The sequence below is a fragment of the Bordetella genomosp. 7 genome (assembly GCF_002261415.1).
Classification (GTDB): Bacteria; Pseudomonadota; Gammaproteobacteria; order Burkholderiales; family Burkholderiaceae_B; genus Bordetella_A.
Window position 1 is genome coordinate 114587 of record NZ_NEVI01000015.1, and the last position, 114849, is coordinate 229435.

Consider the following 114849-nt stretch of genomic DNA (forward strand, 5'->3'; position numbering starts at 1 on the left):
GATGCCGCGCAAGCGGTGCCGGTTGGCCGCCACAGTATCGCGCATCAGCGTGTTGTCGGTGCCGTGCACGCTTACCTGCACCAGTACGCCATACGTCATCCCGGTGCGGTCCAGCATCCGTAGGTACGCTTCGGGCGGCGCGGGGTGCGGCGTATAGCTGCGCTCTGTTATCCAGTGTGTTCCGATCACGTGCGCATGCGCATCCACGGCGCCCGCCGGCAAACTGAAACTGGCCGGCGGGCGTGGAGAGTCGTCCGGCGCGGGATCCGGCGCCTGGTGACCGTGCTGGTTGTCACCATGCATATCACGACTCCATCTTCAGGCGACCGGCCGCCGCCATTGCGCGCATGAACTCGTCTTCTTTGTGCATGATGCGGGCATAATCCTCGGCCGACCCCCACTGCACGAACGAACCCATCTTGGTCACGCCTTGCACGAACCGACTTTCCTGCAGCGCGGCATTCGCCGCCTTCTGCAACGCCTGCATGATCGAGGCAGGCGTGCCGGCGGGAGCGGAGATGCCCAGGTAAGTGGTGACATCAAAGGGCTCCGGACCCAGCGACGACACCGACGGGATGCCGGGCAAGGCATCCTGCAACGGCCCGAATACCGCCAGCGGCACCAGTGTGCCCGACTCGATATAGGCCTTGGACGTGGATACCTGGTCGGCTGCAATTTCAATCTGGCCACCCAGCAAATCCTTCAGCATGGGATTGGAGCCCTTGTACGCGATGCCGTTGAACCGAATCTTTCCCACCGCTTCGAGATCCAGCATGGCCAGGTGATTGGGCGTGCCCAGGCCGCTATAGCCCATGGCCACCGTCTGCGGCCGTGCCTTGGCCGCCGCCACGACATCGGCGAGCGACTTGTAGCGGCTGCCTGCTTTTACCACCAGCACCAGCGGCGTCTTGCTGACCAGGCATACCGGCTGGATGCTGTCGATACCGTAGCTGACCTTGACCAGATGGGGCGTCACTGAAAACACGCTGGGAGCGCAGAACAACAGGTTGTAGCCATCGGGAGGCGAACCCGTCACGTGCAATGCCCCTATGGCGCCGCCTCCGCCAGGCTTATTGCCCACCACAACGGACTGCCCCAGCGTCTTGGCGAGCGAATCGGCGAACAGGCGCGCCGTCAGGTCGGCATTGCCGCCCACCGCGTACGGGACCCAAAGCGTGATCGGGCGGGTTGGATATGACTGCGCGAAAGACAGGCGCGCGGCGCAAGCGCCCAGCACGGCAGCGGAGCCCCGCAGGAATTGTCGACGAAACATGCCAGACTCCTGGTTAATCGTTGTCGGCGGCGAAGTACGCGCCCGCCTTGAAGATGGTGGGACGGGCCGCCACGCCGTTGCGCTTCGCGTCGCCTGCAGCATGGCGCCCTTGGGTATCCGATCGGCTTTGCATCGCCTCATTGGGAATGCCGAACTTGGGATGAAGATCGGACGAATCCTTCACCAGCGCCGCCCCCACCCGGAACATCACCAGATTGCCATGCGCTTCGTCGGCCTTGAACCGGTAGCGTGTGCCCCGCGGCACGGTCACGCCTTCATAGGCCCGAACCCTGGCGCTGCTTCCGTCCTCGAAATGAAACTCCGCCTCGCCCTGCAGCACCAGGAACACATGATCCTCGATGTCATGGCTGTGCAGCGCGTTTTCCCCGCCCGACGAATACACCTTGGAATGCGCCCACAGCATGGGAGACAGCCCCAACAGGTCCATGGTCGCGCCGTCCTCCAGCAAGGGCAGATTTCGCATCGAGAACCGCAATCGCTGCGCGGTTGATGTCACTTCAGCATCAGGTTTCACCGTTGTCTCCTTGATCGCGAACCCCGCAATCTTTAGATTTGTAGTTGTCCGTACAACTGTAATGCTATCACCCTGCCCTTGACAGAGCATTGGTGTTATTACCAATAAGTTGTACGAACATATTATCCGGCCACAGCGCGGATGTATATATCGCAAGGCGCCTGGCTACAGCATCCATCCCGCGACGAAAGGTTTTACGCCCCCCGGCACGAGGTAGAATCCCCGCCATGCCTGTAGCAAAGAAAACCACGCAAGTTGCACGTACACCTGCGAAAACCGGGCGGCGGCGCTCGCTGCTGCAGCGCCCGGCGGCGGCGGGCGAGCCTTTGTACCGCCAGCTGGTCCAGCATTTGCGTGCCGACATCGTCCGAGGCGTGTTCCCGGTGGGCTCGCAGTTGCCTACTGAAGAAGAGCTCGCCGAACGCTTCACTGTCAGCCGTCATACGGTGCGTGAAGCCCTGCGCCAATTGCGCGCAGACGGCCTGGTATCGTCACGGCAGGGTTCGGGCACCACCGTCATGCCCCCGCCCGCCAGCACGCCGTTCAATGTTCACCGCGTCGCGTCCATCGACGAACTCATTGCCTACGCCGCCGAGAGCCGGTATGCGATAGACCGCAGCGATTTTGTCGAAAGCGACGGCCTGCGGCTGGACGAAGCCACATTGCCGCCCGGGCAGCGTTGGCTGCGCCTGCAGGGCTATCGCCTGGGCGAGGACAACGCCGCCCCGCCTATCTGCTGGACGGAAGTCCTGGTGGCGGCCGAGTATGCCGGCGTGGAGCGCATGCTGGAGCGCCAGCGAGGGCCGATCTGGCGCATCATCGAAGACATATACGGCGAACGCATGGTCGAGATCGAGCAGATGCTCAGGGTTTTGCCGGTACCCGACGAACTGGCCGAAGGCCTGCAAATCGAGCCTGGTTCCAGCGTGGTCGAAGTACGGCGCACCTACAAGAATACGTCCGACAAGATCGCCGAAATATCGATCAACCTATACCCGGCAGAGAAGTTCCGGTTCAACATGAAGCTGCGGCGGGCGTAGGCCGCAGCCCCCCCTTGCTGCGGCGGCGCGCCAGAGCTTTCAGTCTTGCTTGCGCGCTTCGGCCAGCGCAACGGTCAGATGCATGACCTTCTTTTTTAGCGCATCGCGCTCTTCGGTCAGAGCGGCCACCAGGCGACGCAATCGCCCCACCTCGGCGGGATAATCATCGATCGCGGGCTCGGCCGCCCCGTCCGCCGGCGCGTCGGTTTGCGACTCGCCGGGTGTCTTGCGGGCCTGCCGCGCCTGGCGGGCCAGTTCGCGCAATGCCTTGCGGCCCTCGGCAGCCGCGGCCGCCTGTTTATCGACGGGCAACGCGGCCACCGCCGCGGCGGCGTTGATCGAAATATCGCCTACCTTTACGGCCCGCACGAGCTCGGGGGCAGCCGCCTTCTGGATTTTTTCGATCTGCCCCAGGGTGGTGCTGCTGACCCGGGCGGCGCGCGCCAGCGCCTGGCGGCTGAGCACTGGCGCCGGGCCCGTGGACGACTCCGCCGCAGCGGTCGTTTCTTGCCCGGCCTTCGCCGCGCGCGCCTGCAGAATCTCTTTCTTGCGCAGCGCCAGCACGCCGCGCTGGAAGTCCGATACGCTGCGGCGCCCCAGGTGATTTTCAATCATCCACAACTTGACATCATCAAGTGACGTAAACCGGGTATTCTGCGTGGTCTTGAACTCGATGCCGTGCTTGCGGCACAGTTCGTAGCGATTGTGGCCATCTACCAGAATGTCGCCCCACAGCACCAAAGCATCGCGGCAACCTTCTGCCAGCAAGCTGCGCTCGAGGGCAGCATATTCGTCGGGGCTGAGCGGATCTATATAGGTGCGCAGTTCTTCGTTTATCTGGATGGTCATGGTGACGCTGTATTCATCAATCATGGGCGCGGTCGCCATTACACCATTGGTGGCGCACTCGTGGCCACACAGGCCATCGCCCCGCATAACAACCGGAGACGCATCATGCCCCAACTTTGTGCTTATCTGTCGTTCGACGGCCAGTGCGCCGAAGCGCTGCGCTTTTACGAGCATACGCTGGGCGGCCGCGTAGAAGCCATGCTGACTTACGCGCAGGCGCCGGAAAGCGCGGGCATCCCCGCCAACATGCACGAGCGCATCATGCACGCCAGGCTGAACCTGGACGGCCAGACACTGATGGCGGCCGATGTCATCGACGGCCAGCCTTACCAGGGCCAGCACGGCGTGTCGCTCGCGCTGATGTTTCCCACCGTATCCGACGCCACGCGCATCTTCAATAATCTGGCCGAAGGCGGCACGGTCACCATGCCGCTGCAAAAAACCTTCTGGGCCGAGACATTCGGCGCGCTGACCGACCGCTACGGAACGTCGTGGCTTATCAATGGCGGCCAGATCGCCAGCTGAAATCATTCCAGGGAATACGCATGCCGCATGCTTCACAAGATAAACAGCGCTGGCTGGCGCTGATCGTGCTGTGCCTGGGTGTACTGATGATCGTGCTGGACACCACCATCGTCAATGTGGCCCTGCCATCGATACGCACCGATCTGCGCTTTACGGAAACCGCGCTGGTATGGGTGGTGAACGCCTATATGCTGACGTTCGGCGGTTTCTTGCTGCTGGGCGGAAAACTGGGTGACCTCTTCGGTTCGCGGCGGGTGTTTCTGGCCGGCCTGACCTTGTTTACCGTGGCATCGCTGGCCTGCGGGCTGGCAACCAGCCAGGAAATGCTGGTGGCGGCGCGCGCGATACAGGGCGTGGGCGGCGCAGTGGTGTCGGCCGTGTCGCTGTCGCTCATCATGTCGCTCTTTCCCGAACCTGCCGAACGGGCCAGGGCCATGGGGGTGTACGGGTTTGTGTGCGCCGGAGGCGGCAGCGTGGGCGTGCTGCTGGGCGGGCTTCTTACCAGCCAGCTCAGTTGGCACTGGATCTTCCTGGTGAACCTGCCCATCGGCGCCGCCGTGTTCGGCCTGTGCCTGGTGCTGTTGCCGGGCACGCGCGCCGCCAGCGGCGTGCGCCTGGACGTGGCCGGCGCCTTCACCGTCACGCTATCGCTGATGCTGGCGGTGTATGCGGTGGTCAATGGCAACCAGGCAGGCTGGACTTCGACCCAATCGATGGGGCTGCTGACGCTGTCGGCGGCACTGCTGGCGGCATTCCTGTTTATCGAATCGCGGGCGCGCTCGCCGTTGATGCCGCTGGGCCTGTTCCGGTTGCGCAACCTTGCCACGGCAAACGCGGTAGGCGTGCTGTGGGCCGCGGCAATGTTTGCCTGGTTCTTTATTTCGGCGCTGTACATGCAGCTGGTGCTGGGCTATAGCGCCATGCAGGTGGGCCTGGCTTTCCTGCCCGGCAACCTGGTCATGGCCGTTTGTTCGCTGGGCGTATCGGCGCGCCTGGTCATGCGTTTTGGCGTGCGCGGCCCGCTGGCGGCGGGCTTGACCGCCGCCGCGGCCGGGCTGGCCCTGTTCTCCCAGGCTCCCATCGATGGCAGCTTCGGCGTGCACATTCTGCCCGGCATGCTGCTGCTGGGCCTGGGCGCCGGCATCGCCTTCAATCCTTTGTTGCTGGCGGCAATGAACGATGTGGCGCCGCACGAATCCGGCCTGGCCTCGGGGATCGTCAATACTGCCTTCATGATGGGCGGCGCGTTGGGGCTGGCGATCCTGGCCAGCGTGGCCGCCGCGCACACGGCGGCCCTGACTCAAGCCGGCACGATACTGCCCGAGGCACTGAACGGCGGCTATCGTCTGGCCTTCATGCTGGGCGCCATCTGCGCGGCCATCGCGGCCTTGCTGGGCGGCCTGCTGCTGCGCAACGCACCCGCCGCATCGTCTTCACCCGCCTCCGGTGGTACGCTTCAGAAACCCGTCATCCAGGAAGAAACACCATGAATTCGCCCGCCACTCTCTCTGACGAACTGTACGCACAACTGCAGGGCGCACCCATGCAGCAACTGGCCCAACAACTGGGGTCCGACACGGCCCAGACGCAAAGCGCGGTGGGCGCCGCGCTGCCATTGCTGCTGGGCGCTCTGGGCCAGAACGCTGCGCAGCCCCAGGGCGCGCAGGACCTGTTCGGCGCGCTGCAGCGCGACCACAATGGCGGCGCCGATCTCGGCAGCCTGCTGGGGTCGTTGTTGGGCGGGGGCGCCCCTGCCGAAGGCGGCCAGCTCGATGGCGGCGCCATACTGGGCCACGTCTTCGGACAGAACTGCGACCGGGCCGAACAGAATCTGGGGCAGGCCACCGGACTGGGCGGCAGCAATGCCGCCCAATTACTGAAATTGCTTGCGCCTATCGTGATGGCCTTTCTGGCCAAGCGCATGCAAGGCAGCGGCATGGACGCCGACAGCCTGGGCGCCACACTGACGCACGAGCGCGACGCGGCACGCCAGCAGGGCGGAGTTGGCGGCGATCTTCTGGGTTCTTTGCTGGACCAGGACGGCGACGGACAGGTGGGCCTGGGCGATCTGCTGAAAATCGGCGGCAGCCTGTTGAACGGCCGCCGTTGAAGCCCGCCGGCGCGGCCCCCCTTGATCACGGATGGCGGCAGGGGCCGCGTCGGCACGTCCGCTAGAGGCGCCCTTCTCCGACCCCCTGCCCGCCCGCGCCGCCATCGGGATGACCGGGGCGCGCCGCCACGGCCCCGCAGGCGGCCAGCGCCTGTTTCAAGGTGTCGAACATCGCGTCGGGGCCAACCAGGTCCACCACCCCGGCCTTGGCAAGCTTGCCCCGCACCCGCGGATTGGCTTCGGCCAGCAGCACCCTTACCTTGCGCTGCTGCAGGCGCGCAATGACTTCTTCGAGCATCTGCAGGCCCGTCGCATCGATGAACGGTACGCGCCGCAGGCTTATTACCAGCAGGCGCGGGTCGGTGTGCGTGCTGGCCAGCGCGTGCTCGAAATTCTCGACAGCGGCAAAGAACAATGGGCCTTCTATCGTGTAGACGAGCACGCCTTCCGGCAGGTCGGCAATGCCATTGGCCGCCAGTTCGAAACGCAGTTCTTCGCCCTGTATGGGCAACACACCCACGCTGGAGGCCATGCGGCGCAGGAAATGCAGGGTGGCGAGTATCACCCCGATGTTCACCGCCACGACCAGGTCGGCGAACACGGTCAACAGAAAGGTCACCAGCAGAATGACCACATCGGCGCGTGGCGCGCGACGCAGCATCTTCACCACATGCCGCACGTCGCTCATGTTCCATGCCACCATGAAGAGGATGGCAGCCAGTACGGCGAGCGGCACGTCTTCGGCCAACGGCGCAACCAGCACGACGATGGCAATCAGCGTAAGCGAATGCACGATGCCGGCCAGGGGGCTGGTGCCGCCATTGCGGATATTGGTTGCGGTGCGGGCGATGGCGCCTGTGGCGGCGATGCCGCCGAACAGCGGCGCGGCGATATTGGCGATGCCCTGGCCTATCAGTTCCTGGTTCGACTGGTGCCGCGTGCCCGCCATGCCGTCGGCCACAACGGCAGACAGCAGGGATTCGATAGCGCCCAGCATAGCAATGGCGAACGCCGGCCCGATCAATTCGATCAGGCGCGGCAGGGTGACCTCGGGCCACTGCCAGGACGGCAGCCCTTGAGGCACTCCGCCAAACGCCGATCCGATAGTGGCTACCCCATCGAAGGCGAAGACCGCCTGCAGCACCGTGGCGGCGACCAGCGCCACCAGCGGGCCAGGCACGCGCTTGAGGTATGGCACGCGCGCAGACAGGATCAGCAACGCCAGGCTGAAAAGCGCCAGGCCCGTCGTGGCCGGGTGCAGTTGCGGCAACGCCTGCAGCAGTTGCCACAGCTTCTGGTGGAAATGAACGCCTTCAGTCGGGGGCAGACCGAAGAAGTCTTTCCATTGCCCCACCCAGATGATCACCCCGATGCCGGCCGTGAAACCCACGATGACAGGAGCGGGGATGAACTTGATCACTGCGCCCATGCGCGCCACGCCGAGCAGCAGCAGGATCACGCCCGCCATCAGCGTGGCCAGCTGCAGCCCCGCCACGCCGTATTCGGCGACCACTCCGGCCAGGATGACAATGAACGCGCCGGTAGGCCCGGCAATCTGCAGCCGGCTGCCTCCGAATATGGAAACCAGCAGGCCGGCGACGATCGACGTGTACAGGCCCTGTTCGGGCTTGACGCCCGATGCGATGGCAAACGCCATGGCCAGCGGCAGGGCCACCACCCCGACAATGACGCCCGAAACGATATTCGGCAACCAATGCCGGCGTTGCAACAACCCGGCCCGATGAGCCTCAAGCAGCGCGATCACGATTCACCCCGAAGCACAAAAGCACCTAACCCAGCGCCGTATCCAGGAACATCATCGCGGCAAAGCCTGCCAACAAGCCTACCGTGGCGGGCGTCTGGTGGCCATTGCGGTGCGTTTCGGGAATGACTTCATGGGACACGACAAAAATCATGGCGCCAGCTGCCAGGCCCATGCTGACGGGATACGCCAGCGCCAGGCCGCTGGACATTCCCAGCCCCACCATCGCGCCCAGGGGCTCCATCAGGCCGGAGGCGGCCGCCACCAGCGCGGCGCGCCATGGCGACAGGCCCGTGGCGCGCAAAGCCATGGCCACCGCCAGCCCTTCCGGAATATTCTGGATGGAAATCGCGGATGTCAGCGGAAGGCCAACCTGCATATCGCCGTTGGCAAAACCCACGCCTATCGCCATGCCCTCGGGCAGGTTATGCAGCGTAATGGCCAGTACGAACAACCAGACGCGGTTCAGGCGTTCGGCATCGGGCCCGCAAGGCCCGGTGCTATCGTGCGCGTGCGGCGTGAACACATCCAGGCCCAGCATCAGCAGCACTCCCAGCGCCAGGCCCAGCACTACCACGGCGGCTGCGGCCGGGCCATCGCCCACCAGGCCTTCGGCGGCCGCCAGTCCCGGTAGAACCAGTGAAAACGCGCTGGCCGCCAGCATCATGCCCGCCGCGAACCCCAGCATGATGTCCTGCGTGCGGTCTTGGATGCTGCGCAACCCCACCGCAAGCAGCGCCCCCACTGCGGTGGCGCCAAACCCGGCCAGGCCGCCCAGCGCGGCGTAGCGTATGTAGCCAGGTTCGACTCCGGTAAGCCCCCGGTACAGGCCGGCGGCCAACAGCAACAGCGCGGCCGCCGATGCGGCAGCAAGCCCCAGCGCCACAAAGGGACGGGACTGCGCTTGTGCGCGCCAGGCGGCGCGCCATTCGCGCGCCACAGTTTGGGTTGTGTCCATAGCAATGCTTAACGGGTAGCCAGATATACCGCCGCCCGGGGCTCGGGCCTGGGCGGTCAAGGCTCTTAGTCTAGCGCACGCCGGAGCGTTCGTTGCAAATGGTCACAATATGAGGGCACTCAGTTCTGCTCCGTTTTTCGTGGCCGGCGAGCGCGCGGCGTCGCCTTGCGAGCCGGAGGCGTGGCCTGGGCGGGTGCGTCGGCGCCGGATTGGGCGGCCGCCTGCGTGGCGATGTCTGCATCCGCCGGCGACACCACGGCATCGGTCAGCATGTCGGCGGTACGCTCTATTGCCGCGTCGGCTTTTGAAGCCGCTTTCTTGCGGGCGGCAGTCTTGCGGGCCCCGCGGCTGCCCCCGGCGCGCGCCGGCTCGGGCTCGGCTGGCACGGCCCTGTACACATACGCGCCAGACTTTTCGTCACGGCCAAATGACAGCAACCCGCGGGCCTGCGCCTCTTCAAGCAGATTGCCGAACGTCTTGAAGCCGTGATACGACTCGCTGAAATCCGGCTTGCGACGCTTGATGGCTTCTTTCAGTACCGAAGCCCAGATCTTGCCGCTGTCGCCGCGTTCGGACACCAAGTCTTCGAACGTCTCGACGGCGATCTCGATCCCTTGGGTGCGGCGCGCCTCGATCTCTGCCTTGCGGCCGGGGTCTTCTTCCTGGTTGCGCCGGCCCGCAGAGGCGGCTTCACGCGCCGCGCCGCCCTTCTGTTCGGGACGCTGTCGCTCGCGCACCAGGTCATCATAGAAAATGAACTCATCGCAATTGGCGATCAACAGATCCGAGGTCGAGCGCTTTACCCCTACCCCTATCACCTGCCTGGCGTTTTCGCGCAGTTTGGATACCAGGGGCGAGAAGTCCGAATCGCCGCTGATGATCACGAAGGTGTCGACGTGCAGCTTTGTATAGCAAAGGTCCAGCGCGTCCACCACCAGCCGGATGTCCGCCGAATTCTTGCCTGACTGCCGCACGTGCGGAATCTCGATCAGTTCGAAATTCGCCTCGTGCATGATGGCCTTGAACTCGCGATAACGTTCCCAATCGCAATAGGCCTTCTTTACCACGATGCTGCCCTTGAGCAGCAGGCGCTCCAGCACCGGCTTGATATCGAACCTTTGGTAATTGGCGTCTCGCACGCCCAACGCGACGTTCTCGAAATCGCAGAACACCGCCATGCTGATGCTTTCCTGGGTCGCGGTCATGTGCTTCTCCGTGTCACAACACGGCGACGATACACCGGATGGGCGATTCTGCACTTCCATCCCGGGCATGCGGGCAATAAACTCGGCTTCCTGCCCCCATGCACACGGAGTCGCCATGCCCTATATGCTGCTCATCGTCGAACCCGTCGGCCAACGCGCGCAGCGTTCCGAGCAGGCAGGCCACGCCGCCTATGACAGCATGCTGCGCTACGCGGCCGACCTGAAAGCGCGCGGCCTGCTGCGCGATGCCCAATCGCTCAAGTCCGAGGCCGAGGGCGTGAAACTGCAGGTGCGCGACGGCCGGCCTCGCCTTATCGACGGCCCGTACGCCGAAGCCAAGGAAATGATAGGCGGCTTCTTCCTGCTCGACTGCGCCACCCGCGACGAAGCCGTGGAAATCGCGGCGCAATGTCCGGCGGCGCAATGGTGCACGGTGGAAATTCGCGAAGTGGGCCCCTGCTTCAGCTGACGCAATCGTTTATAGGGGTTTTCCCTTAACCCAACCGCGCTTTGTCGATCTGATGGCGCGCTGCCCGTCGTGTCTGCAATGGCCGCCGAATCCGGCGCGCCGCCACACCGGAGACTGCGCCATGCGTTTCATCATTATCGCCAGAGCCAATGCCGACCCCATCGCCGGCAGCCGGCCCGGAGATAGCTGGCCCTCGGAAATGGCCGCCTACCACGACACCCTGGCACGGGCCGGCGTATTGCTCGATGCCGCCGGGCTGCAGCCCAGCGCCACGGGCTGGCGCCTGCGCTATGCCGACGGGCATTGCGAAACGCTGGAAGGCCCACACCAGCAGGGCTGCGACCATGCCGCGGCCTATACCGTGATCCAGGTGCGAACCCGCGTCGAAGCGCTGGAATGGGCCCGGCGCTTTCCGGCGCCGGCGGGCCCCGGCGTGGCCGCCGAGATTGAAGTACGACAGTTGTACGACATGCCGCTGCGCGCGCTGCCCAAGCCATAGCGCCGCATCCGGCACCTTCCTTGCATCGACTTGCCAAGAGAACCATCATGCACAAACAGATCTTCGTCAACCTGGCTGTTTCCGACCTGCCCCGCTCCATGGCGTTTTTCAAGCAACTGGGGCTGGACTTCGACCCCCGCTTCACCGACCAGAATGCCGCCTGCCTGGTGCTGGGCGAGAACCTGTACGCCATGCTGCTGACCCGCGACTACTTCAAGACTTTCGTCAACAAGCCGTTGTGCGACCCCAAGCAAAGCACCGAAGTGCTGGTTTGCCTGTCGTGCGAAAGCCGCGCCGAAGTCGACGACCTGGTTTCGCGCGCAGTGGCGGCGGGCGGCTCGGTGCCCCGCGACCCTCAGGACTACGGCTTCATGTATGGCCATGCGTTCGAAGACCCCGATGGGCACATCTGGGAATTGATGTACATGGATCCGAATGCGGAGATCCTGAAGCAATGAGTTCGCGAGATGCCGTCCACCAGGCCATCGAAGCCGTCTGGCGCATCGAATCCGCCAAGGTCGTGGCGCATGCTGCGCGCCTGGTGCGCGATGTGGGCCTGGCCGAAGAACTGGCGCAGGATGCGCTGGTCACTGCGCTGGAACGCTGGCCGGTCGACGGCATCCCCGACAACCCCGGAGCCTGGCTCATGACTGCCGCCAAGCGCCGGGCGCTGGACCGGCTGCGGCAGGACACCCTGCATGCGCGCAAGCACGAACAATTGGGCCACGAAATGGACGCCTTGCAGGCCCACGTCGAGCCCGATTTTGTCGATGCGCTCGACGCCGCGCGGCAGGATGACATCGGAGACGACCTGCTGCGCCTGGTATTTACCGCGTGCCACCCGGTGCTGTCGACCGAAGCCCGCGTGGCGCTCACGCTGCGCCTGGTGGGGGGGCTTACCACCGACGAAATCGCGCGCGCGTTTCTCGTGTCGGAATCCACTGTCGCGCAGCGTATCGTGCGCGCCAAACGCACCTTGCGCGACGCGGGCGTGCCATTCGAGGTGCCCCGAGGCGCCGACTTGGCCACGCGCCTGGCTTCAGTGCTGGAAGTGGTCTACCTGATCTTCAACGAGGGTTACGCGGCCACGGCAGGCGCTGACTGGACGCGTCCGGCGATGTGCGAGGAAGCGATGCGGCTGGGCCGCGTGCTGGCCGAACTGGCCCCGCAGGAAAGCGAAGTGCACGGCCTGGCCGCGTTGATGGAGCTGCAGGCTGCGCGCCTGGCCGCCCGCGTGGATGCGGAGGGCGGGCCTATCCTGCTGATGGACCAGGACAGGTCATTATGGGACGCGTTGCTCATCCGGCGCGGCCTGGCGGCGTTGCAGCGCGCACAGGAACTTGCCGATTCGCCCGGCCCATACACGCTGCAAGCGGCGCTGGCCGCCTGCCATGCGCGCGCCGCGCGTCCCGAAGACACCGACTGGCGGCAGATCGTGTCGCTGTATGACGCGCTGGTTCAGGTGGCGCCGTCGCCCGTGGTCGAACTGAACCGCGCCGTGGCGGTAGGCATGGCGCAGGGTCCGCAGGCGGCGCTGGCCCTGGTTGATGCCCTGTCGGCCGAGCCAGTGCTGGCCGCATACCACTTGTTGCCCAGCGTGCGGGCCGATTTGCTGGCGCGCCTGGGACGCATCCAGGAGGCACGGGCCGAATTCCTGCGCGCCGCCGAGATGGCGCGCAATGAACCAGAGCGCAATCTGCTGCTGTCGCGAGCGCGCGCGCTGAACTCCTGATCCTCCTTGAAACGCACCGTAACCTGGCGTTCCCAGGCCCTGGTCACATGCGCAAACATCGCAGAACTTGAGGCGGGGCCGTGGGCTTGTCATCATGGGCCTTACGCATTGACTCGACCAAGGAGGCCTCATGCCGCGTATCACTTCCGCCTTTTTTGCAGCTGCCGTACTGGCCGTGAGCGTGTCGCCAATGGCAGCGCAGGCCCAGGCCGCGCCGGCCGCGCAACCGCCCGCCCAGTCCCAACCCGCTATCCAGCCGTCCGAAGCGCAATTGCAGAAATTCGCCAGCGCTTCGCAGAAAGTAGCCATGGTGGCCGATGAATACCGTCCGAAACTGCAGGCCGCCAAGGATGACGCCGCACGTGAAGAAGTCTATCGCGAGGCCGACGAGAAAATGGTCCGGATGGTCAACGCCGACGGCCTCACCGTCGACGAGTTCAACGGAATCGGCCAGGCCGTAGAGCAGGACCCCCAATTGCGCCAGCGCGTGATTTCGATGGTGCGCGAACAAGCCCCGGCCGGCGGCGCGCCGCGCCAGTAAGCCCGCTGCGAACGCCACGGCGGGCTTCGACCGGGGTTTTCGGCCCGTATCGCTCTTGATCGGGCGCCAGTGTGGAAGAGCCCAGGGCGTCTCGGTGTCTGACACCCATGCCGAAGAGCCCAGGGCGTCTCGGTGTCTGACACCCATGCCGGTCGTGTCGGTGTCTGACACCTGGCGGAGTCAGACACCTATATCGCCGGAGTCAGACACCTATAGCGCGAACTCGCCGTCACCGGTGTCTGACTCCGTCAGGTGTCAGACACCGACATCCCAAGAATGCTCCCCCCACCCACGCCGGAATCTGACACTTTTCTGCGCCCCGTCGCCCCTCGGTTTACTTGTAATTCCCTTAAATCCCCCGATTTCCTGCCGTTATCCACCGATTGAGCTGCGCCTGCCGTTTCTAGAATGAGCCCTTTCCGCGCTCTTTTGCGCGAGGCTCATTGTCATGAACGTTTCGACCCTTATCGGCATCGCGGTGGCCGTCGTTACGCTGGCCGTGGCGCTGGCGCTTTCGGCAAGCGACCCCGGCCTTTACATAAATCTGCCGGGCCTGCTCGTGGTCGTGGGCGGCACCTGCGCCGCGCTTTTCATCAGCTACCCGCTGCGTGAAGTGGCGCGCGTGTTCGCCTTGGTGCGCACAGTATTCCGTGGCGAGAAGATTGATGCCCGACGCGACATCGACGAACTCGCGACGCTGGCGCAACTGTGGATGAACGCCGATGTGCACAAGGTGGAACAGGCGCTGCAAAAAGTCGCCAACCCGTTCCTGCGAACCGGCGTTCAACTGATCATCGATCACACGCCCGAAGACCAGATCATCGAGTTGCTGCAATGGCGCATCGCCCGTCTGCGCGCCCGCGAACGCGCCGAGGCGCAGATGTTCCGAATCATGGCCGGCTTCGCGCCGGCGTTCGGCATGCTGGGGACGCTGGTCGGGCTAATCAACCTGATGTCGGTGCTGGGCGGCGGCGACATGGCGGTCATCGGGCAACATCTGGCGGTGGCCCTGATGACGACCTTCTATGGAATATTGCTGGCCAACCTGGTGTGCAAGCCCATCGCCGTCAAGCTGGAACGTCGCACCGAACAGCGGCTGATCCTGATGAACATGGTGCTTCAAGGCATTTCCCTGATGTGCGCCCGGCGCGGCCCCGCTGTGCTGCGGGAAACGCTGAACTCGTTCATGATGCATTTCGACGACGAGATCGACGACGGCGCCGGCCAGCCGGCTCGTTCCGGCGCCAAGGCCATGGCGAGCGCCAAGCCTGCCGCGGCGGCAAAGGCTGCCAAGGCGGCGCCTGCAGCCCCTGGCCTTGCGACCAACGCCCTGCCCCGTGCGGCCAGCGCGCGTCCATGAGCCTGGCCGACCGCATCGATGCCCTGCGCCGGCAGCGTCAACAGCGCCAGGCCGCTGCGCGGGCCCCGGCTCCGCCGATCCGGGCGCCCTTGCACGAAGGCGGCCGCTACGCACGCTGGCACGTCGATACCCAGGTCGAGCCGGAGTCCGAAAGCTGGCTTCTGACCTATCTGGATCTGCTCACCTTGCTTCTGGCAATGCTGGTGGTGCTGCTGGGGGTATCGCAGTTGCCGACCCGTGCGCCCGCAGCTTCACTGCCCGTGCAACTGCTGGGCTTGCTCGCCAGCCCCGCCGGCGCGGCAAACGCTGCGCAAACGCCGCCTGGCGACATGACGGCGTTGCTGCCCATGCCCGATCTGCCCGGCCTGTCCGCTGCTCGGGAAACGTTTGCGCCGCTTTCCGGCCTGGCCGGCATTGCGCAGCCCGCCCCGGCCGCCGAACCGGCCGCGACGCCAGACGCGCCTGCTAGCCCCGCAGAGCCTGCGCCCCCCGAACCCCAGCCACCCTCGATAGCGGAACTGGGCCTGGATGGCCTGGGCGACGACGTGGATGTCATCGTCAACGAAAAATCGATCAGCTTTCGCATCAGCAACGAGCTGCTGTTTCCATCCGGCCAGGCCATGCTCAGCCCAAACGGGCTGAGCGTCATCGCGCGCATGGCCGGTGTAATCAATCGCAGCCAGGGGCACCCCGTTTCGGTCGAAGGCCACAGCGATCCCGTGCCGATCCAGACCCGGCAGTTTCCATCGAACTGGGAGCTCTCTGCCGGCAGGGCCACAAGCGTGCTGCGCGAACTCGTTCGGGGTGGGGTCGACCCGGCAAGGCTGCGCGCCGTCGGATACGCCGACACCCGCCCGATTGCCCCGAACGACACCGCAGCAGGGCGTGCAGCGAACCGGCGCGTTGAGCTGATTATGGAAATCACCCCGCGCACGGACGCCACAAAGGCCCGCGAGGCGAATTAGCCGCCGCAGGGCTAGAACACAAACAAAGGCAGGCCCGCGTACGCGCGCGCCAGCGCCAGCCCCACCAGGCCCAGGTAGACAGCAGCGGCCAGGGCGACTGCTGCCGATGCGTGGCGCCCGCCCGCCACGCCCAGCAGATACCCGACCAAAGGCAATACCTGCTGGGCATGCACGCCAAGGAAATGCGCCACGCGCAGATCTCCCCCCGTAACCGACCAGCCTGTCAGCGGCAGGCCTGGCCCGGCCGCGGCGCCCACCAGCGGCCCGCCATGGGCGCTGATGGCCACACCCACCCCCGCCCCGGCCGCGAACGTCAGAAGCAGCCCCAGCACCGCCCCAAGGCGGTATGCCGGGGCCATGCCATCGGCGTGCCGCCACAGCTGGTGCGCCACCGGCAGCGAGGTCGCCGTGAATAGCAACGCCGCTATTCCCATCAGGATGAACATGGCCGTGTGAAAGGGAGTGCTGGTATTGAAATGCGACGGCTGCCCCACCGCGCCCTGCCAGGTGATGTGCACGGCCTCGAACGCCCCGGTAGCCACTGCCGTCCATACGGTGGCCCTCAACAGCGGCGTGCGGCGTCGCTTTTGGGGCAGCTCGCCGATCAGCCACGCCAGCGTCAGCGCATACAAACCTATGGCGGCCATGAACTTCATAGGCTTGGCCCATACATCTACGCCGCCTAGCGTGCGCGGATCCAGCCAGGCCGCCAGCGCCGCGGGTATCAAGGCCGCAAGCATGACCATGCCGAACACCGCCAGCACACGCTGCCGGCCCAGCAGCTGTTGCGCCGGCCGGATGGCCCACGGCGATGACGCGTGGGCCGCCGAATCGAAACTGATTGCAAACATGGCGCCACCCTCAATCTAAACACTGTTTAGATAAGGTAGCATCTGATTTGAACAATGTAAAGATGAAATATGCCCGCTCCAAAATCCGTGGCGCACGAAACCTACCACCATGGGGCCCTGCGCCAGGCCCTGATCGACGCCACCGAAGACATCCTGGCCGAGCGCGGGCTGGATGGCTTTACCCTGCGCGAGGCGGCGCGCCGGGTGAACGTATCGCCCGCGGCGCCGGTGCATCACTTCGGCAGCGTGGCGGGATTGCTGACAGAGGTCGCCATCCTGGGCTTCGAGGCGCTGACACAGCATCTGCGTGAAGGCGCGCAGGCCGGCGGCAAAGACCCTGGCGCGCGGCTGCGCTCGCAGGGCCTGGGATACGTGCGCTTCGCACTGGCGTATCCGGCCCGTTTTCATCTGATGTTCCGCAAAGACCGCCTCAGCGACGATCCGCGCCTGCAGGCGGCCGGCCAGGCAGCGTTTGCCGAACTCGAGCATGCGATTCGCGACTACGCGGGGGTTGCGCCCGGACAGGCGCTGGACGAATGCACTCGCGCCCGTCTGCTGGGCGCATGGTCTACCGTACACGGCTTTGCGCACCTGGCCCTGGACGGCAAATTCGACATGCCGGGAGGCCCCCGTGCCGACGTCCGGCAGCTCGAGTCCACCCTGCGGCGCGTCCTGGAACAAGGGTGGCCGTGAGGCCGGGCGCATCGTACGACGAATTGCGCGCGCATCGCGCCCGCCGTGCCCTTTGCGTTACGCTGCCCATGGATGAACGGGCGCAAGGCGCTCGCGACGATCGCCCGATGACGCGACGCCCGATCGAAGCGCCGGCCTCCCGGCGCCTGTCAGCGCGACGACGGTTCGATGGCGGCCGCTATGGCGTGGATCATGGACCGGCCTATCTCGGCGACGGCGGCGTTCCGCTCTTGCGGGCGGGACGAACTGCCCGTCAGATATATGCTCGCCAGCCATGGCTTGCCGTGCGGCGGTCTGATCACCGCGATGATCGAGCGCGAACCCCGTTCCCCCGAACCCGTCTTGTCACCGATCCCCCACCCCTGCGGCAGACTTGCCCGTATCAGTTCGTCGGCGACCTGGTCCGCAATCATCCAGGCCTCGAGCTGATGGCTGGAACCCGGCGACAACACCCCTTGGAACAACAGGCGGCCCAATGTGCCGGCTGCCGCACGTGGCGTCGTTGTGTCTCTGGGGTCTGCGGGCAAGGCCTCGTTCAGCTCGGGTTCCCACCGATCCAGTCGCGACATCTCGTCGCCCGTACTGCGCAGGAACGCCGTCAGCCCCGCCGGGCCCCCGATGCGTCGCAGCACCAGGTTGCCGGCGGTGTTGTCGCTCAAGGTAATGGTGGCGTGGCACAGCTGCGCCAGTGTCATGCCTTTGCCGACATGTTGGGCCGTGACCGGAGAATACGTCACCAGCGTTTCGGGGCCGTACAGCACCACGGTATCCAGGCTTTGCTCCGCGGCATCCACCTTGGCCAACAGCGCGCCGCACGCCAGGGCCTTGAAGGTGCTGGCCATAGGAAACCGTTCATCGGCGCGGTAGAGCGCCACAGCAGGCTCGCCGAGCCGCTGTAGCGCCACGCCCACCCGTCCGCCCAGCCTTGCCTCGACCCGCGCCGCGGTTTCGGCCACGGTGTTGGCCGCCGCGACGCCGAAAAGGCCCGGGATCGCTATCACCAATAGTGTGACAAGCCGTTGTAAACGCATCAATCCAGCCCTCTGATTCAACGGTGCGCATTCTACGAAGAAGAAATCCGCGACGGCGCGCCTGGCCGTTCGCCGATCTGCTGGCGCCACATGGCGTAGTAAAGGCCAGTGCGCGCCAGCAGTTCGGTGTGCGTGCCGCTTTCCACGACGCGCCCCTTTTCCAGCACGAAGATGGTGTCGGCGTGCATGATGGTGGACAGCCGGTGCGCGATCAATATGGTGATCTGGCTGCGGCTGGCCGAAATACGCCGCACCGTGGCGGATATCTGCTCTTCGGTGAGGGAGTCCAGCGCGGAAGTGGCCTCGTCGAAAATCAGCAGGCGTGGCCTTCGTATCAAGGCCCGTGCGATAGACAGGCGTTGCTTCTCGCCACCCGACAGCTTCAGCCCCATTTCGCCTATATGCGTGCCCAGGCCGGCGGGTGATTTCTGCAACAGGTAGGCGCAGGCCGCCTGCTGCATTGCGTCCACGATTTCTTCGTCGGTAGCGTCCGCCTTTACCAGCCGCAGGTTGTCGCGCAGCGTGCCCGCGAACAAGTATGGTTCCTGCGTCACCAGGCCGACCTGGCGACGCGCTCGGTTGTAGCGCAAGACCTTGGTCGAAATATCGTTATAGAACACCTCGCCCCGCGCGGGCCTGTACAGCCCCAGCAACAGTTTCACCAGCGTGGACTTGCCGGACCCCGACGGCCCCACGAAAGCAATCGTGTCGCCCAGCGCGGCCGAGAAAGACACGCCGTCCAGCGCGTTGTCGGATGCGCCCTTGTGGCGGAACACCACGTCGGCAAAGCGCACATGCGTGATCGGGCCGCAGTCCTGCGGGGATTCGGGGCGCCGGTCGATGGGCTTGTGCATCAGCGCGTCGAAGTTCGACAACGACGCTTCGGCTTCGCGATACGCCAGGATGATATTGCCGAGCTCCTGCAGCGGCGCAAAAATCGCCACCGAAATGAACTGCATGGCTATCAACTCGCCCGGGCTGAGCACATCACGGAAGATCAGCCAAAGCAACGCAAACAGGATCGCCAGCTTCAACATGCTGAGCGTCACGCCTTGCAAGAAGGACAACAGGCGGATGCGCTTGACCTTCTGCATTTCCAGCTCGAAGATGCGCAATGTCTGTGCCTGAAGGCGGCGGATTTCGGGAAAGGTCAGCCCCAGGCTCTTGATCAGCTCGATATTGCGCAACGATTCGGCAATAAAGCCCGAACTGCGATTCGTCTCGCGCACGATGGACCGCTGCTGGGTCTTGATTTCCCTGCTGAGCAGCCCCGTCAGGCCGCCCAGCACCAGTACGCCCACCAGGAACACCGGCACCAGCAGCCAATGCCGGGTCACGGCGTACCAGACCAGGAAACCCATGCCGACCAATGCCGCGAACACTGTGTTGATAAAGGCGTTGATGAAGCGCTCGCTGTCGGTGCGCACTTTCTGCAGCAACGAAAGGGTCTCGCCGCTGCGCAAGTCTTCGAATTCCTGGAATGTCAGGCGCAGCGCCTGGCGCAGGCCGTCGTTGAACATCTGCGTGCCGAATTTCTGTACGACCAGCCGCGTTACGTATTCCTGTACCGCCTTGGCCAGCCGCGACAACACCGCAATGGCCACCGCCAGCGCAAGCAGCCGCAACACCCCGGCCACCCGCTCGTCGTCGGAAAGGCCGGCACGATTGATGGCATATTCGTCGATGATCTTGCCAAAAATAATCGGGTCGATCAGCGCCAGCACCTGGCTTGCGCCTGCCAGCAGCAACGCCAGTGCCGCCAACTTGGCGTGCGGACGCAGGTAAGCCCACAGGATACGCATTGCTCAGTAATGCGGGGGCAGCTCGTCGCTCGGGTTGCGCGGACCGGCACCAGCGCCTTCGGGCATCTGCTGGCGCAGTTCGGCCACTTCGCGCTGCAGCCTGTCGATTTGTTGCTGCTGGCGAAACAGGGCCTGGTTCAGCTGGTCCAGCATGTCATCGGCCAGGCCCAGCTTGATCTCCAGATCAATGAGCCGTTGTTCGGGATCTACCGGTACTGTCATGCAATTACTCCGAAAAAGTCGCGCGTGGGGACGCGGTCAGGTCACCGGGCCGGGGTTGAACAGCGCAAGCGCATTGTGCAGTTTCAGCTTTTCAGCGCAGGACTGCTTCTTGCCGCTGGCCACGTCGAGCATCAGGCGGAACAATTCCCAGCCGACCTCCTCGATGGAAGCCGCGCCGGTGGCAATGCGGCCCGCATCGATGTCCATCAGGTCGTGCCAGCGGCGCGCCAGGTCGCTGCGCGTGGCCACCTTTATCACCGGCACCTGCGCCAGGCCGTAGGGCGTTCCGCGACCGGTGGTGAACACATGCAGATTCATGCCGGCCGCAAGCTGCAACGTTCCGCAGATGAAATCGCTGGCCGGCGTCGCACAGAACACCAGCCCCTTGCCGGAGAGCTTCTCACCGGGCGAAAGCACGGCCGAAATCGGCGCCGACCCCGACTTCACGATCGAACCCATGGCCTTTTCCACGATGTTCGACAGGCCGCCCTTCTTGTTGCCGGGGGACGTGTTGGCGCTGCGATCTGCCATGCCCAGGCTCAAGTACCGGTCATACCAGGCCATTTCGCGCACAAGGGCCTGCGCCACTTCGGGTGTCGCCGCGCGCGCGGTCAATTGGTCGATGCCGTCGCGCACCTCGGTGTTTTCCGAGAACATCACCGTGCCGCCGGCGCGCACGATCAGGTCGGCCGCATAGCCTACCGCCGGATTGGCGGTCAGCCCGGAAAACGCGTCACTGCCTCCGCATTGCACGCCCACCACCAGGTCCGATACCGGACACGGCTCGCGGCGCCTGCGATCCAGGATCGCCAGGTGCTTCTCGGCCGTCTGCATGATGGACCGGATCATTGCGTCGAAACCGATGTGCTCTTCATCTTGCAGGCAGATCGTATCGATAGCCGCGCCGGCATCCGCGTCCGGCGCGATAGGCAGGGTTCCTGGCGGCATCAGGCGCTGCGGCTGCAGTTTTTCGCAGCCCAGGCTCACCATCATTGCTGTGCCGCCGAAATTGGGGTTGCGGCTGATATTGCGCAGCGTACGGATGGGAACCGCGGCGCCGGGCGCATCGATGGCAACGCCGCAACCATACGTGTGCTCTAGGCCGACCACATCGTCCACATTGGGAAAGCGCGGCAGCAGCTCGTCCTTGATGCGCCGCACGGCATGTTCGACAACGCCCTGCACGCACTGCACCGTGGTGGTAATGGCCAGAATGTTGCGCGTGCCCACCGATCCATCGGCATTGCGATACCCCATGAAGGTATAGCCTTGCAACGGCGGCATGGGCGGCGCCGCGCGCGTCGCCATGGGCAGGTCGTCCAGCGAACGCGCCGTGGGCAAGGTGGTGACCCGCTCGTGCACCCAACTGCCACGCGGCAGCGCACGCGCAGCGTAGCCGATGGTGACGTTGTAGCGGATTACCGGGTCGCCATGCGCCAGGTCGGCAAGCGCCACTTTGTGGCCTTGCGGTATCGATTCGCGCAGCACCACGCCGCCTGGCAGCGTGGCGCCCGCGGCCAGGCCGCCATCATTCACGATGATGGCGACGTTATCGGCCTCATGGACTTTGATAAACAGCGGCTGGACAGCGTCAGTCATGCGCATTCCGTAAACACACCGGCGGCACCGCGCCACCGACGCACCATTATCGCAGTTCGGGTTTCCGGCCGGTCTGCGGCCGAACCTCGTCGCAAGCGGCGGCGCGCAGCCGACGCCAGCCGCAACGGCAGCGGTCCGTCTCCGGCGCCGCTAATCGCGGCTTTCGAAGCTCATGGCGATGCCCAGCGCCAAGCCTATGCCTATGCCCAGTGCGATATTGTCCAGCGCTGCGCCTATGCCTGCCCCGATCGCTAGTCCGACGGATATCCAGGTTGTTTTCTTCATGCGGTTCAGGTTAGCACCCTGATGCGGCGGCCCGTCTCGATGCCAGTCCGGTCATGCACCCGGCCGAGCGCGATGTTTGCCATGCGTCAGGTGCGGGTGCGGCCGGCCAGCAGGACGGCGGCGGCCAGTAATTGCATGGCGCCGGCCACCACGAAAACCAGGCCGGCCAGCCCGCCCGCCCCTGCCCATTCGCGCAACAACCCGAACACGGCGGGCGCGAATGCGTATCCGGCCTGCCCGATCGCCGTTACCCACGCCACCACGCGCGCCACGTCGACAGGCCGGAAATCCGCCTGGGCGATCAGCGGCGGAAGCGAGGTGACGTTTCCCAATGCAATGCCGAACAGGCAGCAACCCAGCACCATGCCCATTGCCGACGGGCCGCTGGCCAGCAGCACCCCGGAGCCCAGCGCCTGTACCGCCAGGTTCCATGCGGCGGCCTTGCGCCGGTCCACGCCCGGCGCCAGCAATCGGCCCAGCACCATGCGGCCGGCGATGGCGCACCCCGTGGCCAATCCCATGACGGTGCCGGCAGGCCCGTTGCCCATGACGGGCGCCAGCATCGAAAACAGATGCGCCACCAGGCCCACCTGGGCAAACAGCGCCAGCGTTGCGCCGATGGCCAGTGTCAACAGGCGCCGGTCGCGGCGCGGCGCGTACAGGGCTGGCTGGTGCGCGGCGACCCGCGCGCCGGATCCGTCGGGCGCCGCGCGGATGTCGCCATCCGGCGCCAGGCCCAGCTGGGCGGGCGTATGGCGCAGATAGCGCGCAGCCAGCCCCAGGACGGTCAGCGCCATCACCAGGGCCACGGCCACGACGGCAGCGCCAAAGCCGAGCGCCGCGATCAGCGCCACCCACAACGGCGAAAAGATCACGCCGCCCAGGCTGGCGCCATTGAATGCCATGCCCAGCGCCGCGGGCCGGCGCCTGTCGAACCAGGGCGCGACCATCGCATTGAGCGCCGCGCCGCTGGTCATGGCCCACCCGGACCCGCTGAACAGGACGGCGACGAAAAGCTGCCACGGCTCGCGCGCGTATCCCCACCCCAACAAGCCGATGGCAGCCACCAACGCACCCGCGCCGGTGGTGGCGGCAACGCCGTATCGGCGATGCAGCGCATCCAGGGCGGCAACCACCGCGGCCCCGCAAAGAAAGTGCACCGAGATGGCTGCCGATATCAACGCAAGCGGCCAGCCCCGCGAAACCTGCAGCACCCCGAGGAAAATGGGCGGACCATAGAACCCTATGCCCCAGGCAAACACCGCGATGACAAAAGCCGCCGCCACGACGCGCCAGCCGAAAAAGATCGGATCCGCGGGCGATCGAGTGCGGCGCTCGGGTGTTTCATGCATGGCGGCATCCTGGCAAGGCGTAACCTCGGCAGTGTGCCCGCAAGCCGGCCCGCTACGCTGCGGCCCGTATCGAAATATCGCCTCTAATGTGAAGCGCCATCGTATTTCTGCAGTGTCAGGGCATCCAGGTCCGCATCGGGCACGCAGCGCAGGTTCACCGCCCGCACCGGGGATCCATCGGGATTGGCGCCATATGCGAAAGGCTGCGTACCGCAATGCCGGCAGAAGCGGTGATCGATCTTGTGCGTGGCGAACCGGTACGACACCAAGTCATCGGCCCCGGCCTCCAGCGTGAAAAGATCCGCGGGAAAAAAACTGAGCAGGAATCCCTTGCGCCGGCAATGCGAGCAATTGCAGCTGATAGCCGAAGCCGGCAGGTCCGCGTTCACCGTGAAGCGGACGGCCCCGCAATGACAACTTCCTTGGAATGACATGTCGTCCTCCTGGCAATGATGAAATCCGTGTCGGCTCGTACGGGCACGCCTGAGCGACTGCCTGCCATGATGACATACCGGCGCACCGTACGGTACGGCTATTGCCGCCACGTCAGAGGTTCCTGTAGGGCGTCGCACGATGGTATAAGCAGGTAACCTCGTCCATCGCCATATGCCCATGTCCGACGTCCGCCTCCAGCCGCTCGCCAACGCCGAATACGGCGATCCCGTCATGGCCTGTGCCGAAACGCTGGCGCAATGGTCGGATCATCCCGACAATCTCACCTGCACGTACCTGACCCCTGCCCATCGCGCGACGGCCCGCCAGCTGGAAACGTGGATGCAGGAAGCGGGATTCGACACGGTGCGATGCGATGCCGTGGGCAACGTCATAGGCCGCTATCGGGCCGACAGCGCAATAGCGGCGCCGCCACTGGTTGCAACAGGCAGCCATTACGACACCGTGCGCAACGGGGGCAAGTACGACGGCCGGCTGGGCATATTGCTGCCCATTGCGGTCGTCGCGCACCTGCACAGGCACGGACGACGCCTGGCCTTTGACTTCGAAGTGGTGGCATTTGCCGAAGAAGAAGGCGTGCGCTATGGCGGCTCTTTCCTCGGGTCGTCCGCCTACATCGGGCAGTTCGATGCGTCCCAGCTCGAACGTTGCGATGCCGATGGCATCACCTTGCGCCAGGCCATGCTCGACGCCGGCCTGGATCCCGATGCAGCCCCTCGCCAGAAGGCAGACCCGCGCCTTTGCCATTATTTCGAAGTGCACATCGAACAGGGGCCTGTGCTGCACCAGCGCGGTTTGCCGCTGGGGGTGGTCACATCCATCGCAGGCTGCGTGCGGCGCCGCATCACGCTGGCTGGCGCGCCGGGCCACGCTGGCACCACACCCATGGACATGCGGCGTGACGCCGCCTGCGCGGCGGCCGAGATCATCCTGGCCATAGAAGAACGCTGTCGTGCCGAGCCTGGACTGGTCGGCACGGTTGGCACACTGCAGGTTCCCGAAGGCTCGATCAACGTAATTCCGGGCGCCTGTGACCTGACGCTGGACATCCGCGCGCCCCAGGATGCCGCCCGTGACACGGCGCTGGCCGACATCGATGCCCGTATTCAGCAGATTTGCGCACGCCGCGGCATCGAGTATGCCGTCGAAGAATTAATGCGCGTGCCGGCATCGCCCTGTTCGGACACGCACCAGGCGCTATGGCGGCAGGCGATCGCCGCGCAAGGCGTGCCGGTGCTGGACCTGCCATCGGGCGCCGGCCACGACGCGATGCTGCTGGGGCGCCTGGTGCCCATCAGCATGCTGTTTGTGCGGTGTGGCAATGGCGGGGTCAGCCACAACCCGCAAGAAACCATGACCGCCGCCGACGCACAGCTCGCCGGCCAGGCCGTCCTGGATTTTCTGCAGCGCTTCGAAGACACACTGCCGCGCGCCTGACGCGGCACGCCGACATCTGGCCGCGGGCTAATGCGGGGGCAACAGGCCCGGCCGGCCTTCGTGCGCGGCATGGGCTTTGTCCAGGATGAACTCGATCATCATCGAAATCGCGCGCGGATGGTGTCGGCTGGGCATATAAAGCAAGTACATCGATCGCCCGAAAATGCTCAGCCGCCATTCGTCCAGCGCGGTAACCAGCCGGCCCCGGGCCACGTCTTCGTGAACCACATAGTCTGGCAATACCGCCACGCCCAGCCCTTCCAGCGTGGCATCGCGCAGGAAGGGATAGTTGCGTGACACGATGGTGGGGTCGAGCGTTACCTGTTGCCGCTGGCCGCCCTGGTACGCCGACAGCCGCAACGGCCTGCCGATAACGGCGGCGCTGATAATGGGCACGCCGCACAACGCTTCCGGACGCTGCGGCAGGCCGCGCCGCGCCGCGTAGGCGGGCGAACCGCACACCACATAGCGCACCTGGCCGAGTTCGCGCGCCACCAGGTGCCCCGGCGGCCCCGACGTAATGCGCACGGCGATATCCACTTCGTCGCGCAGCAGGTCTTCAACGCTGTTCTCGAAGAGCACATCCAGCACGATGCCGGGATAGTTGCGCTTGAACTCGAGCAGCCACGGCGTCATCACAAACTGCCCATAGCCGCTGGGCACGCTCAGGCGCACCCTGCCCTGGGGAGTCTTGCCCAGCGTCTCGACAGATTCGCGCGCGGCCGCCAGTTCGTCGCGGATGCTGCAGCCATGTTGATACAGCTTCAGGCCGATTTCAGTGGGCTCGACCCTGCGCGTCGTGCGCCGCACCAGCTGCATGCCCACGGCTCGTTCCAGCTGACCGAGGTGATAGCTGACATTCGCGCGCGTCATCTTCAACCGACGCGCCGCTTCGCTCAGGTTGCCTGCATCCAGGATTTCGACCAACAACGTCAGCGATTTCGTGTCCATAGCGCGGGTATTGTCAAATTTTCTTGTACGCACTGTCAACTCTTGATGCCATTGTCAAGATTAACTTGCTGATCAAGAATAAATGGCGTTCATCAACACCACACTCGACAGGCCGACAGCCTGCACTCCGGAGACGCTTCTTCATGGCTGAGCATGCGCCGCATGGCACCGTTGCATCGCAGCGGCACGACGACATCCTGGTTCTTACCATCGACCATCCGCCGGTCAATGCGCTCAGCGCTGACGTGCGGCGCGGTCTGGCCGACGCCATATGCGCCGCGCAGTCCGACTCCGGCGTGCGGGCCATCGTGCTGACCGGCGCCGGACGCAACTTCATTGCCGGCGCCGATATCCGCGAGTTCGGCAAGCCGCCGCAGCCGCCGGCCTTGCCCGATGTCTGCAACGCCATCGAGGCCAGCGCCAAGCCGGTCATCGCGGCCTTGCACGGCGCCGTTCTGGGCGGCGGCCTTGAAATCGCGCTGTCGGCGCACTACCGCATTGCGCTTGCCGGCGCGCGCCTGGGGCTTCCGGAAGTCAATCTGGGCCTGCTGCCGGGCGCGGGCGGCACACAACGCACGCCCCGCCTGATCGGCGCGGCAGCCGCGCTGGACATCATGCTCAGCGGCAGACACGCCTCTGCCAAAGAAGCCCTGGAATGGGGCCTGGTAGACCGCATTGCCGCCGAGCCCGAAGCGCGGGCGGCAGGCATTGCCTATGCCCAGGAACTGCTTCGGCAGGGCGCCGGGCCGCGGCCTACCCGCGACGCCACCGCCCTGCAGGACCGCGCCGCGGCCCAGGCCGCCATCGATGCGGCGCGCGCGCAGCTACAGTCCCGCCAGCGCGGCCTGTTCTCGCCGTCCAGAATCGTCGATGCGGTACAAGCCGCTCTCGACCAGCCTTTTGACTCGGGCCTGCAAACCGAACGCGCACTATTCCTGCAGTGCCTCGACAGCCCGCAACGCGCGGCGCTCGTGCACGCGTTCTTTGCCGAACGCGAAACCGCCAAGGCGCCCGAAACCCGGCACGCGCAGCCGCGCCCCTTGCAGCGCCTGGGCGTCGTCGGAGGGGGCACCATGGGCGCCGGTATCGCGGTGGCCATGCTCGACGCCGGCCTGTCCGTGGTCATGGTCGAACAACACGAAGAGGCGCTCGCCCGCGGCCGCGCCCGTGTCGAACAGGTCTACGATCTTTTGGTCGCAAAAGGCCGTCTCGATGCAGCCGGCAAGGCCGAGCGCATGGCCCGCTACACCGGCGCCACGCAGTACGATGCCCTGTCCGATGCCGACCTGATCGTCGAAGCCGTGTTCGAAGACCTTGACGTCAAGGCTGCAGTTTTTGCCGAACTCGATCGCATCGCCAAGCCTGGGGCGGTGCTCGCCACCAATACTTCGTACCTGGATGTGGACCGTATCGCGGCGGCCACGAGCCGCCCCGCCGACGTCCTGGGCCTGCATTTTTTCTCGCCGGCCAACATCATGAAGCTGCTCGAAATTGTTGTGGCCGGGCGGACCTCCCCCGACGCGGTGGCCACCGGCTTCGAGCTGGCCAGGCGCCTGCGCAAGACGCCGGTGCGGGCCGGCGTGTGCGACGGCTTCATCGGCAACCGCATCCTGGCCGTCTATCGCCAGGCGGCCGACCTGATGATGGAAGACGGCGCATCGCCGTACGACATCGACGCGGCGGTGCGCGGCTTTGGCTATCCCATGGGGCCGTATCAGGTGGCCGACCTTGCCGGGGGAGACATCGGCTGGGCCACACGCAAGCGCCGAGCCGCCACGCGAGACCCGCGGCTGCGCTATGTGCAGATCGCCGACCGCCTTTGCGAACGCGGCTGGTTCGGCCAGAAAACCGGGCGCGGGTATTACCTGTACCCCGATGGCGCGCGCACCGGCACCCCCGACCCGGAAGTGCTCGCGATCATAGACGCCGAACGCCAGCGCGCGGGCATCGCGCCACGCCCGTTTTCGCATGAAGAGATCATGCGCCGCTATCTCGCGGCCATGGTCAACGAAGCCGCCAATGTACTGCTCGAAGGCATAGCCCTGCGCCCGCTGGACATCGATGTGGTGTTTTTGTCCGGGTATGGCTTTCCGCGCTACCGCGGCGGGCCCATGCACTACGCCGACCAGGTCGGCCTGGCTCGCATCCTGGCCGATATCCGCGAGTTTGCCCCGCAGGACCCGCACTTCTGGCAACCCTCTGCGCTGCTCATCGAACTGGTCGACAGCGGTCGCGACTTTGCCAGCCTGAACCGCGCCTGAGCGGGCCGGCCGACCTCGTGGGTCGGGCCAGCCGCCATGCCGCCTAACCGGAATACCATCATGCGCGAAGCCGTCATTGTTTCTACCGCACGTACCCCTATCACCAAAGCCCATCGCGGCGAGTTCAACCTGACACCCGGCCCCACCCTGGCCGCGTACGCCGTGCGCGCGGCAGTGGACCGCGCCGGTATCGATCCCGCCATGATCGAGGACGCCATCCTCGGCTGCGGCTACCCTGAAGGCACCACCGGCCGCAACATAGGCCGGCAGGCCGTGATACGCGCCGGGCTGCCGGTCAGCGTCGGAGGCGCCACCGTCAACCGTTTCTGCGCGTCGGGCCTGCAGGCCATCGCCAGCGCGGCCGCGCGCATCGTCATGGACGGCGCGTCCGCAATGATCGCCGGCGGGGTTGAATCCATTTCACACATCCGCACGCGCGATGATCCCAACGCGGGCACGGACCCCTGGATTCTGCAGCACAAGCCCGAGCTTTACCTGCCCATGATCGAAACGGCCGACATCGTCGCCGCGCGCTATGGCATCAGCCGCGAAGCGCAAGACCGCTTCAGCGTCGAAAGCCAGCGCCGCACCGCCGAGGCCCAGCAAGCCGGCCGGTATCGCGACGAAATCATCGCCGTGAGCACTACGATGGCCGTCACAGACAAGGCGACCGGCGCCGTCACGCAACGCGAAGTCACCGTGGACGCCGACACCTGCAACCGTCCCGGCACCACTTACGAAAGCCTGGCGGGGCTCGCCCCCGTACGCGGAGACGGCCAGTTCGTCACTGCGGGCAACGCATCACAGCTTTCCGACGGCGCGGCAGCCTGCGTCCTGATGGAAGCGCGCGATGCAGAACGCGCCGGGCTGCAGCCGCTGGGCGCCTTCCGGGGCCTGGCGATTGCCGGATGCGAGCCCGACGAAATGGGAATCGGCCCCGTCTATGCGGTGCCGCGCCTGCTCGAACGCCACGGGCTCAAGGCCGACGATATCGGGCTGTGGGAACTGAACGAAGCGTTCGCCTCGCAAGCCATTTACTGCCAGCAGGCGCTGGGCATTCCTGCCGAGCGGCTCAACGTCGACGGCGGCGCCATATCGCTGGGGCATCCGTTTGGCGTGACCGGTGCCCGGCTGGCCGGCCACGTGCTCATCGAAGGACGCCGCCGCGGCGTCCGCCACGCAGTGGTCACCATGTGCGTGGGCGGCGGCATGGGCGCGGCGGGCCTGTTTGAAATTTATTGAAAAGACGACTCCATGGACCTGAATTTCACCCCCGAAGAAGAAGCCTTCCGCGACGAGGTGCGCGCCTTCCTGGCGGCCGAGCTTCCCGAGCGCCTGGCGCGAAAAGTGCGCGAGAACCGCCACCTGTCCAAGGCCGACATGGAATCGTGGCACGCCATCCTGAACGCCCGCGGCTGGCTGGCCAGCCACTGGCCCGTGGAATACGGCGGCACCGGCTGGACGGCCGTACAGAAATTCATCTTCGAAAATGAATGCGCGCTGGCGCACGCACCGCGCATCGTGCCCTTCGGGCTGAGCATGCTGGGCCCCGTGCTTATCAAGTATGGCAACGAAGCACAAAAGCGCTATTGGCTGCCGCGCATCCTGGATGGATCCGACTGGTGGTGCCAGGGCTATTCCGAACCCGGCGCCGGGTCGGACCTGGCGTCGTTGAAAACCAGCGCGGTGCGCGACGGCGACCACTATATCGTCAACGGGCAGAAAACCTGGACGACCCTGGGCCAGCACGCCAACATGATCTTCTGCCTGGTGCGCACGCGCACCGATGGCAAGCCCCAGGAAGGCATCAGCTTCCTGCTCATCGACATGAATTCCCCCGGCATCGAAGTGCGCCCCATCATCACCCTGGACGGCAGCCACGAAGTCAACGAAGTGTTCTTCTCGGACGTGCGCGTGCCGGTAGAGAACCTGGTGGGCGAGGAAAATCGCGGGTGGTCCTGCGCCAAGTACCTGCTTACCTACGAGCGCACCAACATCGCGGGCGTGGGTTTGTCTACCGCGGCCCTGCAGCAGCTCAAGGCGGTTGCGGCGCGCCAGCACAGCAACGGCAAGCCGCTTTCCCAAGATCCCGCCTTCGCCGCACGCCTGGCGCGCGTCGAGATCGAGCTCGACAACATGCGCATCACCAATTTGCGCGTGCTGGCTGCTGCGGCCCACGGCGCGGCGCCCGGCGCGGAAAGCTCGATGCTGAAGATACGCGGCACCCAGATCCGCCAGGAACTTGCCGCCTTGAACCGCAGGGCCATGGGCGTCTACGCGCGCCCCTATATCGCGCAGGCCCTCGAAGGCGATTACGACGGCCCGCAGATCGGGCCCGATGGTGCCGACAGCGCCGCGGCCCAATATTTCAATTTCCGCAAGCTGTCCATTTTCGGTGGCTCGAACGAAATCCAGAAGAACATCATCTCCAAGATGATTCTCGGCCTTTGAGCAAGGAATTAACCCCATGAATTTCGAGCACACCGATGACCGGCGCATGCTGTCGGACATGTTGAAACGCTTCGTGGCCGAGCAATACACGTTCCCGGTCCGCGATCGCATCGCCCGGTCGTCCGAAGGCTATAGCGCCGACTTCTGGCAACGCTACGCAGAACTGGGCGCCATCTCTGCGCTGTTTTCCGAATCCGATGGCGGCCTGGGCGGCGCCGGGTTCGATATCGCTGTGGTATTCGAGGCCTTGGGCCGCGGCCTGGTCGTCGAGCCTTTTCTCGATGCCTTGATCGCGGGCGACGCCATTGCCGCCGTCGGTTCCCCGGGCCAGAAAGGCATATTGGCCGATCTGCAGGCCGGCTCGGCCGTCGTGGCCCTGGCGCACGCCGAGCCCGACGCGGGCTACACACTGTCTCGTGTCGACACGCGCGCGCAATCCGAGCCGGATGGCGGATGGCGCCTGGACGGCGCCAAGGCCGTCGTCACCCACGCCGAGCATGCCCGCCACTTCGTCGTGTCGGCCCGCACCGGCGGCAATGTGGACGACACCGACGGCATCACGCTTTTCCTGGTGCCCGCGGACGCGGCCGGGCTGCAGGTGCAGGGCTATCCGCTGATCGACGGCGGCCGGGCGGGCGACCTTACGCTTGCCAACGTGCGCGTCGCAGCGGATGCGGTGCTGGGGCAGCCCGGCAAAGCCTATGCCGTGCTGGAACGCAGTACCGGCAAGGGCATCCTGGCTCTGTGCGCCGAAGCCGTGGGCGCCATGGATGCCGCGCGCGACGCCACCCTGGCCTACTTGCAGACGCGCCAGCAGTTCGGCGTTCCCATCGGCCGCTTCCAGGCCTTGCAACACCGCATGGCCGACCTCCTGCTCGACATCGAGCAGGCCCGCTCGTCGGTCATCAACGCGGCCGCCCAGCTCGACCACCCCGACCGCGCCACCCGCGAACGCGCATTGTCCGCCGCCAAGCACACCATCGGGCGCGTCGGCGCCATGGTGGCCGAAGAGTGCATCCAGCTGCACGGAGGCATCGGCATGACATGGGAACTGCCCCTGGCCCACTACGCCAAGCGCCTCGTCATGATCGACCATCAACTCGGCGACGAAGACCACCACCTTGCGCGCTTCATCGCCCTGTCCCCCCAGGATTGACGCCATGGACCCACACCACGCACCCGTCGATGAACTGGACTTTCCCCTGGAGGGCGTACGCGTCCTGGACCTGTCGCGCGTCTTTGCCGGGCCGCTTTGCGGCCAGGTGCTGGCCGACTTCGGCGCCGACGTCGTCAAGGTCGAACACCCGGTGCGCGGCGACGATACGCGCGACTGGGGCATGCGCATCGGCAAGACCGAAACCACCTACTACAACAGCATGAACCGCAACAAGCGGTCGCTGACGCTGGATCTGCAATCGCCCGAAGGCCTGGACATCATCCATCGCATGCTGCCGCAGTTCGACGTCGTGCTGCACAACTTCAAGAGCGGCGGGGCCGAGAAGCTGGGCCTGGGCTACGCGCAGCTCAAGGCCATCAAGCCCGACCTGATCTATTGCGCCATCAGCGGCTACAACAGCTCGGGCCCCGAGGCGGCCCGGCCGGGATACGACCTGGTCATCCAGGGCGAGACCGGCCTGATGGCGATCAACGGCGAGGCGGACCAGCCTCCGCTGAAATTCGGTGTTGCCGCGGTGGACATGATGACCGGCATGTATGCCGCGCAGGCCGTGCTGGCCGCGCTGTTCCGGCGCGAACGCACCGGCCGGGGCAGGTTGATCGAGATGGCGCTGTACGACTGCGGCATCATGATCACCAGCTACTACGGGCTGGACGCCATGCTGCTGGGCCACGATCCGCAACGCTACGGCAACGCCCATCCGTCCATCGTGCCTTACGGCATGTTCGAGGCGGCCGACGGCCCTTTGATCATTGCGGTGGGCACCAACGCCCAGTTCGACAAATTCTGCCGTCAGGTGGTCATGCGGCCGGACATTGTCGAAGACCCCCGCTATGCCACCAATGTCGAACGCGCCAAGAACCGCCTGACGCTGCTGCCGATGGTGACGGCGCTGATACGCGAATTTCCGCGCGACCTGCTGCTGCAGCGCCTGGCCGCTTGCGGCATCCCGTGCGGAAAAGTGCTGGGTCTGCACGAGGCACTGACCAGCCAGCGCACCCGCCAAGGGGGGCTGCTGCAAGACATGCCCCACCCCGCAGCGGGCGCCACGTCGGTGTTTGCCCCGCCCTACCGGCTCGACGGCCAGCGCCTACCGATCCGTCATGCCCCGCCCACGCTGGGCGAAGGCACGCGCGACCTGCTGCGAGGCCTGTTGGGGCTTACCGACGAGCATCTCGAAGCACTGCGGGCGCAGGGCGTGTTGACCCTGCCCGACGAATGAGCCCGGGATTGAAACCCCGGCCAGAACCGGAACAGCGCCTTTGCGCCCCCCATACCCAACCGTTGAGATTCCGTATGCGTACTTGTGTTTTCGCGTTTGCCCGCCGCGCCGCCCTGGCGATTGCGACCGGCCTGCTTACCGCCGGTCTTGCCGTGGCGCAACCTTACCCCGGCAAGCCAGTCAGGCTCATCGTGCCTTTCCCCCCGGGCGGGCCCACCGACGTGGCCTCGCGGTTGGTGGGACAGCAGCTCGAGGCACGGCTGCAACAGCCGGTCATTGTCGAGAATCGTCCGGGGGCATCAGGCTCCATCGCGGCCAACCAGCTCAAGCGCGCGGCGCCCGATGGCTACACCTTGATGATGCTGGCCACGCCCACGCTGTTCGCGCCATTTTTCTATAAGAACGTGGGCTACGAGACGCCCAAGGACTTCCAGCCCGTCGCCACCGTCTATGACCTGCCGATCGTGGTAGTGGTCAATCCGCAAAGCCTGCCGCAAGTACACACCCTTGCCGAGCTCGTCGATTATGCAAAGGCGCGCCCGGGCGAACTGAATTACGCCAGCTCCGGTGCGGGCAGCTTCGGCCACATGACCATGGAACTGCTGCAGGACGTGGGCGGCTTCAAGATGCAGCACGTGGCCTACAAGGGGGGCGTACCGGCCATTACCGACACAATCGGCGGCCAGGTTCCCATGATGTACGCCGATCTGGTGGCCGCACTGCCCCACATCCAGGCAGGCAAGCTGCGCGCCCTTGCCGTCGGCTCGCCGCGCCGGGTATCGGTGTTGCCCGATGTGCCCACCATCAGCGAACAAGGTTTCGACGGGTTCGACGCCGTGTCCTGGGGCGGCCTGCTGGCGCCTGCCGGCACGCCGCCCGCCGTCATCGACCGCCTGGACCGCGAGCTGCAGGCCATTCTTGCCGACCCGGACGTGCAGCAGAAGCTGCTCAATGCCGGCACGATCGCGCACTTCGAGCCCGCGCCGGCCATGGCCGGACGCATCGCCAGCGATTATCAGAAATGGGGCGCGCTCGCGCGCGAGAAAGGCATGACGGCCGAATAACCGCCTGCCCGCCCGTTGCATCCGCCTTCGCGCGGCATACCAAGCCGGCACGGCCGCCGGCACCACTAAAGGAGACAAACCCATGCAACCCACTTTGACACGCCGCACTTGCCTGGCACTGGCCCTGGCCGCAGCGGGCGCCGTCGCACTGCCGCTGACCGCCGTGGCGCAAGCCAAATTTCCCACCCAGCCCATCACATTGATCGTGCCCTTTCCGGCGGGCGGCTCGACCGACCGGCACCTTCGGGCCATAGCCGAGGACGCCAGCAAGCATCTTGGGCAGAACGTCATCGTCGAAAACCGGCCCGGAGCCGGCGGCACGCTCGGCCCCGCCAACATGGCGAAGTCGGCCAAACCGGACGGCTACACGATCAGCCTGTTTCCCCTGGGCATGCTGCGCATGCCATACATGATGAAAACCGATTGGGATCCGATCAAGGACTTCACCTATATCGTCGGCCTGTCTGGCTACACATTCGGCTTCACCGTGCGCGCCGACTCTCCGTTCAAGACATTCAATGAGTACATCGAGGCGGCGCGAACCAAGCCGGGCACCATCGATTACGGCTCCACCGGCGTCGGCTCGTCGCCCCACCTGCTGATGGAAGAAATCGCCATCAACGCCAACGTAAAGCTCAACCACGTGCCCTTCAAGGGCAACGCCGACATGCAGCAGGCGCTGCTGGGCGGCCACATCATGGCCCAAAGCGATGCCACCGGCTGGGACCAGTTCGTCGATTCCGGCAAGATGCGCCTGCTGGTGACATTCGGCGAAGAGCGCACCAAGCGCTGGCCCGATGTGCCGACAGCCAAAGAGCTGGGCTACGGTGTCGTATCCAGCTCGCCCTACGGGCTGGCGGGGCCTGCGGGCATGGATCCCAAGGTGGTACGCATCCTGCACGATGCGTTCAAGCAGGCATTGCTGTCGCCGCGCAGCGTGGAAGTCATGAAGCAGTTGAACCAGGAACCTGCCTATCGCAGCAGCGACGACTATCGCGAATGGGCTATTGCCACCTACGCCAAAGACAAGCAGCTGATCGAGCAACTGGGGCTGCTGGCCAAGTAGCGCGCGGCCGACGCGGGCGCCGCCGCCTCGCGGCCGCCCACGTCGGCGCTACCGGATATCCGGTGCGCGTCCCGCCATCCAGAAGCACATCTGGCCCAGCACGCCCGCGCACGCAAGAACCAGCGCCGTGGAAAATGCCGGCGACATGCCCAGCCCGGCCAACGCCGTGCACAGGGCGCCCACCCCCATCTGCACGCCGCCATACAGCCCCGATGCCGAGCCGATTACGGCGGGATTGACGTTAATGGCCAATGTGAGCGCGGTGGGCCCGGCCACGCCCGTTCCGAGCGTGTACAGGAACATCAGCACGATAATGGGCAATGCCGTGGCGTGGCCTGCCAGCACCAGCGCCAGGAACACCAGCGCGGCCCCCGCGCTCAGCATGCTCCCCATAACCAGCAGCCGCGCCAGGGGCAGCCGGCCGATCAGCCGGGTAGTGATGGCGCTGCCCAGCCACACGCCGGAAACGAGCACGGCCAGGTAAAAGCCCAGCTCATCCGGCGGACGATGCAGTTCGTTCACAAAGATGAATGGCGCCGACGCCACGAAAGCAAACATCGAAGTCGTGGCGCATCCGCCGCCTATGGCGTAGCCCAGGAAGCGGCGCGAGCCCAGCAATTGCCGGTAATGACGGGCCAGTGCGGCTGCGCTGACGCGCGCCAGCGCCGCCCCCGTCTCGGGCAACAAGCGCCATGCAAACAGCAAGTTCGCCACGCCCAGCAGGCACATGACGAACAGCACCGCCCGCCACCCCAGCGTCGCGGCCAAGGCGCCGCCCACAATAGGCGCGACGCCCGGTGCCACAGTTACCATCAGGTTGAGCAGCGCGAGCCGCTTTGCGGCTTCGGCGGGCGCTGCCGTGTCGCGCACCATCGCGCGGCCCAGCACCACGCCAGCGCAACCGCCCAGGGCCTGGAACAGCCGCGCCGCGATCAGCGCATACACCTGCGGGGCGAGCGTGGCCGCCAGCCCCGCCACCGTGTAGAGCGCCAGCCCCGCCATCAACACCCGCCGCCTTCCATAGCGGTCCGACAGCGGACCATAGATCAACTGCCCTACGGCCAGGCCGATGATGTAAAGACTGACGGTGAGCTGCATGGCGCCGCTGCCCGCACGCAGGTCGCTCCCGGCCATCGCCAGGGCGGGCACAAAAATGTGCATCGCCAGCGTCCCGCTGAACGTAAACAGGGCCAGCATCCAGAGCGGCACATGCGCCGGCGGGGCGCTATCGGCCGGGGCGTTGCGCCCGCGGTCACGACCTTCCCCGGAAATTAGATGATGCATCAATTAAGTGTAGCACCCGCCTCTGTCGGGCTTCAGCACAGGCAATTTCCGCTACGCCGCCCCGGGCAGCCCGGCGCTGGCACGCCACGTGCTGCAGTGCTAGGCCTTAACTGAAAGGAGGTTGTTATGAAAGTCAGCTTGCTCGCGTTACCTGTCGTTGCCGTCAGCCTCGTGCTGGGCGGTTGTAGCGGCCACCATCGCCACGGCCACGACACATCCTATGACCGCTCTCACACGCAGAGCCCCCCGCCCCCACCGCCGGCGGGCGTTCCGGACAACAACAGCAACACGCCGGCTCCCCAGTATCCCGCCACGGGCGGCAGCCGCTGAACGTCCAACGCGAACGGCCGCCCTGGCGGCTGTTCGCCCACCGCAAGGGCCCCCACGCCCGGTCTGGCGCAACGCGCGGCGGCTGCATCCCGCGACAGGACGCCCGACGCAGCGGCGCCGGAACCGCTACGATAGACAGGTCCACCAACCAGCAAAAAGGACCGCAATGGCAGACCTGAGCAACTTCCCCATTACCCGCAAATGGCCCGCCCGGCACCCGGACCGCATCCAGCTGTATTCATTGCCCACCCCCAACGGCGTCAAAGTTTCGATCATGCTTGAAGAAACCGGACTGCCCTACGAGGCCCACCGCGTTTCGTTCGACACACAAGACCAGATGTCGCCGGAGTTTCTGTCTCTGAACCCCAACAACAAGATCCCCGCCATTCTTGACCCCGACGGCCCCGGCGGCAAACCCCTGGGCCTGTTCGAGTCGGGCGCCATCCTGGTGTACCTGGCCGACAAGAGCGGGCGCTTCATGCCGCAAGATCCGGCAGCTCGCTACCAGACGCTGCAGTGGCTGATGTTCCAGATGGGCGGCATCGGACCCATGTTCGGCCAGCTCGGCTTCTTTCATAAGTTCGCCGGCAAAGATTACGAAGACAAGCGGCCGCGTGACCGCTACGTGGCCGAATCCGCGCGCCTGTTGAAAGTACTCGACGGGCACCTGGCCGGGCGCGCATGGATCATGGGCGATGATTACACCATCGCCGACATCGCCACCTTTCCCTGGATACGCAACCTGATCGGCTTCTATGGCGCGGGCGACCTGGTCGGCATCGCCGATTTCCCCAACGTGCTGCGCGTACTAGAGGCCTTCGTCGACCGCCCGGCCGTCCAGCGAGGCCTGGAGATTCCGTCGCCGCAAGGCTGACCGGCGCACATCACCCTCATCGGCGCGGCGCGGGACGGGTCACCACCCACGCCGCGCAGGCCGCCATGAACGCGGCCACCAGCAGCCCCAGCCACCAGGCAGGGTCCGTCGTCACCCAGAACACCACCAGCCCCAGCGTCATGCCCGCCACCGCAAGCATCTTGCTGCGTGACGAAATAGCGCCTTGTTCCCGCCACGCCACCAACGGCGGGCCGAAACGCGGGTGCTGCAACAGATAGGCCTCCCAACGCGGCGACGCCCGGCCAAAGCAGCCCGCCGCCAGGATGACGAAAATGGTCGTAGGCATGACGGGCAACAACGCGCCCACCACGGCCAGCGCCAGCATCAGCATGCCCAGCGCCCAGTACGCCCTGCGTCTCCAGCGCCCTTGTTTTTCGGTTTTGTGTTGCTTGCCGGCCATGCGCACGACGACGTTCCCTGTCCATCAGTGCCGGCGGCATCGCGCCGGACGTATCAGGAAGCAATCGTACCGCGTCGGCGCTTACCCCACGCGCCGCACCGGCGGGTAATCGAATGTCCCTTCCAGATGAGCACGCTGCGGCTGGTATAGGCGCAGCGTCAGGTAGAAGCCCTCGTCGCGCGGCGCGGGCAGCCAGTTGCGACCTTCCCCGGGGTGATCGGCCCGGATATCGATGCTCAGGCCGCCATCTGCGTCGTAGACCAGGCCAGGCGTGCGGTCTCCGATCGAATGGCGCGCGATAGGATTGGCGACCAGCAGGCAATCGCTGCGGCGGTACAGCGTGATCGACCAGAATGCGCCCACTTGCGGGCCGCCCTGCGGCGGAAACCGCAAGACATAGCGCGATGCGCCATTCAGCGGCGCGCCATTAGCATCGACCTCTGCCATGATGTACATAGCTTCGTCGATACCGAGCGTACCGATCCAGTTGCGCGCCACACGCGCGCGAGTCTCGATGTCTTGGCCAAAATTCGTCCGTACGGTCACGGCTGTGGTCCAACCGCCTCCCAGTTCCGATGGCTGGGCCACCTCGCGCAGGTCGGTGTAGACCCTGGCCAGCGCCTGTTGCAAGTCGGACGACGCCCCGGGCGGCCAATGCGGCAACGCGGTTGGCGATGGATTGCGCGCCAGCATCACGTCCAGCACGCGCAGATATTCGTCGGCGTCGGGCACGCCGGTTTCACGGTTGTCCAACAGCACGTCCAGCCGCGCCAAGGCCGGCGACCCGTCGGGGCGCGTGATGGCATAGAGGTCCTGCAGGGCATGCACGCGCGCCAGATCTTGCGGATCGGGATCGGCCAATATGCGGCCTATCACCCATATGTCATCACCCGGCGCGCTGATGACGTGCGTGCCGGCCGGCGCCTGGCCACGCCAGCCCGGGCCATGCACGAACAGGCGTTGCGCGTCGCCTCCCGTCGTGCGCCGTCCGGCGTACGCCCAGGGATTCGTCCAGGCGTCAAGAAAGCCCAGCACCCAGTATCGCTGCCCCATGGCCGGCACATGGATCACCAGCGGCCCTTGCGACAAGTCGAGCCACGCATTGGTAAAAAGGGTGTCGTTGTTAGGCGTCACCACTTCTTTATCTTGCGGCCCCCGCAGCCGCCGCGTGTGCGTGAACTGATTTACCCAGCGCTGCCGCGAACCGGGGCTGTCGCCCGCGTAGCCCGCCGCCGCATGCTTGCGCGCGGTATTGGACGCCCGCATGCGCGCCATTTCGAATAGCGGAAGTGTGGTCATTACGGCTTGCAGGGCGTCCGCACCGGCGGGCTCTCGCGCCAGCAGCACCGCATCCAGGGCGCAGGCGCCCTGTCCCTTGGGCAATACGACGAAGGGATTGAGCTCCACCAATTCAAGCGCATCGCCGGCCGCGACGGCAAACTTCGACAACTGCACCATGGCATCGGCCAAGGCCTCCACATCTGCCTCGGGCGCGCCGCGGAACCCGTAGAGCAGTGGCGCCGTTTTCAGTTCGCCGATCATCTCGCGCGCCTGCCGATGGCTTATCGGCGCAAGCCGCAGACTGATGTCGCCCATCAGTTCCACATGCAGACCACCCGCCCCGAGCATCAGCACGCAGCCCAGCACAGGATCGCGGCGCACGCCCAGAATGCATTCCACCCCGCCTGTGACCATAGGCGCCACCAGCACGCCCTGCACGGTTGCGTGGGCAGCCCGGGACCGGACAGCCTGCATGATGCCGTCGTAGGCCTGGGCAGCGGCCAAGGCATTCTCGATGCCCAATCGGACGCCGCCGACGTCGCTCTTGTGCGTAATGTCGGGCGACAACACTTTCATCGCCACGGGAAAGCCCAGCTCACTTGCATGTTGCGCGGCCTCGTCGGACCCGAACGCCCGCCGCGTGGGCACCACGGGTATGCCGTGGGCGTCCAGAACCTGCATCGCATCGGCTTCGCTGTAGGCACCGCCGCGCAATGCCACCGGCGCGCCCGCCTCGATGGTGGCGGGCGCAGCGCGGTGCTCTTGAAAAAAGCGCAGCGCAGCCAATACCCGGATGGCGCGTGCCGGGTCGCTATAGCAGAGGCACCGTTGCGCCAGCAGCGCCTCGTGCTGCGCCTGGTCAGCCAAGGTGCTGAAAATGACCAGGCGATCCGGATATTCCTCGCCCAAGGCGCGGGCCAGTTGGCGTTGCATTTGCTGCATGGCGGGCGTACCCCCGAAGGCCGCCAGGAAGATCAGCAGGCTGCCGTATCCCCCCTGCCCGAGCATGGCGCGCGCGGCCGTTTCCAGCAATGCCGGGTCCGCCGTCACCTGTCCGGTGAGATCGACGGGATTCTGCGTCGCGGCCAGGGGCGCGCGCTCGCGTATCAGCGTTTGCGCCTCGGCCGGCATCCCGGCCACGTCCAGGCCAGCTTCGGCCGCATCGTCGGCCATCATGGCGCCCACCCCGCCCGATACGGTCAGCAGGCCGACACGCGTATTGGAAGGACGCCTTCCTGCCGCAAGGCAATGGGCGATATCGAAGAACTCGTCGATGCTGCGGGCTCGCCACGCGCCGTGCTGGCGCAATAACGCCTCATACACGGCATCGTCGCCGGCCAGGGCAGCCGTATGCGAAGCCGCCGCCATGGCGCCCAGGGCCGTGCGGCCCACTTTTACCGCCACCACCGGCTTGTCGGCGGCGCGCGCAAGCTCCAGCGCCTGCCTGAGCCTGGCGCCATCGCGGCAGCCTTCCAGATACGCCATGATGACCTTTGTTGAGGGATCCTGCGCCATCCATGCGATACAGTCGGCGACGTCGATGTCCGACTCATTGCCGGTGGTGATCCACATAGAAAGGCCCAGCCCGCGCTTGCGCGCCATGGCGTAGGCGTAGGCGCCGAATGCGCCGCTCTGGCTGACCAGGCCTGCCGGGCCGGACCGCGCCGGGCCAGTGGACACGACCGGCGAAAAAGTGGCGTACACCGAACGGGCAATATTCACGAAGCCCAGGCAGTTGGGACCCAGCACCCGGATGCCGGCCCGTCGCGCCTTCTGCATGAAGGCGCGTTGCGCGCACGCGCCCTGCGAACCGGTCTCGGCGAACCCCCCCGAGAACATGACGACATTCTTCACCCCGGCTGCAATGGCATCGTCCAGTGCCGCGTCTACGGCGGCTGCCGGGATCGCGAAAATCGCCAGATCGATGGGCTGCCCCACGGCCTGCAATGAAGCATATGCCGTTTGTCCATCGATTTGCGGGGCCCGCGCATTGATCGCATACACCTTGCCCGCGTACCCGTAATCCGCAAGATACCGGACCGGCACCCCGCCGATCTTGCCCGGGTGAGCCGAGGCGCCCACCACCGCGATGGAGCCGGGTGACAAGAAAGCGTCCAAGTCTGTCGTCATGAGTATCCCGATACCTGCTGTCAGCGCGACCGCACGGAGCGCGCGAAACCCAACGCTGGCAAATTTGAAAGATACCGGCGCGCTTTTTATCGGACAAGACGAGTTTTCCGAGAAATTTATAAGCGCAGATTATTTATCGCGCCGCGCCGCGACGCCCCGCGTTGCAGGCATGGACTCACTGCGGCGGCGCGCCCTGCGCATCCCCCCGTGCGGCGTGCAGCGTGTAATCGAGGAAACTCTCCACTGCCGGCGACAGCGACAACCGGGGACGCGCGAACAATGCGATACGCCACGTCACGACGGGCTGGCGTAACGGCCGAAATACCAGGCCAAACCCTTCGACCAGTGATCGAGCCATAGACGGGCATATCGCCCACCCCGGCCTGACTCTCAATAAGGCCAACGCCGTGTTGACCCGATGCACCTGCACAATGCTGTGGGGATGATGGCGGGACGGCACATTGCTGAGCACATTGCGTACAAGGTTGGGCATATAGCTGATCAGCGGCCGCTCGCGCAACGCCTTCCAGGTGACGGACTCGCCCGCGGCCAGCGGATCGTCCGCCCGCAGCGCCGCCCACAACGGGTCCACGCGCAGCGGGTGCGCTTCGAAAGCATCGTCCGTCAGCACTCCCGCAGGCCCGAAACCTATATCCGCGCTGCCGCCCTGCAGGCCCGCCAGCACCTGCTCGATCGGCACGTCGTCGAAGCGGACATCCACGCCCGGATAGCGGGCGCCGTAGCCGGCCATGAGCTCGGGCATCAACGTGCACGACAGTGTCTCGGGCGCGGCAACGCGCACCAGTCCGCGCCGCAGTTCTTTCAGATTGGTCACCCTGGCGAGCGCCTCGTCCAGGTCCGCCAACACCCGCCGCACCATGGGCTCGAACTCGGACCCCACGGCCGACGCCTGCACACTGCGCGTATTGCGGTCGAGCAGCCGGACGCCCAGCCGGGCTTCCAGTTCCTTGACCAGGCCGCTCAGCGCCGCCTGCGATAGATGCATCGTGTCGGCGGCCGTGGAAAAGCTGCCGCTTTCCAGCACGGCAATGAACGCCCGCAACTGTCTCAGTGTGACTTCAACGGCCATCGTCATCTCCCGTGGTGGCTTGCGGCCGGCAGCATTTATAAGCTGCGCTTCTAAGTTTTCAATAATTTGAAAATTGTTCTAATAGAACTTGCACTCTATCATCGTTGCACGAGGTTCGCGCGAGCAGCGAAGTTGGGCGGTACCGGTGGCGGATCTCCTATTCCAACAATCAGGAGACAGACATGAACATCAGCCGAAGAGCCCTGCTGAAAGCGGCCGCCGCGGCCGCATGCGCCGGCACCATGCCGCAGGTGTCCGCCCAGGACAACTGGCCATCGCGCACGGTGAAAATCGTGTGCCCCTATGGCGCCGGCGGCCCCAGCGACCTCTCGGCCAGGCTGCTGGGAGACTACTTGTCCCAGCGTCTTGGCCGTAGCTTCGTCGTGGAAAACAAGGCGGGCGCCGGCACTCGGGTGGCCAACGAGTTCGTGGCCGACGCGCCGCCCGACGGCTATACCGTCCTGTACGCGGCGGCGCCCTATTCCACGCTGCAGGCCTTGTACGGCAAACTGGGCTACGACCCGAAGCAGGATCTGCAACCCGTTGCCATGGTGGCCACCGTCCCGCTGTTTCTCGTTGTCAATGCGGAATCACCCGCCACGTCGGCGGGGGAACTGGTTGCCTATGGCAAGTCGCGCGCCGACGGGTTGACTTTCGGCTCGCCGGGCAACGGCTCCCTGCCACATCTTGCAGCGGAACTCTTCCTGCGCGATGCCGGCGTCGATGGGCTGGTAGTGCAATATCGCGGCGATGTGGCCGCCTACACCGACCTGCTGGCCGGCCGCGTGGACGCCACCCTGACCGCCATCACCGCCGCCTTGCCGCATATTGAAAGCGGCAGGCTGCGCGTGCTGGGCGTTGCCTCGGAGCAAGCCAGCGACATTTATCCGAACGCACAACCCCTGCCCGCCCAGGGCTTGCCGCGCGTGATCGCCGCGGGCTGGTACGGGTTCATGACCCCCGCGGGGGTAGCCGCCGATATTACGCGGCGGCTAGATGACGAGGTCAATCGCGCGCTGGCGGACCTCGCCATCCGGCAGCGTTTCCTGACGCAGGGCATGGAGCCCCGGCCCGGCAATGCGGCCGCCTTCGCGCAGTTCATCGATGCCGAGATGACCAAGTGGTCCGAAGTCATCAAGCAGGCCGACATCAAGGGCGCCTAGCACCGGCCGGGGGACGGGCAGGCGGCGCGCATCCGCAGCAGGGACAAACCGTACAGACGGCATCGCGATTTTCAGGTAATTTCGCGATGCGGATCCGGCGCTCTGTATATTGGGCGCGCTGTCCGGCGGAGGCATATGAAAAAGCGGGCATCTACCGTCTTTACCCCAGAGCGCCGGCTGCTGCTGGAAATTGTTGATGACCTGGTCGAAGGCATCATCCTGCTGGACCCGGACCGCCGCATTGCGTGGGCCAACGACACGGCGCTCAAGATGCATGGCGCAACGACGCTGGCCGACCTTGGCGAAACCGCCGCCGGCTATCGCAAGCGATATGCCCTGCGCTACCTCAATCAGCGCAAACTGCAGGCACGGCAATACCCGATGGACCGCGTCCTGGCAGGAGAAGCCTTCAAGGACCTGGTCGTCGAAGTATGCCGCCGGCACGACCCGGAGCACCGCCATATACAGCAAGTGCGCGGGCTGCTGGTGACCGACGCGCAAGCGCAGCCACAGGGCATGGTGCTGATACTGCTGGACATCACCCAGCGCCACGCGGCCGAGCAGCGCTTCGAGCGCACGTTCAACGCAAACCCCGCCCCGGCGCTGATCTGCTCGCTCGCGGATATGCAATACGTGAAAGTCAACCAGGGGTTCCTGCAAATGACCGGCTACGAGCGCCAGGACGTGCTGGGCCATGATTTTGGCGACGTCGATGCATTGGGCGACGCGGGGCGCGACGCCGACCTGCGCACCCGTCTTGCAGAAGGCCGCACCATCCCGCAGACCGAAACGCTGATCTCGCTGCCCGACGGCAGCCAGAAACTTGTGGTGGTGGCGGGCCAGCCCATCGAAATCGGCGACGATCCGCATCCGTGCATGCTGTTTACTTACAACGACCTGGAATCCCGGCGCCAGGTCGAACATGCCCTGCGCCATAGCGAAGAGCGCTTTTCGACGGTGTTTCGCCTGGCGCCGGCGCCCATGCTGCTGAGCACGCGCGAAGGCAAAGTGCTCGAAGTCAATGAAGCATTCGAAACCGCTACCGGCTACTCGGCCGCAGATCTGGCCCGGCACGACGATGCCCTGGGCCTGCTGGGCTTTTCGGGGCCCGCACCTGGGCCTGCCGTGAAGGCATTCAGGCAGGGGGGCAGCCTGCGGGCCTACGAAATGCCGTTGCGCACCAGCGACGGCAGCCTGCTCGATTGCCTGCTGTCTGTCGAGCCCGTCACCATTGGCGGCCAGCGCTGCATGTTGAGCGTGCTGCAGGACATCACCGAACGCAAACGCAGCGAAACCGAGCTGATGGCAGCCATCGAGGCCGTGATGAAAGACGCCTCGTGGTTCAGCCAGACCGTCATCGAAAAGCTGGCCCAGATACGCCAGCCGCGCGTCGCGCCCTCTGCACACGCCGAACTGGGCGACCTTACCGCGCGTGAACACGAAGTGCTAGGCCTGATGTGCCGCGGCCTGGGCGACGCCGACATTGCGCAGGAACTGGGTCTTTCGCGGCACACGATCCGCAACCATGTGGCCTCGCTATACAGCAAGCTGGGCGTGCATCGCCGCAGTGCGGCGATCATCTGGGCGCAGCAGCGCGGCATTGTCGGCCGCGCGAACCGCCCGCGCCGCCGCACGGCGCCGGGCTAGGCCTCGCGCTGAACATCATGCGGTGGGCACTGTCCCGCCATCTATGATGTATTCCGTGCCGGTGATGGCGCCGGCGCAAGGCGAAGCCAGAAACGCGATCAGCCTGGCGACTTCCATGGGCCGGGCGGGCCGCCCCAACGGTATTCCACCGAGCGAGTCCATGATGATCTGCTTGCCGCCCTGGTAGTCGGTGCCTGCCTCGCGGGCAAGGCGCTCGGCAAGCGCAACGGCGGCCTCGGTTTCTATCCAGCCCGGGGCCACGCGCAGCACCCGCACGCCCCGCGGCGACACTTCCTTGGACAGGCTCTTGCTATACGTAGACAGCGCGGCCTTGGCCGCCGCGTAGGCGGTGGTCGCCTCGGGCAAGGGCAGCATGCGCTGTATGGACGTGACGTGGATGACAACCCCTTCGCCCCTTTCGAGCATGCCCGGCAGCAGCGCCCGGTCCAGGCGCACGGCGGGGAACAGGTTCAGTTCAAGCTCGCGTTGCCATTCGTCATCGTCCAGGGCGGCAAACCCGCCGCCGGGCGCGGACGACCCGCCCAGCACATGCACGACGATGTCCACGCCGCCCAGCTCCGTGGCGACCGCGTCCGCAACCGCACCGCACCCCTGCCGCGTCGCCAGGTCGGCTTCGATGATTATCGCGCCCGGAATGTCTTCGGGGCGGCGCCGCGCGGCAGTCAACACCCGTGCCCCCTGTTCGACAAACAGCTCGACCACGGCCCGCCCCAGGCCCTTGGTGCCGCCGGTCACCAACACCCGCTTGCCCCGCAATTCCAGATCTAACATCAGCACGCCTGCGCCGTCAAAAACCGCGCGGCCGCCCGCCAGCCGCGCAGTACCGGGTATCAGAATGGGCTGCCATGGCTACGGCAAGAGCGTCGATACACCGCCATGGCTGGCCCGCCAGAGTTCGGTATTTTGCGGATTGCCCGTATTCGAATCAAGAACGCACCAAAAAGTTAGCCCGCCTTCGCGTTACCGCTGGCGATGTCCCACACTTCCTGGGAAATGGGGCGCTCGCGCTCTTCAATGACGTGGGCGATCAGCCCCGCCACGCGGCCGATCAGGGTCATGCCTTTGCCGAACTCGGGGCTGAAATCCATGTCCAGCAGCACCGCGGCCTTGGCGCCTGTGGCGTTCAAAGGCACCGGCGTGCCGAACACCCTGGCGGCTGCCTGGGCCAGGGCAAGCGCGTAACGACAATGTGCACCGTGGTAACCACAATCGGCCGCCACGGCCAGGATCTTGTCGCAACGGGGGTCATTCTGTACGTGAATGGGGTGGCCGATACCCGGGACGCGCCGCCGCGCCTGACGCTCGCGCCTGATCACTTGCTCGGCATGGGCATCAAGCGCAGCGCTGTCGTGGGCGTCGCCGGAAAAATCCGCCACCGCCTGCTGCAGAAAGCGCGCTGCATATTCCACCACACCCAGGAAGCGGCTGCCCGCGCCCAGGATGCCTGCCGCGACGGCCCCCTGCATCGACTCTGGCGCGCCGTGCAGCGTCAGCCGCGCAGCCAGCGCGCTGGGCGTCAAGCCATGGTCCGCCGCCGTCACCAGGAACATGTTGATCATGCGCCGCTGGTTTGCATCGGGAAAGCGTCCCAGCACAGTCAGGCAAAGAACGTCGATGAAATCCCGCTGGTCGATCAGGTCGTCGACCAGATCATAGCCACGGATGGTGATGTGGTCGGCGTCACCGCCGCCAATGTTGCTCTGAAACATGTGTCTTCCTTATGACGATCATGCCGGCTTATTCGAGCCGCGCGCCCGATTTCGCAACGACGTCCTTCCATCGTGGTATCTCTTGTTCCGCGAACCGCTGGAAGTCGGCATCCGACAAACCCATGGGGAAGCTGCCGATGGCCGCCATCGACGCGACCACATCGGGGGCCTCGGTGGCCTCCTTGATCGCGGCGGCCAGCTTCGCCACTACGTCATCCGGCGTGCCCGCCGGCACGAACACCCCCGACCACCCTTCGAGCGCGGCGTCCGGGTAGCCGGCTTCGCTCATGGTGGGGACATCGGGCATAATCGCCAGCCGGCTTTTTCCCGCCACTGCCAGCGCGCGCAGCTTGCCGGCCTGGATATGCTGCATCACCGATTCCGGATAGCTGAACATGACTTCCACATTGCCCGCCAGCACATCGGCAAGCGCAGGCGCGGCGCCCTTGTAGGGAATGTGGGTCAAGGCGATATCGGACGCCGATTGCAGGCGGGCGGCTGCCAGGTGCGTCTGCGTGCCCGAACCGGCCGAGGCATAGTTGATCGTTTCGGGGCGCTGGCGGGCGGCCTGGACAAGCTCTTCCAGTGTGCGATACGGCGCATCCGCATTGGCAACCAGCACCGTGGACTGGCGGAACAGGGAATGTACAGCGCGCAGGTCCTTGGCAGGGTCGATGCGCAGCTGGGCGAACAAGGCAAGATTGGCCGCCTGCGTTCCGTGGGTGCCGTACAACAAGGTGTAGCCATCCGGCCGGGAATGGGCAACCGCCTCGGCGCCCACCATGCCGCTGGCGCCGGGTCGGTTCTCTACCACCACTGGCTTGCCCAGGCTATCGGCCAGCTTGCGGGCCAGCAGGCGCGACTGGTTGTCGGATATCCCCGCCGCCGCGAACGGCACCACCAGGGTAATACTGCGGGCCGGATAGTCTTGCGCCTGGGCAGCGGGCGCCGCAAACATGGCCCCCGCCGACACGAACGCGGCCGTCATGAGTCGAGTCCACCATTGCATTTCAGTTCCTCCTGTACGAGAGAAGATTTATTTATATGAATGCCGGCCTGCCGTGGTTCCGGCGTCAACCGGCAGGACGACACCGGTAACCCAGCGCGCCTCGTCGCTGGCCAGGTACCGGATCGCGTGTCCGACGTCCCAACCGCTTCCTTCGGTACGCAGCAGCGAGCGATTGCGGCGGATCTCGCGTTTTTGCTCGGACATGCCTTGGGCGTAGACCATGGGCGTATAAACCATGCCCGGCGCGACGCAGTTCACGCGTATGCCTTCTTCGCCGTGATGCGCGGCCATGGCGCGCGTCATATTGATGACCGCGCCCTTCGAAGTGGGGTAAAGCAGGCTGGGATGCCCGCCCATCAGCCCGGCCACAGATGCAACGTTGACGATAGCCCCCCGCCTCTGTTCGCGCATCGCAGGGATGCAATGCCGCGCCATCAGCATCATGGAGGTCACATTGACTCGCAGGGCGCGATCCCATTCCTGGAGATCCAGGTCGACGGCGTTGCCCGCAGGCCCGCCCACGCCGACGTTATTGACCAGGATATCCACCCGCCCCCATTGCCGCAGCACCTGGCTGACAGCCTCGCGGCATTCTTCCTCGGAACTGACATCGCACGGCAGCACCAGGGCCCGGCCTCCTTCGTCCTCGATCATGCGGCCGGTGGCTGCGGCCCACTCCGGGACGGCATCGATCAACGCCACCTGTGCACCATCGCGCGCCAGCAGAATCGCCGCCGCGCGGCCGTTGCCAATGCCATCGGCGCGCGACCCGGCCCCCGTCACAATGGCCACCCGGCCGGCGAGCGACCGGCTTGCGGCCTCGAACTGTTCATTCATTTCTTTCCTCCTTGCGCGACCCTGCGTCAATTGATCTGGCGAGCGCGGCGGCCCCAGTAGCGCTCGCGCAACTGCTTCTTGTCCGGCTTGCCCAACGTGGTCAGCGGCAACGCCTCGACAAAGTCAATGGACTTCGGCGTGTTCACCGGCCCCTTTGCCTTGCGCACCGCCGCCTTCAACTCGTCTTCGCCCACGACAGCCCCGGCGCGCAGCACCACCACGGCCTTGACCGCCTCTCCCCACTTTTCGTCGGGCACGCCTATGACTGCCGCGGCCGCCACCGCCGGGTGTCCGGTCAGCACGTTCTCCACTTCTTTGGGATAGACGTTAAAGCCGCCCGAGATGATCATGTCTTTCTTGCGGTCGACCAGGAAGTAATAGCCGTGGGCGTCCCGGTAAGCCATATCCCCGGTGTGCAGCCACCCATTGCGCAGCGCCTCCGCGGTCAGCTCGGGCTGCTTCCAGTAGCCATCCATCACCAGCGGGCTGCGCACGCACAGTTCGCCCACCTGCCCGGGCTCGACGGGGTTGTCGTTATCGTCAAGCAGTTCGACCGTCACGCCCGGATACGGCATTCCGGCCGAGCCCAGGGTGTTGACATCGCCACGGGCATGGTCCTCCTGCGACAGGAACAGAATATTGCTGGGGCTTTCTGTCTGGCCGTAGCTTTGCACCAGCACCGGGCCGAAGACCTCCATGGCTTCCCGGATGCGCGCGGGCGCCATGGGAGAAGCGCCATATGACAACAAGCGCAAGGACGAGAAGTCGGCCGCTCTGCATTTCGGATGATCCAGAATCGCGTAGATCATGCTGGGCACAAGAAAAGTAAAAGTTGCGCTGTGCGCTTGCAGCGCTGCGACATACCTTTCGGGATCGAACCCGCGTTGCAGAATGATGGTGCCGCCGCGCCACAAGGTCGGCACCAGCATGGCGCCCGCCCCGTGCGAAATGGGCGTAGGGCACAGCAGGCGCAGCTCGGCGGGCAGCTGCCGCGCCGCCAGCAGCAGCAACGCCTGCATCACCAATGAACGATTCGTCAGCATGACGCCCTTGGGCTTGCCCGTTGTGCCGCCCGTATAGGCCAGGCGAATGACGTCGTCATCAGCGGCGGACACCTGCAGCGGCGCCGGCTCGAATCCGTCGGCGTAATCCCAGAACGAAGGCTGTTCGGCTACGCCGCTGTCGTGTGAATACCAGTGGCGCACGCCGGCGCAGCATCCGCGCAGCGCCTGCAGGCGGGCCTGATAACCGCTGTCGGCGATAAAAAAACTGACTTCGGCATCATCGATAATGAACGCGTGATCTTCCAGGCTGCCCATGCCGTGCAGTGTCACGGAACGCAGGCCCATCAGGTAGGCCGCCGCCATCACCACAAACACATCGCTGCGGTTTCCCGACAGCTGCGCCACGCCATCGCCGCGCTTGACGCCAAGTTTCTCGAAGGCGGCCATTGCCTGGCCTATACGCCTGCCCAGCTGGCTATAGCTCAGCTGGGCCTGATCATCAATAAACGCAACCCGACCGGGATAGCGCGCTATCGCCTGGATGATCATGTCGCCAATGGTCCCGCCGATATGGGCACGTTTCGCAGTCATTACTCCCCCTGGTTTCCGGTCGATGAAACGCGCGCCCGACGCCTGAACATATCGTTTCACCAAAACAATGGAAAATTAATTCGTGCGTAGTATATCTGTTAATGAATCGTTTCATCAACAACATGTTCATGCCTGGTTGCAGGCGCGCACGCCCGCGGTGTGAAGAGCATCTGGCGGGTTATACTCGCACCCGGAAAAGAGACCTATATGCGACCCAAGCAAATCAGCATCCGGGACGTCGCTGCGCTGGCGGGCACATCGGTGGGCAGCGCTTCGCGCGTCATCAATGGCGCGGCCAACGTCACCCCAGAAGTCCGCGCCAGAGTCGAACGCGCCATCGCGGCGCTGAATTACCGGCCCAATCATGCGGCACAGGCCCTGCGTTCGCGTAGCAGCAAAACCATCGGCTGCATGTTTTCCGATGTCACCAATCCGTTGTACGCGCGAGCGTTCCGTGCGCTCGAGGCGCGCTTCTTTTCCGCCGGGTATATGCTGCTGCTGGCCAACGGGCTAAACGACGCCAAGCGCGAAATCAGCATCCTGAACACGTTCCAGTTGCGCGGCATGGACGGCGTGATCATTGCGCCGGGCAACGAGCGTGACGCCGGCGTGCTCGAAGCCGTCCGGCACCTGACCATGCCGGTGGTGATCTACGATCGCGACATGAAAGTGGATGCCGATACCGTGCTCTACGACCACGTCGATGGCATCAAGACGGCGGCCAGCCACCTGATGCGGCTCGGCCATTCCCGCATCGCCCTGGTGCTGTGGCAAGCGAAAAGCCGGCCGGTGCGCCGACGCATCGAAGGCTACAAGGCCGCATTCAAGGCGGCCGGCCTGCCGGTGCCCGAACTGCTGATCCAGGGCCCCACGCCCACCAGCTCTTCCTACGACGCGGTTACAGAAATGTTGAATGGGCCGGCCGCCCCAACGGCCATCATCGCGCAAGGCACTCAAACACTGGGCAGCACGTTGCGTGCGATTTCCGACGCAGGCAAGCGGGTACCCGACGACATTTCCGTCATCGGCATAGGCGATTCGGATTTTGCCGAGAACTACGCTCCCCCGCTTACCGTCCTGCGCACGCCCGTGGAGTCGGTGGCCGATTGTGCGTCGGCCATGCTGCTGGAACGCATCCAGGCACGCACTGGCCAGCACCCGCCCGCGCCCCGCAGCACCACGTTCCCCTATTCGCTGATCGAACGCAGTTCGTGCGCGCCGGTCAAGCGACGCGCAAGGTGATCTTTCCGAAATGATGATTGGCGCGCATGTATGCCAGGGCCCGGGCTCCATCTTCGAGCGCATAGCTGCGGTCTACCGGCAAGCGTAATCGTCCCGCATCCAGCGCCGGCCCCAGGTCGCGCAGCATGCGCGCCGTAATCGCCCTGACCTGCTCCGGCGTGCGCGTGCGAAACGTCACTCCCGTGTAGTGCACCCGCCGCAAGGCGTGCAGATCGAAATCAAAGTCGGCCGTACGGCCCGCCAGCCTGCCCACATTCACAATGCGCCCCTCCATGGCAGTGGCCGCCAGCGTGGCATTGAAGACCGGGCCTGCCAGCATGTCGATGACCACCTGTGCGCCGGTGCCGCCGGTGGCGCCGAGCACATCGCTTGCCCAGTCGGGCGCCAGGGGGTCGATTGCCAGGTCGACGCCCAGCCCGAGCAGCCGAGCTCGCTTGGCCGCACTGGTGGAACTGCCGCATATCCATCCCGCGTTCATGTGGCGGGCAATTTGCACGCCCATCATGCCCACGGCGGTAGAGGCGCCCAGGATCAACACGGATTGTCCCGCCCTCAGGCGGCCATGGGTGATCAGGGCGTCGTGCATGGTCTGCAAGGCGATGGGCAGTGCGGCGGCCAGGGACGGCTCCTGGATAGATTCCGGCATGGGCAGCACCCGCCCCCAGTCGGCCACGGCATATTCGGCAAAGGCTCCGCGCCCGGAACCCATGACGCGCTGGCCTACCCGGATGTGGCCCGGCACATCGGGGCCCACCGCGTCCACGACACCCGCCCATTCAAGACCCAGTACAGCGCCAGGGCCGCCCGCGCCGCCATGGCGGCGGCCGTCGGCCATGTACAGGTCGGCGCGATTCAGCGCGCAGGCCTGTACACGTATGCCGACCTGGGCCGGGCCCACTTCGGGAGCGGACACCTCGGCCAGCACGGGTCCGTCCGCACCAAGAACGAGCGCACGCATTGTCGTACCCGCCTACTGCGCCTTGGCGCCCGACTTCTTGACGATCTCGCCCCAGCGGTCGATCTCGCTGTCGACGAAGCGCTTGAACTGATCCACTCCCATCAGGTCGATCTGGATGCCCGCTTCGTCAAAGCGAGCGCGCACCGAATCACTGCCCAGCGCCTGGTTGATGGTCGCATTGAGCTTCTCGACCACATCGCGCGGCGTGCCCGCAGGGGCAAAAACGCCGCTCCAGCTGATGACCTCATAATCGGGCACGCCGGCCTCCATCAGGGTGGGCACGTCGGGCAGCAGCGGCGCGCGTTGGCGGCTGGTAACGCCCAGCGCCCGCAGCCTGCCTGCCTGAATATGCGGCCCCGAGACATTCAGGTTGTCAAACATCAGCTGAATGTGGCCGGCCAGCAGGTCGTTCATGGCGGGGCCGCCGCCACGGTACGGCACGTGCGTAAACCGGGTGCCGGTCAGCACCTGGAACAGTTCACCCGACATATGGATGCTGCTGCCTGCGCCCGACGATCCCATCATCAGCTTGCCCGGATTCTGCTTGGCATAGGCCACGAGCTCCTGCACGGTTTTCACCGGCACATCCGGATTGACCACCAGCACGTTCGTGCCGGCCGTCATGCGCGCAACCGGAACGAAGTCGCGGCGGGCGTCGAACGGCAAATTGTCGTACAGCGTAGGATTGATGCCATGCGTGCCGATGGTGCCCTGCAGCAGGGTGTACCCATCGGCCGGCGCGCCGGCGACGTGAGCCGCGCCGATATTGCCGCCCGCACCGCCGCGGTTCTCGACCACCACGGGCTGGCCCAGTATTTTCGCCATTTCCTCGGCCAGAATGCGCCCGGTCGTGTCGGTCGATCCGCCCGGCGGAAATGGAATCACATAGCGGATCGGGCGGTCCGGATACGCCGCGTGGGCCAGGGATGGAAGAATGGCGGCAAACGCCCCGGCCACCACAAACCAGCTGCACATGCTACGAAATCGATTGATCATCTATGTCTCCGTATCGTTGTAATGAAATGCAGGGGCCGCCTAGCTATGCATTGCGATACCCGCACAAAGCCCGCCGTCCACCGGCAGTTCGACCGCGTTGATATAGCTGGCCTCGTCCGACAAAAGAAAACGAACGGCTGCGGCAACTTCCGCGGCGGTGCCCTGCCGGCCGAACGGCAGGGGCCGTGACAGGCGATCGGGCCTTGCATGCGTTGCGGCACGGCCCATCGGCGTGTCGATCAGGCCCAGCATGACGACGTTCGCGCGTATACCCCCAGGCTGTCCTTCCAGCGCAACGGCCCGGCATACCGCCGACAACGCCGCCTTTGATGCTTCGTAGGCCGGGTTGCGCCCTCCTGGGCGGCGCGAAGCGGTGGAAGACACGAACACGATCGAACCGCCCGCCGGCATGCGGGGCAACGCGTATTTGGCGCAGAACAGGTGCGCACGGGCGTTGACGTTCATGACTGCATCCCAGCCATCCGTGTCCAGGCGCGACAGCGGCACACGATGGCTGATGCCCACGTTCAACACCAGTCCATCCAGCCCGTTCATGGCGGCGGCAGCCTGTTCAACCATGAGGACGATCTGCTCCGTATCGGCCACGTCCGCCCGCACTGCCGTGGCGCGGCCGCCCGCAACGACGATATCCGCGACCGTCCGCCGGGCCGCGTCATAGTCCCGATCGGCGCACACCAGATTTGCTCCGGCAAGCGCGAGCGCCAGGCAAGTGGCATTGCCGTTGGATGCCGGCAGGCGCGCGCCTTCCGCGCGCCCCGCTCCCACCACCAGGATGCGGCGGCCTGCCAGGCTGGACGCCGGCGACGTAGGGTGAATCATGAAAAGCTCCCGGCCTGCGTGAAAAAATGCTGGATCAAAGGGTGGCCACCGGCGTAACGGGCGAACCCACGGCGCCGGGCAAACGTAGCGGCGGCGCTGTCAGCAAGAACTTCGAACGCCCCTGCTCTGCCAGCGCGCCGGCCAGTTCCGCCAAGTACCAGAGCTCGCCCAGCGGTATGCCATACTGGAACAGGCACAACTGATGCAGCGGCAGCCGCGCGCAGGGCACGGCCGCCTCGTCCGCGCGGATCCCCTCCACGGCGTAGTTGTCGGCGCACAGCGCCGAAATGCCGCTATCGACCACCCAGCGCCTCAGTCGTTCATCCCTGCCGTCCAGCACCGCGCAACTGCGGTCCAGCACAGACAAGTCTGGCCTGCCGCTCATCATCATCAGCTTGTCCGCGAAACCGGTATACAGGCACAACACGTCACCGGACGCGATATCGCCGCCCGCGGCGTCGACGGCCCGCATCAGTGTGTCATAGCCGACGTACTGGCGCGCGTCGCCGCACAGCGCGTATAGATCGAGCAGCACGCCGCGCGACTGAATGGCTTTCTCCGCCATCGTCTGGATGCCCAGGCGACGTGCGCCGACGGGTGCATCACCGTCCGGGCCGACAACATCCGTGCCGGCGCGGTAGCCGTTGTAATAGACCGCCACGGGCTGGCCATTGCCGTCCACGTCGAAAAAATGGCCCACATGCGCAAAGCTGTCCCATTGCGTGGAATACTGCGTGTGCAGGGTCACCGCATCGTCGCAGAACACGTCGGTATGCGTGTGTCCGGCGGGGTCCAAGGGCAGGTTGTAAACAGGCCGTCCATCGCGGCGAGTCGGCGCCAGCACAGGGGGATGCCGGCGCGGATTCAAGGCATTGCCGCCCGGCAGGTCCAACGGCAGACTCAGGCAGATGCTGCGCCCTTGCCGCACCTCGCGTATCCCGCGCATCACCGCGTCGGGAGTGATCAGATTCAGGCGCCCCAACTCATCGTCGGGCCCGAAATCACCCCAGTTCGATTGCGGCGGGCGCATCTTCCAGCGCTTTTCCATTGTCATTGCCTTAGTGCGCCGGCGCCGGCGCCGCTGCATGCGATGCTGGCACGGCGATGCACGGCGGCCCGGGCACCCGGCGGCCACGGCCCCCCAACATCCGCTTGAACCGATTCACCACATCGACCCGCGCCCGCCATTTCCTGTCCCCTGTTTTATCCTTTACTCAGTCTGGCAAGGCCAGCATCCGAATTTGAGGCGACTCTAACACACAATGAAACGGTTCATCAACAACATCCTGCACCTAGCCGGAACACCTTCAGCGATGTCGCGTTAACTGCGGCGCGCGCCCTGTATGGCACTGCAGGGGCGTGGCGCCACCCCGACTGCCTGGCCCCGCTGTTACGATTGGGCCGGCACCTGACCAGTCATCTCATCGGCCCCAAGGAAAGGCATGAACCTGGATAGACGCACCTTCACACTGATGGCGGGGCTTGGCCTGGCCGAAGCGGCACTGGCACGCGACATCGTGGCCGGACAGCCGCAACCCGGCGCCATATCGCGCCCGACAATGCAGACCTTTCCCAGGGGGTTCCGATGGGGAGTGGCCACGGCCGCCTATCAGATCGAGGGCGCGCCCGACGCAGACGGCAAAGGAAAATCCATTTGGGATGTCTATGCGCACACGCCCGGCAATATGGCCAATGGCGACACCGGCGACGTCGCCATCGACCACTACCACCGCTATCGGGAAGACATCCAGATCATCCGCGAGCTGGGCGCCAACGCCTACCGGTTTTCAATCTCGTGGCCCCGTATCTTTCCGGGCGGAACCGGGCGACTGAACGAGGCCGGAATGGACTTCTATTCCCGTCTCGTGGATACGCAGCTGGAAGCAGGCATCGAGCCTTTCGTCACCCTTTATCACTGGGATCTCCCGCAGGCACTCCAAGATCGGGGGGGCTGGCAGTCGCGCGATACGGCCAAAGCATTTGCCGACTATGCCGCCGCGGTGGTCCGACGCCTGGGCGATCGCGTCAAGCATTTCTTCACGCTCAACGAACTGCAGAACTTTGTGGACATGGGCCATCAGGGCACGTCCGTCATGGTCCAGGGCAAAGAACAGCGCATTGAACTCGCGCCGGGCCTGAAGCTGTCCACGCGCGACCTGAACCAGGTCGCCCATCATGCCGTGCTGGCCCACGGCCTGGCCGTGCAGGCAATGCGGGCATCGGGGCCCAGGAACCTGCAAGTGGGGCCAGCAGATGTACTGTTCGCCGCGGTGCCCGTGAGCGACACGCCCGCCAACGTACGCGCAGCCGAACAGGCCACCAAACGCTATAACGACCGCTTTCTGGATGTCATGCTTACGGGCCGCTACGATGATCGCTATCTCGCTTCAGCTGGCCCGGACGCGCCCCGCTTCACCGACGAAGACATGCGCGCCATCGGCAGCCCGCTCGACTTCGTAGGGGTGAACATCTACGTCCCGAAATACTATGTCGAGGCCGCGGACAACGAAGCCGGCTATACCGAAATTCCCACGTCGCTATCACACCCGCGCATGGGATCGCGCTGGCATAGCTTCTGTCCCGAAGTCATGTATTGGGGCCCCCGGCTTGTCAATTCCATCTGGAAACCGGAAGCGATCTACATCACCGAAAACGGATGTGCGGCGGACGACACCATAACGGCCAACGGAAGGGTGCTCGACACCGATCGACTCATGTATCTGCGCACCGTGATGTCCTATTTGCATCGAGCCATCGCCGAGGGCGCGCCCGTCAAAGGCAATTTCGCCTGGAGCGCCTTTGATAATCTGGAATGGACCGGCGGTTATGGAGTGCGCTTCGGCCTGGTGCACGTGGATTTCGCAACGCAGAAAAGAACCCTGAAGTTAAGCGCCGAATGGTATCGACGCGCCGCAGAAATGAACGCGGTCGTGTAAGCGCAAAAAGGATCACCCCGCAATGGAACTCACGCTAAGCAAATTCGGCCAAGACGATTTCGGCGATTATCTGCGCCTGGTAAACGACGCCACAGTCATGGCCATGATCACCGAGCGCGCCATTCCTGAAGACGAGGCGCGGCGCGACTTTGACAAGGTGCTTGCCATGAACGCCATCGCGCCGGATTTCGGCCAGTTCCGGGTGTTGGATGCCGAGCGTGGCCAGTTCATCGGCCTGGGCAAGCTCGAAATCGCCACCTGCGACGCAGACCAGGCCGAACTGGGCTACGTACTGCTGCCCGATTACTGGGGCAAAGGCATAGGCGGCCGCATCGCCAAACTACTGATCGAGCGCGCCCGGCAGCACCCGCAACTGAAGGGCCTGTACGCCATCATCGATCCCGCCAACCTCGCGTCCCGCAAAATACTTACCAATAACGGATTCGTTTCCCGGGAGTTCAAGGACTTCGACGGCCTGCCCGGCGAAATACTGGATCTGAGCTGGTAGCCCGGAACCACCGGGCTATGTGCAGGCGCTGGCAAGGGCACAGTCGGCGCAATTCACGCACCGCCGTCGCCGCTTCCATCGCTGTTGCCGCCGTCGCCGCCCTCTGACGCGTCGCGGCGCCAGTTCTTTTCGCGCAGGATGAAACCCATAACAAACATCACGATGGCAAACGCGACATATGTGCCCATATCGCCAACAATTTGCGGCGACAGGAATGCGGCCTCATCCGCCGGCGCCGGATGCACATGCAGATCGTTCACAAGATGGTCGCGCGCCGGCCAGAACGGAATCAGGGCGAAAATCCAATGGCGAGCCTGCATAGCTACCGCGCGGCAGTTCCAGTTGCCGTTCCCGCGGGTATTGCACTGCCGGACTTCGCCGGTAAGGTGGTTTGTAACCAGCGCCGTTTCCGAGGTGATGCGCTCGACCTCATGCCGCAATTCCATGTAGCCCATGAGCGCGAACGTCCCCATGAGAAAAAGCACAAGCAGGGTAACGCGCCCCACGGTATCGATCTCGTCCCGCATCTTTACCCCTCCGCCTCGCCCCATAATCAGTGCGGCGAATCGTGGTTTGTCGCCAGCTTACGGCGGCATTCCGCTGAGCGCGGCCGCCTGTTCAAGCCTGCCCAGGGTCGTAACGCAAACAAGCGGTAAGAAATGCCGAGTAGGGCCGTGGTCAACTTGACCTTATGTGGCGACCACTGATTGGAGCCATCGTCCACCACTGGGTAGGCCGACATCACGTCATACAGCAGGGTTTATTCGAAACGGCCGCGTGCCAAAAGCCGAATACTGAAGTTCTTGGCGTGGCCGTCCGGGGCCGTCGTAGTGAAGCGCGCTAAGATGCATGCGATGAGGCTACAGTTCGCTCAGGAAGTCCCTAACCACCGCTACGCAATGATCGAAGCTGGGCGTGTACTCCAGAGTGGCGATGGCCTCGAACGCGGCGCGCAAGCTGGCATGCGGCGCTCGGATCTGGGACAGGAAGGCCTCCCGATGACGTAGAAGGAATGGCGTCGCTGCCAGAAGCTGCTGGGGCTCGCGCTCGATCACAAGCGCAAAGTCGAAGAGATCGCGCGCCGTTACCCGATCGCCACGGTGGTACATCTTCTTTGCAATGATTTCAGCGGCGGTCTCTACTTTCACTGCGCGACCGCCGATATCCCAAATGTCCCAGGCGTCGTTCAAAAGATTAGGGGCTGCGACGAAATCGACCTCACCCTCCTCGAACTGGAGTTTGACGAAGGCACCCGGTTGCTCAGTGTAGTCTTGCGTCAAATCCGCGGCTGTGTCGCTCAAACGCGGCGAGACAAAACCAAGGTACTGCGGATCAGGTACGAAGATGTCGATGTCTTTGCTCAGCCGATGGCGGTAACGGAACATCAGCACCGTTCCGCCGCCTAGCGTCCAGAACGGATCCGTGATGCCACCGAATCGGCCGATGTCGTCGATCAGCGCCAGCGCCCGCGGGAACAGCTTTTCCCACGGGCCACTGGGCAATGCTTCGGAATTCATACCCACAGCGCCCGGCGGTGTACAGACAACGATCCAGCCAACTTCGCCACATTGCGCCAGACTCGCTTTGGCGGCTGGTGGGTATGCGAGGCAACCTCTTCCACAGCCATCACGACGACTGGCACGGGCGCCTCATCCAGCAAATGAGTTAGGTGCGGAGCAAATAAAGCAGATACCTCGCCACTCGCCAGGGCTTGTTCCAGCGTCTCGGGCGCCAGTTCTCGCGCGTAGCTGACACTGGCGGTCTTGGCCGCCATCCACAGTCCGCGCTTCTTGCGCCGCGCCTGGGTATCTAGCCGAGAACTGTCCAGGCCCAGTACCGCCATAACCTGCCCCACCCGATTGACACCCAGGTCACTCAGGGTGCCGTTCTCTAGGCCGATCAGCGTCTGACGCGACAGGCCGCTCAGATGCGCCAACTGCGCTTGGGACAGGCCCAGCTCAGAGCGCCGGACCCGCACGGCATGGCCAATATCGATGAGGTTCATGGCAGAGCAATAAATGTCTGAAATTTTTTACATACTACCCCCTACCTGCCATGCCCCGCAACTAGCGCTAATATCGTGGCAAGACGTAACAGGGCGAAATTGTTGTTACGGGGCACCACAAGGGATTCCATGGACGAGACACAAGCGCAAGGCTCGGCCGTCGCTGCCGAACTGAAGATCGGCGCAACTCTGATCGCCAAATTGAACCTGGCGGACTTTCAGAATGCCGTTCCGCTGATCCGGGACCTCTGGCTGGTCAACGAAACCGACCAACCACATGAGCAGGTCGAGTTGGTCCTGACGTCCGACCCGCCGTTTCTCAAGCCGCGCCGTTGGCGGATTGATGCGCTGGCAGCGGGCTCCCGATACCCAATTCGCGATGTGGATGTGACCCTGGACGGCGGACTCCTGGCTCGGCTGACCGAAGCTGAGACGGCTACGGTCTCTCTGGCATTGCGTCCCGTGGGCGCGGATGCGTCCACCCCTGCTCTTGCCCAGCGCGATACCCATCTGGAGTTGCTGCCACGCAATCAATGGGGCGGCATCTCGCATCTGCCCGATCTGGTCGCCGCGTTCGTTCAGCCCAACGATCCGGCAGTGGATCGGCTCCTCAAGCGCACCGCCGAGGTGCTGCGCGAGAACGAACGAAACCCAGCGCTGGACGGCTACACCGGCGGTGGCAAGCGCGCCTGGGAACTGGCCTCGGCCATTTGGGGTGCCGTGGCTGGCATGCAGTTGGACTATGCCTTGCCGCCCGCCAGTTTCGAACAGTCGGGCCAGAAGGTGCGCAGCCCCAGTCAGATCGAAAGTTCAGGCCTTGGAACATGCTTCGACCTCACGTTGTTGTTCTGTGCCGCGCTCGAGCAAGCAGGCTTGAACCCGCTGCTGGTCTTTACGGAGGGACACGCCTTTGCCGGCGTCTGGCTGCAACCGGAGGAGTTCTCCACCACGGTCGTCGACGACGCGACTGCCTTGCGCAAGCGCCTCAAGCTAAAGGAACTGGTGCTTTTCGAGACCACCCTGATCACCCAGCGACCCACTGTCCCGTTCAGCTATGCAACTGAACGCGGGGCTCAGCAGGTGGACGAATCTCAAGATACGCGATTCCGCTTGGCCGTCGACATTCGCCGGGCACGGCTGCAGCGCATCAAGCCGTTGGCCAGTGCGGGAGCGGCGTCTGCTACGACGTCGGACAACGAAAATTCACCGTCCGTGTCCGCCGTGCCAAAAATAGAAGACGCGCCTGACCTTCCAGACAGCGCACCGGCCAATGCAGAAGATGTTAGCCAGTTCGACCCCAAGGACCGCCTGCTTCGCTGGCAACGTAAGCTGCTGGACCTTTCGCTGCGCAACAATCTGCTGAACTTCAAGGGCGGCAAGAAGGCGCTCAAGCTGGAAGCCCCGGACCCTGCCGCGTTGGAAGATATCCTGGCCAGCGGCCAGCCTTTGAAGCTGCGCCCGCGTCCGGATCTGATGGACGGCGCTGATCCTCGTGATCAGGCCATCTACGAATCCCGCGAACGCGAGGACGTGCGCCGCGCGCACGCGCTGGAAGCCCTGCAGAAACGCGAGGTTTTCGTTGCCGTTCCCGAAACCGAGCTCGATTCGCGTCTGACCGAGCTGTTCCGCGGCGCCCGCACAACTCTGCAGGAAGGCGGTGCCAATACGCTGTATCTCGCCCTGGGCTTCCTGTCTTGGACACGCGAAGACCGCGACGGCCAGCGCTACCGCGCTCCGTTAATCCTGGTGCCCGTCCGCCTGCAGCGCAAGAGTGCCCGCTCGGGGTTCGCCCTCTGGCTGCATGACGACGAGCCCCGCTTCAATCCGACCTTGATCGAGATGTTGCGCCAGGACTTCGATCTGAGCCTAGGCACCCTCGAAGGTGCACTACCGCAAGACGAGACCGGCCTGGATGTCGCTGCGGTCTGGAAAGCCGTCGGTCACGCCATCAAGGACATCAAGGGCTGGGAAGTCACTGAGGACGTGGTGCTGTCCATGTTCTCGTTCGCCAAGTACCTGATGTGGAAAGACCTGGCCGAGCACAGCGAACAGTTGCGCCAGAATCCGGTCGTGCGCCACCTGCTCGACACTCCACGCGATACCTATCCACCTGGCGCTCCGTTCCCGCAGGTGCGTGAACTGGACCAGCACTTCGACCCCAAGCAAGTATTCTGCCCCCTGCCGGCAGACTCCTCGCAGTTGTCGGCCGTGCTGGCCGCCTCGCAGGGCAAGGATTTTGTCCTGATCGGCCCACCCGGCACCGGCAAGAGCCAGACCATCGCCAACCTGATCGCTCAATCCCTGGCGCAAGGCCGGCGCGTACTCTTCGTGTCCGAGAAGATTGCGGCCCTGGACGTTGTATACCGCCGCCTGCGCGAAATCGGCTTGGGTGAGTTCTGCCTGGAACTGCACTCGAGCAAAGCCCGCAAGCTCGACGTGCTCGCACAGTTGCAATCCGCATGGGCCAGCAGCGGCAAGGCCGATTCCGAGCAATGGAGAGCCGAAGCCGACAAACTCAAACGCTTGCGCGATGCGCTGAACATCTATGTGGAACGCCTTCACCAACGTCGCCGAAACGGCCTGAGCCTGTTCGATGCTATCGGCACCGTCAGCGCGGGACATGACGTTCCGACACTCCCGTTGACCTGGCCCGCCGCTGATCATCACGATCATGCTGGTATCGAACAGCTCCGCAATGCCGTGGACCGCCTGGAAGTCAACGCACAGGCCATTGGCCATACCGCGCTGGCACAGCACCCTCTCGCCCTGGTTGGCCGGGGAGACTGGTCGCCCACCTGGCAACAACAGCTGATCGCCGCTGCGCGGGAGGTGCTTCCCGCCGCCCAGGCGACAATCGAATCCGCCCAGGCGCTAGCCCAGGCCATCGGCCTGCCCTCGCCCGCGTTGACACCCGAAACCTGTGAAGCGCTGCTGCTCCTCGCCCAGCGCCTGCCTGTGGCGGCAGGACACGACTGGCGCTTTGTCCTGCGACCCGACGCACGCAGTCTTAGCCAACGCTTGCAGCAAGGCGCGGCACTGGTTCGCCGCCATGCGGAACTGAATGCGCAACTCTCCGCACTATGGTCTGCTTCTAGCGTGACTGCGGGCAACGACGGGGTCGACACTCTGCTCACCCAGATCGCGCAACACCAAGCCGCGCTGTCGGCCCCTTATGACGAATCCATCGAACAACTCGACATCGCCGAGTTGCAGCGCATGTGGGAGCAGGCCGAACAGTCGCTGTGGCCCAGATCCTGGCTGGGCAAACGCAAGATCGAAGCGCAACTGTCCAGCGCCACCAAAAGTGGATTAAAGCCCGATGTCGCCAACGATCTGCAGCATTGGAGCGCCATATTCGCCTTGCGCCAGCAGCTTCAGGACGACATGAAGCAAGCACTTGCCGCCCTGGACGACTTAACAGAGTCAACCGCGGGCTTGTGGAAAGGTCTCGCCACCAACCTGGATGACCTCGAGCAGGCCTGCCAGCTCCAAGAGGATCTGGCAACCGTGGTGGCCCGCCTGGCTACTACGCCCGAACAGATCTCTGTCTGCAAGGCACCGCTGCATGCACTATTGGGGGACGCCAATGCACTGCTGGAGCCGGATGGTCGAATCGCGCTGGCCGGCGCTAGGTACGTGGAGAAATGGGAACAGCTGCTACCCCGACGCGAGGCACTAGCGACAACCGGGCATTTTGCCGAGGCCGCGCAAAGGCTGTGGCAGTCCATGTCACTCGATGGGCTGATCGAGCAAAGCCAATCCATCGTGCGCACCGAACACGGTCTGCGCAGTTGGTGCGCATGGCGCCAGGCTCGCGACGAGGCGCTGGCACTCGGGCTGGCCACGCTGGTCCAGGGCATCGAGCAAGGCCAGGTCGGTCCCAACCAAACACGCCGAACCTTCGAGACTAACTACGCGCGCTGGTGGCTCAACGCCGTAGTCGATCACGAGCCGGTCATCCGCGGCTTCGTCAGCGCCGAGCACGAACAGCGCATCCGCGATTTCCGGGAGCTCGATGAGCGCTTCACCGCCCTAACCCGGGACTGGCTGCGTGCCCGCCTGTGCGCCGACCTGCCCTCGCAGGACAACGTCAGCCGCAACTCCGAATGGGGGCTGCTGCGGCACGAGATGGGTAAGAAGCGCGCACACCTACCCTTGCGCGAACTGATGACCCAGATTCCCGAGGCGCTGACCAAGCTCACGCCCTGCCTGCTGATGAGCCCGCTGTCCATCGCCCAGTACCTCCAGGCCGGCGCCAACGCATTCGACCTAGTGATCTTCGACGAAGCCTCGCAGATCCCGGTCTGGGATGCGATCGGCGCCATCGCCCGCGGCCGCCAGGTCGTCATGGTCGGCGACCCCAAACAGTTGCCGCCGACCTCCTTCTTCGACCGTGCCGAATCCGGGCTGGATGACGAAGACGTGGAGGCTGACCTGGAAAGCATCCTCGACGAGTGCATCGGCGCCAATCTGCCTACACGGAATCTCAATTGGCACTATCGCTCCCGCCATGAAAGCCTGATCGCCTTCTCCAACCATGCCTACTACGACGGCGGACTAGTCACCTTTCCGTCCCCCGTCACCAATGATCGCGCGGTCAGCTTGCAACTGGTGTCGGGTGCCTATCAGAAGGGAGGCACGCGGACGAACCCCGCAGAGGCCAAGGCGCTGGTTGCTGATGTCGTGGCGCGGCTGACGACCCCCGGCTTTCGAGAAAGCGGGCTGACCATCGGCGTGGTCACCTTCAACGCCGAGCAGCAGAAGCTGATCGAGGACATGCTCGACGACGCACGACGCAAGGATCCACGTCTGGAGCCCTACTTCGCCGAGGAGGAGTTGGAGCCGCTGTTCGTCAAGAACCTGGAGAGCGTGCAGGGCGACGAGCGCGATCTTATCTATTTTTCCATCACCTACGGCCCGGACCCGGCAGGCCAACTGGCCATGAACTTCGGCCCGCTCAATCGCCAAGGCGGCGAGCGCCGACTCAACGTGGCCATTACCCGTGCACGTCACGAACTGCGCGTGTTCGCCAGCTTCCGGGCCGAGCTGATGGACTTGGCGCGCACGCAAGCCATCGGCGTGCGCGACCTCAAGCACTTCTTGGAATTCGCCGAACGCGGTGCCCGTGCACTGGTAGAAGTCAACCGCGGCAGCGTGGGCGGCTTCGACAGTCCGTTTGAACAGGCCGTGGCCACCGCCCTGGCCCGGCGCGGCTGGCACGTCCAGCCGCAGATCGGTGCCTCCTCGTTCCGCATCGACCTCGGCATCGTCGATCCCGACGCCCCCGGACGCTACCTGGTCGGTGTTGAGTGCGATGGCGCCACCTATCACCGCAGCGCCACGGCGCGCGACCGCGACAAACTGCGCGAGCAAGTCCTGCGCGGCCTGGGATGGGACATTGTTCGCGTCTGGTCCACCGACTGGTGGATCGATCCGGCCGGCACGCTCGACAAGCTGGATGCCCGGATCCGGGCCGTGCTCACAGCTCAGCGCGAGCGGCGCGCCGAACAGGCCGAGCGCGAAGCCGAGGCCGAGCGTCTGGCGCAAGCGGCCATCGCGCAGACCATGGCATCGGTGACGAAGCCAGACGAGGATGCGGCGCCCCCCGTCCATAACGCGGACCCGATCGAATCGGAAGTCTCGGCGACCGCTCCGCCACAGCAAGTCCAGGAAGTCTTTGCTCGCCAGGTCTCCGCAGTAGCAACCCATGCCGATGCCGAAGAAACTACGCTACCGGAAGCCTCGCTCTATCGGGTCACCGATCCCACGGAAGCAGTCGCCGGCGCCAATCCCGATCGTTTTTTCGACGGTGAATACAACGACGTCCTGTCGGCCATGATCGCCCACGTCGTCGAGCAGGAGGGGCCCGTGCTCGACGCCCTACTGGCCCGTCGCATCGCCCGTGCCCACGGCTGGCTGCGCACGGGCGGACGGATCCGCGAACGCGTGTTCCAACTTGCCCGGGCCCGTTATCGGACGACGGATGAAGAGGTTGGCACGTTCTACTGGCCCACACATCTCGATCCTGCGGCAGAACCTCCCTTCCGCGAGCCCGCAGACGAGGACAGCGTACGGGCGGCTGACGAAATCAGTCTCGCGGAACTGGCTTCGCTGGCTCGCGCCGTCATCGCACAGGGCACTCAAGACGAAGGGATCTATCAAGCAATGGCGCGCAGGCTCGGGCTCCAACAGCTACGAGCAGCCAGCCGGGCACGTCTTGAAAATGCTGTGCGTTGTTTGCCGTCGAACCCCGAAAACTACCGGGGCAGCCAATGATCAAACATCTTGAAATCGCGCGATCAGGTTTAACCACGGCAGATTGGTGGAATCCATAGTGCATATGCCGCCAGCGGACGCTGAGGCAAACTACTGGCAGCCCGTTGCCAATACCGTGCAGGCTGACGCCTGCACTTCAACGGACTAGCCTCCACCAAACCAAGTGTGATACAGACATCCGATAAGTAGCTATTGAAGGTCAGCGATCGGCTAGAAGCGTTCGGCTGGATGTGTCCTTGGCATCAGCGTCATCCAACTTGTGACACCTGACTTAGCACCACAAAAAATGCCACTGATAACGCAAAACACATGGTAATCCCCCCGCAAAAGCGATGGGGTCAGAAGTAGAATTTTCTCGTTGAAGAGTTCTACCGCATGAAGAAGTCGAGATTTACGGATAGCCAGATCATTGAAGCCATCAAGCGCGTAGAGGCTGGTCTTGCCGTTCCTGAGCTGTGTCGAGAGCTGGGCATCAGCTCGGCGACGTTCTACAAGTGGCGATCGAAGTACGGCGGCATGGACGTATCGCTGATGGCGCGCATGAAGGAGCTGGAGGCCGAGAACGCCCGGCTGCGCAAGATGTACGTCGAAGAGAAGCTCAAGGCCGAGATCGTGGCGGAGGCGCTAGAAAAAAAGTGGTGAGGCCAGCTCGCCGCCGCGAGATGGCCCGACATGCCGTGCAAGATCGCGGCGTATCGATCCGGATGGCTTGCGAGGCGTTCAGCATTAGCCAGACCTGCTATCGGTACGTCGCCAAGACCGACGCCGAGAACGAGGAGATCGCAAACTGGCTGCTTCGCCTGACGGACAACCACCGCACCTGGGGCTTTGGGCTGTGCTTTCTGTACCTGCGGAATGTCCGCGGCTTCCAGTGGAACCACAAGCGTGTGTACCGGATCTATCGCGAGCTCGAACTGAACCTGCGTATCAAACCGCGCAAACGGCTGGTTCGGCAGACGCCCGAGCCGTTGACGGTACCGACCCAGGTCAACCAGGTGTGGTCGATGGACTTCATGCATGACCAACTTGCCGATGGACGTAGCATCCGAGTGCTGAACGTGATCGACGACTTTAACCGCGAGGCGCTGGGCATCGAAGTCGACTTCTCGCTGCCTTCGGAGCGTGTGATTCGCACGCTCAAGCAGATCATTGGCTGGCGAGGAAAGCCCTTGGCCATTCGGTGCGATAACGGTCCCGAATACCTGAGCGCGGCAATTGTCGATTGGGCCGGGGCATGGGGCATAAAGCTCGAATACATCCAGCCGGGCAAGCCCCAACAGAATGCCTACGTCGAACGGTTCAACAGGACCGTGCGCTACGAATGGCTGTCCCAATATCATTGGGACGATCTGGACCATGTACAACGCGTCGCCACGCAGTGGATGTGGTCCTACAATCACGAGCGCCCAAATATGGCTCTGGGCGGATTTACCCCAAAACAGCGGCTCGCCATGGCCGCGTAGCCTTCCTACTTCTGGCAATTGCTATAAATGGGGGGATTACCGAACGGTTCAACGGCTATCTGAAGAGCAGCTTCGTCACCCCGTTGGCTGCGACGCTGAAGACGGCCGGCCTGCTCCTCGATGTCGATACGGCCAATGCCCATATCGGCCGCTGGTTGGCAGAGGTGGCGCAGCAACGCATCCACGGCACGACGGGTGAGAAGCCCGAAGTGCGCCTTGCTCACGAGCGACATAGTTTGATGAGCCTGCCCAGGGCGTTCGCTACGCCGCCGGCCGTTACCGTAAAAACTGCAGATATGGTGATTCCGCACGAGAGCCTGCAGCACCCGCTGTCGGTGTACGGCGCCTTACTGGAGCATGCCGCATGAACCTGCAGCACGCACGCATCGCCGAGCTCTGCATCCAGCTCAAGCTCGAGCGCATCGCGGCCGACTGGGCCCACCTCGCACAGCAAAGCGCCGACGAGCAAGCAAGTTTCGCCGATTTCCTGGAGAAGATCCTGAGCGGCGAACACCAGGCAAAACGGGAGCGCAGCCGCTCGACCTTACTGAAGATGGCAACGCTGCCAGCAGTCAAGACGCTGGAGCAATACGACTTCGCCTTCGCCAGCGGCGCACCCCGCGCGCAGATCCAGGAACTGGCCAACCTGGCATTCATCGACCGTGCCGAGAACATCGTCTTGCTCGGACCCTCCGGCGTGGGCAAGAGCCACGTGGCAATTGCCCTGGCATATCGCGCCACCATGGCTGGCGTGAAGACCCGCTTCATCAGTGCCGCCGATCTCATCCTGCAGCTGAACGCGGCACATCGGCAAGGACAGCTCAAGCAGTACTTCAATCGAGCCGTGCTTGGCCCACGTCTGCTCGTCATCGACGAGATCGGCTACCTGCCCTTCGGGCGCGATGAAGCAAATCTGTTCTTCCAGGTGGTCGCCAAGCGCTACGAGCGAGGCAGCATCATCTTGACCAGCAACCTGCCCTTCCCTCAATGGGCCAGCGCCTTCGCCGACGACCAGACGCTCACGGCAGCCATGCTCGACCGCCTTCTGCATCACGCTCACATCGTGCAGATCAGTGGCGAAAGCTATCGGCTCAAGGACAAGCGCAAAGCCGGCAACAGCCCGGCTCGGGCTCGGACTGCTGCCCAATAACCCTTCAACCCCAGGGGGTCAAATTTACTTCGGCGCGAGCGCCGACAAAGGGGTCAGTTTTCAACCGGCGTTGACAGATGGGACGTGGTACGCAAGCGCCGGGTCTATGAGGCGATAAGTCTGCATCTCAATCCATTCCTTCCCCTTGAAGCCGCCAACCCCGAAGCAGCGCTCCTACAGCGCGCCGCCACTTTGGATGTGGTCGGTATGAACCGCCACCGGTTAACCCCGTGCGTCATTCGCGGTGTAGATGCGGCCTTTCCGCGAGCAGGGTTCCGTGAAGAGATCCTCCATACCATCACGGACAAACCACACATGCCGTGCTCGCATGCACACCTACTAGGAAAGTGCGGATTCGCGAGGCTGGCTCGCTCCAATCCTTTGGATCAAGTGCCGTACGTAAACTCGGCAACGGGAGGGCGTGCCGGATATCGATGACAAATCGAAGACAAGTTGGCGTCCCTTCTTTATTGTTGCATTGCTAACTAAATGGCGGTATGCTTGCTGCCACCATGTTTGAACAATGCCTGTATTTCAACACCACGTCGCTGGCCAGGAAACTAGACCGGCTATGGTCCGCGGCGTTCAGCCCGTTCGGCCTGACGCCGTCGCAAGCCTTCTTGCTTAGGATGATCCTGGCCGGACCTGGCCGCCACCAATCCGACCTCGCACGGGAAATGAACATCGCGCCAGCTACGATGTCGCGCACGCTGGATGGCTTGGAAAAGCTCGGGTATGTCAGGCGCCAGGTATCCAGCCACGACCCGCGGGGCATGCAGGTCTTTGCCACCGAAAAGGCGCAGTCCATCGGCCAGGCGCTCGAGGCCGCCAGCGGCTCGGTCACGCGGCGGTTCAAGCAGCTGCTGAGTTCGGAAGGATTCGACGACGTCGTTGCCCAGATACGCCGAGTCAGCGAGGCCTTGGAGTGACGATCGATTTTCTTGCCCAAATAGTTGCATTGCTAATAAAAGGAGGCCCACATGCCAATTTTGAACGTGAAGGTCAGCGCCACCCGGTCTCCGGAACTGGGCACACAGATCAACGAATTCCTGCTCGACATCACCAGCCGTATCTTGGGCAAGAAGCGTGACGTCACCGCCATCACCATCGACTATGTCGACCCGCAAGACTGGTTCATCGCCGGGGTGCCGCTTGCACGCACCGGCAAGCGCAGCTTCTATCTTGAAATCAAGATCACGGACGAGACCAATACCAAGGATGAAAAGGCCCGCTACGTCGCCGAGGCGTTTTCCGGCTTCGAGCGCATCCTGGGTGACCTGGACGAGGAAAGCTACGTGTACGTGCAGGATGTCCGGGCGGCGGCCTATGGATACGGGGGCAGGACGCAGGAGTTCCGCTACCATCATCCGCGTTCCTAGGGGAACGGCATCTTCGGCGCTTCGGCGGGTTCGCCTGCCGTCACGCCCCTTGGCGTCCCGCTCGCCCTGGCTGCCGGGCATCCGCTATCCTGTCGCAAGGCCCTGCTTCCGCCCTTCGGCTGCCTCATGAAACGCGTTGCCGTTCCCCTGAATCCGTTGCGCGCCTTCGAGGCCGCGGCCCGCCTGCTCAGTTTCACGCGGGCCGCTGCCGAGCTGCACGTCACGCAGGTTGCCGTCAGCCGCCAGGTACGCGTACTGGAAGACTACCTAGGGGTCTCGCTCTTTGCGCGCGGCCCGCATTCCATCACGCTGACCGAGGCGGGCGCTCGCCTGTATCCGTCGATCAGCCGGGCGCTGGACGAGATCTCGCACGCCGCGTCGCTGGTCAGCCGCCGCAACCGCCCCGACGTGCTCGCCATCCAGGCCTACACGACCTTCGCCCAACACGGCCTGATCCCGTTGCTGCCGCGCTTTCACGAAAAGTACCCGGGCATCGAAGTACGCCTGTCGGCCTCGACCCAGGCCGTGGACTTCAGCCACCAGGACTTGGACGCCGCCATCCGGTCCGGTGCCGGCCAGTGGCCCGACTACGAAAGCGACTTTCTAGCCCCGATCGAGCTGGTTCCGGTGGCCAGCCCCGCCCTAATCAAGACGATTGGCGGGTTCCGCCGGCCTGCCGATCTGGCGCGCGTAACGCTGCTGCATTCGCTGGCGCGCCCGGACGATTGAAACGCCTGGCTGCACGCGGCCGGCGTCAAACGCCCTGGAAGGCTTCGCGGGCTGCGCTTCGAAAACTCGGCCATGGCCTACGAAGCCGCCATCCAAGGCCTGGGATGCGCCATCGGCATCCGTGCGCTGGTGGAGCGCTATCTGGCTTCCGGCGTGCTGGTCGCTCCCTTCGGCGCGCTGACGCACACGCTGCCTGGCGGCTACTACCTGGTGCGGCCGAAAGGCCGCATCGAGCCTCCCGCCTTGCGCATCTTCCGCACCTGGCTGCTGCAGGCGCTGCCTCGCGCATCGGGATAACCGTCCCGATGCCTGGACCGGTCGCCGCAGCGTAGCCAAACAAAATGTTTGTCTAGCGAGGACAAATTGTTGTTTGTCGCCGCCGGCTGCGCGTCCCACAATCGCACCAGCCTCCCCCGGCGAGGCATGCCCGATCCCCCCGATAACACAGGAGACAACCATGCACCCCGTATCGATCCGCGGCGGCGTGCGCCGGCTCGTGGCGGTCCTGCTCGGCGCCGTGCTTGGCGCAGCTGGCTCCAGCGCGCACTCGGCCTTCCCGGAAAAACCCGTCACCCTGGTGGTACCCTTCGCGCCCGGCGGCGGCACCGACGCCATTTCCCGGTCCCTGGCCGAGGGGATGAGCAAGGACCTGGGCCAGCCGGTCATCGTCGAGAACCGTCCCGGCGCCGGCACCGTCATCGGGACCAACTACGTGGCGCGCAGCCAACCCGATGGCTATACCCTCGTCATGGCGACCTTCGCGCATGCGGTCAATCCCTTCATTCATCCCAACTTGCCTTTTGACACCGCAAAGGCTTTCGCGCCCGTCGCGCTGGTCGCCCACTCGCCCAACATACTGGTGGTCAACCCCGAGCAACCTTTCCACAGCGTCAAAGAGTTGCTGGACTATGCGCGCGCGCACCCCGGCGAACTGAACTACGGCTCTTTTGGCAACGGCACCTCCGCCCATCTGGCCGGTGAACTCCTAAAGAGGCTAGCCAAGATAGACCTGACGCACGTTCCCTACAAAGGCAGCGCGCCTGCGCTAACCGACCTGCTAGCCGGGCAAATCCAAGTCATGCTGACCACGGTGGCCAGCGTGGCACCCCACATCAAGAGCGGCCGGTTGCGCGCATTGGCCGTCACCTCCACCCAGCGCTCGGCCGCCTTTCCCGATCTGCCCACGCTGGACGAAGCCGGCGTGCCGGGCTACCAGGCCGAAAGCTGGTACGGCATCTATGCGCCGGCGGGCACCCCCGAAGACGTCATTGCGCGACTGAACGCCTCGGTCGCCAAGGCCGTGCAAACGCCATCTTTCCAGCAACGCGTGGCCGACGAGGGCTTGATCGTCGACGTGGGTCCGCCATCGCAGCTTTCCGATTACGTGGCCGCCGAGGAGAAACGCTGGGGACAGGTGGTTCGCGACGCTGGCCTGAAGATGCAGCAATGACCCTGTTCCATTCCTTCCACAGCCTGACCGCATCATGATCGACACATCCTGCGCCGTGCTGCTTGACGTCACAGACGGCATCGGCACGCTGACCCTGAACCGCCCCCACGTGCGCAACGCCATCGACGACGCCATGCGCACGGAACTACTGCAAGCGCTGGACCGCGTCGCGCGCGACCCGGCCATACGGGCGCTGGTTGTCACCGGCGCCGGCAGCGCGTTTTGCGCCGGCGGCGACATCAAAGGCATGAAGGCGCGCCTGCAAGCGCCGCAAGGCGAAATCGCCTTCAATGGCTGGTCTCGCCAGCAACGCACCCACCAGGCGGTCGGCGCGCTGTTTCACCTGCCCAAGCCAACGATCGCCGCCGTCAACGGAGCGGCTGCCGGCCTGGGCTGTGACATGGCCTTGTCGTGCGATTTCATCGTTGCCTCCGACGCCGCGCACTTTTCGATGACCTACATCCACCGAGGGCTCATTCCGGATGGCGGCGGCCTGTATTTCTTGCCGCGCCGCATCGGTCTTGCCCGTGCCAAGGAACTGATTTACTCGGGCCGTCGCGTCCATGCGCCAGAGGCGCTGCAGCTCGGCATGATCGACCGGCTCTCTTCGCCCGACGCGCTGCTGGCCGACGCACGGCAATGGGCAAGCGAGCTGTCGCAAGGCTCGCCTGCCGCGCTGGCATTGGCCAAGACCATGCTCAACCAAACATTCGAGCTCAGCGCCGAGCAATCCTTCGCCATGAGCAGCCAGGCCCAGGCGATTTGCTACACGTCGACGCAGCACCGCGAATCGGTCGCGGCCTTCCTGGCCAAGACCGCCGCAAAGGGGTAGGCCGCGATGCGCAATCTGGATCGCCTGCTGCGCCCCCGCAGCGTGGCCGTGATCGGCGCGTCATCCGATCCCGCACGCACCGCCGGCCGCCCCATCGCCTACCTGCAAAAGCATGGATATGGCGGACGGATTTTTCCCGTCAACCCGCGCAGCGACACTATCGCCGGGCTACCCTGCTACGCCGACGCCGCAGCGCTGCCTGAGGCGCCAGACGTCGGCATGGTGCTGCTGCCGGCCGAGCGCGCCGTATCGGCCGTGCGCGACCTGGCCCGGCGCGGTGCCGGAGCAGCCATCGTGCTGGCAAGCGGTTTTGCCGAAACCGGCGCCGAGGGCAAGGCCCGCCAGCAGGCGCTGCGCGAGGCCGCCGGTGACATGCCGCTGCTCGGCCCCAACACCATCGGCCTGGTCAACTTGACCGACGGGATCACGCTGTCGGCCACCGGCGCGCTCGAGCTGGACGAGCTATATGCCGGTTCGATCGCCGTGGTCTCGCAAAGCGGCGGCGTCCTCGGCAGCATGCTATCGCGCGCCGCCAGCCGCGGCATCGGCTTTTCCAAGCTGGTCTCGACCGGCAACGAAGCCGACCTGGATGTGTCCGACTTCGTGCTGGCGCTGCTGGACGATCCCGCCACCGCCGTCATTGCGTTGTACATCGAGGGCCTGCGCAAGCCCGAGGCCTTCCGGGCTGCTGCCCGCCGCGCGGCCGAGGCCGGCAAGCCGCTGGTGGTGTTCAAGGTGGGGCGGTCAGAATCGGGCGCGCGATCGGCCGTATCGCACACCGGCGCGCTGGCCGGCGCCGACGGCGTGTACGATGCGTTGTTCGCCCAGGCCGGCGTGATCCGCGCGCAGACATTTGCCGACCTGCTCGACATTCCCGCGGCGCTATGCACCGGCCGGCGCCTGGCTGGACCGCGCATCGCCATTTTGACGTCGACGGGCGGGGCCGGCACGCTCGTGGCCGACAGCTGCGGCATGGCAGGCCTGGACACGCCGCCGCCCGATGGGGCGACTGCCGGACGCCTGAACGCATTGCAGGCCGGTAACGAGGCTGTCCTCGACCGCAATCCGATCGACCTGACACTGGCCGGCGTCAAGCCGGATCTGCTGCGCGCCGCGCTGGATGCGCTGCTGGCCAGCCCCAGCTATGACGGCGCAGTGGTCATCGCAGGATCGTCGTCGCTGCAACATCCCGATCTGGTCAGCGGCGTGGTCAAGGACTGCCAGCAGCGCAGCGACAAGCCGGTGCTGGTTTACGTCAGCCCGCATGCCCCGCACATCTTGTCCGGACTCAACCGCTGCGGCATCCCCGCTTTCGCGGCGCCGGAAAGCTGCGCGGCGGCCTTCTCGGCGATGCTGGCCTTGAACCGCACGGCGCGCGCCTTGGACGACACCGCCGAACGGCAGGCCAAGCCGGCATGTGCTACAGAGGCCAGTCTTGCAACCTTGGCCCGCGGGCCGCTGAACGAAGCCGAGGCCAAGCGGCTGTTTGCTCGCTATGGCATTCCCACGGGGCGGGAGGCAGTGGCAGCCGATCCCGCACAAGCCGCCTCGCTGGCCGCTCGGTTTGGCGACAAGGTAGTGCTGAAAATCCTCTCGAGCCACATCGCCCACAAAAGCGAACTGGGCGGCGTCTCTGTGGGCGTGCCCGTCGAAGATGTCGGGGCACGCGGGCAAGCCATGCTGGAGGCAGTCGCTGCCGCCACCGATGCGCCCGTCGAGGGTTTGCTCGTCCAGGAGATGATCAGCGGTGGCGTCGAAATGATCCTCGGCTTTCACCGCGACCCGCAGCTCGGCCCCGCCATCCTGCTGGGGGCGGGAGGGGTAGCGACGGAGCTATTCAACGACACCGCACTGCGGTTGCTGCCGCTGACGCGCAGCGATGCACGCGAGATGCTTCGCAGCCTGAAGACATGGCCGCTGTTGGACGGCTACCGCGGCCGCGCGCGCGCCGACGTGGCGGCGCTGGAAGACGCCATTCTGGCCTTTGCGGCCATGGCCGAACAGCTGGACGAAGCACTGCTCGAAGCGGAGATCAACCCGCTATTCGTGCTACCCGAGGGACAGGGCGTAAAGGCCGCCGACGCGGTGGTGATATTGCGCTAAGCCGCGACGTCCTGCGCCCCAGCGGTGCGCCGTCCCCATCCTCCGCCAAGGGCGCGCACCAAGTCCACTGCCGCGCGCAGCCGGTCGCCTTCGGCGCGGGCGACGGCCTGTTGCTGCGTCAACCACGCCCGCTCTGTTTCCAGCACGAACAGGTAGTCCACGTCGCCGGCATCGAAGCGATCGCGGGCTTCGGCTCGCGCACGCGCTGCGCCGGCCTGGGCGGCACGCAGCCGCTCCAGGCGCGCATCCAGGTCGCGTACAGAGGCGAGCCCATCCTCGACCTCCCGGAATGCGCGAAGCACCACCTGCCGGTACTGGGCCAGCCGCTCCTGGTAGGCTGCCTCGGCCTGGGCGAGTGCGGCGCGCCGCCTTCCCCCGTCAAATGCCGTCAGGTTCAAAGCGGTCCCCACCAGTGGTCCGAGCAGGAACGTGCGCTGCGACCAGTCGAACAGGCTACCCAAGCTGGCGGACTCGTAGCCGAAGGCGCCAGTCAGGCTCAACGATGGAAAGAAAGCGGCCTTGGCAATGCCTATGCGGGCGTTTTCCGCTGCCATCGCCCGCTCGGCTGCGGCAATGTCGGGACGCCGCTCGAGTAGCGAAGAAGGCAAGCCTGGCGGGATGGACAAGGCCACGAATGACTGTGGTCGCACCGGCAGCGAAAACCGGCTCGGGAATTCACCCAGCAGCACGGCCAGCGCATGTTCGGCCAGGGATCGCTGCTGTCCCGTCGCGATGCGCTGCGCCTGGACTTGCGCAAGCTGCGTCTCGATGCTGGCCACCACGGCCTCGGTCACCACGCCTTGGTCGCGCTTGCTTTGCACCAGCTCCAAGGTCTGCGTCCACGCCAACACGCTTTCGTCCAGAATGGCCGCCTCGGCATCCAGCTGCCGCAGCAGCAGGTAGTGATGGGCCACGTCGGCCTGGATGATCAACTTGAGCGCACTCGCCTGGGCGCGCTGCCCGTCTGCATCGGCTTGCGCAGATTGCACGGACGCGGAGACGCGCCCGAACACATCGACCTCATACGCGACCGCGGCTTGCGCCCGCCAGCTCGTCCGCAGCATGGCGGCATCGGCGTCGGAACCGCCCTGCCCTGCGCTGGCTAAGCGTTGCCGGCTGACACCCGTGCCGATGCCGATTTCCGGCAGCCACGCCGCACGGGCCTGGTCGACGAGGGCGCGCGCAGCATCCAGGCGCGCCACCGCCGCTGCCAGTTCCTGGTTGGCTGCGACCGCCCTGGCCTGCAACGCAAGCAGGTCATCGTCCTGCAGCATCTCCCAGCCGACGGGTTCGTCATGATGGTCGGCCGGCTCGGCGATCTTCCAGCTGCCGCCGGACTCCGCGTGCGCAAGCAGCGTCGCCTCCCTGTATTGTTCGGGCACATCCATGACGGGCGCCCGATACGCCGGCGCAACCGAGCATGCGGATAGGGCCCCAGCCAGGATTGCCATGCCCATTACTTTCGAAAAGATGGATCCGCTCATCATGAGGATGCCTCATTTCCGTTACCCAGGAGCACGTGGGGCACCGCCTCGGGCGCATCCCGGTGCGCGGGCGAGCGGAGCGGACGGCCGGACAGCTTGCGCACCGCCAGATAAAAGACGGGCGTCAGGAACAGGCCGAACACGGTCACGCCCAGCATGCCGAAAAACACGGACACCCCCATGGCCTGTCGCATTTCCGCGCCAGCGCCTTGCGATACGACCAGCGGCACCACGCCCATGATGAACGCCAGCGAGGTCATCAGGATCGGCCGCAGGCGCAGGCGGCAGGATTCGATGACGGCCTCGAGCGTGGTGCGACCGGCCATCTCCAGCTCGCGGGCGAACTCGACGATCAGGATGGCGTTCTTCGACGCAAGGCCCACCAGCACGATCAAGCCGATCTGCGTGAAGATGTTGTTATCCCCGCCGGTTAGCCAAACGCCTGCCAAAGCAGAGAGCACGCTCATCGGCACGATTAGGATGACTGCCAACGGCAGCGTCAGGCTTTCGTACTGCGCCGCCAGCACAAGCAGGACCAGCAGCACGCAGAGCGGGAAAATCCACAACGCGCTATTGCCGGCGATGATCTGCTGGTAGGTCAGGTCCGTCCATTCGAACGCGATGCCGGGCGGCAAAGTCTTTGCCGCGACCCGTTCGATGGCCGCCATCGCCTGCGATGACGAGTAGCCCGGCGCCGGCGCGCCGCTGATATCCGCAGCGACATAGCCGTTGTACCGGGTGACCAGCTCGGGACCGTAGGCCTGCTCCACGCGCGCCAAGGCTGACAATGGCACCATCTGCCCGTCGGCGGTGCGCGTCTTCAGCTGCAGAATGTCTTCCGGATGGGCGCGATACCGGGCATCGGCCTGGATCCGTACCTGGTAGACCCGCCCCAGGAGGTTGAAGTCATTGACATAGAACGAGCCGAGGTAGGCCTGCAGGGTCTGGATCACCTCCGTGATCGACACGCCCAGCTGCTTGGCCTTGGGTCGATCGACGATGAGGCGCAGCTGCGGCACATTGATTTGGTAGGTGGAAAACAGCGGGGTCAGGGCCGGCTCCTGCTTGGCCTGCCCGATGAAATCCTGGGCCGCCTTGTAAAGCGCTTCGTAACCCAGGTTGGCACGGTCTTCGAGTTGCAGCTTGAATCCGCCCAACGACCCCAGGCCCATGACTGGTGGCGCCGGAAACACCCCGGCGAACACGGCCTCATCCATGTCCGCATACTTGGCGTTGAGCGACGCGGCGATGCCGTCAGCACTCAGGCCGCGTCGCTCGGCAAAGGGCTTGAGCAGGATGAATGACAGGCCCGAGCTCGAACTGGTGGTGGTTCCATTGATGGACAGGCCGGCGTAGGAGGAACTATCGGCCACGCCAGGCTCTCGCAGCGCGATCTCGGTCATCTCCGCCAACACCGCGTCCGTGCGTGACAAGGATGCCCCTGCCGGCAGCTGGACGAAACTAATGAGGTACTCCTTGTCCTGCGCGGGCACGAAGCCACCCGGAACGATCTTGCCGAGCAAGGCCGTGGCCGCCAGCAGGATGCCGTACACGGCCAACACCACGGCCTTGCGCCGGCCCAGGCCCGCGACGCTGCGGCCATAGCGTTCCGAGCCCAGGGCGAAGGCGCGGTTAAAGCGTGCGAAAAAGCGGCCGAACACCCGGTGCATGGCCCGAGTCAGCCAGTCGGACTGCGCACCGTGCGGCTTGAGCAGCAGTGCCGCCAACGCCGGCGACAAGGTCAGCGAGTTGATCGCCGACAGCACCGTGGATACGGCGATCGTCACGGCGAATTGCTGGTAGAAGCGGCCGGTCAACCCCGACAGAAAGGCCAGCGGCACGAACACGGCGACCAGGGTCAGCGCGATGGCGACGATGGGGCCGCTGACTTCCCGCATCGCGCGGTAGGTCGCCTCGCGCGGGGTCAATCCCATCTCGATGTTGCGCTCGACGTTCTCCACCACCACGATCGCGTCATCGACCACGATGCCGATCGCCAGCACGAGCCCGAACAGGCTCAAGGCGTTGAGCGAGAACCCCAGCACGTGCAGGAAGGCCATCGTGCCGACGATCGACACCGGAACTGCCAGCAGGGGAATGATGGATGCCCGCCAGGTTTGCAAGAACAAGAAGACGACGACCACCACCAGCGCAATGGCTTCGAACAGCGTCTGTACGACCGCGTCGATGCTTGCCTCGACCGACCGCGTCGGGTTGTAGACGATGCGGTAGTCCAGGCCTTGCGGAAAGTTGCGCTTCAGTTCTTCCATGGTCGCCTTGACGTCGGCGGCGATGTTCAAGGCGTTGGCGCCGGGCGCCTCCATGATGGCCAACGGTACGGCCGCGTCCCTGCCCAGGTAGGCGCGCACGCCGTATTCCTGGGCGGCCAGCTCGATGCGCGCCACGTCGCGCAGCAGCGTGGTGCGCCCATCATGCCCGGCGCGCAGCACGATGCTGCCGAACTCCTCCGTCGTGCGCAGCCGCCCTTCGGCGCTGACCGAAAGCTGGAAGGGTGCGTCTTCCACCATGGGCGCGGCACCGATGCTGCCCACCGGGGCCTGGGCATTCTGTTCGCGGATGGCTGCCACCACGTCGCTGGCGGTCAGCCCGCGCGCGGCCACCGCATCCGGATCCAGCCAAATGCGCATGGCATAGCCGCCGGGCCCCCACAGGTTGACCTGGCCGACCCCGTCGATGCGGGCCAGGCGATCACGCACATTGCGGATCGCGTAGTTGCTCAGGTAGTTGGCGTCATAGCGCCCGTCGGGCGACACCATGTGCACGGCCAACGTGATGTTGGGCGAGCTCTTGATGGTCGTGACGCCCAGCCGCTGGACGTCCTCGGGCAACCGCGGCAACGCCTGCGAAACGCGATTCTGCACCCATTGCTGGGCCTGATCGGGCGAGGTGCCAAGCTTGAATGTGACGGTCAGGTACAAGTGGCCGTCGGCATTGGACAGCGACTGCATGTACAGCATGTTCTCCACGCCATTGACCGCCTCTTCGATCGGCGCGGCAACGGTTTCGGCGATGGTGCTGGCATTGGCGCCCGGATACTGGGCATGCACGACGACCGAAGGCGGGACGACCTGCGGATACTCGGAGACGGGCAGCTGGAACATGGCGATGGCCCCGGCCAGGAACATCAGCACCGACAACACGCCGGCAAAGATCGGCCGGTCGATGAAGAATCGCGAGATGTTCATGGCGCCTGCTCCTCGCCTGTCAAGGCGGCCACGACCGCCTGCACCCGGTCGCCTGGCCGCACGCGCCCCGCTCCTTCGACGATGATGCGGTCGCCAGGCGCAAGGCCAGCGCGCACGACGCGCTGGCGCCCCTGTCGGCTGCCGAGCTCCAGCTGCCGGTACTGAACGTGTCCTTCGCCATCGACGACCAGGACATAGCGCCTATCCTGGTCGGTGCCGATGGCCGTTTCGTCGACCAGCACGGCCGGATAGACACTACTGGCCTGTATGCGGATGCGCGCCTGCAGGCCCGGAATCATGCGGCCATCGGCGTTGTCCACCAGGGCACGCATCCGGATCGTTCCGGAACGCGTGTCCAGCCGGTTGTCGACCGAGTACAGCCTGCCTGCGTGGGGAAACCCCTCCTCACCGGCGAGCCCCACTTGCACCTGCACGGACTCGTCGCCGGCGCGTCCACCGAAGTAGCGCAGGTAGGTGTGCTCGTCCGCATGGAACGCGGCGTACAGCGGATCCAGGGTGACGATGGCAGCCAGCGGCATGGCGTCGCCTCCTGCCTTGACGACGTTGCCTGCCGTCACCTCGGGGCGTGAGATCCGTCCCGTGATCGGGGCCCTGATACGCGCATAGCCCACGTCCAGCCTGGCGCGCTCGACGGCGGCCAGCGCAGCCTGGGTCGCCGAGCGCGCCTCGCGCGCCGCGTTTTCCAACGCGTCGACATCGCGCTTGGCCGCGGCGTTTGCAGCCAACAGCCGCCTGCCCCGTTCGAGCTCGCCGGCCGTATAGCGTTGCCTGTCCTGCGCCTGGGCCAGCACGGCCTGCGCGCGCTTGAGCTCGGCCTCGAATGGCGCCGGGTCTATCGTGAACAGCAGGTCACCTTCGCGCACCAGCTGGCCATCCCGGAAATGCACCGACAGCAGGGTACCTTCGACTCTGGGACGGATTTCCACCTGTTCGACGGCTTCCAGGCGCCCGGAATACTCCTGCCAATCGTTCACGAACTGGCGCTGTGGCGCGCGCACCTTGACCACGGGCAGTTCGGGCGCCTGCGGCGAGGCCTGCGAAGGTGCATCAAGCAGGATGGCGGCTAGCCCACCTGATAACGCTGCGATGGCAGCCGATAAAGCTGCCCGACGGGAAATGGAAACGGCCATGGCACAAACCCTGCGTAGGAAAATGACCGTGCAAGTCTGCGCAAATGCCTCCCATCCATATAGGGCCGTTTCCGGTTTTCAAAATTCGCGAAACTGCAATAATGGCCGTTCCGACCGCACCCACACGAGGAAAACCAGCGGTTCACCCTCGGACTTGGAAGACGTAATTCGTCATTCCGGAAGAATCCGCGAACCGTCACGTGTCACGTCGTGCGCCGTCGTGGCCACGGCGCATTGGCCGCTTTCCGGTGGCGTGCAAGCATGCCCCGCCTGACGACCGGGGCACTCCGCCACCGCCGGCTTGCGCACTGCATCGGCCCAGCCCGCAAGACGGCCCGGACAAAGGGATGATCGAGATGGATCGACTTCAGGCCATGCAGGTTTTCGCGCGCGTCGTCGAGGCGAACAGCTTTGCCAAGGCAGCAGACAGCCTGGGCATGCCCGCCTCGTCGGTGACGCGTGCAGTCAAGGAACTGGAAACCTACCTGGGCGTGCGGCTGCTGCAGCGCACGACCCGGCATATCAGCCTGACGCCGGACGGCAGCATGTATTACGACCATTGCCGCCGCCTGCTGGACGAGATCGCAACGGTCGAGTCCTCGTTTCCTGGCAGCGGCGGCCGTCCGCGCGGCCCGTTGCGCGTGGACATGACCCCGTCCTTTGCCCGGTTGTTCGTCCTGCCGGCGATCAAGGGGTTCCAGCAGGACTATCCCGACATCGCGCTGACGCTGACCTTGGGCGACAGAACCATCGACCTCGTCCAGGAAGGGGTGGATTGCGTCATCCGTGCCGGCGTGCCGCAGGATTCCGCCACGCTTGTTGCGCGGCGGCTGGCGGGGTTTGAATGGGTGACCTGCGCGTCACCCAGTTATTTGGCCGAGCACGGCGAACCCAGGACCCTCGATGACTTGAAGCATCACCATGCAGTCGGCTTCCTGTCCAGCCGCAACAGCCGCAGCGCGCACTGGACTTTCGTGGTCGACGGGGAGGAGCGCGCCATTCGCGTGCCGGAACGCATCGCCGTCAACGACACCGATGCCTATGTGTGCAGCGGCGTGCAGGGACTGGGCTTGATACGCGCGGCCAGCTACATGGTGATCCCCCACCTTCGCACCGGCGAATTGCGTCGGGTCCTGCCGGACATCAAGGCGCCAACCGTTCCGCTGTCGCTCATGTATCCGAAGAACCGCCATCTTTCGCCCGCCGTCCGCGCCTTCTCGGATTGGATCTCCCAAATCATCCGGCAGGCCGAGCCCCAGTGGCGGCTGTAGCAGCCCGCCGACGCGGCGCGCTGCGCCCCAAGCCCGGGCAATGCCGGGCTTGGGGCCGTCCGGCCAACCTCAGGGCAGGCGGCTAAGCAGAGTGACCTCGACGTTGCCGACGAGGATGGGCTTCATGGCAGCCATGAACTCGGCCGACGCCGGCGTTGCGGCGAACTCGTCGAACGCCGCGCGGTCGGCGAAGCTTTCATAGCCCATGAAGACCTGGGGATCGGGCGTTGCCAGGATGCGGAAATCCACCACCCCAGGATGGGTGCGCGCCTGCTCGACGCGCGCCTTCATGATGTCGAGGAAGCGCTCACGCTGGCCGGGCTGGACGGTCAGCTTGACGATGATGGCGAAGCCGCCCGAATCCAGCCTGGCGTAGGTCTCCGGGCTGGTCTGGGCAGCGGCGGGGACTGCCGCGAGTCCCGCCGTGAGGCCGGCGGCGGCCAGGGCAAGCGATGTGCGATGCATGGTCATGATTACTCCCGGATGGTCAGAATCCTTCCAGCACCACCTTGCCCCGGGCCTTGCCGCTTTCGATGAGCGCATGCGCCTGGCGCAGGTTTTCGGCGGTGATTCTGCCGAGATGGTGGTTGACCGTGCTGCGGATACGTCCGGCATCGACGAGCTCGGCCACTTCGGCCAGCAGCCTGCCCTGCTCGGCCATGTCAGGGGTCTCGTAAAGCGGCCGCGTGAACATCAGTTCCCAGTGCAGCGAGATCGACTTGCTCTTGAGCTTCATGGCGTTGAGCACATCCATGTCGTCGATCACCGCGAGCGCGCCCTGCGGCTTGAGGCTTTCGATGATCTGGTCGTAGTGCTGCTCGGTCTGGGTCAGCGCCGCGACGAAGTCGACATGGCCGATGCCGGCAGCATTCAGGCCGGCCGACAGCGGTTGCCGATGGTCGATGACCGCATGCGCGCCCAGGTCCAGGCACCACTGCCGCGTCTCGGGCCGCGAAGCGGTGGCGATGATGCGCAGCTGCGTCAGTTGGCGGGCCAGCTGGATCAGGATGGAGCCCACGCCGCCCGCGCCCCCCACGACCAACAGGGCCTGGCCGGCGCCGCCGCCCTTGGCGATGCGCAGGCGGTCGAACAATAGCTCGTAGGCGGTGATCGCGGTCAACGGCAGCGCGGCGGCTGCGGCGTCATCGAGCGATTGCGGCGCGCGCGCAACGATGCGCTCGTCCACCAGGTGCAGCTCGCTGTTGGTGCCCGGTCGATTGATGGCGCCGGCGTAGTACACCCGGTCGCCCGGCTGGAACAGCGAAACGTCGTTGCCGACCGCTTCGACCACGCCCACGGCGTCCCATCCCAGCACCTCGACCTGCCCGTCGGCCGGCTTACGGTTGCGGCGCACCTTGGTGTCCACTGGATTGACGGACACGGCGCTGACGCGCACCAGCAGGTCTCGGGGTTGGGGAACGGGAGTGGGCAGCTCGATGTCCTCCAGCGCGGCGGGGTCCGTGATGGGCAGGCTGCGACGGTATCCGATGGCTTTCATGGCGGGTCCTTTGTGAAGAGGGGGACAAAAAGAAACAACGAGAACAACGCGCCCACTCTACAAATTCAATTTAGAATTGATAAGCCCATTGAAGTAAATTCATTTTCAAATGACTATTGAAAATATCGGCGACCTGCGCGTGCTGGTCCAAACGGCCCGTGCCGGCAGCCTCACGGGTGCAGCCAAGGCCCTGGGCATTACGCCGGCCGCCGCCAGCGCCACGCTCAAGCGGCTGGAAAGCCAGCTCGGCGTGCGGCTGTTCGAACGCTCCACGCGGGCCATGCGCCTGACGCCGCCCGGGCAGGCGCTGCTGGACTACGCCAGCCGGGCATTCGACCTGATCAGGGAAGGTGAAGCCCAGGCCACCAGCGACCGCGCTGGCCTGGTGGGCCTGATCCGCCTAGCCGCACCATCGGACTTGGCCCGCGCAACCCTGCTGCCTTGGCTAGACGAGTTCATGGAGGCGCACCCCGGCATCGAGCTGGCCTTGTCGGTCGGCGACCGGCTGCTGGATGTCGTACGCGATGAGGTCGACCTGGCGATCCGGTATGGGAACTTGAGCGATTCCCGGCTGGTCGCCCGTACGCTGATACGCACATCACCCATCGTCGTGGCTGCGCCCAGCTACCTGGCACGGCACCCTGTCCCGCAGTCGCCGATGGACCTCACCCAGCACAACTGCCTGGCCTATGACCGCGGCGGCAAGCCGCACCGCACCTGGCGCTTTACGCGGGATGGCCAATCAGTCGAAGTGCACGTCACCGGCAATCGCACCGTGGACGATGCCTCGCTGGCGCGGCAATGGGCAGTCGCCGGCGCTGGCATCCTGCTGAAGTCGCCGATCGAATCGCGGCAGGAACTGGTCGATGGACGATTGGTTCGCCTGCTGTCGGACTGGCAGCTCGACGGCTATCCGGTGCACGCCATCCTGCCCAGCGGCCGGTTCGTACCGATGCGCGTGCGCGCGCTGGTCGATTTTCTGGCGGAGAAGTTCGCAGGCGTCGCCGACGAGCTTTCCGGCTTGTTGGGATGAGACGAGGACGCGTAGTGCTGGCGACCCGTCGCCCTGGACGCCGCCGGCCGCCCTGCCGCCCCGCGTCGATGCCTGGTTCGCTTTCGCGCGTCGGCGGCACGCGCAAAATGCAGCCGCGATGGCCAAGCAACCTGCCACCGCGGCACCCTGCGTAGGGTGGGCTCGAGACAGCGCGGCAAACTGCCGCGCACGGCTCAGTTCACCGCAATTCCGCTTTGCTTGACCACGTTCTTCCACTTCTCGATTTCGGCGCGGCGGAAGGCTTCAAGTTCTTCTGGCGTGGAACCGACGATTTCCGCGCCCATGCCTTCGAGCTTGGCCTTGACTTCGGGATCCTTGAGCACATCGGCCAGCGCCGCCGACATCTTGTCCACGATGTCCCGGGGCGTGCCGGCCGGCGCAAACACGGCATTCCACTCGTACGACGCGAACCCAGGCACGCCCGATTCGGCAATCGTGGGCAATTCCGGCAAGACCGGCGAGCGTTTTTCGCCGCCCACCGCGATGGGGCGCAGCTTGCCACTTTGGATGTGCGTCCAAGCCGAACCGAGGCTCGCGAACATGATGGGCACCTGGCCCGACATCACGTCCACCATGGCCGGACCGCCGCCTTTATAGGCGATGTGCACGAGCGAAGTGCCCGCCATGACATTGAACAGCTCGCCGGCCAGGTGCTGCGCCGAACCGGGGCCCGCCGAGGCAAAATAGACGGCATTCGGCGACTTGCCGCTGGTAATCACGTCCTGGACCGATTTGAAGGTCGTATTGCTTGGGGTGGTCACCAACACGTTGGGCACGCGTAGCAGCAGCGACACCGACTGGAAATCCTTCAGCGTGTCGAAGGTCATCCGCGACTGCAACGCCGGATTCTGGGCATGGCTCGACGCGTCGAACATGAACGTATAGCCGTCCGGAGCAGAACGCGCCACTGCCGCACCGCCTATCATGCCGCCCGCTCCCCCCTTGTTGTCGATGATGACAGACTGGCCCAATTTATTCGACAACTTGGGGCCGATGATGCGGGCAACTGTGTCCACGGTGCCGCCAGGCGGATAGGTGACGACCATGGTAATGGGCTTTTCCGGCCACGCGGCGTGCGCCGCGGCCAGCGGCAGGACCGCGGCCAGCAGGCTCGCGGCAAGGGTACGGTAACAGGTCATGGCGTCTCGCCTCCTTGGAATCCAAAGCAGTTTCTGGGGTTGATCGCGAGTATGCGATGGCGCAGGGCTGGATCGACGATCCAGTCGTCCAATGCACGGCGGCTTTGCGCGTACGTCTGGTCCGGATGCTGCGTGTGGGGCCAATCACTGCCCCACAGCAACCGGTCTGGGCCAACGTGCTCGAGCAGGAGCTCGGCCGCCCAGCGCGCCTGTGCGCCGGAAGGCTCGCTCCAATTTCGGTATGCGCCGGATAGCTTGACCCAAAGGTCAACGTCCGCGGCTGCATCCAGCAGCCAACGGAACCCGGGATCGGCCGCGCCCAGCACTGGGTCGGGCCGGCCGAAGTGATCGACGACGAGGCGGCATTGCGCCGGGCGCAGGGCAGACACGATGTCGGGCAGCCGCCTGGCTTCGGCATGGATTTCGACATGCCAGCCCAGTTCGCGCACGCGGCCCAGCAAACCCGGCCACGCACCCGACTGCAGGTCCGGCTGCGGCCGGCCGACCAGGTTCATGCGGATGCCGACGATGCCTGCCCGCGCCAGCCCGTCCAGCTCGGCGACGTCCGTGCACTCGTCGATGACGGCCACGCCCTTGAGCTGCCCTCGTGCCCGGCGCATGGCCTCGAGCATGTACTGGTTATCCGTGCCAAGGAAGCTGGGCTGGATCAGCACGCCCGCGCCCAGGCCATGGGCATCGAGGTGCGCCAAATAGGATTCCAGCGGCGCGTCGTGGTCGGGCGTATATCGGCGACCGGGCGCCAGCGCGAGCTGGCGGACGAACACATGCGCATGCGTATCAACGGCAAAAGGCACAACGCTGGCCAAGACAGGCTCCCACGGAACACGATCCGGCCGTTCAGCGCCGGCAATTCCCGGCGGATTCTAGGAAGGCTTGATATACTTATCTATCCATGTTTGGATGTTTTTATATAAGATTTTGTGATGGATATCCGGCGGTTTGAGGAATTCCTTGCCGTTCTGGATGCCGGCAGCCTGAGCAAGGCAGCCGAGATCCTGGGTGTGGCCCAGCCTGCGCTAAGCCAGTCGCTGGCCCGGCTGGAACGCGAGCTCGGCGTGCGGCTGTTCCATCGCTCGCGGCGGGGCGCGGAGCCTACGGCGGCCGCGCGCCAGATCGCCGAAGACGTCCGCAGTGGCGTCTTTCGCATCACCAATGCCAAAGACGCGGCGCAGGCCATTGCACAGGGGCGCGCCGGCGTGCTGCGCGTGGGCCTGGTCTCCAGCGCCCTGATCGACATCCTTCCGCGCGGCTTGCGCGCGCTGCGAAAGCATGCGCCAGGCGTGCGCATCGTCTTGCGTGAAATGAGTAATGCGGAACAGGCACAAGCCCTGTCCCGCGGAGAGATCGACGTGGCGCTGGTCCACACGCCCGTTTCGCTCACCGGCGTCATGCACGAGAAGGTGCTCATGCGCGAGCGCCTGGTGGCCGCCGTACCGGCCGACCTTCCCGTGGAGCGGGAAGCACAGGTGCGCATGGCGGAAATCGCCCGCGTAGGCCTGGTCATGTACCCCCATGCGCAATTGCCGACGTTTTACGAGTCCGTGATCGACGCCTTTCGCAAGGAAGGGCTGGACGCCGAAGTCGTACAGGAGGCCAACCGGACCCTGACGGTGTTAGCCTGCGTCGCGGGCGGATGCGGCATCGCGTTGTTGCCCAGCTGGATACGCTCGCTCGATTTCCGTGGCGTGCGCTATTGCGAAGTGGCCGATGGGGCCCGCCTGCCCAGCTTCGATGTCAGTGCGATCTGGCCCAAGCGCGCCGTGCCCGGGCTGGCGGACGCTTTCGTGCAGGCTTGCGAGGCGCCCTGAGCGAAAGGGCAAACAAATGCCCTTGATCGCCAAGGGCTTTTCTGAACTCTGGCGGCAGAGGGTCATTCCTATTGTTGCAGGAAAGCCGCATAAATCCTAGCTTTCTGCCCAACCGAGAGTTCCAGATACCCCCAGAAATACCCCTTCAAGCATTGGCTTCAGTTGGACACCTCTGGATGATCCCTGGATCATGGGAAGTTTACCTGCCGGTGATGACCTTCAGCAGGAGAGTCCCAGCCGCAACCAGAGTGCCCCAACAACGATTACGACAAGCGGCACGACGACCAGTACCAGCAAGACAAGAATCATCGTGGCATATCTCCAGCTTGGGACTTGACCTTCTGCGTGAGCTTGTCGCGCAGGGTGACACTGCCAGACACATCGCCCCCCTGCCCTCCCTCCTGCCCTTCGGCGTCTGGGTAGAACTCCTCCACCACCGCCTGGCCATCCTCCGTGGACTCCTCGAAGGCCCCACAGGCAAAGCTCTCTCGGGCAGCCTGGTCAAGGGCGGCTTGATCGAACCGATCCCGCCTGCGCTGCTCGGCGGCTTCCCGAGCCTGAGCAATGGCCTCCCCCAGCTGCATGCCGATGGGCAACGTCAGGTCCACGTAATAGATTGGTGTCCGGTGGCTTTGCGTGGTCGATTTCCCCCGTAGCCTCAACTCCAGCGGCAGTGTGGCCAGATGCCCGCCCGAGACGGCATGGAAGTACCTCATGCGAGCCGCCAGGGTACGAATCGAGTTGATCGAGGTGGTGCGAAACACGAAGGTCCCCAGCTCGTCCTCTCCGATCACGACGTTGAGCCTGGCGTAAGGCTTACACAGCTTCCATCCGAACTCACAACCCGCGGGTGATGGGCACGGTAGGGTTTCGACCCGGTTGTCCACAACGCGGCGGCAGGTCTCGCCGTTGCCGACGCAGATCGGACGACCCTGCTCTCTGTCGAAGGCCGAATAATCGGTCCGCAGATTGAGGTCGGGATCGTTGAACAGCATCCGTACGGGAAGCGAGCGTAGCTTGCCATTGCTGGCCTTACGCAAGGCTTCGTCGTAGGGATGCAGCACCCAGCCATCCCGGCTCTGGACTTGGGTGGTCAGTGTGAATTGATCGTCTTTCTCCGGGAGCCGTTTGCCATTCTTTTCGACAACGCGACCGATAGAGATCCGCCCGATCACTGGCGGGGTAATGACCAGGCCTTTCTGCATGGTGGACTCCTTGTGTGTTGAATGATGGCCTAGGACTGGATCAGCCGAAAGCGCCGGGTTCCGGGCTTGGTGATGGCGTATTCCAGGGCAAGTTCGGGGTGGTTCAGAAGCAGCCGGCCCACGTCCAGACGGGTACCGTCCTTGCTGCGCTTGAAGCTGACGCAGCCAGTCTCGAACTGGGCGGTAGAGGCATCGCCCATGGCCTGGATCAGGGTTTGCTTCATTTGCTCGGCCTGCTCTTCGCGGGCCTGGATGTCGGCCCGCAGGGCTACCAGATCAGCGAAGGTGGAGGACAAGCGCCGGTCGTCGCTGAAGTCCACGGTGGTGGAATTGCCGGGATAGAGCGTGCGCAAGGCTCGGTCTGCCGACTCCGACCCATCTGCAGGCGGTGGGGTGTCGCTCGTGACGTACTCCCAGAACTTGGCTTCCAGGTGGATGAGCCGGGCAATGAGCTCGTCGTCGCGCAGGATGCGGTGAACCTCTAGGCGCTGGCCGCAGATCAGTACGGCCACGTCAGCCGCCTGCTTGTTCGCCACGGCCAGTTGGTGCTGCACCTGGAGCTGAACGTACTCGGGAACGCCGTCTTTCCAGAGCCTTGCCCCGAACTCCCCGGCCGTCTTGCACTCCAGGATCTGCACCAGAGGCGATCCGACGACCTCCCGGTCCAGGTTTGCCAGCATGAAAGGGAATTGCGGGTGCTGTAGCACCGCGTTGACCTTGCGCACTTTGCGGCCGGTTTTCTGGGTGTAGCTCGCAGCCACGATGGGCTCCAGCAGCGTGCCCCAGTAGACGGGTTCCGTCGTGTCCTTGGGGTCCGGCTTGGGCAGATCGGCGTCCCGGCCGGTCTTTTCCATCCAGAGTTCGAGCTGCGACTTGTAGGGGTTCAGGCCCACGGCGGCGGCGGCGTCCGAGCTGCCAATGCCGGTCTTACGTACTTCTAGCCAATCGGCGCGTTCGAGCTTGCGGGTATCAATCAGGCGTAGCGCTGGGCGGGTGTCTGGCTGTCGCTTTTGCGGGGGGATTACCCAATGACGCTGGGCTGCGCACATGCGATTGCCCGAGATATTGAAGTGGTCAGATGGCATAAGAACAAGACTTACGCATGGGTCTGACCTTGGTGTAGCAGCGGTGGTAGCCGCTGCGCAGCGCCAGCGGGCACAACTCAAGAACCCGCCTATTGACGTCGACCGCTATCTGGAAATTCTATTTCAGCAAGGATTAGTTCAGACAACCAAAGCCTTAGCGACTTATTGTTTCATTCTCTAATCCCGATACCATGTTGGGATTACATACCCCAACATGGTATCGGCGTTTTTCCCATAGCACGCTCTTGGCACACCATGAAAAATGCCATTGATGATGTGGAATATCCAGTTATTGAAATGAAATTTTCACAATAAAATCAATAACTTATAAAACGACCTCACTCCCACTCAATCGTCGCAGGCGGCTTGCTCGACACGTCGTACACCACGCGGTTGATGCCGCGCACTTCATTGATGATGCGCGACGATACCCTGGCGAGCAGCGCGTGGGGCAGCGGCGCCCAGTCGGCCGTCATGAAATCGAAGGTCTGCACCGCCCGCAAGGCCACGACATACTCATAGGTGCGGCCATCGCCCATCACGCCCACGGACTTCACGGGCAGGAAGACGGCAAAAGCCTGAGATGTCATGTCGTACCAGCTCTTGCCGCTGGTGTCGTCGATGGTGCTGCGCAGTTCGTCGATAAAGATGGCATCGGCGCGACGCAGCAGGTCGGCGTATTCCTGCTTGACCTCGCCCAGGATGCGCACGCCCAGGCCGGGGCCCGGGAACGGGTGGCGGTACACCATCTGCGGGGGCAGGCCCAGGGCCACGCCCAGTTCGCGCACTTCGTCCTTGAAGAGCTCGCGCAGGGGTTCCAGCAACTGCAGGTTCAGCGTGTCGGGCAGGCCGCCCACGTTGTGGTGCGACTTGATGGACGTGGCCTTGCCCGTCTTGGCGCCGGCCGACTCGATGACGTCGGGGTAGATGGTGCCCTGCGCCAGCCATTTGGCGCTCTTGAGCTTGGCGGCCTCGGCCTGGAAGACTTCGACGAATTCCCGGCCGATGATCTTGCGCTTGGCTTCGGGGTCGGCCTGGCCGGCCAGCTTGCCCATGAACTGCTCGGTGGCGTCGACATGGATGATCTTTACGCCCATGTTCTCGGCGAAGGTCTGCATGACCTGCTTGCCTTCGTCCAGGCGCAGCAGGCCGTGGTCGACGAACACGCAGGTCAGCTGGTCGCCGATGGCCTTGTGGATCAGTGCCGCAGCCACGGACGAATCCACGCCGCCCGACAGGCCCAGGATGACTTCGTCGTCGCCGACCTGTTCGCGAATGCGCGCGACGGCTTCGGTGACGTAGTCGGGCATGTTCCAGTCGCCCTTGCAGCCGCAGATTTCGTGCACGAAGCGGGCCAGCATGGCCTTGCCCTGCACGGTGTGCGTGACTTCGGGGTGGAACTGCACGGCATAGAAGCCGCGGGTTTCGTCGGCCATGCCGGCAATGGGGCACGACGGCGTCGAGGCCATCAGCTTGAAGCCGGGCGGCAGTTCGGTGACCTTGTCGCCATGGCTCATCCACACCTTGAGCATGCCGTGCCCTTCGGGGGTGGTGAAGTCGGCCAGGCCATCCAGCAGGCGCGTATGGCCGTGTGCGCGGACTTCGGCGTAGCCAAATTCGCGGTGGTCGGAATAGCTGACCTTGCCGCCCAGCTGCTGCGCCATGGACTGCATGCCGTAGCAGATGCCCAGCACCGGCACGCCCAGCTGGAACACCGCGGACGGCACGGGCAGCGAGCCTTCGGCGTACGCGGATGCGTGGCTGCCGGACAGGATGACGCCCTTCAAGCCCTGCGCCGCCTGTGCCCGCACGAACGCATCGTCTACGTCACCGGGGTGGATTTCGGAATAGACGCCGGCCTCGCGCACGCGGCGGGCGATCAGCTGGGTGACTTGCGAACCGTAGTCAAGAATGAGAATGCGCTGGTGGTGCATGAAGACTCTGCCGGTTTGGAAATAAAAGCGCACCGGCCAGAACCGCTGGGTTCTGCCGGTGCGCGATGGATTGCATTGTACCTAGTGGCCGTGCGGATCAGTCGGCGCGGTAGTTGGGCGCTTCCTTGGTGATCTGCACATCGTGCACGTGCGATTCGCGAACGCCCGCGGACGTGATCTCGACGAACTGGGTTTTGGTGCGCATGTCGTCGATGGTGGCGCAGCCGCAATAGCCCATGGAAGCCCGGATGCCGCCCACCAGCTGGTAGATGATGGCCAGCACGCTGCCCTTGTAGGGCACGCGGCCTTCGATGCCTTCGGGCACCAGCTTGTCGGCGTTGTTGGCGGGGTCCTGGAAGTAGCGGTCGGCCGAGCCGTCGGACATGGCGCCCAGGCTGCCCATGCCGCGGTACGCCTTGTACGAACGGCCCTGGAACAGCACGACTTCGCCCGGGGATTCTTCGGTGCCCGCGAACATGCCGCCCATCATGCAGGCAAACGCGCCGGCCGCCAGGGCCTTGGCGATGTCGCCCGAGTAGCGGATGCCGCCGTCGGCAATAAGGGGAACGCCGGTGCCTTCGAGCGCCTTGGCCACATCGGCGATGGCGGTGATCTGCGGCACACCCACGCCGGCCACGATACGCGTGGTGCAAATGGAACCGGGCCCGATGCCTACCTTGACGCCGTCGGCGCCATGCTCGACCAGGGCGCGCGCGGCCTCGGCCGTGGCGATGTTGCCGCCGATGACTTCGACCTTGGGAAAGTTCTGCTTCACCCAGCGCACGCGTTCGAGCACGCCGGCGGAATGGCCATGCGCCGTGTCGACGATGATGACGTCAACGCCCGCGGCCACCAGTTTTTCGACGCGCTCTTCGGTGCCGGCGCCGACGCCGACAGCCGCGCCCACGCGCAGCTGGCCTTGGGCGTCTTTGTTGGCAACGGGGTGTTCGGTGTTCTTGACGATGTCTTTGACGGTGGCCAGGCCGCGCAGCTCGAATGCATCATTGACGATGAGCACGCGCTCGAGGCGATGCTTGTGCATCAGCGCCTGGGCCTGGTCCAGCGTGGCGCCTTCCGGCATGGTGACCAGCCGCTCCTGCGGCGTCATGATGTTGCGCAGGGGCTGGTCGAGACGGTCTTCGAAGCGCAGGTCGCGGTTGGTGACGATGCCCACGAGCTTCTTGCCTTCCACGACGGGCAGGCCGGAAATTCCGTGCTGCCGCTGCAAGGCGATGGCGTCGCGCACCTTCATGTCGGCCGTGACGGTCACCGGGTCGATGACGATGCCGAACTCGTGGCGCTTGACGCGAGCGACTTCCTTGGCCTGCTCGTCAGCCGATAGATTCTTGTGGATGATGCCGATACCGCCCTCTTGCGCCATGGCGATGGCCAGGCGTGACTCGGTCACGGTGTCCATGGCGGCGGACACCAGGGGGATATTCAGGGTGATGTTGCGAGTAAGACGGGTAACCAGGGAGGTGTCGCGCGGCAACACCTCGGAGTAGGCGGGCACCAGCAACACATCGTCGAAGGTGAGCGCTTTTTGGACGAGACGCATGGGGAACTCCGGGCGCAAAGCGAGATTATACGCGCTTGGCGCATGTTTACTAGGTGTTTCTACCTAGTCGGGAAGCGTCAATCACCGTTGCACATTATTACCCGGGTGATATTGACGTGCTTTTTTACCCGGAAAATAATAACGTGTCACGCTGGAAGGAGACGCTATGGATCTACCCCACCCCACGCCATCGAACTGCACCGCCTTTGCGGGGCGCCGCCTTATCGCGTCCGGTCCCTTGCCCGCCGTAGCGGTGGCCGTCAAGCGCGCCCTGCAAGCAGACGAATCGGAGCCGGTGTTCATCTACGACGACGACACAGGCCGGCTGGTGGACGTGGATCTGCGCGGCAGCGACGACGAGATCACCGCGCGCACACATCCCGCCACCCATGCGGCGCCGCACGCCCCTGCCCCGGCGCGCGGTCGTGGCCGACCCAAATTAGGCGTGGTGTCGCGCGAGGTTACGTTGCTGCCGCGCCATTGGGAATGGCTGGGCGCCCAACCCGGTGGTGCATCGGTGGCGCTGCGCAAACTGGTCGAAGAAGCGCGGCGCGCCAACGCCGACACAGACCGGCAGCGGCAACGCACTGAAGCGGCCTATCGCTTCATGCTTTCCATCGCGGGCGAGCTGCCCGGATACGAAGAGGCGACACGCGCGCTGTTTGCAGGGGATGCGCAGCGTTTCGCCGTACACGTGCAAGGCTGGCCCGAAGATATACGGGCTCACGCCACCTGGCTGGCATTTGGCGAACGCAACGGCGCGGGGCCGGCGTGATGTGGAACAAATGCATGAACCTGCGCCACGGCCTCGCGGCGCAGGCTTGCGCATCCGGGGCGTTTACTTGCCCGCCAGCGCGCCTTTTTGCTTGAGTTCGTTGGCCAGGCGGGTCAAGGGCTCTTTGGCGGCGGTGATGTCTGCCTGCCACTCGGCGCCCGGCTTATAGGCGAGGATGGCAGAGAACGACCTGGCCGCCTCAAGAAAGCCCGGGTCTTGCAGCGCCGCTTCCAGCGCCTGCTGCAGGCGGTCGCGTACAGCCGGCGGCACGTCCTTGTCCACCGCCAGACCACGGTCGGAAGGCACGACCACGTCGAACCCTTCTTCCCTGGCCGTCGGCACATTGGGCAGCATGGGCGCGCGCTCTTGCACGAACTGGGCCAGGATGCGCAGCCTGGTTTTCTCGGCAGCGGGATCGGGCACGGCGGTATGGCTGGTGAAGATCATGTCCACATGCCCGCCCATCAGCGCGATCTTGGATTGGCCGGTGCCGCCAAAGGGTATGTCGGTAAATGTGGCGCCGCTTTCGAGCATCAGCACATTGAGCGCTACGCCGCCGTTGCTGCCCAGCCCGTTCTGGCCGATGGAGACGGCGCCCGGCTTGGCCTTGGCGGCTTCGACCAGTTCTTTCAAAGACTTATACGGGCTGTCATCGCGCGCTACCAGCAGCGTCGGGTCGCTGACGACCCGGCCGATCAGGGCAAACTGATCCGGGTCGTATGGTGTCGATTGCACCAGCGGCAAGAAATTCATCGGCGGCGTGTTGACCATGGCCACCGTATACCCGTCCTTCGCGGCGCGTTGCACATGCGAATTGGCGATGGCGCCGGACGCCCCCGGCTTGTTGACCACCACGATGCTGGCGTTGGGCGACAGGTGCTTTTGAATGTAGGGCGCCAGCGTACGCGCCAGCACGTCGGTCTCGCCGCCGGCGGCAAAGCCCACGACCAACTCGATCGGCCTGTCGTCGGGCCATGCGGCCAAGGCGGGTGCACATGCGCCCGCTCCGATCACAGCCGCCACGGCGCAAAGCATGCGAAGTCTGGTTTTCATGAGGATTCTCTCCTGGTGTAGTTCTATTTGTGAATGCCGCGCCCCGGCAATGCGAGGACGCGGCGGATCGATGAAGGCCGGTTGCCGCTACAGCAGGCAGTCCGGCTGCTCGCGCACGATGGCGTCGTAGATGGGTTGGAAATGCAGCCAGGCCATGAATGGCGTGGCCAGGTGCTTCTTGGAATGCAGCGCGGCCTCGCGGCCGATCAGCTTCAAAGGCTTGCCGGTGGCCTCGGCCTTGAGCTGGATCTCGCACGCACGCTCGGCAGCAATGAACCACCACGCGGCTTCTTCTACGGTTTCGCGCCCTGCCGAGAACAGGCCATGGTTCTGGTGGATGGCGATCTTGGCGTTGCCGAAGGCGCGCGCCACGGCGTGGCCCTTATCGTTCTCTACGACCACCGCGCCGGCTTCTTCGGTGATCAGCGCCTGGTCTTCATAGAACCCGCAAGCGGTCTGGGTAATCGGATCCAGCGGACGCCCCAGCGCGGCCCACGCCATGCCGTGCGTGGTGTGCGCGTGGCACGAAGCGATGATGTCGGGGTTGGCTTCATGAATGGCCGAATGCAGCACAAAGCCGGCGCGGTTGACCGCCCAACGCCCTTCCAGCACGGTGCCGGCGCGATCCACCAGCTGGATATCGCTGGCGCGCACGCGGCCGAAGTCCATGGCAAACGGGTTGGTCCAGAACAAGTCGGGATGTTCCGGGTCGCGTACGGTTACGTGACCCGCGAAGCCATACTCGTAGCCGAACTTGGCGAACACGCGGCAAACGGCAGCCAACCGTTGGCGCCGGTGCCAGCGTTCGGCCTGCACCGAATCAAACTTGGGGTACTGGGGGAAGTACAGGTTCTGCTGGTTGGGGCGGTAAACAGTGTCCTGCGTCTGGGCCATGCCTGCTCCTGGATAAAGTTCGGAATGCGCTGCGCCCGGCCGCGGGGCGCAATGAGCAGGCATTCTAGGTAGTGGACTAACATTGGCGCCAATCAGATAAATGACGCCGGCCATAAGACCGGTTTATGGAGAGAGCCCCTTCGTATGCTTGCCCGCATCCAGTTGCGCCACCTGGAGGCGTTTCACGCCGTGATGGTGTCCGGCTCGATCACCGGAGCCGCCCACCTGCTGCATGTGACCCAGCCGGCCATCAGCGCCACGATCAAGCACTTTGAACAGCGCCTGGGTTTTACGCTGTTCAGGCGCGAAGGGGGCCGCCTTACGCCTACCCCCGAGGCCCGGGCGCTGTTGCCCGAAGTGCAGGAAATCTTCGGCCGCGTGGCGGGCCTGGAGCGTTTCAGCCAGGATCTGGCCGAAGGCCTGCAGGGCACCCTGGCCATCGCCGCCAGTTCGCCCATTGCGAACGCATGGCTGGCGCAGGCCGTGGCCGAGTTCGTCAGGACGCGGCCACAGGCAAGGATTTCCTTGCAGTCGATGGATTCGAATCTGATTGCGGAACGCCTGGTCAACGAGCAGATCGACCTGGGGGTGTCTTTTTCACCCGGCGGGCACGCGGCGATCCAGTCTCTGCCGCTGCGCCATGCGGCGCTGAGCTGCATCTTCCCGCAAGACCATCCCTTGGCTGCGCTGCAGGCCATAGGCATTGACGACCTGGTACCCTACCCCGTTATCACCTACCTGCCGCAGGCGCTGCTGCGCCAGCATCTGAACGCCTTCTTGAAGCGGCCGCTCAATATCCAGATCGAAGTGGCGACTTCGATGACGGGCATTGTGCTGGCATTCCACGGCGCGGGCGTCGCCCTGGTGGAGTCTGGCCTGCTGGCCGCGCTGCCCGTCCCCAGCCTGACGCACCGCCCGCTGGTTCCGGAAGTGCAAGTGCGCAGCCACGTGCTCTGGAGCTCCCTGAGGCCGCAAACCGCCCTGTCGCGCGCCTTTGTGCAGCACCTGACCGCCCGCTGAAGCCGGTCTGGCGCGGGCCGCCGGGCCGGGCGGCGTTTTCAGTAAACTACGTGCCTTCCCCGCCCGCCTGGCAACGCTTTTTCATGTCTTCCATCCCCGATATTCGCCCCGGCCAGTCCATCGAACTGCTGAAGGAACTGCACATCCTGACGCGCGACGGCAAGCTCAACCAGGACAGCCGGCGCAAACTCAAGCAGGTGTACCACCTGTACCAGTTCATCGAGCGCCTGCTGCAGGATGTCAAGGCCGCGCAGGATGCCGTGACGCTGGTGGACCACGGCGCGGGCAAGTCATACCTGGGCTTCATTCTGTACGACCTGTATTTCAAGAAACTGAACGACGGGTCGCATGTCTACGGTATCGAAACCCGCCCCGAACTGGTGGCCTCGTCACAGGCGCTTGCCCGGCGGCTGGGGTTCGATGGCATGACGTTCCTGAACCTGTCGGTGGCCGAATCGATCACGTCGCCCAGCCTGCCCCGCCAGGTCGACGTAGTAACGGCGCTGCACGCATGCAATACCGCCACGGACGACGCCATCCGCTTCGCCCTGGAAAAGCGGGCCAGGTACATCGTGGTCGTGCCATGCTGCCAGGCCGAAGTGGCCGCGGCGCTGCGCCAGAACAAGGCACGCGCGCTGGCCGATCCCCTGGCCGAAATCTGGCGCCATCCTTTGCATACGCGCGAGTTCGGCAGCCAGATCACCAATGTGCTGCGCTGCCTGCAACTGGAAGCGCATGGTTATCAGGTCAGCGTGACCGAACTGGTTGGCTGGGAACACTCGATGAAAAACGAGCTGATCATCGCGCAATACAAGAACCTGCCGCGCCGCAAGGCGGCCGAGCGCTTGAACGAGATTCTGGAACGCATCGGGCTGCAGGCTTTGCGCGATCGGTTCTTCGTGCCGGCGCTATAAACGGCGAACACGCGAAGGGCCGCCCTGGCTGGCTACGGCGGTCGTACAGAGGGCGCGCCGATGCGGGGCGATGCCGCGCGCGAGCGATGCAGCGCAGCCTGAAGCTTGCGCCGGTACCTCAAGGGCGAATCAACGGTATTCACGGCCAGCTCTATGACGGACCGCGCCCCCCGGCACCACACCACCCGGCCGGGACTGACGTTGCGGGCGATATGCAGCACGCGTCCCCAGGCATCGATGAACGCCACGTCGATGGCGTAGCGCATGCCCCAGGTATGCACCGCGCGACAGGGAAGAAACCATAAGCCGGTGCGGCGGCCGGGCGCGGCACAGCAACCCGCGCAGCCGGCCCCCGGCGCCGCACGCCCGCGCCAGGCGGATGCGCGAACGGCGCAACGGGCGGCGGCGGTGTTGCGTTACTGGGCGGCCTGCCATAATTGCACCGCAATCGGAAAAGCCAGCACGATAAAAGTGCAGGGAAAAATGCACCCGATCAGCGGCAGCAGCATCTTGACCGGGGCCTCCATGGCCAGTTTCTCGGCGCGCTGATAGCGATCGGTGCGGCACTGTGCGGCATGCCCGCGCAGCACACCCCCCAGGCTCATGCCAAGGCTGTCTGCCTGATTCAGCGCCGCCACCCAACTGCGCACGGCGGGAATGGCGCAGCGGTCAGCCAGAGCTTTCAAGGCCTGGGCGCGCGACACACCGGTTCGCATATCGGCCAATGCATGCGCCAGTTCTTGCCGCAATGGCCCGGGCGGCCCGTGCTGCCCGGCCTGCTGCAGCGCGCCGTGCAGGCTCAGGCCCGATTCGACACATAGGGTCATCATGTCCAGGACAAAGGGCAGATCGCGAGCCATGCTGCGGCGGCGGCCCGCCACGCGGCCCCTGATCCAGAGAATCGGCCAGCCTGCCATCGCCAGTGCACCGCCGATGCCGCACAGCCATGCGCCAGGCGCGGGCAGCACAAGACCGCCCAACACGCCCCCTGCCGACGCGCCCAGCCCGGCCGCGCAGGCCACCAGGGCTGCGGCGTGCGGCGCGGTGATCGCGGCCGGCGTGCCTGCCTGGCCCAGCCACCGCGTCAACGCGTCCCTCCAGCGCCACGGCAGCGCTGTCGCGCATGGCTGCGCCACCGCGTCCAGCCAGGGCCAGCACAACCGCCATCCCCAACCCACGGCCGGACGGGCGCGCGCGTCCGATACCGGACGCCGCACGGGGCCGATGAACAACCAGGCCAATGCGCCGCCGGCCATGCCTGTCAGCAAGATCGCCAACCAAGAAAACATAAAGCTCCCGGCTCAGATATCGATATCGACGATGCGCCGGATGAGCATGATGCCGGTGGCCTCGAGCAGAATTACCGCCGTCAGAACGGCCCAGCCCGCCGGGGTGTGCCAGAGTACGGCCATGGCTTCGGGCTCCATGCGATCCAGCACCAGCATCAACAGCAGCGGCAAGGCGCCCACGATCCAGGCCTGCAAACGGCCCTGCGCAGTCAGCGCCCGCACCTTGCCTTGCAGAGCCAGGCGCTCGCGCAAGGTACGCGCGATGCCGTCCAGCGTTTCGGCAAGGTTGCCACCCGTCTGCGCCGCCACCCCCATCGCCGCGATGACCAGCGAGGTGGATTCGGCCGGCACCCGCTGCCCCAGATTCTGCAGCGCCGCGTCGAACGACACGCCCAGGCGCTGCTCGCGCAGTATCAGGCCGAGCTCCTGGGCCAGCGGCGGCTCGCTGTGATCCACGATATGGCGCAACGCCGTCGACAAGCCCACTCCTGCCCGCAAGGCGGCGGCCAGCGCGAGCAGCGCGCCGGGCAGCTGCTGCTCGAACAGAGCCAGCCGCCGATGGCGTAGCCGGCCCACCATGTAGCGAGGCAAGCGCAGGGCCAGCAGCGCGGCAATCGCACCAAGCGCCAGGCTGTCCGATGCGGCCCACGCTGCCAGCCCGCCCGAAGCCGCCAGCAGCATTGCAGCCAGCCATAGTTGGGCGGGATCGATAAACAGGAACACCTCGCTCAGCTTGATCGCCGCGTCCTGGGTATAAACCTGGCGGTAGCGCTGCAGCGCCGGCCCGAACCAGGCTTGCACGCGCCAGGCGATCAAGGCCGAGCACACCATGGACATGATGGCTGCCACCCAGATCATGATGTCGGCAGGCCTGGCGCCGCGCTGGCGTCGCCGCAGAACAGCCCGGCGTCGAATGCGATGCCGGCCGCGCGCCATTCCTCGGTAAAGCTGGGAAGCAGCCCGCAGGCCTGGAACCCGCCGGCCCGATGAAAGCGAAACAGCTCTTGCAACTGGATACGGCCGCTTTCCATGCCTGTGATTTCGACGATGGATGTGGCAAGGCGGCGACCGTCGGACATACGCGCCTGCTGGACGATGATATCGATGCTCGCGCCGATGTGTTCGCGCACCACGCTCAAGGGCAGGTCCATGCCCGCCATGAGCACCATGGCCTCAAGGCGCCCGAGCGCATCGCGTGGTGAATTGGCGTGCAGCGTCGTCAACGACCCTTCGTGGCCGGTGTTCATTGCGGTCAGCATGTCGAACGCTTCGGCGCCGCGACATTCCCCGACCACGATGCGGTCCGGGCGCATGCGCAGGGCATTGCGCACCAGGTCGCGGATATCGATGCGGCCTCGGTTCTCCAGGTTGGCTGGCCGGGCCTCCAGGGCAACGAGGTGAGCATGGTCGAGCCGCAGTTCGGCGGCGTCCTCGATGGTGACGACGCGCTCACCCTCGGGAATGCCATTGGACAGAATGTTGAGCAAGGTGGTTTTGCCTGATCCCGTGCCGCCGGAAACCACCACGTTCTTGCGGCTGCGCACGCACAGGTACAGGAATTCGGCCATGGCAGACGAAATGGATCCGGATCGCACCAGATCTTCCATAAGCGGGCGACGTGCGGGGAACTTGCGTATGGTCAACGTGGCGCCTTTGAGCGCCACCGGAGGTATCACCGCGTTCACGCGTGAGCCGTCGGGCAGGCGCGCGTCGACCATGGGTGCGCTTTCGTCGATGCGCCGTCCTATGGGCGCAACAATGCGCTCGATGGCCCATCTTACGGATTGCTCGCTGCTGAAAGCCGCATTGTGACGAAGCAGGCGGCCGCCACGCTCGATATAGATTTCGTCGTGCCGGTTGACCATGATTTCGCTGATGCCGCTGTCGGTCAGCAAAGGTTCCAGCGGCCCCAGGCCGACCGCCTCGTCGAGCACGTCGCGGCACAGCGCCGCCCGGTCGACACTGGCCGGGATCTCCGCATCGTCGGCGGCGATACGGTCGAGCATTTGTTGGGCCTCGCTGCGAAGCAAGCCATCGCTCATGCCCGCCACGTCCCGGCGACGCAGATCCAGCGCCTGCAGCAATGCCGCATGCAGCCGGCGGCGATGCGGCAACAGGGCCAGCGATGCGGCTCCATCCGCCTGCGGTACCGGCGCCGCCGCGGTAGTGTCGGCGACTGCGCCTGCGCCGTCCTGGCCACGGGTATCGCTTTCCGGACAAACTTCAGGCAAAGTCACCCTGATGCGGCAGGGGCCGATGAGAATGTCGTCGCCTGGCAGTACCGGCCGATGCACGGCCACGCGATGGCCATTGACGAATGTTCCGCCGAACGAGCCCAGGTCTTCGAGTTCGATGATCTGCTCATGCTGTACCAGCCGCGCGTGGTGCTTGGCGACGCGCCAGTTGGCGATGCGCAGCCCACATTGCGCAGCGCGGCCTATCAGCACGGGCGCTGGCGCGTCGACAGATTTTTGCTGCCCGTCTTCAAAGGTGATGCTCAGGTGTAGCGTATTCATGGCAAGCCAGATTGCGAGGAAAACTGCCGGGGAAGATGCCATTGCGATCCCGGACCCATGTAAGCCCCCCAATCGGGGGAACCCGGGCCCGGCACGGCCGTGCCCAGTGCGGCCGGGTCGGGGAAAGCCTGCTGGAGCACGTGACGCCCTTGCTGCACGCGCTGCGCGAGTTCGGCGTGGTCTTGCGAAACGACGCGCGGCGTGACGAAGATCGCCAGTTCGGTTTCCTTGTGCTGATCGCGTCGGGATGAAAACAGGGCGCCCAGCACGGGGATGTCCTGCAACACTGGCAAGCCGGTACGCTCTTCGGAGCGCTCGCGCGACAGAAAGCCTCCCAGTACCAGCGTCTGCCCCGACCGCACATTGAATTCGGTAGAGGCGCGGCGCGTACGCAACGCCGGGCCGCCTGCCACGCTCAACGAGGTATCGACGGAACTGGCTTCGACCTCGATGCGCGAGCGGATGGCGCCGTTGCGGTCAATGCGTGGCGTAATGTTCAATGACACCCCATAGGGCTTGAACTCGGTCACCGTATTGCCCTGGGCGTCTGTCGTGCTGTAAGGGACTTCGCCCCCTGCCAGGAATGACGCCGTGGTGCCGCTGCGCGCCAACAATTGCGGCTGGGCCAGCAACACCGCCTCGCCCCGCTGCGCCATGGCGGCCAGGCGCGCCGACATCATCGCATTGACCCCGAAATAGCCCCCTGCGCCCATTCCTTGCATGGCCAACGGAGGCGGTGCTGCATGATTCGGCTGCACGGCCGAAGCGGGTTGCCAGACCCCGCCGGCGTGCAGGCCGCCTTGCGACACCGTGTCCCACTGAACGCCAAACTCGCGCAGGCGCGAGCGCGGCAGTTCCACCACTTGCACATCGAGCAGGACCATGCTGTCCCAGCCTACCTGACCGGTGAAATCGAGTATGCGCGGGTAGCGTTGCGCAAGCGACGCGACGCGAGCCCGATCGTCGTCGGTCAGGTCGTCACCCTCGAGCACGATATTGCTGCCCACGACACTGCTGCGAACCTTGGGAATGCGCCGCACCAACGACTGGACTTCGTCTTGTATCACTGCCCAGCCTGCGGGCCGCACTTGCACCTCGTAGGCCGCCGCGACGCCGGATGGCGCCCAGACGTGCACGGAAGATGCGCCTTCCTGGCGCGCGAAGAGCACAACCTCGCGGCCGTCTACCGAAACTGCGCTGACTACCTGCCCATTGCCGACCGCAACGCGGGTAACCTCGGCATGGCGAAGCACATGGGTCTGGCCGACTTCCAGGGTCAGCAATGCCGCGCTGCCTGTTGCGTCTACGCCGGCCAGCAACAGCGTCACGCCCAGCCCCCAGGCAATCCGGGCGACCGGTTTCATGGCAGCACCCGCCCGGCGGGTTCGACGCCGGTGTCATCATCGGAGTGAGGCAGCCCGGCTTCGATGTCCAGCCGGTCGCCATACAGGATGGACACGGCAGGCCGGGCGCCGGCAACTTTGGTGTCGATGCCCATCAACCCTGCCAGGTTTCCCGACGCTGGCGGCTGCCAGGCATCGAGGTCGCCACGGTGCCGCAGCATGGCGGTCAGCGTGCCGCCGTGCCGCGCGGCCACGAGCTTGACCGCATCCTGCGCAGAGGCATCGAGCGTGATGGTCGCCGCCGCATCGGCGGCGTCGTTCATGGCCAGCACCCGCACGCCTTGCAGCAGCGACGCCGTAAGTTGTTGTCCGCGATGCGCGAACGAGACGTACAGGTCGATGAGGTCGCCGGGCCGCAATACGCCGGGCGCCGCGTTGATTTCTTCGGCCGGCAAGGTAACGGCCCGCCGGCCGGCCGGCACCAGGTCGGACAGGGGCGGCTCGGGAATATCTGCGCCCAGATGCGCCTCGAGTATTGTCTCGCCTTGTTTGATGTCTGTGGAAAGGATCGAGCCGATAACGTAATCGGCGGCATCGGCATCGAAAGAGCCGCTGGCCAGCCAAGGCAGGGGTATGCCCCGCACGGCCAGGTGCGCCGATAGCAGCCGGGTGCCGGCCGGCAGGTCGACAGCCGCTACGAGGCGCTCGGCCGTGGCGACTTCGGCTTCCCGCTCTATTTCGCGCACGCGCGCCTGGATATGCTCTTGCGCTGCCCAAGCGGCCAACAGCCCCGCAATCAGCGCAAACCCGTATACGCCCACCGCACGCAGGCGGCCCAGGTGTTCACGTAAGGCAGGCTTCATGGTTCGTCCTTTGTGTGTTCGTGAACCAGAACGCCGCTGACCGCGCCTGTTGCCACATACACCAGCTGCAAAGAGGTACGGTCGCGCACCCAGTGTTCGGCAGCACCGCCGCTCGCCACGGCTTGCCAGCCCTGCACGCGCAAGCCTTGCGTACTGGCTGCCCGCAGCTTGCCCAGCGGCTGCTCCAGTGTCCAGACTTGCTGGCGCGTATGCACGCCGTCCGCCTCATCGCTGAAGTCGAATCGCAAGCGGGCAGACCCGGGCAGCCAGTCGGGCCGCCGTGGCAACGACGCCGCAGCGTTTGGATGGGGACGCAGCACGGCCACCGTGCCGCGCGTGTGTTGCGCGCCACTCGCTTGCAGGGACACCAGCCACAGATCGCGGCCGATGGCGCCGGACAGAACCGCCAGCCCCGGGAAAACGCCCAGATCGGCCAGGACCGGATAAAGCTCGGTCAGTGCAGCGATGGCGCGTTCGACTGACAAGGGGATCTCGACGAGCCGTATATCCGCCGGCGCGCCAAACAGACGCATGCCCTGCCCCACTGCCGCCTGCGTACTGCCTGGCGGCAGATTCAGGTCGCCCGCGACCTGGTGGCCTGCCGGGTATGCGGCCGACATGGCCAGCGGGCATGCCAACAAGGCAAAGACGCACGCAATGGCCCGGCCAAACCGGAGTAGGATCGTGTACGGAGTTGCCTTCATCATCGCCCCGCTGCCGATGGCGACAGATCGGCCCAAGGCGTCAGCCAATCGGTGGTCCATGCCCCCCGGCCCCAAGGCGCATCTACAGGTTGCAGCTTGCGATGCAGCGCCTGCGCGGCCCGCTGCGACGCCAGTGCCGCATCGCGCCAGCCCATCGCGGATACCGACAGCCGAGCTGCGGTAGCCCTCGACCCGTACGCGTGCCCCGCGTTCTGCGCGATGGCCGTATGGCCCCGCACCGGCAACAGGGCTGCCGGCTCGCTCGCCTGCACAAAGGCCGCCCCGCTCTGTGCATGCACACGTGCGGCCGCGTAACGCAGCCGGGGATCGGCCTGGAGCCAGTCGCGGGCCAGCGCCACCGCCGCGGCATTGCCGGCCTGCAGATGGGCGTCGGTGGATGCGGGCCTGCCTGTGGTGATGGTGGCGCGCAGCCAAGCCGGGACATCGGTCTGCCCACGAGCCGCCGCAAACGCTGCATGCCTGCCCAACTGGGCAGCCTGCAGGCCGCGCCGTTGCATGCCGCCCAGCACCGCCATGCCATGCAATAGGATAGCGATTGCGGCCAATGCCAATAACGCCTCGGCCATGGCGTATCCGCGCATGCGGCATCCGCTGCGCAAGGGGTTCATGGCAATGCTCCGAACACATCAGTGGACGCCAATGGGCTAAGGCGCGCCTGCCAGTAGGGGCGGAACAGGCCCGCCAGCTCGTCTGCCGCCCCCGGCGGCGACGCGAAGTACGTTTCTGCAGCGCTGGCCACCGTTACCGATTCGCTCATGCGCAGCCCGCGATACGCGTAGCGCCCTGTCGGGGCGCGCACTTGGCTGGCGGCATCTGTGGTGGCCAGCGACGCCGCCGACTGGCGGACCTGGATGGCAAAACGCAGCGGCGCGTTCGCCGCATGACGAGCCAGTTCGAAGTAGGAAGGCAACCCCCTGGAGCGCCAGCGCGCTGCGCCGGCCACGGCATAGGAGCCTGCCATGGGATTGGTGCGACCCGTGAAAATGTCCCAGGATGTATGCTCGTGCACCCAACGCCAGAAGTCTTGTTGCGAAAAGTCGTGCGGCGGCTTTTCTATGTATTCGTCCGAACCCGGTGCGGCGCGGCCGCCCTGCCCCCAACCCATGGCGTATTCGCGGTAGTAACAGCCGATCCAGCGATTTGATCGCAGCGCGTGATAGGAAAGCGTGTCCTGTGCGCCCCATCGCCCGTCGGCGCCCAGCCAGGTGCCCCCGCGCCGGCGCAGTTCGTGCCGGCGAGTCGGGCAACGGCGGTGAACGATCCAAGCACTGTGGCGCGTAAGCGTGCGCGGGCGCAGGAAGTCGTAGCGGCTGGCCGCCAATTCGGCCATGCCGCGCAAATGGGTAGGCGTATTGCCGCTGACGCGTTGCACGGCATCGGCGAGGCCGCCGGATTCAAGCAATTGCAAGGGGCTCGCCCCCGCGGTGGCCTGCGAACCCGGGCTGGAATAGAACTCGGGATAATTTGCGTGCAGCACCCGAAGCATGGTTTGCTGCCTGGACGCCGGCAGATGTTCGACCGCAGAGGCAGCTGCCTGTTGCAGCACCTGATGCACGATCTGATCGTGCTGCTGGAAAGCCTGAGCCAGGCCCGGCAGTGCATCGCCGGTATGGGACGCGCGCGCGTAGGCGGCGCCCAGCGACGGGCCGAACAACGCGCCGATCAGCGAAGCAGGCGGATTGCGTATTGATTGCTGGCGCGCCTGGGCCTGCCCGAACTGAGCCCAGGATGCCAGCGTGACCAGATGCGCCATCGCGACCTGGTGCGCGACCTGCGCACGGTTGATATATGCCAGCAGATTGAGTGTTCGGGCTTGTGCCAGCGCGCCGCTGTATGCGGCCGCGTCGGCGGCATGTGTCAGGCGCAGCCGTGCCGCAGCGGTCTGGCCGACGTTGTAAAGCGCCACCAGTGCGATGCCGCCCACGGCCGCCAGCGCCAATACGATAGGCAGCGCCTGCCCCGCCTGCGCAGATGGCATGCGGCGCAGATGCCGCGGCGCAGTGGTCATTTGGCGTTGCCCGTAAAGGACTTCAGCGAGCGCGCCTTGGTCTGCGCCGCGGCTTTGCCGGCGGCCGACTGCGCGGCCTTGGACTCGCTGCTGCCATCTTCACCCGCGAGTTCGCGTGCCATGGCGGCGGTTTGCGAACGCACCACCTGACCGAACAACTGATACACCGCGATGGCGGCAACGGCAATAAGCGCCACCACAATAATGTATTCGGTCATCCCTTGGCCCCGTTGCCGGGAAACACATCGAACCATATCCAGCCCCTTTCAATGAACAGAAGCTGTAGTCTGAATGGAGGCCGATGTCCGGGAAATTCGCGGATACCGAGGTGGACGCAATCGGCGCGCATGGCAACCGGCGCGCCCACGCCGTTGCCATAGAAACAACAACGGCCCGCAAAGGGCCGTGGTCTTGAAGCTGGCGGCTAAAGCTTAACGTTCAGCCGCGGTCGTAATGGCGTTGCCGGCACGGGATACGTCTTTGCCCATGCCCGCCACGGTATTGCAGCCTTGCAGCACGACGCCAAACACGATCAACGCCGTCAGCATGACTCTTGCCCTCATGATGCTAGCTCCTTGGTGCCGTAGATGAACAAACAGGAAAACTCAGGCGATGCGTACCCGCAGTTCGCCCAGGCCCTCTACGCCGCCGACCATTTCGTCACCCGACACCACGGCGCCCACGCCTTCGGGCGTGCCGGTGAAGATGAGGTCGCCAGCCTTGAGTTCGAACAGGCCCGACAGATACGCGATGCTTTCGGGGATGTTCCAGATCATTTGCGAGATGTCGCTGGCCTGCTTGCGTTGGCCGTTGACGTCCAGCCATATGGCGCCGCGTTCGAGCAGGCCGGTGGCGCTGCGCGGATGCACGGGGCCTATGGGCGCGGACTGGTCAAACGCCTTGCCGACTTCCCAGGGACGGCCCTGCTTCTTGGCTTCGCCCTGCAGGTCGCGCCGCGTCATGTCCAGGCCAAGCGCATAACCCCAGATGCATTCGCCGGCCTGTTCAACGGACAGGTCTTTGCCGCCCTTGCCCAGCACCACGACCAGCTCCATTTCGTAATGCAGGTTGGCGGTCTTGGGCGGGTAAGAGATGGCGCCGGTCTGGCCGTCGGGCACGGGCACCAGCGCATCGGCCGGCTTGGAAAAGAAGAACGGGTCTTCGCGGCCCGTGAAGCCCATTTCTTTGGCGTGCTCGGCGTAGTTGCGCCCGACACAGTACACGCGCCGCACGGGCAGCAGCGCGTGACTTCCAGCCACGGGCAGCGCCACGGGAGGCGACGGAGGAAAAACGTAGTCCATGTTGTGATGACAACCCTGTTGGTCACGCACCGGCACGCCGGCGCTGCCCGGGGCGCGCCAGCGGCACGCCCACGGTGCGGGAAACGAACTTCAGGCCTTCTGGTAGCGCTCGGCGCTGCGCAGGATTTCTTCCTGGGCGGCTTCGACGCCCTGCCAGCCCTTTACCTTGACCCACTTGCCTTTTTCGAGGTCTTTGTAGTGTTCGAAGAAGTGCTGGATGCGTTGAATGTCGTCGGCGGGCAGGTCTTCGTACGACTTGATGTTGCGGTAAGGCGGGTAGAGCTTGTCGACCGGCACGGCCAGCAGCTTGGCGTCACCGCCGGCCTCGTCGTCCATTTCGAGCACGCCCAGGGCACGGCAGCGCACCACGGCGCCCACCTGGATGGGGAAAGGCGTGACGACCAGCACGTCGGCGGGGTCGCCATCGTCGGACAAGGTCTGGGGGATGTAGCCGTAGTTGCACGGATAGTGCATGGCGGTCAGCATGAAGCGGTCGACGAACACGGCGCCGGTGTCCTTGTCGACTTCGTACTTGACCGGGTCGGCGTTCATGGGGATTTCGATAATGACATTGAAGTCATCCGGCAGCTTCTTGCCGGATGACACGCGATCGAGGCTCATGGTTCAACCTTGTTTGTTTGAAGAAGAATTTTTGTCGCCCGCGCCCGGGTCGGGCTGAGCTTCGGGGGATGTGGACGGTTCAGGCGCTGTGGTGCCGTAGGTGGGTACCGGCACATCGAATGCCGACACCGGAATGGGCGCGCTGTCGAAGTACTGGTCGATGCCGCCACTATCGGCGGTTTCGGCCGGCCGGGGCTCGGGTTCGACGGCGCTCGCGCCTTCAGCGCCGGCGATGCGGGCATCAGGATCCAGCACGTAATCTGCAGGGGCCGCCACGGGCGGGGGCTCGGCATAGGCAAGCGCGCCTTCGGACAGCGGCGGTTCGGGCGGATACGCGGAATACTCGCCTTCGGCATCAAGGTGCAGCGGATCGGCCGACATCTCGGCCGCCGGCAAGGCGTGGTCGGTAGCCAGGACGGGCAGCGCCATACTGGCTGCGGTGGCCAGCCGCCAATGGCGCACGGCATCGGCCGGACGGTCGAGGCGGTCGTACAGGCTGCCCAGCAGGGCATGCGTGTGGGAATCGTTGCGCAAGCCCAGGCTGCGCTGCAGATAGCGCTCGGCCTGACCCCACAACTGGCCGTTAAGGCACAGCATGCCCAGGGCGGCCAGCAGATCGGCATCGGTCGGGCGTTTCTGCAGCCAGGCTTCTGCCTTGGCCAGGCGGCGCGGCACCTGTTCGCTGTCGCAGCGGGCATAGGCCGCCACCAGTGCCGGCATGAAATGCACGGGGATCGCGGCTTCGAGAATGCGCGCGGCCTCGACAGGTTCACCGGCCGCCTCGAAGGCAGTGGCGCCGGCCAGCGCGATTTCGGGCAGGACGCGTTCTTCGTTCTTCAGGTCTTTCCAGACCGCACGCCATGCATCGGAGCCCGAGGCCGCTGCCGCACGCAGGCGGGCCGCGCCGGCGGTATCGATAAGCTGTTCGGCTTCGGTTTTGGACAGCGCGTTGCGACGTCGCAGGCCGCGAGCCAGGGTGAACACGCGCTCGTGGTGACCCAGGGCGGCTTCGGCGCGCAGCAGCAGCCGCATGGTATGTAAATGCCGAACCCCGCCGTCTTGCAAAGGCGCCAGTACGGCCAGCGCCTCTTGTGCCCTGCCCTGATCGAGCAACTGGTCGGCCGAGACAGTGGCGATGGCTTCCTGCAAACCGGCATTGCCCTTGGCATGCTCGCGGGCGGATTCGAGCAATCGGTCACGGCGTTCAAATTCGCCCAGGCCATGCGCGGCGCGGGCCGCCGACAGCGCCGCCAATACGCGGCGGCTGGCCACGCGGGTTTGCTCAAGCAGCTTGGTCAGGTTCTTTTCGGCATGTGCGAACCGGCCCTCGAGCAGTTCGGTCCAGCCGCGTTCGAGCAGGTCGTGGTCGCGCGCCTGGGCCCGCTGGCCGCGCCAGGCACGCATGCGGTCGGGTATGGCCAGCAGCCACGCCAACATGCGCAGGCCGACGTACAGCGCCACGAATAGCGCCAATATCAGCAATACCGCCAGCGTCAGCGAAAGTTCGATACGCCACGGCGCAACCAGCAGCACGACATTGCCCGCGTGCGCGCGCAACACCACGGCCAGCGCAACAGCGACGACCGCCAGCAGCAGAGTCCAGAACCAGGTACGCATGCGTCAGTCCTGTTTGTCGGTGGCGTCAAAGCCGGCGGCGCGCAAGGCGGCCACGCCGGCCAGGCTGTCGCTGAGATCGGGCATGCGCACCGCGATGTCGGTTTGGGCCAGGTCTTCGGCCAGCCGCAGCGCCGCCTGGGTATCCGTCGAGCGGGCATCGAAATAGGTGCGCAGCGCCTGCACGACGTTATCGAGCTCGTTGTTCCAGATCTGAGGCTGCCGCATCAACATGGCAAGCTGCGCGGTCATCAGGCGCTGCCGCAACGCCGCGCGAACCTGCTCGGACTGTTCTGCGGACAACATCAGGGCGTCGGGCCGATCCACGCGCTGGATGCTGATGAGGTCGCCCAGTTCGTGCGCCAGCGCGCTGCCGGCGCGACCCGGCCACGAGGCGATTTCGGCGCGCCACACTTGCCACCATGCTGCGTCGGCAGGCAAAGCGGCCTTGGGATCGGGGACGGCGGGCGGCGCGGCAGGAGCCGGCGACGCGTTCTGCGCGGGCGCCTGTGCGCGCGCCACGGTGTCGGGCACCAGCATGGGCGCCTTCGAGATCAGCCCGGCCAGGCGGTCGATACGGCCCGCCTGGCTGGCGATGTCGATAGTGGCGACCCCGCGCAGACGATCGAGATCGCCATTGATACTCTGCTGAAGCGAGGCAAAGCGTGGACGATCTGCCTGCGCCAGGCGCGCCTGGGCGGTTTCGAGCGCCACGATGGCATTGTTGACGTTGCCGGCCAGGCGCAGTTGCTGGTTGGCAAGCACCAGCAATCGTTCAATGTCGTTGGCCAGCAGCTCGTCGCTGGCTCCGCCACTGAAGGTCTGCCAGGCTTGCTGCAGGTCGTCGTAGCGGGTCTTGGCTTCCTGTGCCTGGCTTTGCAGTTCGGCTATGCGGCTGGTCTGGCCTTGAGCAAGCGCCAGCGCCTCGCGGGATTCTTTGCGGCTCAGCGCTACCGACTGTTCGAGCGCGTCCAGGCGCGTGGCGATTTCCCGCCCGGACGTCTGGAACTGTTGACGCTGCATCCACAGCGCCCAGCCCAGGCCCACGGCCAGCAGCACCACGATGACTAACGCCACGGTCAGCGGCCCGACGGCATTGCCCGGCTTTCTGGGCTTGGCCCTGGGCGTGCCGGGCGACGGCGTAGTGGGCGATGCGGCGCCCGGGGCAGCGGCAGAAGCGGCCGGTTCAGTAGCGGGGTTCTGGTCTGTCATAGACGCGATTGTATTCGGTGAAGTGCCAAAACTTCGATTCAAGCCGCAACAAAAGCGGCGAGGATCGCTTCATCTACAGGCAAGCAGATTTGTACCATCGGGGCCGCCGCGTCGCCACCTGCCGTTTGTGGCAGACGGCTGGCCAGCGAAGGATGTGTCACGATGTAGCGGGCGGCTTGCCACCAGTGCTGCAGACCATGCCGTTGCAGCTGGGCCTGCACCGCGGCGATTCCTTCTCCGCTGGTAAGCAGCCAGACCGGTTGCCGCCCCTGTTGGGCCCATGCCCGCAGCTGGTGCACGGCCTGCGGTGGCCAGGGCGCCGGCTGGCGCTGGTACACGGCGTGCCGCTGCACTTCGGCGCCCGCCTGTTCCAGGCGGTTGGCCAGCCAGTCACGCCCCTGAGTGCCACGCACCAACAGCACGCGGCGAGGCTTGTGGCCCCGTTCGCAAAGCAGCGCCCACAGGGCCTCGGAATCGTGGCTGGGCGCATCGGCCGACGGGCACAGCACTGTTGTATCCGCGCCAAACCCGGGCAGATCGCGCAAGGCCTGCGCGCTGGCCGGACCGACCGTGGCAGCCACCGTACCGGACGGCCACGATGCCGGCGCGCCAGGCGCGCTTTGCAGCTGCGCCATATAAAGGCGCGCGGCGTTTCCGCTGACGAACACCACCAGATCATAGTGCTGCGGCAACGGCACGCCGGCCGGCGGCGCAGGCAACGGCTGGATTTCGAGTGCAGGCAATTCCAGCACTTGCCAGCCCTGCCGTGCCAGCGCACGCGCCAGGGTGTCGTTACGGCCATGCGGCCGGGTCAGGATGGCGATGCGCGACATGGGCACTCTCTACGCAAGCCCCCGCTGGAGGCAAGCGGCGCCTCCGGCGCCGCCGCGTCATGCGGGACGTTCAGGATGCCGGGGGGTCTTGCAGTTGGGTCAGGATGGCGTCAGCGCCATTGGCAAGCAGGTCTTGCGCCGCCGCCTGGCCGATGGCCAGCGCCTGCTCCACCGGGCCGGCGTGCTGGCAGCGGATCACGCGCGTGCCATCGGGCTGGGCCACCAGCGCTCGCAAGGTCAGGACGTCGCCCTGGAGCTGCGCATAGGCGGCCAGCGGCACCTGGCAGGAACCGCCCAGCAATTGCGACACTGCCCGTTCGGCGACCACACAGGCGGTGGTGTCCGCACAGGCCAGCGGCGCAAGCCAGTTGCGCAGCTCGGGCCGGTTGTCGCGGATTTCGATACCCAGCGCGCCCTGCCCCGCCGCCGGCAGGCTGTCCTCGGGCTCGAGCAGCGACCGGATGCGGCTGGCCATTCCAAGCCGCTGCAGGCCGGCTGCGGCAAGCACGATGGCGGCGTACTCGCCGCGGTCGAGCTTTGCCAGGCGCGTATCCAGATTGCCGCGCAACGGCTTGACCGTCAGGTGCGGGTAGCGCTCGCGTATCTGGGATTCGCGCCGCAGGCTGGATGTACCCACGACAGCGCCGGCAGGAAGGTCTGCCAGGCTGGCGAACTGGCCGGACACGAATGCATCGCGAGGGTCGGCGCGTTCGAGTACGGCGCACAGCTCGAACGGGGCCTGCAGATCGACCGGCACGTCTTTCAGGGAGTGCACGGCCAGGTCGGCACGGCCGTCGAGCAAGGCAGTTTCGAGCTCTTTGACGAACAGGCCCTTGCCGCCCACCTTGGACAAGGTGCGGTCGAGAATCTGGTCGCCACGCGTGGTAAGCGTAAGCAGTTCGACCGAGCAAGCGGGGTACAGGGCGCGAAGGCGGTCACGCACATGCTCGGCTTGCCAAAGGGCAAGCCGGCTGGCGCGTGTGGCAATGACGAGACGTTGCGGCGTGGACACGAACGACGTCAGGCCAGGCTGGAGAAAATGACCGCGGCAATGATGCCGATGATGGCAAGCACGGTCAGCCCCTGAAGCAGGCTGAGGCCTGATTCGGGGTTGCCGGATTTACGCAGACTCATGAGCGGATTCCTTGGACGCAGTTTTGCGGCTGGCCAGCCAGCGCCCCACAATGACGACCAACAGCGCGCCGATGACCTCGGCGGCGATTTTAACGGCGGTGGGCTGTTCGCCGAATTGATTGACGATGACCACATCGGTGACCAGCATGCCGCCCGCGATCCAGCCCAGCAGGCCTGCCCCGAAGGTGACGACCAGCGGGTAGCGATCGATGAGCTTGAGCACCAGCGTGCTGCCCCAGATGATGATCGGCACGCTGACGATCAGGCCGAACACAACCAGGCCGATCTGGTGGTCTGCATGCGCATTCTGGGCCGCGCCGGC

General features: G+C 65.1%; 103 protein-coding genes and 4 pseudogenes (2 of these 107 only partly in view). 43 read left to right on the plus strand and 64 right to left on the minus strand.

What is annotated here, in order from left to right:
- The 3 genes in view from CAL18_RS09735 to CAL18_RS19590 are tightly spaced (at most 13 nt apart) and all read right to left on the minus strand, a layout consistent with a single transcriptional unit that may run on beyond the window.
- On the minus strand, positions 1-303 hold the beginning of the coding sequence (locus tag CAL18_RS09735; protein WP_094796338.1) for an amidohydrolase family protein. The gene continues 603 nt to the left of window position 1, outside the view; only the first 303 of its 906 coding nucleotides appear in the window; its start codon is at positions 301-303; its stop codon lies off the left edge, out of view.
- A 1-nt stretch (position 304) separates the two neighbouring features.
- On the minus strand, positions 305-1273 hold the full coding sequence (locus tag CAL18_RS09740) for a Bug family tripartite tricarboxylate transporter substrate binding protein (RefSeq protein ID WP_170940313.1): 969 nt from the start codon (positions 1271-1273) through the stop codon (positions 305-307).
- A gap of 13 nt (positions 1274-1286) precedes the next feature.
- Positions 1287-1808 (minus strand): cupin domain-containing protein, encoded by a 522-nt coding sequence (locus CAL18_RS19590; RefSeq protein WP_170940314.1) that lies wholly within the window; start codon positions 1806-1808, stop codon positions 1287-1289.
- A 227-nt stretch (positions 1809-2035) separates the two neighbouring features.
- Between CAL18_RS19590 and CAL18_RS09745 the strand changes: the two genes are divergently transcribed.
- Positions 2036-2848 carry a GntR family transcriptional regulator gene (locus CAL18_RS09745; protein ID WP_094817759.1) on the plus strand — a complete coding sequence of 271 codons (813 nt, stop codon included), beginning with the start codon at positions 2036-2038 and terminating at the stop codon, positions 2846-2848.
- Between the two features lie 39 nt (positions 2849-2887).
- Here the strand turns inward: CAL18_RS09745 and CAL18_RS09750 are convergent, their stop codons facing one another.
- Positions 2888-3697 (minus strand): hypothetical protein, encoded by an 810-nt coding sequence (locus CAL18_RS09750; protein WP_094817832.1) that lies wholly within the window; start codon positions 3695-3697, stop codon positions 2888-2890.
- 105 nt (positions 3698-3802) lie between these two features.
- Between CAL18_RS09750 and CAL18_RS09755 the strand changes: the two genes are divergently transcribed.
- Genes CAL18_RS09755 through CAL18_RS09765 form a run of 3 tightly spaced genes read left to right on the plus strand, consistent with a single transcriptional unit; the run spans position 3803 to position 6332 of the window.
- A complete protein-coding gene (locus CAL18_RS09755) occupies positions 3803-4222 on the plus strand; it encodes a VOC family protein (protein WP_026638193.1) in 420 nt (139 codons plus the stop codon).
- 20 nt (positions 4223-4242) lie between these two features.
- Positions 4243-5712, plus strand: coding sequence for a DHA2 family efflux MFS transporter permease subunit (locus CAL18_RS09760; RefSeq protein WP_026638194.1), 1470 nt, complete (start codon positions 4243-4245; stop codon positions 5710-5712).
- Entirely contained in the window at positions 5709-6332 is a 624-nt protein-coding gene (locus CAL18_RS09765) for a DUF937 domain-containing protein (protein WP_094817760.1), read from the plus strand. The genes CAL18_RS09760 and CAL18_RS09765 overlap by 4 nt, the downstream gene beginning before the upstream one ends.
- Before the next feature lie 61 nt (positions 6333-6393).
- Here the strand turns inward: CAL18_RS09765 and CAL18_RS09770 are convergent, their stop codons facing one another.
- From CAL18_RS09770 to CAL18_RS09780, 3 genes are all read right to left on the minus strand, one after another.
- Positions 6394-8097 (minus strand): SulP family inorganic anion transporter, encoded by a 1704-nt coding sequence (locus CAL18_RS09770; RefSeq protein WP_094796334.1) that lies wholly within the window; start codon positions 8095-8097, stop codon positions 6394-6396.
- A gap of 25 nt (positions 8098-8122) precedes the next feature.
- Entirely contained in the window at positions 8123-9052 is a 930-nt protein-coding gene (locus CAL18_RS09775) for a ZIP family metal transporter (protein WP_038851892.1), read from the minus strand.
- Between the two features lie 119 nt (positions 9053-9171).
- Entirely contained in the window at positions 9172-10257 is a 1086-nt protein-coding gene (locus tag CAL18_RS09780; RefSeq protein ID WP_081745603.1) for an NYN domain-containing protein, read from the minus strand.
- 115 nt (positions 10258-10372) lie between these two features.
- On the opposite strand from CAL18_RS09780, the gene CAL18_RS09785 reads away from it, so the two are divergent.
- From CAL18_RS09785 to CAL18_RS09815, 7 genes are all read left to right on the plus strand, one after another.
- A complete protein-coding gene (locus tag CAL18_RS09785) occupies positions 10373-10726 on the plus strand; it encodes a YciI family protein (protein WP_094817761.1) in 354 nt (117 codons plus the stop codon).
- A gap of 121 nt (positions 10727-10847) precedes the next feature.
- Complete coding sequence (locus CAL18_RS09790; protein ID WP_094817762.1) at positions 10848-11225, plus strand: YciI family protein; 378 nt, start codon at positions 10848-10850, stop codon at positions 11223-11225.
- Positions 11226-11272: 47 nt separating this feature from the next.
- Positions 11273-11683, plus strand: a complete 411-nt coding sequence (locus CAL18_RS09795; RefSeq protein WP_094817763.1) for a VOC family protein — start codon at positions 11273-11275, stop codon at positions 11681-11683.
- Positions 11680-12957, plus strand: a complete 1278-nt coding sequence (locus tag CAL18_RS09800; protein WP_094817764.1) for an RNA polymerase sigma factor — start codon at positions 11680-11682, stop codon at positions 12955-12957. The genes CAL18_RS09795 and CAL18_RS09800 overlap by 4 nt, the downstream gene beginning before the upstream one ends.
- A gap of 130 nt (positions 12958-13087) precedes the next feature.
- Positions 13088-13498 carry a DUF4168 domain-containing protein gene (locus tag CAL18_RS09805; RefSeq protein ID WP_026638200.1) on the plus strand — a complete coding sequence of 137 codons (411 nt, stop codon included), beginning with the start codon at positions 13088-13090 and terminating at the stop codon, positions 13496-13498.
- Positions 13499-13946: 448 nt separating this feature from the next.
- The gene (locus tag CAL18_RS09810; RefSeq protein ID WP_094817765.1) at positions 13947-14858 is read left to right on the plus strand and encodes a motility protein A; all 912 of its coding nucleotides are present in this window, start codon (positions 13947-13949) and stop codon (positions 14856-14858) included.
- A complete protein-coding gene (locus CAL18_RS09815; protein ID WP_094817766.1) occupies positions 14855-15823 on the plus strand; it encodes an OmpA/MotB family protein in 969 nt (322 codons plus the stop codon). The genes CAL18_RS09810 and CAL18_RS09815 overlap by 4 nt, the downstream gene beginning before the upstream one ends.
- A gap of 11 nt (positions 15824-15834) precedes the next feature.
- Here the strand turns inward: CAL18_RS09815 and CAL18_RS09820 are convergent, their stop codons facing one another.
- A complete protein-coding gene (locus CAL18_RS09820) occupies positions 15835-16674 on the minus strand; it encodes a hypothetical protein (protein WP_094817767.1) in 840 nt (279 codons plus the stop codon).
- Between the two features lie 69 nt (positions 16675-16743).
- Here CAL18_RS09820 and CAL18_RS09825 point away from each other — a divergent pair, with 69 nt between their 5' ends.
- The gene (locus tag CAL18_RS09825) at positions 16744-17367 is read left to right on the plus strand and encodes a TetR/AcrR family transcriptional regulator (RefSeq protein ID WP_094817768.1); all 624 of its coding nucleotides are present in this window, start codon (positions 16744-16746) and stop codon (positions 17365-17367) included.
- Between the two features lie 149 nt (positions 17368-17516).
- Here CAL18_RS09825 and bla read toward each other — a convergent pair whose 3' ends face one another.
- From bla to CAL18_RS09855, 7 genes are all read right to left on the minus strand, one after another.
- The gene (bla, locus tag CAL18_RS09830; RefSeq protein ID WP_094817769.1) at positions 17517-18398 is read right to left on the minus strand and encodes a class A beta-lactamase; all 882 of its coding nucleotides are present in this window, start codon (positions 18396-18398) and stop codon (positions 17517-17519) included.
- Between the two features lie 32 nt (positions 18399-18430).
- Positions 18431-20200 (minus strand): ABC transporter ATP-binding protein, encoded by a 1770-nt coding sequence (locus CAL18_RS09835; RefSeq protein ID WP_094817770.1) that lies wholly within the window; start codon positions 20198-20200, stop codon positions 18431-18433.
- 3 nt (positions 20201-20203) lie between these two features.
- The gene (locus tag CAL18_RS09840; RefSeq protein ID WP_026638203.1) at positions 20204-20422 is read right to left on the minus strand and encodes a SlyX family protein; all 219 of its coding nucleotides are present in this window, start codon (positions 20420-20422) and stop codon (positions 20204-20206) included.
- A 36-nt stretch (positions 20423-20458) separates the two neighbouring features.
- Positions 20459-22021 (minus strand): galactarate dehydratase, encoded by a 1563-nt coding sequence (gene garD / locus CAL18_RS09845; RefSeq protein WP_094796425.1) that lies wholly within the window; start codon positions 22019-22021, stop codon positions 20459-20461.
- A gap of 150 nt (positions 22022-22171) precedes the next feature.
- Entirely contained in the window at positions 22172-22306 is a 135-nt protein-coding gene (locus CAL18_RS19935; RefSeq protein ID WP_269320883.1) for a hypothetical protein, read from the minus strand.
- An 86-nt stretch (positions 22307-22392) separates the two neighbouring features.
- Entirely contained in the window at positions 22393-23658 is a 1266-nt protein-coding gene (locus CAL18_RS09850) for an MFS transporter (RefSeq protein ID WP_051423614.1), read from the minus strand.
- 83 nt (positions 23659-23741) lie between these two features.
- Positions 23742-24092: a GFA family protein gene (locus CAL18_RS09855; RefSeq protein WP_026638205.1), complete on the minus strand. Its 351-nt coding sequence runs from the start codon at positions 24090-24092 to the stop codon at positions 23742-23744.
- A 178-nt stretch (positions 24093-24270) separates the two neighbouring features.
- On the opposite strand from CAL18_RS09855, the gene CAL18_RS09860 reads away from it, so the two are divergent.
- Positions 24271-25548: an allantoate amidohydrolase gene (locus CAL18_RS09860; RefSeq protein ID WP_094817833.1), complete on the plus strand. Its 1278-nt coding sequence runs from the start codon at positions 24271-24273 to the stop codon at positions 25546-25548.
- Between the two features lie 27 nt (positions 25549-25575).
- Here the strand turns inward: CAL18_RS09860 and CAL18_RS09865 are convergent, their stop codons facing one another.
- Positions 25576-26499 carry a LysR family transcriptional regulator gene (locus CAL18_RS09865; RefSeq protein ID WP_094796326.1) on the minus strand — a complete coding sequence of 308 codons (924 nt, stop codon included), beginning with the start codon at positions 26497-26499 and terminating at the stop codon, positions 25576-25578.
- Positions 26500-26642: 143 nt separating this feature from the next.
- On the opposite strand from CAL18_RS09865, the gene CAL18_RS09870 reads away from it, so the two are divergent.
- The 7 genes from CAL18_RS09870 (at position 26643) to CAL18_RS09900 (ending at position 35740) form a co-directional block, all read left to right on the plus strand.
- Positions 26643-28760: a 3-hydroxyacyl-CoA dehydrogenase NAD-binding domain-containing protein gene (locus CAL18_RS09870; protein ID WP_094817771.1), complete on the plus strand. Its 2118-nt coding sequence runs from the start codon at positions 26643-26645 to the stop codon at positions 28758-28760.
- A gap of 60 nt (positions 28761-28820) precedes the next feature.
- Positions 28821-30002: an acetyl-CoA C-acyltransferase gene (locus CAL18_RS09875; protein WP_094817772.1), complete on the plus strand. Its 1182-nt coding sequence runs from the start codon at positions 28821-28823 to the stop codon at positions 30000-30002.
- Between the two features lie 12 nt (positions 30003-30014).
- Positions 30015-31211, plus strand: a complete 1197-nt coding sequence (locus tag CAL18_RS09880; RefSeq protein ID WP_094817773.1) for an acyl-CoA dehydrogenase family protein — start codon at positions 30015-30017, stop codon at positions 31209-31211.
- A 16-nt stretch (positions 31212-31227) separates the two neighbouring features.
- Positions 31228-32367, plus strand: a complete 1140-nt coding sequence (locus CAL18_RS09885) for an acyl-CoA dehydrogenase family protein (RefSeq protein ID WP_094796324.1) — start codon at positions 31228-31230, stop codon at positions 32365-32367.
- 4 nt (positions 32368-32371) lie between these two features.
- Complete coding sequence (locus CAL18_RS09890) at positions 32372-33610, plus strand: CaiB/BaiF CoA transferase family protein (protein ID WP_026638212.1); 1239 nt, start codon at positions 32372-32374, stop codon at positions 33608-33610.
- A gap of 74 nt (positions 33611-33684) precedes the next feature.
- Positions 33685-34674, plus strand: a complete 990-nt coding sequence (locus CAL18_RS09895; RefSeq protein ID WP_094817774.1) for a Bug family tripartite tricarboxylate transporter substrate binding protein — start codon at positions 33685-33687, stop codon at positions 34672-34674.
- An 82-nt stretch (positions 34675-34756) separates the two neighbouring features.
- A complete protein-coding gene (locus CAL18_RS09900) occupies positions 34757-35740 on the plus strand; it encodes a tripartite tricarboxylate transporter substrate binding protein (protein ID WP_094796322.1) in 984 nt (327 codons plus the stop codon).
- Positions 35741-35788: 48 nt separating this feature from the next.
- Here CAL18_RS09900 and CAL18_RS09905 read toward each other — a convergent pair whose 3' ends face one another.
- Positions 35789-37024: a multidrug effflux MFS transporter gene (locus CAL18_RS09905; protein ID WP_051423615.1), complete on the minus strand. Its 1236-nt coding sequence runs from the start codon at positions 37022-37024 to the stop codon at positions 35789-35791.
- 126 nt (positions 37025-37150) lie between these two features.
- Between CAL18_RS09905 and CAL18_RS19690 the strand changes: the two genes are divergently transcribed.
- A complete protein-coding gene (locus CAL18_RS19690) occupies positions 37151-37354 on the plus strand; it encodes a hypothetical protein (protein WP_155807660.1) in 204 nt (67 codons plus the stop codon).
- Positions 37355-37520: 166 nt separating this feature from the next.
- Positions 37521-38228, plus strand: a complete 708-nt coding sequence (locus tag CAL18_RS09910) for a glutathione S-transferase N-terminal domain-containing protein (protein ID WP_026638215.1) — start codon at positions 37521-37523, stop codon at positions 38226-38228.
- A 16-nt stretch (positions 38229-38244) separates the two neighbouring features.
- Here CAL18_RS09910 and CAL18_RS09915 read toward each other — a convergent pair whose 3' ends face one another.
- The 3 genes from CAL18_RS09915 to CAL18_RS09925 all read right to left on the minus strand — a co-directional run bounded on the left by CAL18_RS09915 (position 38245) and on the right by CAL18_RS09925 (position 43150).
- Positions 38245-38649, minus strand: a complete 405-nt coding sequence (locus CAL18_RS09915; RefSeq protein WP_094796321.1) for a YbaN family protein — start codon at positions 38647-38649, stop codon at positions 38245-38247.
- 81 nt (positions 38650-38730) lie between these two features.
- Positions 38731-42060 (minus strand): acetate--CoA ligase family protein, encoded by a 3330-nt coding sequence (locus CAL18_RS19965; protein ID WP_094817775.1) that lies wholly within the window; start codon positions 42058-42060, stop codon positions 38731-38733.
- A gap of 175 nt (positions 42061-42235) precedes the next feature.
- Positions 42236-43150, minus strand: coding sequence for a LysR family transcriptional regulator (locus CAL18_RS09925; RefSeq protein ID WP_026638218.1), 915 nt, complete (start codon positions 43148-43150; stop codon positions 42236-42238).
- Between the two features lie 182 nt (positions 43151-43332).
- On the opposite strand from CAL18_RS09925, the gene CAL18_RS09930 reads away from it, so the two are divergent.
- Positions 43333-44313 (plus strand): Bug family tripartite tricarboxylate transporter substrate binding protein, encoded by a 981-nt coding sequence (locus CAL18_RS09930; protein ID WP_026638219.1) that lies wholly within the window; start codon positions 43333-43335, stop codon positions 44311-44313.
- 135 nt (positions 44314-44448) lie between these two features.
- Positions 44449-45960 carry a PAS domain S-box protein gene (locus tag CAL18_RS09935; protein WP_094817776.1) on the plus strand — a complete coding sequence of 504 codons (1512 nt, stop codon included), beginning with the start codon at positions 44449-44451 and terminating at the stop codon, positions 45958-45960.
- 15 nt (positions 45961-45975) lie between these two features.
- Here the strand turns inward: CAL18_RS09935 and CAL18_RS09940 are convergent, their stop codons facing one another.
- The 5 genes from CAL18_RS09940 to CAL18_RS09960 all read right to left on the minus strand — a co-directional run bounded on the left by CAL18_RS09940 (position 45976) and on the right by CAL18_RS09960 (position 51131).
- Positions 45976-46755 (minus strand): SDR family oxidoreductase, encoded by a 780-nt coding sequence (locus tag CAL18_RS09940; protein WP_026638221.1) that lies wholly within the window; start codon positions 46753-46755, stop codon positions 45976-45978.
- Positions 46756-46925: 170 nt separating this feature from the next.
- Positions 46926-47690 (minus strand): citryl-CoA lyase, encoded by a 765-nt coding sequence (locus CAL18_RS09945; protein ID WP_026638222.1) that lies wholly within the window; start codon positions 47688-47690, stop codon positions 46926-46928.
- Positions 47691-47718: 28 nt separating this feature from the next.
- Complete coding sequence (locus CAL18_RS09950; RefSeq protein ID WP_170940315.1) at positions 47719-48678, minus strand: Bug family tripartite tricarboxylate transporter substrate binding protein; 960 nt, start codon at positions 48676-48678, stop codon at positions 47719-47721.
- A 48-nt stretch (positions 48679-48726) separates the two neighbouring features.
- Positions 48727-49536, minus strand: a complete 810-nt coding sequence (locus tag CAL18_RS09955; protein WP_026638224.1) for an SDR family NAD(P)-dependent oxidoreductase — start codon at positions 49534-49536, stop codon at positions 48727-48729.
- Between the two features lie 26 nt (positions 49537-49562).
- The gene (locus CAL18_RS09960; protein WP_026638225.1) at positions 49563-51131 is read right to left on the minus strand and encodes an AMP-binding protein; all 1569 of its coding nucleotides are present in this window, start codon (positions 51129-51131) and stop codon (positions 49563-49565) included.
- Positions 51132-51338: 207 nt separating this feature from the next.
- Here CAL18_RS09960 and CAL18_RS09965 point away from each other — a divergent pair, with 207 nt between their 5' ends.
- Positions 51339-52373 carry a LacI family DNA-binding transcriptional regulator gene (locus CAL18_RS09965; protein WP_026638226.1) on the plus strand — a complete coding sequence of 345 codons (1035 nt, stop codon included), beginning with the start codon at positions 51339-51341 and terminating at the stop codon, positions 52371-52373.
- Here CAL18_RS09965 and CAL18_RS09970 read toward each other — a convergent pair.
- Genes CAL18_RS09970 through CAL18_RS09985 form a run of 4 tightly spaced genes read right to left on the minus strand, consistent with a single transcriptional unit; the run spans position 52354 to position 56221 of the window.
- Complete coding sequence (locus CAL18_RS09970; protein ID WP_026638227.1) at positions 52354-53331, minus strand: quinone oxidoreductase family protein; 978 nt, start codon at positions 53329-53331, stop codon at positions 52354-52356. The two genes, CAL18_RS09965 and CAL18_RS09970, sit on opposite strands and share 20 nt — an antisense overlap.
- Positions 53332-53343: 12 nt before the next feature.
- Entirely contained in the window at positions 53344-54327 is a 984-nt protein-coding gene (locus CAL18_RS09975) for a Bug family tripartite tricarboxylate transporter substrate binding protein (protein WP_081745605.1), read from the minus strand.
- A 39-nt stretch (positions 54328-54366) separates the two neighbouring features.
- The gene (locus CAL18_RS09980; protein ID WP_038851894.1) at positions 54367-55167 is read right to left on the minus strand and encodes an SDR family NAD(P)-dependent oxidoreductase; all 801 of its coding nucleotides are present in this window, start codon (positions 55165-55167) and stop codon (positions 54367-54369) included.
- Positions 55168-55201: 34 nt separating this feature from the next.
- Positions 55202-56221 (minus strand): cyclase family protein, encoded by a 1020-nt coding sequence (locus CAL18_RS09985; RefSeq protein WP_038851895.1) that lies wholly within the window; start codon positions 56219-56221, stop codon positions 55202-55204.
- Positions 56222-56609: 388 nt separating this feature from the next.
- On the opposite strand from CAL18_RS09985, the gene CAL18_RS09990 reads away from it, so the two are divergent.
- Together CAL18_RS09990 and CAL18_RS09995 are read left to right on the plus strand one after the other, a co-directional pair.
- On the plus strand, positions 56610-58103 hold the full coding sequence (locus tag CAL18_RS09990; protein ID WP_038851896.1) for a GH1 family beta-glucosidase: 1494 nt from the start codon (positions 56610-56612) through the stop codon (positions 58101-58103).
- A gap of 22 nt (positions 58104-58125) precedes the next feature.
- Positions 58126-58611: a GNAT family N-acetyltransferase gene (locus CAL18_RS09995; protein WP_026638231.1), complete on the plus strand. Its 486-nt coding sequence runs from the start codon at positions 58126-58128 to the stop codon at positions 58609-58611.
- Positions 58612-58664: 53 nt separating this feature from the next.
- Here the strand turns inward: CAL18_RS09995 and CAL18_RS10000 are convergent, their stop codons facing one another.
- From CAL18_RS10000 to CAL18_RS10015, 4 genes and pseudogenes are all read right to left on the minus strand, one after another.
- On the minus strand, positions 58665-59138 hold the full coding sequence (locus CAL18_RS10000; RefSeq protein ID WP_026638232.1) for a hypothetical protein: 474 nt from the start codon (positions 59136-59138) through the stop codon (positions 58665-58667).
- 134 nt (positions 59139-59272) lie between these two features.
- Positions 59273-59437 (minus strand): annotated as a pseudogene (locus CAL18_RS19840) (type II toxin-antitoxin system HipA family toxin); the annotation flags it as partial.
- A gap of 34 nt (positions 59438-59471) precedes the next feature.
- Entirely contained in the window at positions 59472-60128 is a 657-nt protein-coding gene (locus CAL18_RS10010; protein ID WP_026638233.1) for a nucleotidyl transferase AbiEii/AbiGii toxin family protein, read from the minus strand.
- The gene (locus CAL18_RS10015; RefSeq protein ID WP_026638234.1) at positions 60125-60616 is read right to left on the minus strand and encodes a helix-turn-helix domain-containing protein; all 492 of its coding nucleotides are present in this window, start codon (positions 60614-60616) and stop codon (positions 60125-60127) included. The genes CAL18_RS10010 and CAL18_RS10015 overlap by 4 nt, the downstream gene beginning before the upstream one ends.
- A gap of 129 nt (positions 60617-60745) precedes the next feature.
- Here CAL18_RS10015 and CAL18_RS10020 point away from each other — a divergent pair, with 129 nt between their 5' ends.
- The 10 genes and pseudogenes from CAL18_RS10020 (at position 60746) to CAL18_RS10065 (ending at position 75998) form a co-directional block, all read left to right on the plus strand.
- Positions 60746-66892: a DUF3320 domain-containing protein gene (locus tag CAL18_RS10020; protein WP_094817778.1), complete on the plus strand. Its 6147-nt coding sequence runs from the start codon at positions 60746-60748 to the stop codon at positions 66890-66892.
- Positions 66893-67267: 375 nt separating this feature from the next.
- Positions 67268-68355, plus strand: a protein-coding gene (locus CAL18_RS10025; protein WP_094817779.1) for an IS3 family transposase whose coding sequence is annotated in 2 segments (ribosomal slippage) — positions 67268-67520 and positions 67520-68355 — 1089 coding nt in all. Because the reading frame shifts where the segments join, the coding sequence is not laid out codon by codon here.
- Between the two features lie 32 nt (positions 68356-68387).
- Positions 68388-68583, plus strand: a pseudogene (locus tag CAL18_RS20020) (IS21 family transposase); the annotation flags it as partial.
- Between the two features lie 136 nt (positions 68584-68719).
- On the plus strand, positions 68720-69505 hold the full coding sequence (gene istB / locus CAL18_RS10035) for an IS21-like element helper ATPase IstB (RefSeq protein WP_094817780.1): 786 nt from the start codon (positions 68720-68722) through the stop codon (positions 69503-69505).
- A 497-nt stretch (positions 69506-70002) separates the two neighbouring features.
- Entirely contained in the window at positions 70003-70434 is a 432-nt protein-coding gene (locus CAL18_RS10040; protein ID WP_249278396.1) for a MarR family winged helix-turn-helix transcriptional regulator, read from the plus strand.
- A gap of 51 nt (positions 70435-70485) precedes the next feature.
- On the plus strand, positions 70486-70884 hold the full coding sequence (locus CAL18_RS10045; protein WP_094817781.1) for a tautomerase family protein: 399 nt from the start codon (positions 70486-70488) through the stop codon (positions 70882-70884).
- A 126-nt stretch (positions 70885-71010) separates the two neighbouring features.
- Positions 71011-71910: pseudogene (locus CAL18_RS10050) on the plus strand (LysR substrate-binding domain-containing protein).
- A 160-nt stretch (positions 71911-72070) separates the two neighbouring features.
- Positions 72071-73063 (plus strand): Bug family tripartite tricarboxylate transporter substrate binding protein, encoded by a 993-nt coding sequence (locus CAL18_RS10055; RefSeq protein WP_026638237.1) that lies wholly within the window; start codon positions 72071-72073, stop codon positions 73061-73063.
- Positions 73064-73097: 34 nt separating this feature from the next.
- On the plus strand, positions 73098-73895 hold the full coding sequence (locus tag CAL18_RS10060) for an enoyl-CoA hydratase/isomerase family protein (RefSeq protein WP_026638238.1): 798 nt from the start codon (positions 73098-73100) through the stop codon (positions 73893-73895).
- 6 nt (positions 73896-73901) lie between these two features.
- On the plus strand, positions 73902-75998 hold the full coding sequence (locus CAL18_RS10065) for an acetate--CoA ligase family protein (protein ID WP_094817782.1): 2097 nt from the start codon (positions 73902-73904) through the stop codon (positions 75996-75998).
- On the opposite strand, the gene CAL18_RS10070 is transcribed toward CAL18_RS10065, so the two are convergent.
- From CAL18_RS10070 to CAL18_RS10080, 3 genes are read right to left on the minus strand one after another with little or no spacing between them, the layout of a single operon-like run.
- Positions 75995-77485, minus strand: coding sequence for an efflux transporter outer membrane subunit (locus tag CAL18_RS10070; RefSeq protein WP_038851897.1), 1491 nt, complete (start codon positions 77483-77485; stop codon positions 75995-75997). The genes CAL18_RS10065 and CAL18_RS10070 overlap by 4 nt on opposite strands.
- Complete coding sequence (locus tag CAL18_RS10075; protein WP_094817783.1) at positions 77482-80688, minus strand: efflux RND transporter permease subunit; 3207 nt, start codon at positions 80686-80688, stop codon at positions 77482-77484. The genes CAL18_RS10070 and CAL18_RS10075 overlap by 4 nt, the downstream gene beginning before the upstream one ends.
- Entirely contained in the window at positions 80685-81839 is a 1155-nt protein-coding gene (locus CAL18_RS10080) for an efflux RND transporter periplasmic adaptor subunit (RefSeq protein WP_038851898.1), read from the minus strand. Before CAL18_RS10080 ends, CAL18_RS10075 begins: the two co-directional genes overlap by 4 nt.
- A gap of 347 nt (positions 81840-82186) precedes the next feature.
- On the opposite strand from CAL18_RS10080, the gene CAL18_RS10085 reads away from it, so the two are divergent.
- Entirely contained in the window at positions 82187-83110 is a 924-nt protein-coding gene (locus CAL18_RS10085; protein ID WP_231494518.1) for a LysR family transcriptional regulator, read from the plus strand.
- Between the two features lie 69 nt (positions 83111-83179).
- On the opposite strand, the gene CAL18_RS10090 is transcribed toward CAL18_RS10085, so the two are convergent.
- Positions 83180-83581 (minus strand): putative quinol monooxygenase, encoded by a 402-nt coding sequence (locus CAL18_RS10090; protein ID WP_026638243.1) that lies wholly within the window; start codon positions 83579-83581, stop codon positions 83180-83182.
- Between the two features lie 16 nt (positions 83582-83597).
- Positions 83598-84608 carry a zinc-binding alcohol dehydrogenase family protein gene (locus CAL18_RS10095; RefSeq protein ID WP_026638244.1) on the minus strand — a complete coding sequence of 337 codons (1011 nt, stop codon included), beginning with the start codon at positions 84606-84608 and terminating at the stop codon, positions 83598-83600.
- A gap of 109 nt (positions 84609-84717) precedes the next feature.
- Between CAL18_RS10095 and CAL18_RS10100 the strand changes: the two genes are divergently transcribed.
- Complete coding sequence (locus CAL18_RS10100) at positions 84718-85641, plus strand: LysR family transcriptional regulator (protein WP_094817784.1); 924 nt, start codon at positions 84718-84720, stop codon at positions 85639-85641.
- Positions 85642-85835: 194 nt separating this feature from the next.
- Here CAL18_RS10100 and CAL18_RS10105 read toward each other — a convergent pair whose 3' ends face one another.
- Entirely contained in the window at positions 85836-86801 is a 966-nt protein-coding gene (locus tag CAL18_RS10105; RefSeq protein WP_026638246.1) for a tripartite tricarboxylate transporter substrate binding protein, read from the minus strand.
- Positions 86798-87628, minus strand: coding sequence for an amidohydrolase family protein (locus CAL18_RS10110; protein WP_094817785.1), 831 nt, complete (start codon positions 87626-87628; stop codon positions 86798-86800). Before CAL18_RS10110 ends, CAL18_RS10105 begins: the two co-directional genes overlap by 4 nt.
- Before the next feature lie 117 nt (positions 87629-87745).
- On the opposite strand from CAL18_RS10110, the gene CAL18_RS10115 reads away from it, so the two are divergent.
- Positions 87746-88630: a LysR family transcriptional regulator gene (locus CAL18_RS10115; RefSeq protein WP_094817786.1), complete on the plus strand. Its 885-nt coding sequence runs from the start codon at positions 87746-87748 to the stop codon at positions 88628-88630.
- A 305-nt stretch (positions 88631-88935) separates the two neighbouring features.
- Here CAL18_RS10115 and CAL18_RS10120 read toward each other — a convergent pair whose 3' ends face one another.
- The 4 genes from CAL18_RS10120 to guaB form a co-directional block, all read right to left on the minus strand.
- On the minus strand, positions 88936-89835 hold the full coding sequence (locus CAL18_RS10120; protein WP_094817787.1) for a hydrolase or metal-binding protein: 900 nt from the start codon (positions 89833-89835) through the stop codon (positions 88936-88938).
- Positions 89836-89864: 29 nt separating this feature from the next.
- Positions 89865-90884, minus strand: coding sequence for a YqaJ viral recombinase family protein (locus CAL18_RS10125; protein ID WP_094817788.1), 1020 nt, complete (start codon positions 90882-90884; stop codon positions 89865-89867).
- A 374-nt stretch (positions 90885-91258) separates the two neighbouring features.
- Positions 91259-92854 carry a glutamine-hydrolyzing GMP synthase gene (guaA, locus tag CAL18_RS10135; RefSeq protein ID WP_094817789.1) on the minus strand — a complete coding sequence of 532 codons (1596 nt, stop codon included), beginning with the start codon at positions 92852-92854 and terminating at the stop codon, positions 91259-91261.
- Between the two features lie 97 nt (positions 92855-92951).
- Entirely contained in the window at positions 92952-94412 is a 1461-nt protein-coding gene (gene guaB / locus CAL18_RS10140) for an IMP dehydrogenase (protein WP_094796315.1), read from the minus strand.
- A gap of 166 nt (positions 94413-94578) precedes the next feature.
- On the opposite strand from guaB, the gene CAL18_RS10145 reads away from it, so the two are divergent.
- On the plus strand, positions 94579-95187 hold the full coding sequence (locus CAL18_RS10145; RefSeq protein ID WP_094817790.1) for a DUF2239 family protein: 609 nt from the start codon (positions 94579-94581) through the stop codon (positions 95185-95187).
- Between the two features lie 63 nt (positions 95188-95250).
- Here the strand turns inward: CAL18_RS10145 and CAL18_RS10150 are convergent, their stop codons facing one another.
- Together CAL18_RS10150 and CAL18_RS10155 are read right to left on the minus strand one after the other, a co-directional pair.
- On the minus strand, positions 95251-96240 hold the full coding sequence (locus CAL18_RS10150; protein WP_094817791.1) for a tripartite tricarboxylate transporter substrate binding protein: 990 nt from the start codon (positions 96238-96240) through the stop codon (positions 95251-95253).
- An 87-nt stretch (positions 96241-96327) separates the two neighbouring features.
- On the minus strand, positions 96328-97134 hold the full coding sequence (locus CAL18_RS10155) for a class II aldolase/adducin family protein (RefSeq protein ID WP_094817792.1): 807 nt from the start codon (positions 97132-97134) through the stop codon (positions 96328-96330).
- A 144-nt stretch (positions 97135-97278) separates the two neighbouring features.
- On the opposite strand from CAL18_RS10155, the gene CAL18_RS10160 reads away from it, so the two are divergent.
- Together CAL18_RS10160 and CAL18_RS10165 are read left to right on the plus strand one after the other, a co-directional pair.
- Positions 97279-98154, plus strand: a complete 876-nt coding sequence (locus CAL18_RS10160) for a LysR family transcriptional regulator (protein ID WP_051423618.1) — start codon at positions 97279-97281, stop codon at positions 98152-98154.
- A gap of 83 nt (positions 98155-98237) precedes the next feature.
- Positions 98238-99068, plus strand: a complete 831-nt coding sequence (locus tag CAL18_RS10165; protein WP_094796310.1) for a class I SAM-dependent methyltransferase — start codon at positions 98238-98240, stop codon at positions 99066-99068.
- Between the two features lie 32 nt (positions 99069-99100).
- Here the strand turns inward: CAL18_RS10165 and CAL18_RS19695 are convergent.
- From CAL18_RS19695 to CAL18_RS10255, 18 genes and pseudogenes are all read right to left on the minus strand, one after another.
- Positions 99101-99370: pseudogene (locus CAL18_RS19695) on the minus strand (DUF192 domain-containing protein); the annotation flags it as partial.
- A gap of 114 nt (positions 99371-99484) precedes the next feature.
- Positions 99485-100357, minus strand: a complete 873-nt coding sequence (locus CAL18_RS10175) for a type II secretion system F family protein (RefSeq protein WP_094817793.1) — start codon at positions 100355-100357, stop codon at positions 99485-99487.
- Between the two features lie 12 nt (positions 100358-100369).
- A complete protein-coding gene (locus tag CAL18_RS10180) occupies positions 100370-101215 on the minus strand; it encodes a type II secretion system F family protein (RefSeq protein ID WP_094817794.1) in 846 nt (281 codons plus the stop codon).
- Positions 101212-102873, minus strand: coding sequence for an ATPase, T2SS/T4P/T4SS family (locus CAL18_RS10185; protein ID WP_094817795.1), 1662 nt, complete (start codon positions 102871-102873; stop codon positions 101212-101214). Before CAL18_RS10185 ends, CAL18_RS10180 begins: the two co-directional genes overlap by 4 nt.
- Positions 102870-104237, minus strand: coding sequence for a type II and III secretion system protein family protein (locus tag CAL18_RS10190; RefSeq protein ID WP_094796305.1), 1368 nt, complete (start codon positions 104235-104237; stop codon positions 102870-102872). The genes CAL18_RS10185 and CAL18_RS10190 overlap by 4 nt, the downstream gene beginning before the upstream one ends.
- Positions 104234-105079: a Flp pilus assembly protein CpaB gene (gene cpaB, locus CAL18_RS10195; RefSeq protein WP_094817796.1), complete on the minus strand. Its 846-nt coding sequence runs from the start codon at positions 105077-105079 to the stop codon at positions 104234-104236. Before cpaB ends, CAL18_RS10190 begins: the two co-directional genes overlap by 4 nt.
- A complete protein-coding gene (locus CAL18_RS10200) occupies positions 105076-105699 on the minus strand; it encodes a hypothetical protein (protein WP_141217758.1) in 624 nt (207 codons plus the stop codon). The genes cpaB and CAL18_RS10200 overlap by 4 nt, the downstream gene beginning before the upstream one ends.
- Positions 105700-105782: 83 nt before the next feature.
- The gene (locus CAL18_RS10205) at positions 105783-106412 is read right to left on the minus strand and encodes a hypothetical protein (protein ID WP_094817798.1); all 630 of its coding nucleotides are present in this window, start codon (positions 106410-106412) and stop codon (positions 105783-105785) included.
- Positions 106409-107812, minus strand: a complete 1404-nt coding sequence (locus CAL18_RS10210; RefSeq protein WP_249278398.1) for a hypothetical protein — start codon at positions 107810-107812, stop codon at positions 106409-106411. Before CAL18_RS10210 ends, CAL18_RS10205 begins: the two co-directional genes overlap by 4 nt.
- On the minus strand, positions 107809-108066 hold the full coding sequence (locus CAL18_RS10215; protein WP_038851904.1) for a hypothetical protein: 258 nt from the start codon (positions 108064-108066) through the stop codon (positions 107809-107811). Before CAL18_RS10215 ends, CAL18_RS10210 begins: the two co-directional genes overlap by 4 nt.
- 177 nt (positions 108067-108243) lie before the next feature.
- Positions 108244-108375, minus strand: a complete 132-nt coding sequence (locus CAL18_RS10220) for an entericidin A/B family lipoprotein (RefSeq protein ID WP_026638271.1) — start codon at positions 108373-108375, stop codon at positions 108244-108246.
- A 42-nt stretch (positions 108376-108417) separates the two neighbouring features.
- Entirely contained in the window at positions 108418-109113 is a 696-nt protein-coding gene (locus tag CAL18_RS10225) for a fumarylacetoacetate hydrolase family protein (RefSeq protein WP_026638272.1), read from the minus strand.
- 90 nt (positions 109114-109203) lie between these two features.
- The gene (gene ppa, locus CAL18_RS10230) at positions 109204-109734 is read right to left on the minus strand and encodes an inorganic diphosphatase (protein WP_094817799.1); all 531 of its coding nucleotides are present in this window, start codon (positions 109732-109734) and stop codon (positions 109204-109206) included.
- 3 nt (positions 109735-109737) lie between these two features.
- A complete protein-coding gene (locus tag CAL18_RS10235; RefSeq protein ID WP_094817800.1) occupies positions 109738-111351 on the minus strand; it encodes a heme biosynthesis HemY N-terminal domain-containing protein in 1614 nt (537 codons plus the stop codon).
- A gap of 3 nt (positions 111352-111354) precedes the next feature.
- On the minus strand, positions 111355-112560 hold the full coding sequence (locus CAL18_RS10240; protein WP_094817801.1) for a uroporphyrinogen-III C-methyltransferase: 1206 nt from the start codon (positions 112558-112560) through the stop codon (positions 111355-111357).
- Positions 112561-112598: 38 nt separating this feature from the next.
- Entirely contained in the window at positions 112599-113393 is a 795-nt protein-coding gene (locus CAL18_RS10245; RefSeq protein WP_094817802.1) for a uroporphyrinogen-III synthase, read from the minus strand.
- A gap of 70 nt (positions 113394-113463) precedes the next feature.
- Positions 113464-114405: a hydroxymethylbilane synthase gene (gene hemC / locus CAL18_RS10250; RefSeq protein ID WP_094796299.1), complete on the minus strand. Its 942-nt coding sequence runs from the start codon at positions 114403-114405 to the stop codon at positions 113464-113466.
- Positions 114406-114513: 108 nt separating this feature from the next.
- On the minus strand, positions 114514-114849 hold the final stretch of the coding sequence (locus CAL18_RS10255) for a TerC family protein (RefSeq protein ID WP_026638279.1). It continues 384 nt past the right edge of the window; 336 of the gene's 720 nt are visible here — the last part of the coding sequence; its start codon lies beyond the right edge, outside the window; the stop codon is at positions 114514-114516.

Coding starts and splice junctions, on each gene's coding strand:
- CAL18_RS09745 (WP_094817759.1), top strand. CDS start 2,036: ATGCCTGTAGCAAAGAAAACCACGCAAGTTGCACGTACACCTGCGAAA.
- CAL18_RS09740 (WP_170940313.1), bottom strand. CDS start 1,273: ATGTTTCGTCGACAATTCCTGCGGGGCTCCGCTGCCGTGCTGGGCGCT.
- CAL18_RS09925 (WP_026638218.1), bottom strand. CDS start 43,150: ATGGCCGTTGAAGTCACACTGAGACAGTTGCGGGCGTTCATTGCCGTG.
- CAL18_RS10245 (WP_094817802.1), bottom strand. CDS start 113,393: ATGTCGCGCATCGCCATCCTGACCCGGCCGCATGGCCGTAACGACACC.
- CAL18_RS10070 (WP_038851897.1), bottom strand. CDS start 77,485: ATGATGAGCGGATCCATCTTTTCGAAAGTAATGGGCATGGCAATCCTG.
- CAL18_RS19690 (WP_155807660.1), top strand. CDS start 37,151: ATGAAAGTCAGCTTGCTCGCGTTACCTGTCGTTGCCGTCAGCCTCGTG.
- CAL18_RS09790 (WP_094817762.1), top strand. CDS start 10,848: ATGCGTTTCATCATTATCGCCAGAGCCAATGCCGACCCCATCGCCGGC.
- CAL18_RS09825 (WP_094817768.1), top strand. CDS start 16,744: ATGCCCGCTCCAAAATCCGTGGCGCACGAAACCTACCACCATGGGGCC.
- CAL18_RS10085 (WP_231494518.1), top strand. CDS start 82,187: ATGATCGAGATGGATCGACTTCAGGCCATGCAGGTTTTCGCGCGCGTC.
- CAL18_RS10125 (WP_094817788.1), bottom strand. CDS start 90,884: ATGTGCGCAGCCCAGCGTCATTGGGTAATCCCCCCGCAAAAGCGACAG.
- CAL18_RS09995 (WP_026638231.1), top strand. CDS start 58,126: ATGGAACTCACGCTAAGCAAATTCGGCCAAGACGATTTCGGCGATTAT.
- CAL18_RS10020 (WP_094817778.1), top strand. CDS start 60,746: ATGGACGAGACACAAGCGCAAGGCTCGGCCGTCGCTGCCGAACTGAAG.
- CAL18_RS09905 (WP_051423615.1), bottom strand. CDS start 37,024: ATGCATCATCTAATTTCCGGGGAAGGTCGTGACCGCGGGCGCAACGCC.
- CAL18_RS10160 (WP_051423618.1), top strand. CDS start 97,279: ATGCTTGCCCGCATCCAGTTGCGCCACCTGGAGGCGTTTCACGCCGTG.
- CAL18_RS10040 (WP_249278396.1), top strand. CDS start 70,003: ATGCTTGCTGCCACCATGTTTGAACAATGCCTGTATTTCAACACCACG.
- CAL18_RS10080 (WP_038851898.1), bottom strand. CDS start 81,839: ATGGCCGTTTCCATTTCCCGTCGGGCAGCTTTATCGGCTGCCATCGCA.
- CAL18_RS09975 (WP_081745605.1), bottom strand. CDS start 54,327: ATGATCAATCGATTTCGTAGCATGTGCAGCTGGTTTGTGGTGGCCGGG.
- CAL18_RS10175 (WP_094817793.1), bottom strand. CDS start 100,357: ATGTTTTCTTGGTTGGCGATCTTGCTGACAGGCATGGCCGGCGGCGCA.
- CAL18_RS10145 (WP_094817790.1), top strand. CDS start 94,579: ATGGATCTACCCCACCCCACGCCATCGAACTGCACCGCCTTTGCGGGG.
- CAL18_RS09970 (WP_026638227.1), bottom strand. CDS start 53,331: ATGCGTGCGCTCGTTCTTGGTGCGGACGGACCCGTGCTGGCCGAGGTG.
- CAL18_RS09840 (WP_026638203.1), bottom strand. CDS start 20,422: ATGACAGTACCGGTAGATCCCGAACAACGGCTCATTGATCTGGAGATC.
- CAL18_RS09885 (WP_094796324.1), top strand. CDS start 31,228: ATGAATTTCGAGCACACCGATGACCGGCGCATGCTGTCGGACATGTTG.
- CAL18_RS09755 (WP_026638193.1), top strand. CDS start 3,803: ATGCCCCAACTTTGTGCTTATCTGTCGTTCGACGGCCAGTGCGCCGAA.
- istB (WP_094817780.1), top strand. CDS start 68,720: ATGAACCTGCAGCACGCACGCATCGCCGAGCTCTGCATCCAGCTCAAG.
- CAL18_RS09765 (WP_094817760.1), top strand. CDS start 5,709: ATGAATTCGCCCGCCACTCTCTCTGACGAACTGTACGCACAACTGCAG.
- CAL18_RS10075 (WP_094817783.1), bottom strand. CDS start 80,688: ATGAACATCTCGCGATTCTTCATCGACCGGCCGATCTTTGCCGGCGTG.
- CAL18_RS10045 (WP_094817781.1), top strand. CDS start 70,486: ATGCCAATTTTGAACGTGAAGGTCAGCGCCACCCGGTCTCCGGAACTG.
- CAL18_RS09985 (WP_038851895.1), bottom strand. CDS start 56,221: ATGACAATGGAAAAGCGCTGGAAGATGCGCCCGCCGCAATCGAACTGG.
- CAL18_RS09800 (WP_094817764.1), top strand. CDS start 11,680: ATGAGTTCGCGAGATGCCGTCCACCAGGCCATCGAAGCCGTCTGGCGC.
- CAL18_RS10105 (WP_026638246.1), bottom strand. CDS start 86,801: ATGACCTGTTACCGTACCCTTGCCGCGAGCCTGCTGGCCGCGGTCCTG.
- CAL18_RS10095 (WP_026638244.1), bottom strand. CDS start 84,608: ATGAAAGCCATCGGATACCGTCGCAGCCTGCCCATCACGGACCCCGCC.
- CAL18_RS09820 (WP_094817767.1), bottom strand. CDS start 16,674: ATGTTTGCAATCAGTTTCGATTCGGCGGCCCACGCGTCATCGCCGTGG.
- CAL18_RS10120 (WP_094817787.1), bottom strand. CDS start 89,835: ATGCAGAAAGGCCTGGTCATTACCCCGCCAGTGATCGGGCGGATCTCT.
- ppa (WP_094817799.1), bottom strand. CDS start 109,734: ATGAGCCTCGATCGCGTGTCATCCGGCAAGAAGCTGCCGGATGACTTC.
- CAL18_RS09930 (WP_026638219.1), top strand. CDS start 43,333: ATGAACATCAGCCGAAGAGCCCTGCTGAAAGCGGCCGCCGCGGCCGCA.
- CAL18_RS09890 (WP_026638212.1), top strand. CDS start 32,372: ATGGACCCACACCACGCACCCGTCGATGAACTGGACTTTCCCCTGGAG.
- CAL18_RS10225 (WP_026638272.1), bottom strand. CDS start 109,113: ATGGACTACGTTTTTCCTCCGTCGCCTCCCGTGGCGCTGCCCGTGGCT.
- CAL18_RS10100 (WP_094817784.1), top strand. CDS start 84,718: ATGACTATTGAAAATATCGGCGACCTGCGCGTGCTGGTCCAAACGGCC.
- CAL18_RS09895 (WP_094817774.1), top strand. CDS start 33,685: ATGCGTACTTGTGTTTTCGCGTTTGCCCGCCGCGCCGCCCTGGCGATT.
- CAL18_RS10215 (WP_038851904.1), bottom strand. CDS start 108,066: ATGGTTCGATGTGTTTCCCGGCAACGGGGCCAAGGGATGACCGAATAC.
- CAL18_RS10210 (WP_249278398.1), bottom strand. CDS start 107,812: ATGACCACTGCGCCGCGGCATCTGCGCCGCATGCCATCTGCGCAGGCG.
- CAL18_RS10190 (WP_094796305.1), bottom strand. CDS start 104,237: ATGAAACCGGTCGCCCGGATTGCCTGGGGGCTGGGCGTGACGCTGTTG.
- CAL18_RS09910 (WP_026638215.1), top strand. CDS start 37,521: ATGGCAGACCTGAGCAACTTCCCCATTACCCGCAAATGGCCCGCCCGG.
- CAL18_RS10165 (WP_094796310.1), top strand. CDS start 98,238: ATGTCTTCCATCCCCGATATTCGCCCCGGCCAGTCCATCGAACTGCTG.
- CAL18_RS09760 (WP_026638194.1), top strand. CDS start 4,243: ATGCCGCATGCTTCACAAGATAAACAGCGCTGGCTGGCGCTGATCGTG.
- CAL18_RS09855 (WP_026638205.1), bottom strand. CDS start 24,092: ATGTCATTCCAAGGAAGTTGTCATTGCGGGGCCGTCCGCTTCACGGTG.
- CAL18_RS09775 (WP_038851892.1), bottom strand. CDS start 9,052: ATGGACACAACCCAAACTGTGGCGCGCGAATGGCGCGCCGCCTGGCGC.
- garD (WP_094796425.1), bottom strand. CDS start 22,021: ATGACTGACGCTGTCCAGCCGCTGTTTATCAAAGTCCATGAGGCCGAT.
- CAL18_RS09950 (WP_170940315.1), bottom strand. CDS start 48,678: ATGACGGCCGCGTTCGTGTCGGCGGGGGCCATGTTTGCGGCGCCCGCT.
- cpaB (WP_094817796.1), bottom strand. CDS start 105,079: ATGAAGCCTGCCTTACGTGAACACCTGGGCCGCCTGCGTGCGGTGGGC.
- CAL18_RS10060 (WP_026638238.1), top strand. CDS start 73,098: ATGATCGACACATCCTGCGCCGTGCTGCTTGACGTCACAGACGGCATC.
- CAL18_RS09935 (WP_094817776.1), top strand. CDS start 44,449: ATGAAAAAGCGGGCATCTACCGTCTTTACCCCAGAGCGCCGGCTGCTG.
- CAL18_RS10185 (WP_094817795.1), bottom strand. CDS start 102,873: ATGAATACGCTACACCTGAGCATCACCTTTGAAGACGGGCAGCAAAAA.
- CAL18_RS09870 (WP_094817771.1), top strand. CDS start 26,643: ATGGCTGAGCATGCGCCGCATGGCACCGTTGCATCGCAGCGGCACGAC.
- CAL18_RS10090 (WP_026638243.1), bottom strand. CDS start 83,581: ATGACCATGCATCGCACATCGCTTGCCCTGGCCGCCGCCGGCCTCACG.
- CAL18_RS10065 (WP_094817782.1), top strand. CDS start 73,902: ATGCGCAATCTGGATCGCCTGCTGCGCCCCCGCAGCGTGGCCGTGATC.
- CAL18_RS10010 (WP_026638233.1), bottom strand. CDS start 60,128: ATGAATTCCGAAGCATTGCCCAGTGGCCCGTGGGAAAAGCTGTTCCCG.
- CAL18_RS10200 (WP_141217758.1), bottom strand. CDS start 105,699: ATGTCGGCCGCATACCCGGCAGGCCACCAGGTCGCGGGCGACCTGAAT.
- CAL18_RS09805 (WP_026638200.1), top strand. CDS start 13,088: ATGCCGCGTATCACTTCCGCCTTTTTTGCAGCTGCCGTACTGGCCGTG.
- CAL18_RS10240 (WP_094817801.1), bottom strand. CDS start 112,560: ATGACAGACCAGAACCCCGCTACTGAACCGGCCGCTTCTGCCGCTGCC.
- bla (WP_094817769.1), bottom strand. CDS start 18,398: ATGCGTTTACAACGGCTTGTCACACTATTGGTGATAGCGATCCCGGGC.
- CAL18_RS19965 (WP_094817775.1), bottom strand. CDS start 42,060: ATGACGACAGACTTGGACGCTTTCTTGTCACCCGGCTCCATCGCGGTG.
- CAL18_RS10220 (WP_026638271.1), bottom strand. CDS start 108,375: ATGAGGGCAAGAGTCATGCTGACGGCGTTGATCGTGTTTGGCGTCGTG.
- CAL18_RS10205 (WP_094817798.1), bottom strand. CDS start 106,412: ATGAACCCCTTGCGCAGCGGATGCCGCATGCGCGGATACGCCATGGCC.
- CAL18_RS09900 (WP_094796322.1), top strand. CDS start 34,757: ATGCAACCCACTTTGACACGCCGCACTTGCCTGGCACTGGCCCTGGCC.
- CAL18_RS09835 (WP_094817770.1), bottom strand. CDS start 20,200: ATGCGTATCCTGTGGGCTTACCTGCGTCCGCACGCCAAGTTGGCGGCA.
- CAL18_RS09860 (WP_094817833.1), top strand. CDS start 24,271: ATGTCCGACGTCCGCCTCCAGCCGCTCGCCAACGCCGAATACGGCGAT.
- CAL18_RS09980 (WP_038851894.1), bottom strand. CDS start 55,167: ATGATTCACCCTACGTCGCCGGCGTCCAGCCTGGCAGGCCGCCGCATC.
- CAL18_RS09810 (WP_094817765.1), top strand. CDS start 13,947: ATGAACGTTTCGACCCTTATCGGCATCGCGGTGGCCGTCGTTACGCTG.
- CAL18_RS09945 (WP_026638222.1), bottom strand. CDS start 47,690: ATGTTTCAGAGCAACATTGGCGGCGGTGACGCCGACCACATCACCATC.
- CAL18_RS19935 (WP_269320883.1), bottom strand. CDS start 22,306: ATGAAGAAAACAACCTGGATATCCGTCGGACTAGCGATCGGGGCAGGC.
- CAL18_RS09965 (WP_026638226.1), top strand. CDS start 51,339: ATGCGACCCAAGCAAATCAGCATCCGGGACGTCGCTGCGCTGGCGGGC.
- CAL18_RS10015 (WP_026638234.1), bottom strand. CDS start 60,616: ATGAACCTCATCGATATTGGCCATGCCGTGCGGGTCCGGCGCTCTGAG.
- CAL18_RS10235 (WP_094817800.1), bottom strand. CDS start 111,351: ATGCGTACCTGGTTCTGGACTCTGCTGCTGGCGGTCGTCGCTGTTGCG.
- CAL18_RS09960 (WP_026638225.1), bottom strand. CDS start 51,131: ATGACTGCGAAACGTGCCCATATCGGCGGGACCATTGGCGACATGATC.
- CAL18_RS10150 (WP_094817791.1), bottom strand. CDS start 96,240: ATGAAAACCAGACTTCGCATGCTTTGCGCCGTGGCGGCTGTGATCGGA.
- guaB (WP_094796315.1), bottom strand. CDS start 94,412: ATGCGTCTCGTCCAAAAAGCGCTCACCTTCGACGATGTGTTGCTGGTG.
- CAL18_RS09850 (WP_051423614.1), bottom strand. CDS start 23,658: ATGCATGAAACACCCGAGCGCCGCACTCGATCGCCCGCGGATCCGATC.
- CAL18_RS09880 (WP_094817773.1), top strand. CDS start 30,015: ATGGACCTGAATTTCACCCCCGAAGAAGAAGCCTTCCGCGACGAGGTG.
- CAL18_RS09915 (WP_094796321.1), bottom strand. CDS start 38,649: ATGGCCGGCAAGCAACACAAAACCGAAAAACAAGGGCGCTGGAGACGC.
- CAL18_RS09990 (WP_038851896.1), top strand. CDS start 56,610: ATGAACCTGGATAGACGCACCTTCACACTGATGGCGGGGCTTGGCCTG.
- CAL18_RS10000 (WP_026638232.1), bottom strand. CDS start 59,138: ATGCGGGACGAGATCGATACCGTGGGGCGCGTTACCCTGCTTGTGCTT.
- CAL18_RS10180 (WP_094817794.1), bottom strand. CDS start 101,215: ATGATCTGGGTGGCAGCCATCATGTCCATGGTGTGCTCGGCCTTGATC.
- CAL18_RS09785 (WP_094817761.1), top strand. CDS start 10,373: ATGCCCTATATGCTGCTCATCGTCGAACCCGTCGGCCAACGCGCGCAG.
- CAL18_RS09955 (WP_026638224.1), bottom strand. CDS start 49,536: ATGAATGAACAGTTCGAGGCCGCAAGCCGGTCGCTCGCCGGCCGGGTG.
- guaA (WP_094817789.1), bottom strand. CDS start 92,854: ATGCACCACCAGCGCATTCTCATTCTTGACTACGGTTCGCAAGTCACC.
- CAL18_RS10115 (WP_094817786.1), top strand. CDS start 87,746: ATGGATATCCGGCGGTTTGAGGAATTCCTTGCCGTTCTGGATGCCGGC.
- CAL18_RS10155 (WP_094817792.1), bottom strand. CDS start 97,134: ATGGCCCAGACGCAGGACACTGTTTACCGCCCCAACCAGCAGAACCTG.
- CAL18_RS09875 (WP_094817772.1), top strand. CDS start 28,821: ATGCGCGAAGCCGTCATTGTTTCTACCGCACGTACCCCTATCACCAAA.
- CAL18_RS09750 (WP_094817832.1), bottom strand. CDS start 3,697: ATGACCATCCAGATAAACGAAGAACTGCGCACCTATATAGATCCGCTC.
- CAL18_RS09780 (WP_081745603.1), bottom strand. CDS start 10,257: ATGACCGCGACCCAGGAAAGCATCAGCATGGCGGTGTTCTGCGATTTC.
- CAL18_RS09865 (WP_094796326.1), bottom strand. CDS start 26,499: ATGGACACGAAATCGCTGACGTTGTTGGTCGAAATCCTGGATGCAGGC.
- CAL18_RS09815 (WP_094817766.1), top strand. CDS start 14,855: ATGAGCCTGGCCGACCGCATCGATGCCCTGCGCCGGCAGCGTCAACAG.
- CAL18_RS09795 (WP_094817763.1), top strand. CDS start 11,273: ATGCACAAACAGATCTTCGTCAACCTGGCTGTTTCCGACCTGCCCCGC.
- CAL18_RS10055 (WP_026638237.1), top strand. CDS start 72,071: ATGCACCCCGTATCGATCCGCGGCGGCGTGCGCCGGCTCGTGGCGGTC.